The sequence below is a fragment of the Streptomyces sp. CG 926 genome (assembly GCF_003148825.1).
Taxonomy (GTDB): Bacteria; Actinomycetota; Actinomycetes; order Streptomycetales; family Streptomycetaceae; genus Streptomyces.
Window position 1 is genome coordinate 111,583 of sequence record NZ_QGGZ01000004.1, and the last position, 112,052, is coordinate 223,634.

Sequence of the window (112,052 nt, forward strand, 5' to 3'; positions counted from 1 at the left end):
GATCCGCTACGTCGACCTGACCCCGGCCGAACTGCGGGACAACCTCGTGCGCGAAGCTCACATGCCCGCCTGGCTCGCCGACCACGTGACCGAGATCCAGCAGCTCACCGTCACCCGACCCGAGACCCCGACCACCACCGTCGTCGATGTCCTGGGCCGCCCGCCCCGCAGCGTGGACGCCTTCCTCCAGGAGCACCGGGCCCACTTCCGCCGCTAGGGCGGGCCGCGGCGGGGGCGGAACGTCGCACGAGTAAGCCGAGCCCGGCCCCGCCGCGCGATCGGGTCAGCGCAGGCCGGCGAAGAGGTCGTTCTCCGGCAGGGCCGCGCCGGTGGCGTCCTGGACCCGTACGAAGGTCTCCATCCCCATCAGTTCGCCGAACCGCTCCTTGCCCATCCTGAGGAAGAAGATGTTCTCGCCCTGACTGGCGTGTGCGGCCAGCGCATCGAACTTCTGGCCGCTGAAGGCGGTGGTGTCCACCCACGTGGTGATCTCGTCGTCGGGGAGGCCGATGTCGGCCAGCGCCGCGGCCTCGGCCGGATCCGGCTCCGGCATGTCCTCACCGAACTCGCGCATGATCTTGCCGAACCGCTCCATCGCCGAGCGCGGCATGGTCGTCCAGTACACCTTCGGTGTCAGCTCGGTCAGTTCGAGAGCCGCCATCGTGATGCGGTGGGCCTGGATGTGGTCGGGGTGGCCGTAGAAGCCGTTCTCGTCATAGGTGACGACCACATCGGGCCGGTAGTGCCGCATGAGGTCCGCGAGTCGGGCGGCGCCTTCCTCCAGGGGGGTCTTCCAGAAGGATCCGGGAGCGTCGTTGCTCGGCCAGCCCATCATCCCGGAGTCCGCGTAGTCCAGCGTCTCCAGGTCGCTGATGTTCAGGACCTCACAGCTCGCGTCGAGTTCTCGACGGCGCATCCGGGCGACGGCCGCCGGATCGTGCCCGGGGCCACCTGGCTTGACACCCCCCGGCCCGTCACCGCAACCGCCGTCGGTACATGTCACGAGCACGGTGCGGATGCCCTCCGCCGCGTACCGCGCGAGAACTCCTCCGGTTCCGGTGGCCTCGTCGTCGGGGTGGGCGTGCACTGCCATGAGCGTCAAGGGCCGGTCGGTCATGAACAAATCCTCCTGCGGAAAGCGTGTCGGTCGGTCCTGGTGCGCGGAGGGCATCCGCGATCCCGGGAGGCCGGATCCCGCCGGTGCGGATGGCATCGTTCCCGCCGCTGCGGTGCCGGACCCCCGCTCGGTGCAACGATGCCGGCCCGACCTGCTGTTCCCGGCGCGGCCGCTGGGCTTTCCCGCGCATCGACCGCCCGGCCCGGGTGCCCGTACCCGCCTCGTCCTCACGGCGATCGGCCCTCGGGGAACGGGGAGCGGGGAGTGGGGAGGGCTGCGGATAGCGTGTGGGCATGGCGATGACGACAAAGCAGCGGGTCCTGTACCGCCAGGGCACCGGCTTCCGGCGGATGACGGCGAAGTGGGTCCTGTTCTTCGGCGCCGTGAGCCTGCTGGACGGCGGGCTGCTCCGGTCGTGGGGCTACGCGGTGATCTGGCCGGTGATCGGGCTCGTGCTGTGGGTGCCGTTCGGGATCGGCGTCGTCTGGTACTCGAAGAAGGATCAGCTGGTCACGCTCACCACGCACGAACTGCGTGTACGACGCAAGCGGCTGTCCATGGAGAACGTGAACCTGCTCCACGTGGCACGGCTGTGGCTGGAGGGGCGATCGACCGCGGACGACCAGCCGGTGCGGGAGTGGCGACGGTTCGACCGGGTGGTGTGGGTGCCGCTTCGGGACGGTCGGGCGTTCGGCGTGGAGTTCCGCGACCCCGCCGCGTTCGCCGAGGTGTTCGGCGCCTTCGCGGTGGCGGCGTGCGGCGGGCCGGACATCGTCCGCGCGCGGGCCGCGGCGGAGACCTACCCCGAGCCGCGCCCGATCCGGGCACGCTCCGCCGACAGCGGCGGATCCTGGCCGGACGTCCTGGACATCTTCACCACCTGAGAACCGAGGGTCGTGGGAGGATGACGTACATGAATGACATGCGAAGGGGCCGTGCCGCGTAGAAGACCGGCTTCGCGCCGACCTCCGGTACGCGGTCGGGGAATGCCCTGGATCCGATATCGCGATGTCCCAGGTCTGTCGGGGGCCGCGAACGCCGCCGTCCGCGTGCTCGAACGGGAGCGGTTCGCCCCGGGCGTCGTGTCGGTGGCCCTCAGCGTGTGGTCCGTGCGGGTGCACGGCACCGAGCGCCGGTGGAGGCCGTGGGAGGCCGAGTTCACCTGCCCGTGCTGCGGCGAGGGCTGGGCCCGCGACAAGCTGCAGGAGGCTCTGTACCTCCTGCCGCCGAACGCCGCCACCGAGCTCCGGGGGCGGGTCGAGGATCTGGACCGGGTGCTACTCCGGCGAACGCACCATGAGCCGTCGGCGGATCCGGATCTGGCGTGGTGGCATCGTCGATGCTGACCGCGGCCACGAGGTGCGTGCGGCGTCATGGGTTCGGGTCCCGACGCCGGGCCTCGGGCCTCGGCTCTCGGGCCTCGGCTCTCGGATCCGGTGCGAACCCGCCATGCCGAGCGATGTCGTCGCGCGGTGCCTCAGGGCTTCGGGCCGGCGGGCCCGGCACGATCCGGCCGGGACTGTGCCTGGCCGCGCAGCGGGTTCGGCAGGGGCAGATAGCGGGCGTCCGCGCCGTCCGCCCGCGTCCAGCGCAGCAGCAGGTTGGTCTTGCCCGGCAGCGTCGCGGCGTCGAGCAGCTCCGCGATCTCGGGGAGCCCGCGGGTGGTCCCGTAGCGCAGGAACTCCTCGCGTGCGGCCGGCCACAGGAACGGCGCGCTGTCCGGATGCCCTGCGGACAAGGCTCCCCCGATCTCCATCAGGTTGTTGACGACCAGGCAGTACACCAGGCGCTGCCAGCCGTCCGCCCGCGGCAGGTCCGCCGGCAGCTTGACCCCTTCCGCGTCCCGGAAGAGGGCCTGCACCGGCAGGCCGGTGGCGTCGACCGCGATCAGGGTGTTCTGGAGGTGGGCCTCCAGCACGATGCCGTGCCGGCCGAACAGTTCCAGCACCGGCGGTACGACCTGGCGCAGGTACGCCCGCCACCAGCGGACCGGGTCGGTGGTCGCGGCGAGCGGACTGCCGGGGTAGCCCTCGGCGAGCGCGGCGGCCAGCAGCGGGGTGGCCCCGGGCACGGTGTGCGCGCGCAGGCCGTCGCGGACCAGGACGGCGAGCTCCTCGAAGGCGAAGGCGGCGGTGCGGTAGCCGCGGTCGGGGAGCCAGGCCGCGGTCGAGCCGGTCCTGCGCAGGGTGGCGAAACCGGCCTCGACGGCCGCGTCGGTGCGGCGCAGCTTCAGCAGGTCGTGGCGCCACAGTCGGCGCACGTCGTTGGTGATCCGGACGTCGAGGCTGAACTTCACGAAGACGTCGGCCACCGCGTCCGGTACGTACAGGGTCCGGATCGAGGCGGTCGGCCAGGCGGGGCGCCGGCTCGCGCCCAGCCGCAGCAGGCGCCCGTCGGCGAAGGCCTCGCGCACGGCGGGCCGGTCGCCGAGCAGGTCGAGCTGCCAGGGGTGGGCCGGCAGCAGCCGGTACCCGGCGGGAGCGCGCGGGCCGTCGAGGGCGTCGGCGAGGGCGTCGATCGCGGTGGAGGCGGCCGGGCCGCCCTCCTCGGCGACCTGGTCCTCGCGCAGCCCCAGGAAGACCAGCGGGAACCGGGCGTAGGCCTCGGGCGCGTACGGCAACCAGCTTCCGGCCGGCGCTCCGCCGCGGGCCTTGGGGGCGGGGTGGTGCGGGTGGCCCATCACGAGGGACTGTTCGGAGAGCACGTACGGGTCGACGGGTGGGTCGGTGGCGGCCCGGGCGGCCAGCAGCGCGGCGATGGCGTCACGGCTGTCGGTGATCTCGACGATGAGCTCGTCGTTGGGGACACCGGTGAACCGGCCCAGTTCGTCGGAGACGAGTTTGGCCAGTTCGGCATGGCCGAGCGGATGCCAGCCGTCCGCCGCACGCAGTTCGGGGCTCCGGGGCCGGCGCCCGCCGTGCACCCGGAGCAGCCGCCCGCTGCCGCGCAGTCGGTGGACCATCGCGTCCGTCCCCGCGCCCGCCCCCACTCCCTCGGCGTGTCCGTCGGCGTCCTTCTCGACGGGTTCGGCCACCTCTCTGAGCAGGCAGTTCAGGAGCGGTGCGGCGGCGTACGCGTCGGCGACGGCGTTGAGGTCCACTGGTTCCATTCGGTCCATCCGGTGCGCCGGGGGTTCGCAGTGCGCAACCACCAGTCGTGATCTTCGGTATCCGCAATCATTACTTGATCATCCCGTAAAGCGATATTCCGATGCCGGAGCCTCAGCATGCATCCTTCCCCTTCCCCGGCCGAAGAGGCCGTGGCCGCCGAACTGGCCGACGTACGTCCGTCGCTCGAATCCTCGTACGCCGCCGCGCTCGACGGGGCCCGCGCGGCCGTGCTGACCCGGCTGTGGCGGGCCCTGGCCTTCGAACCGCTGCCCTGGGTCGCGGGCCGCGAGCGCGCCCCCGACGGGCTCGCGCTGCTCCTGGCCGGGGGCGCCCGGCTGGAGGGCCCGCTGCCGGATCCGTACGCGACCGAGCCCTACGTGAGTGAGCTGCTGCTCGACGGCAGGCCCTACCGGCAGGCCGCACGGCTGGTGACGGCCCTCGGGCTGCCGCACGGGGAGCAGTTCGCCGCCGAGCTCGACGCCTGTACCGCCTCCCTCGCGCTGTCCCGGGCCGGTCAGCCGCCCGCCGGGCAGGACCCGGCCCCGCAGACCACCTGCGAGTGGGAGCAACGGGTGGTCGACGGGCACCCGTACCACCCGAACTGCCGCTCCCGGCCCGGTTTCTCGGTGGCCGAGCAGCTGGCCTACGCGCCCGAGCACCGACCGGTGGTGGAGCTCGGGTTGGTCGCCGTACGGGCCGAGGAGTGCCTGGTCACCGGTGACTGGCCGCAAGAGCTGCGGGACGCGGGACGGGTCCTGGTCCCGGTGCACCCGTGGCAGGCGGCGCACGTCCTGAAGCATGAGCGGGTGCGACCGGGAGCCGCCGGTTTCGCGGCTCACCCGCTGATGGCCCTGCGTACCCTGGCTCCCGTCGGCGGCGGGGCGCACGTGAAGACCGCGCTGAGCGCCCGGCTGACCTCGTCCGTGCGGGACATCTCCGTCTACTCCATCGAGACGGCGGCGGCCGTCTCCGCCTTCGCGCAGGGCCTGACCGAACGGCTCGACGGCCGGCTGCACATCACCCGGACCCTCGGCGCCACGACCGCGCACAGCCCGGACCTGGCGGCCGTCCTGCGTGAGCCGCCGGAGGTGTACGCGGACGCCGCCGCCGGTGAGCGGGTCCTTCCGGTGGCGGCCCTGGCCTCCTTCGGCCCGGCGCGCTCGCCGCTGTGGCGGGCCGAGTTCGCCCGGCTCGCGCTCTCGGTGTGCCTACGGGTGCTGGAGCTCGGGGTGGCGCTGGAGGCGCACGGTCAGAACCTGCTCGTCGTGCTGTCGGCCGACGGCGCGCCGCTGCGGCTGGTCTACCGTGACCTCGCCGACATCCGGATCAGCCCGGCCCGGCTGGCCCGGCACGGCCTGCCGGTGCCGCCGCTGTCCGGCAGGCTGGTCACCGACGACGTGGCCGTGCTGCGGCGCAAGCTGTTCGGGTCGCTGCTGACGGGGGCGCTCGGGGCCACGGCCGGGTCGGCCGGAGCCTTCGCCGAGGCCCTCGCGGAGGTGGCCGCGGTGCCGGCCACCTCGGACACCGGGGCGTTGTCGAGCGGGCCGCTGCCGACCAAGGCGCTCACCTTGATGCGGCTGAGCCCCGGGGTTCCGGGCGACCAGTGGGCGGAACTGCCCAATCCGCTGGTCGGAGGGTGAGCGGGAGCACTCGATCGGGTTCCCCTCGGAGGGTCTCCGGAGGCTACTGTTCAGGGGCATGACAGAGACCTCGTACCTCAACTCCGTACGGGCGTCCTACGACGCCGTCGCCGTCGACTACGCACGGCTGTTCCATGCGGAACTGGACGGAAAGCCGCTGGATCGAGCCATGTTGGCGGCCTTCGCCGAGTACGTGCGCGAGGACTCGGGCGGCGGAGGCCGGGCGGTGGCCGACCTGGGCTGCGGTCCGGGCCGCGTGACGGCGCATCTGGACGGGCTCGGCGTACGGGCCTTCGGCGTCGACCTGTCGCCGGCGATGGTGGCGGTGGCCCGCAGGACGTATCCGGGGCTGCGGTTCGAGGTCGGGTCGATGGCTGCCCTGGACGTGGCCGACGGGGTCCTCGGCGGGGTGCTGGCCTGGTACTCCACCGTGCACACCCCGCCCTCGGAGCTGCCTGCGCTGTTCGCGGAGTTCGCCCGGGTGCTGGCGCCGGGCGGCCACCTCCTGATCGCCTTCATGGCGGGCGACGAGCTGTTCCGGCTCGACCACGCCTACGGGCATGCGGTCGACCTCGACGTGTACCGGACTCCGCCCGAGCTGGTCGCCGGCCTGCTGACGGGGGCCGGACTGACGGAGGAGGCCCGGCTGGTGCGGGCGGCGGGCCCCGACGAGAGGTCGCCCCAAGGCTTCCTGCTGGCGCGCAAGGGTTAGGCCGTCTTTTCCGGATCACGCCGGGCTCGCACCGCCCGGGCCGCACCGCCCGGGCCGCACCGCCCGGGCCCGCGCCACCCAGCCACCGGGGACCAGCCACAAGTCACCAGTCACCGGCAATCGCGGTAAGGGTGCCCGGCATTCGCGACACTCACGGCGCTGACGGTACGGCAATAGGACAAGCCGAACCGTTTCGGCTGTGCGCCGTTCAGGGGGCACCCCGGTGCGTGTGGGACCCGCCTGCGGAGCTATCGGCCCGGGCGGTGGCAGGAAGGAGGTATGAGCCTCAATCGCCGCCAGGTGCTCGGCAGCGCGGCCGCGGCCGTCCTCGCCACCGTCGGGGCGGCGGTCCGGACCCCGGACTACGGTGCGCTGGCGCGCGGCATCGACGGGCGCGTGGTGCTCCCCGGGGACCGGGACTACCCGGAGGCCCGCCGGCTGTTCCAGCCTCGGTACGACAGCGTCGCCCCGGCCGCGGTGGCCTACCCCGCGCACGCCGGGGACGTGGCCGTCTGCCTGGACTTCGCCCGCCGCTCCGGCGCACCCGTGGTCCCGCGCGGCGGCGGGCACAGCTACGCCGGCTGGTCCACCCGATCCGCCGGACTGGTCGTCGACACCGGAGCCATGGCCGCGGTGTCGGTCGACGGCGACGGCGACAGCGACGTACGGATCGGCGCCGGCGCCCGGCTCGGGGACGTGCACGCGGCCCTCGCCGGGCTCGGCAGGTCCGTGCCGACCGGGCTGTGCCCCTCCGTCGGCATCGCCGGACTCACCCTCGGCGGCGGCCTGGGCCTGGCCTCGCGGGCGTACGGGACCACCGCCGACCGGCTCACCGGGGCCCGGGTGGTCACCCCCGACGGGACCGTCCGCGAGGTCTCGGCCGAGCGCGATCCCGAGCTGTTCTGGGCGCTGCGCGGCGGGGGCGGCGGCAACTTCGGCGTGGTCACCGAGTTCCGTTTCCGCACGCACCCGGTCGGCCCGTGCGCCTTCGCCGAACTGCACTGGCCCGGCGGTGCCTCCGCGGCCGTGCTGCGCGGCTGGCAGCGCTGGCTGGCCGCGCTGCCGGACCCGTTCTGGAGCCAGGTGGAGTTCACCCTTCAGGCGGGTGCCGCAGCCGCGTCGACACCGGCGGTGCGGGTGGTGTGCCTCGACGGGCGCCCGGAACTGGAACGGCAGTTGACCCGGCTGTCCGACCTGGTCGGCGGGGCGCCGCGGGACAGCTCGATCACGGTACGCAGCCACGAGGACACCGTGCTGGCCATGTCCGGCTGCGCGGAGCCGATCCCCGCCCGGTGCCGGCTGCCCGGCGTCCTGCCCGGCCGGGACCCCCAGGGCCGGCTAGGCCGGGACTCGTACGCCGCCCGGTCCGACTTCTGGGCGGGCGACGGACTGCCGGACGCGGCGATCACCGCGGTCCTGGACGCCGTGCGACGGTACGGAGGCAGCGTTCCGCCGGGCGGCCTGGGCGTGGTCCAGTTCGACGGGGTCTGCGGGGGCGCCGTGAACCGTGTGCCGGCCTCCTCCACCGCCTTCGTGCACCGCGACAGCCTCTTCCTCGCCCAGTACCTGGCCTACTGGCCCGAGTCCGCAACCGCCGGCGAGGTGGACCGGCACCAGGGCTGGCTCGACGGACTCTGGCAGGACCTGCGCCCCTGGGCGGGCGGCCGCGCCTACCAGAACTACATCGACCCGAAGCTCACCGGCTGGCGCGAGGCCTACTACGGCCCGAACCTCGCGCGCCTGCAGGAGGTCCGGCGTGTCCACGACCCGGACCGGCTCTTCCGTTTCCCCCAGGCCGTTTAGGGAGTGTCCGGCATGCGACGTACGTTGACGATGGCCGCCGCGGTGGCCACCCTGCTGGTGCCGGCGGGGCCGCTGCCCGCGGCCGAGGCCGTGGGCGGCGCCGCCCCGGTGGCCGTCGGCCGCTGGTCGGCGCGTGAGGCGCAGTCCTTCTGGACCGCCGAACGGATGGCTTCCGCCGCCCCGTTGCCGCCCGTGCCGCCCGACCGGGCGGAGCCCGCGCCGTCCGAACGGCCCGAACCCCCGGAGCCGGCCGAACCGGCCGAACCCGTCGAGCCCGTCGATCAGGCCGAGGAGATCCCGGTCGCCACGCCGCCCCCCGCGGCGACCGGGCTGCCGCTGCCGTCCTCGCCCCCCGCCGCCACACCGGCGCCCACGCCGGCTCCCGCACCCACGCCTGCCACGACCGCCGCTCCCACGCCCACCCGCGCGCCGGCGCCGCCGCTCCCGGCTCCGCTGCCGGCACCGGCGCGCGTGGCAGTGCCCCCGCTGCCCGCCCTCACCCCCGGCGTCGGGAAGAACTTCGACGGCATCCCGGTCGCCGGACGGATGTTCCTCGTCAAGAACGGCGGGGCCTACTTCTGCACCGCGAGCGTGGTCTCCTCCCCCGGCCGCAACCTGGTGCTCAGCGCGGGGCACTGCCTGCTCGGCTCCGACACCCAGCAGGTGGCCTTCGTACCGCAGTACACGCAGGCGAAGCCGCAGCCGTACGGCATGTTCCCGGTCCTGCGGGACGCGGGCGGGCACTCGAAGATCTGGATCGACCCGCGCTACCGTTCCCAGGGCGTCGACCGCGCGGCCGCCCTCGACGTGGCCTTCGCCCAGGTCGGTCCGGACGCCCGCGGCTTCCCCGTGGAGGCCGTGGTCGGCGGGAACAGGCTGGTGACCGGCGCCGCTTACGCGCAGGCGCGGGTCATGTTGATCGGTCACCCGTCCTCCGCCGCCCGGCCACGCGTGTGCGTCAACCGGACGACGAAGTTCACCAGCGCCGACGCGCGGATCCCGGGGTCGTTCCTACGTATCAACTGCACCGGCTATCCCGGTGGGACCAGCGGCGGTCCGTTCGTGACCCGCTACGACGCGCGCACCGGGACCGGTGACGTGGTGGGGGTCATCGGCGGCTGGAAGACCGGCGGGGACAAGGCCGACACCTCGTACAGCTCCTACTTCGGCGCGGACATCAGGAAGTTGTACGAGAAGGCGGTTGCCGGGGCGAAGGCGGGGCGGTGAGCACCCGCACCCACCGGGTGCGGCGCGGGTTGCCGACCGTACGCGGGGTCGCCGGTGGCCCGTCACCGCTCAGCGCGTCGGCGGGCGCGAGGCCGAGCCGACGGCGCAGGTCGGCGAGGGCCGCGTGGACGGGCGCGAGGACCACCTCGGCGCCCGGGTCGACGGAGGCGAGGGCGTGGGCGGTGGTCTCGATCGCCTCGGCGGCGTCCTCGGCGGCGGTCCGGCTCCATCCACCGGGCGCGCCGGTCGCCGACGGGGCGATGGTGTCGTAGAGGTGGCAGGCGGCATCGGCCACGGCGTCGGCCCGTTCACCGACGCCCGGCGCCGCGATGGTCGGCAGTTCCATGCCGGGTCAACGAGCCGATGCCGCCCGGGGTACGTGCGAGGGATGCCGCGGCGTCCGGGCGAATGCCGCAGGGCTACCGCCCCGGATGCCGCGGGACTACGGCGCGGACGTGGCGGCGTTACGGCGCGGATGTGGCGGGGTCACGGCGCGGACGCGGTCCGTCGGATCCGCCGGGCGACGGCGTGCGAGGCCGCGGTGGCCGCGCCCGCGAGGGCCAGGCCCGTGACGATGTCGCGGGCCCGCGCGGGCCGTAGGACCCCGGCCCGGCGCAGCCGGCCGCGCGCCCACAGGGTGAAGGGGACCACGAGCAGCGGTGAGGTGACCACGCCGGGGGTGTAGCCACGGGTCACGGCGGCCTGCGCGACGTGGACGAGGCCGTGCAGGCCGAAGCCGTTCAGCGAGGCCTGGTAGAAGGCGGAGCGCCCGCCGGTGCGGTATCCGTCCACGGAGGCGGCCGCGACGACCAGTCCCATCACGGCGACGGCGGTGGCGAACTCGCGGCCGTCCACGGCTCCCAGGCTCCGCCAGACCCGGTCGGGTACGCCGGGGTGGCGCTCGCGCAGGACAGGGACCCGGGTCCGGGACCAGCGCGCCACGGTGGCCATTTCTTCGAGGTCGTGCACGGTCCAGGCGGCGAGCAGTCCTAAGGTGACGGCGCTCGGCGATATCGAGGGGCCGCGGTCATTGGCGTTCATACGACCACAGTCTGCAGCCACAGGGGCAGCAACAGGAGCGACACCAGCGAACTCTTGATCACGATCGACGCGGAGAGGTCGACGCCGACGTCGTAGCGCTGGGCGAAGATGAACAGGTTCTGCGGGGTCGGCATCGCCGCGATCAGGACGAGGTACGCCAGCCACTCGCCCCGCACGCCGACGAGCAGCCCGCACACCGCCCAGGTCAGCAGCGGGAACGCCAAGCATTTGAAGCCTATGAGGGCGAGTTCCTCGCGCGTGGTGCCCCTCAGGTCGAGGCCGAGGCCGCCCAGGTGGAGGCCGAGGGCGAACAGGGCCACCGGGGAGGCGCTGTCCCCGACGAACGCGGCGCCGTCCAGGACGACGGCCGGGATCCGTACCGAGAGCAGGTTGAGCAGGATCCCCGCGTTGCAGGCGAGGACCAGCGGGGTCGCGAGCGAGGCGCCGACGGCGCGGGAGAGGCGGCGGCCCGGGCCGCCGGCCTCCGGGCCCGCGCGGCCCAGTTCCATCAGGGCGATGACGACCAGGGACAGTACGCAGACCTGGAACAGCAGGATCGGGAAGATCGGCGCCGCCGTCCCGAACACGGTGATGAAGACGGGGACGGCGAAGTAGGCGGTGTTCACCTGGACTCCCGCCATCACCCGCAGTGCCACGTCGCGGGGCTCGCGCAGACCGTGGGCGACCGCCACCACGGCCACCGCCACCACGGCGAGGGCGGCCGCCCCGGCATAGCCGCCGATCGCCCGCCAGTTGAACAGGGCCCCTAGGTCGCTGGCATAGATGTTGCCGAAGAGGTAGCAGGGGACGGCGAAGAGGAAGGCGTAGTCGGAGAAGACCTTGGAGGCCTCGGCCGGCACGATCTTCCGGCGGGCGAGCAGCACCCCGCCGCCGAAGGCCAGCAGCACCGGCACCAGTTTCTCCAACGCCGCCGCGCCACCCATGCCCGTATCCCCCATGATCGACAGGCCAGCAGCCTAGCCCCACCCGCACACGGGCCCACCGGCGCATAGGCTGGACCGATCATGACCGACGAACTCCCCAACCGGCCGCGCGGCCGGACCCGCGCACGCGTCCGTACCTCGGCGGCGGTCGGCGCCGGGGTGCCCGGCCCGCTCACACGGCTCGCCCTGGTGCTGCGCACGCCCGCCGGGGCTGCGCAGCCCTTGTTCGCACAGGCTCCCAAGCGGTGGCAGCGGGCGATGCCGTTCCTGGTCGTCGGCGTCTTCGTCGTCACGCTGTTGCCGGTGACGATCACGGTGCTGGCCGACGACTACGGGGTGGGCGGCGGCTGGGCGGGCGCGCTGGGAGTCGCGCAGACCGTGCCGCTGCTGCTCGCGCTGACCCGGCCGCTCCACGCCTGGATCGTCGTCCTGGCCGCCGACGTCGCCGCCGCGGTGTTGCTGATGGGTGCCGACCAGGTGGCCGGGCATTCCTGGCCGTGGCCGCCGATGACCATCGTGGGATATCTGGTGCTGATGGCCTGCCTGGGGCTGCGTGAGCCCGTCCGGACCCTGGTCGGGGTGTGGTTGGTGACCGGTGTCGTCGGTACGGTACTGGGCTTCTCCCAGCCCGCGGGCGTGATGAACACCAACGCCCTGCTCTTCGTGCTCGGCGGGGTCATGCTGGTCCTGACGGGCGCGCTGCGGGGGCTCGGCGACGCCCAGCAGCGGGTCGCCGAACAGGAGAGCATCAGCGAGGCGGAGCGGTCCCGGCGCACCCTGCTGGAGGAACGGGCCAGGATCGCGCGCGAGTTGCACGACGTGGTGGCCCACCACATGTCGGTCATCACCGTGCAGGCCGATTCGGCGCCGTACCGGGTACCGGGCATGTCGGAGCCCGTACGGGAGGAGTTCGCGGCGATCGCGGCGAGCGCGCGGGAGTCGCTGGGCGAGATGCGGCGGCTGCTCACGGTGCTGCGCGGCGACGGCGCGAACGGCGCCGGCACGGCGGACGGCGCCGATGGCACGCGGGCCCCGCAGCCGGGGATCGACCGGCTCCAGCAGCTGGTGGAGGCGACCGTACGGGCCGGGCAGCCGGTGGAGTTGTCGCTGGCGGCCGGAGCGGCCGGGGCGGCGCCACCGGCGGTGGACCTGTCGGCGTACCGGATCGTCCAGGAGGCCTTGGCCAATGTGGTGCGGCACGCGCCCGGCGCCCCGACCCGGGTCTCGGTGACGGTGGACGAGGACGAGGTCCTCGTGCTGGTGGTCAACGGTCCGGCCCGGGACGCCGTGGTGGAGCTGGAGAGTTCGGGCACGGGGCACGGTCTGGTGGGGATGCGTGAGCGCGTACGGTTGACCGGCGGGACGCTCGACACCGGACCGCTGCCGGACGGCGGCTTCCGGGTCGCCGCCCGACTGCCCTTGAGCGATCCGACCGAGCCCACCCCTATGAACGAGGACGGCAGTTGACCATCCGCGTGATCATCGTCGACGACCAGGCCATGGTGCGGGCCGGGTTCGCCGCGCTGCTGTCGGCGCAGGCCGACATCGATGTGGTGGGCGAGGCCCCCGACGGGCGGCAGGGGGTGCAGGTGGCCCGCTCCACCCACCCCGACGTGGTGTTGATGGACGTGCGGATGCCGGAGATGGACGGGCTCACGGCCGCCCGGGAGATCCTCGATCCGCCGCCCGGGGTGGTGCACCGGCCGAAGGTGCTGATGCTGACGACCTTCGACATCGACGACTACGTGTACGAGGCGCTGCGCGCGGGCGCTTCCGGGTTCCTGCTCAAGGACGCCCCGCCGGCCGATCTGATCGCGGCGGTCCGGATCGTGGCCTCGGGCGAGGCGCTGCTGGCGCCCTCGGTGACGCGTCGGCTGATCGCGGACTTCGTCCAACAGCGCCCGGCGCCGCGCAAGGACCCGGCGTTGCGGCTGAAGGGGCTCACCCCGCGCGAGACCGAGGTGCTGGAGCTCATCGCGCGGGGACTGTCGAACCAGGAGATCGCCGGGCATCTGGTACTGGCGGAGCAGACGGTGAAGACGCACATCGGGCGGGTGCTGGCCAAGCTCGACCTGCGGGACCGGGCGCAGGCCGTGATCTTCGCGTACGAGGCGGGGCTGGTGCGACCGGGCGACTCCGGCTGATCCGGCCGCCCGCCGCGGCGTGCGCCCGCGGTCCCGTCCGGCCCGCGCCCGCCTCCCGCCCACCGCCTCCCACCCACCGCCTCCGGCCCGCTGACACCCCGCGCCCGTACTGCCCCTGCCGGTCAGGCCAGGGTGGCCAGGACGCCGACCGACGGGGCCGGCGTCAGTTCGTGGCGCTCTCCGGCGCCCTGGGCGCGGGAGCACCCCTGACCGGGACATCCGGCAGCGCGTCCGTGGCGACCGGTTCGGACCCCGCCCCCGGCGGGCCGTCGTGCTGCCCCTGCCCCACGGATCCGAGTCCGCCCGGCGGAGCCGGCCCGTGTCCTCCCGAGCAGACGCAGTCCGTGTGCGGCCTGCCCCTCTCCTCCACCCCCTACCGGGGTATGACATCCGACTTGGCTCCACGGTCCGACGTGGCGGCCGATACCCGCTCCTTACCTTCCTCCTCGTCACGAGGAGAGGAGAAGGGGCATGCGCCGCTTCGCAAGGACGCTGGTCACGGCCGCAGTGGCGGTGACCCTCGTCGGGGGGACCGCCGGGTGGGCGTCGGGCGACAGCCAGGCAGCGGTCACCGGCCCGCCGCCCGGCACCGCTGCCTGGCGGGCCGATACGGCGTACGGCCGGTCGCTGCCCGACCCGGTGACCGCGGCGCCGCGCGAGGTCGCCGCCTTCTTCGCCGGACTCGACGACACGGCGCGCCGGAGGCTGTTGCGATCCCACCCGCTGGTGGTGGGCAATCTGGACGGGGCGCCGCTCCCCCTGCGGTACGAGGCGAACCGGCTCGCGGTGGTCGCCACGGGTGAGGCACGGTACGCCTCCCTCGCCGCGCCGGACCGTCGGATCCTGGCCTTCGACCCGCGTGGCCGGGGCCAGGTGGCCGAGGTGTTCGGGGACCTGGAGCACGCGGAGCACGTCTCGGTGATCGTGCCGGGCTCCGACAACGACGCCGCCGGGTACGACGCCCGGCGCAAGCCCACCACCGGGCCGGCCGGAATGGCCCGGGCCCTGCGCGAAGCCACCGGGACCGGGACCGGCGGGTCCGTCGCCGTCATCGCGTGGATCGGCTACACCACCCCGGTCGGTGTCGGCCTCGACGCGGCCGACGGCCGCCTCGCCCGGGCCGGGGCGGTCCGGCTGGCCCGGTTCACCGCGGGACTCGACGCCGTGGGCGCGCCGGACCCGGTGCTGTTCTGCCACAGCTACGGCTCGGTGGTGTGCGGGCTCGCGGCCCGGCACACCGACGCCCGCGACATCGTGGCCTTCGGCTCCCCCGGGATGCGCGCCGACACCGCCGCCGCTCTGCGCACCGGAGCCCGCGTCTGGGCCGCCCGGGGCCCCTCCGACTGGATAGCCGACGTGCCGAACGTCGAGTTCGCCGGGATCGGCCACGGCGCCGACCCCACCTCCGCGGCCTTCGGCGCCCGCCGGGTACCGGCCGCCGACGTACAAGGACACACCGGCTACTTCGCGGCCGGCACCCGGTCCCTCGCGGCCTTCGCCGCCATCGCGAAGGGAGAGGTCCGATGAGCAGTCCGACGGGCGGTCCGACGGGCGGTCCGACGGGCGGTCCGACGAACGGTCGGACGAGCGCCTCCGCCACCCTGGCCCCGCTGCGTAAGGCAGCCGCGCGGATCGACGCCCGGACCCCCGCCCACCGTGACCGGGCGATCGACGGGCTGCGCGCCCTGGCGCTGCTGGCCGTACCCACCGGCCACTGGCTGCTCGGCGGGTTCACCCTCGACGCCGACGGCGGCCTGCACAACGCCAGCCCGCTGTCCGCCTTCGGCGGCCTGGCCCCGGCCAGTTGGGTGCTCCAGATGCTGGGCGTCTTCTTCCTCGTCGGCGGATACGCCTCGGCGCTCTCCTTCGGGCGGCGCACCGGGTCGACGGGCGCCTGGCTGAAGGGCCGGGCCGTCCGGCTGGGACGGCCCGTGCTCGGAGTGACCGCGGTGTGGGCGCTCGCGGCGCCCGTGCTGTACGCGGCCGGGGTGCCGGAGGCGTCGCTGCGGACCGGGGCGACGCTGGTGGTCCAACCGCTGTGGTTCGTCGGGGTGTACGTGGTGGTCACCGCGCTGACCCCGTACTGCGTGCGGGCGGCCCGGCGCCTCGGCGGCTGGGCGGCGGCCCCGCTGCTCGGCTGCGTCGCCGTGGTGGACGTCCTGCGCTACGGACCGCTCGCCGACTGGGTGCCCTCGTGGCTCGCCCTCGTGAACATCCTTCCGGGCTGGCTGTTCGCCTACCAGCTGGGCGTCTCCTGGGCGGAGCGGCGGATCGGGAGGCGCGGGGCCTGGCTGCTGCTGGCGGGCGGAACGCTGCTGTTCGCCGCGCTGCTGGCGGTCTTCCACTATCCGGCGTCGATGGTCGGCGTACCGGGTGCGGCACGCACCAACTCGCACCCGCCGTCGCTCCTGGTCCTGGCCCTGGCCTCGGCGCAATCGGGCGCGGCGATCCTGCTGCGCGACCGGCTGGCGAGGCTGCTGGCGCGACCGGCCCTGTGGGCCCCGGTGGTCGTGATCAACCTGTCCGCGATGACGATCCTGTGCTGGCACCAGACGGCCATGCTGGCCGCGGCCGTGCCCGGCTCGTTCGTGGGTGAGCTGGCCGGGCTGACGACGGCGCCGGACAGCCTGGGCTGGATCGCGGCACGGCTGGCCTGGATGCCGGTGTTCGCGGCGCTGTTCGTCGCCCTCGCCCGCTACGCGCGGAGGTTCGAGGGCCCGCCGCGCGAGGGGCGGCGGGCGAGCGCGCTGCGTCGGACCGTGGCCGGGCTGCTGGCGGCGGGGTTTGCGGTGTTTGCGCTGGGCCTGGCCTGAGCGCGGTCGGGCAGGTCGCGGATACGGCGAGAGCGCCGCTCCCTCGCGGGAGCGGCGCTCTCGTCAGGTACGGGTGCTCCGCGTCAGGCGATCGAGGCGGCCACGATGGCGGCCACCGCCAGGTTGCAGGCCGCCGACACCCAGACCGCCGGGTGCGGCTCCCGGTCGACGACGATGGCGCCGAGCTTGCCCGGGGTCACCAGGTCGAGCACGAGGAAGGCCACCGCCATCAGGATCAGGCCGAGCACACCGAAGGCCGCAGTGGACAGCAGGCCCTTGCCGAAGTCAGCGTACGTCGTCCAGATCGAGGTGAAGACGATGCCGCCGATGCCGAGGAGCGCGGAGCTGAGGAAAAGGGCCGCGTTGCGGTTGCGCTCCTCCCAGATCTGCTTGGGGAGCTTCCCGGGCGTCAGCACGTCCACGAGGACGATGCCGAGGATCAGCAGCACCAGGCCGAGAGCGCCGTAGGCGCTGGTGCGGCCAAGTCCGTTGATGATGTCGCTCATTGAGAAGCCTGTCTCCGCGTGGGTGGGAAAGTATGTGCCGTGGGGAGGCCGAATCTATCGCACGGCCTTGACGCGGACCATGGGGAGGTCAGCAAATGGTAAAGGTCAGGGCCGCGCGACCGGCCGAGGCGGAGGACCTGACCGCTCTGGTGATGCGCTCCAAGGCGCACTGGGGGTACGACGCCGCCTTCCTGGCCGCGTGCGCGCCGGAGCTGCGGATCCGGGCCGACGACGTGGCGGCCCGCCGTGTCGTCGTGGCCGAGAACGGGCGCGGAGAGGTCCTCGGGGTGGCCTCGCTGGAGGGGACCGCCCCACGGGCGGAGCTCGGGCTGCTCTTCGTCGAGCCGTCGGCCGTCGGGCAGGGGGTGGGCCGACTGCTGTACCGGGACGTACTGCGGCGTGCCGTGGAACTGGGGGTGCGCCGGCTGGTGATCGACTCCGATCCGCACGCGGCCGGGTTCTACCGGGCGATGGGAGCGGTGGCGGTGGTGGCCGCGCCCGCCCCGGAAGCGGGCGATACGGCCCTGGTCCGGTTCGCGGCGGCTCCGGTTCCGCTCGCCGACTGGGCGCGGGCCTGGACCGGTGGCGGGCGGGCCGTACACCTGGGCAACGTCGGTGAGTTCAACGCGCAGTTCGCCGACGCCACCTTGGACCGGGAGCAGCGGCCGGCGCACCACTACGCGTGCCTCGCCGCCTTCTACAGTCCCTACCCGGCCGCGCTGGTGCTGCCGCGGCCGGTGCCGCGCGGCTGGACCGAGCTGGTCTGCCGCCAGCTGGGCTGGACCGGGGTGGAGGTGTACGACGGCCTGCTGGACGCGGATCCCGGCCTCGCCGATGCCGTACGGGCCCGGCCGGCGCTCGCCGCGCAGCTCACCGGGGCCGGGCTGCCCCTCGTACCGTGGGGCCGCACCCGACAGTTCGGGCGGTTGGCGGGCCTGCCGTGGCGGCCCGAGGAGCTGCGCTACGAGGCGAAGTCGGCGGCGCACGGGCTCTTCGGGCGGATCCTGGCGGACGGCGGGCATCCCCGGATCGTGCTCCCCCGGCAGTGGCGGGTCGACGGGCGGGGGGCGGCGGCCCGGATGCTGGCGGCCAGGACCCGGGCGGGCGAGAGCACCGTGGTGAAATCGGAGCACGGTGTCGGGGGTTCGGGCACCACGGTGCTCACCCCCGCGCGGGTCCGCGCCGCGGGCGGGGCATGGGCCGTGCTGCGCCGGTTGCCGCGCGGACCGCTACTGGTGGAGGAGTACGTCGGCTTTGCGGCGTCCGGGGCCGGCGAGGGCCCTCGGGATCTGACCTACGACGGCTTCGTCGACGAGGCGGGCCACGCGCACGAGGTCGGCGGGGCAGTGATGGAGGTGGCGGACGGCTGCTACCGGGGTGCCACGGTGGGCCCGGGTGTGGTGCCCGCGTGGGCGGAGAAGTCCCTCACCGCCTTCGGTACGGCGGTGGGTCGGGAGCTGGCGGATTCCGGTTACCGGGGCTGGTTCGACGTGGACTTCGTCGCCGACGGGGCGGGGCGGCTCGCACCGACCGAGACGAACCTGCGGCTGACCGGGCCGTCCATCGCCTTCATGGTGGCGGCCCGGCTCGACGCGCTGCGGGGCGCGGGGCACCTCGTACGGATCGTGGACCGGGTGGAGCTGGGCGCGCGGTTGCCGGAGGCGCAGCTGGACGAGTTGTGCGCGGCCCTGGTCCGGGGCTGCGCGGAGCTGGGGGCGGTGTTCGTCCCGGCGATCCCGACCGGGGCCTTCGAACCGGCGCCCTGGCTGGGTGTGCTGGTGGCCGCGCGCAGCGGGGAGGTGCTGGACGCGGCCGAGGCGTTGGTGCGGGCCGCGGCCCGGGCGGTCGGGGCGATGTTCGGCCCGTCGTAGGGGGACGCGGCGGGTGGCGGACGCGGGGCTACGGTCAGCGGTCGGGCCGGTCGTCGACGGGGCCGTGGAAGTCGAAGGGGTCGGCCGGTTTGCTGACGACATAGGCCGCGACGACGGCGCCCGCGATCATCAGGGGGATGTTGAAGGCGTAGACGAGCGCGGCCTGGCGCGGCCAGTCCTGTTTGGCGGCCAGCCGGTAGAGGTTGTCCTGCGGCCACCAGGACAACAGCAGGTAGGACACGGCCAGATGGGCGGCCACGGTGAGGGAGTGGCCTCGGCGTTGGCGCAGCATCCGGGCGCGGCCGCCGAAGAGGAAGACCAGCCCGACGCCGAAGGCGACGCACTCGAACAGGTAGAGCAGGGTGAAGAGGAAGGCCCAGGGCTGCGGTACTGCGGTGAGGTCGGTCGATCCGGGCCACAGGACATTGGTCAGGACCAGGGCGACGAGCCCCAGCCCGAGGCCCCCGCAACCGGCCGCGCAACCGGACGAGGCCTCGCCCGGGCCGGTCGAGGTCCCGGACTTGCCGGACTTGCCTCGGGCGGCTCGCGCCGCTGCGGGCAGGACGGGAAGCGGCAGGGCGTCGCGGTCCTCGTGGCCCGTGGTGGTGCGGGGCAGGGCGCGCAGCCGGATCACGGTGCGTGGGCGCTCCTCCCGGAGCACCTTGCCCGCCAGGTGGTCGCGCAGTTCCTCGATGTCCGGCAGGGCGGCTCCGGCCGGCCAGGTCGGGCCGCCGGGCGGTGGGGCCACGTAGGCGACGAGCCGCCGCGGGCCGCGCGGGCCGTCGACCCCCTTGACGATGACCGCGCCGATGCCTGCGTGGCCGCGGATGGCGGATTCGAGGGGGTACGGGTCGAGCAGGCGGCCGTCGGGCAGGGCGATCCGGTCCTGGATCCGGCCGCCGTACTCCAGCAGGCCGTCGTCACGGAGCAGGCCGAGATCGCCGGTCGGTATCGCGTCACCGCCGTCCGGCGGGACGAGGCGGATCTCCCCGCCATGTACCTCGGCCCCGAAGCCGGGGAAGGCGGTACCGAGCAGGGAGATCTGTTCCGGGTCGTCCAACGGGTGCGGAAGTTGCGGTAGTTCGAACCAGGTGCCGATACCGGCGCACTCCGCGGAGCCGTAGACGTTGAGCACGCGCGCGCCGGGGCGCAGCCGCATCTGCAGGGTCGCCTGCTCGTCGAGGTAGAGCCGGTCGCCGGTGACGGCGACCAGCCGCAGGGACCGGCAGGCCGGGTCGGGCCCGCGCTGTGCGACCGGGGCGAGGGTACCGGATTCCGCGTGCCGGATCAGCAGTCGGGTGGCGCCGGCGGGGTCGGTGTGCAGCACGGTGACGCGATCGGTCTCGACGGCCGTGCGGACGTCCTCGGGCTTCCAGGCGGAGCGCGGGCAGAGTACGAGGGCGCCGCCCGAGCACAGGGCCCGGGTCCAGCCCGCGGCGAAGGCGGTGACATCCGTCCCGAGGGTGAACAGGTGCCGGTCGCGCGGGGTCGGCCGGGCCACCTCGGCCCAGCCCTCGTGGGCGGCGAGGAGCAGACCGTGGCTCACGGGGACCGCGCGCGGCTCGGCCGCGCCGGTGAACAGGACCGCGGCGGTCCGGCCGGGCGGCGGGGCAACCGCCCCGGGAAGCCGGTCCTCGGGCCGATCCGCCCCGCCTTCGGCGCGCGGCCCGCCGATCGCCGGGTCCTGTGCGTCGAGCCGGATCACCCGGGGGCCGCCGCCGTCGTCGAGGGCGGCCTGCTGGGCGGCGTCGGTGAGCAGGAGGCGGGGCTCGGCCGCGGCGAGCTGCCGGCGCCCTGAGCGCGGGCTCTCCACGTCGACCACGGTGTAGGACCCACCGGCCTTGAGGACGGCGAGGACGGCTACGACCAGTTCGGCCTGCCGGGCGGTGCCGACGGCGACGAGTGCGCCGACCGGAAGGCCGGAGTCGAGCAGACGGCGCGCCAGCCGGTCGGCGCGCGCGTCCAGTTCCCCGTAGGTGAGGCTGTCCGGGCCGACGACGATCGCAGGGGCCCCGGGGGTGTCGCGGGCCCACTGCTCGAAGCGGTGCAGGACGGTGTCGGTGGTTCGCTTGCCGAAGCGTACGGACTCGGATCCCTGCGTCATGGACCGATGATGCCACCGGGCACCGACAAGGACCGGAGGTCGGCAAAATCGCTCGTACGGACGGGAGTTGACGCCCCGTGCGGGCGATCCGGGACCGAATGCTTGACCTGAGGTTTGGTTGAGGTTCTACCGTTCGGGTCATGGACATGGAAGTCACCGCCTGGACGTCGCTGCACAGCGCGATCAACGCCCAGCAGGACCGTCGCCCGCTCTCCCGGGCCGGCCTGCGCCGCGTCGCCGCCTTCGCCCGCCCGCACCGCCGCGGGCTCACCCTCTTCCTGCTGCTGAGTGTGGTGACGGCGCTGCTCGCGGTGGCCACGCCGGTGCTCGCCAGCCGGGTCGTCACCGCCATCGTGGACGGCCGGGACAGCTCAGCGGTCACCCGGCTGGCCCTGCTCATCGCGCTGATCGCGGTCGCGGAGGCCGGACTCGGGCTGCTGACCCGCCGGCTCTCCGCCACGCTCGGCGAGGGGCTGATCCTGGATCTGCGGACGGCGGTCTTCGACCACGTGCAGCGGATGCCGGTCGCGTTCTTCACCCGGACCCGTACGGGGGCCCTGGTCAGCCGGCTCAACAACGATGTGATCGGCGCCCAGCGGGCTTTCAGCAACACCCTGTCGGGGGTGGTCGCCAATACCGTCACCCTGCTGCTGACCCTCACCGTGATGCTGAGCATCTCCTGGCAGATCACCCTGCTGGCGCTGGTGCTGCTGCCCGTGTTCGTGCTGCCCGCGCGTCGGACGGGGGCGCGGATGGCGGCCATGCAGCGGGAGGCCTCCGCGCTGAACGCCGCGATGGGCACCCAGATGACCGAGCGGTTCTCGGCCCCCGGCGCGACGCTGGTCAAGCTCTTCGGGCGACCCGCCGACGAGTCCGCGGAGTTCGCGGCCCGGGCGGCGCGGGTGCGGGACATCGGGATCCGTACGGCGATGGCTCAGTCGGCCTTCATCACGGCCCTCACCCTGGTCTCGGCGCTCGCCCTGGCGCTCGTCTACGGGCTGGGCGGGTTCTACGCCCTGCGCGGTTCCCTGGACGCCGGTTCGGTCGTCGCCCTCGCCCTGCTCCTGACCCGGCTGTACGCCCCGCTGACCGCGCTCGCCGGCGCCCGCGTCGAGGTGATGAGCGCGATGGTGAGCTTCGAGCGGGTCTTCGAGATCCTCGACCTGAAGCCGCTCATCGCCCAGAAGGAGGACGCCCGCCGGGTGCCGCAGGGGCCGGTGGCCGTGGAGTTCGACCGGGTCTCCTTCGGCTACCCGGCCGCCGACAAGGTCTCCCTCGCCTCGCTGGAGGAGGTCGCCACCCTGGACGCCCGGGGCGGTACTCAGGTCCTGCACGAGGTGTCCTTCCGGGCCGAGCCGGGCCAGATGGTCGCCCTCGTCGGCTCGTCCGGCGCCGGCAAGTCGACGATCGCGCAGCTGCTGCCACGGCTGTACGACGCCGACGCGGGCGCGATCCGCCTCGCCGGGATCGACGTACGGGACCTCACCGCCGACTCGATCCGCGAGACGCTCGGCATGGTCACCCAGGACGGGCACCTCTTCCACGAGTCGGTACGGGCCAACCTGCTGCTGGCCCGCCCGGAGGCCTCCGAGGAGGAGATCTGGGAGGCGCTGCGGCGCTCGCGCCTCGACGGGCTCGTCGCCTCGCTGCCCGACGGGCTGGACACCGTGGTCGGGGAGCGCGGCTACCGGCTCTCGGGCGGGGAACGTCAACGGCTGACCATCGCCCGGCTGCTGCTGGCCCGGCAGCGGGTGGTGATCCTCGACGAGGCCACCGCTCACCTGGACTCCACCTCGGAGGCCGCGGTGCAGGAGGCCCTCGGCGAGGCGCTGGCGGGCCGGACCGCGGTGGTGATCGCGCACCGGCTGTCGACCGTACAGGCGGCGGACCTGATCCTGGTGGTCGAGAACGGCCGGATCGTGGAACGGGGCACGCACACCGAATTGCTGGCGGCGGGCGGGCGGTACGAGGAGCTCTATCGCACGCAGTTCGCGGTGTCGGACGGCGAGGCACCGGTGTCGGGAGCATGATGCCGGGATGGACATCAAACTGGAACTCGTCGCCGTCCCCGTCACCGACATCGACCGGGCCAAGGCCTTCTACGAGAAGCTCGGCTTCAACGCCGACCATGACGTCACCGTCAGCGAGGACATCCGCTTCGTCCAGCTGACCCCGCCGGGGTCGGCCTGTTCGATCGCGATCGGCAAGGGGCTGACCCGGATGACCCCCGGTTCGCTGGACAACATGCAGGTGGTCGTCACCGACATCGAGGAGGCGTACGAGGACCTGCGCGGCCGAGGGGTGGAGGTGACGGAGATCCAGGACCTGCCGTGGGGCTCGTTCGTCTACTTCTCCGACCCCGACGGCAACGGCTGGGCGGTGCAGCAGACCACGCCCCGCAAGACGGCGGACACCGCCTGAGTTCCGGGCCGACGGCCCCGACGGCTCGCGACGGCACCCGGCGACCACCGGCGGCGACCGGCGGCCACCGGCGGGGGTGCGCCGGTCCGGCGCGCCCCCGCCGGGGCGCCGTTCCTCCTGGTCGGCGGCGCTCGTTGGACCTTCCGCCGAGGACATGGCGCGGCCGTGGTCGGGAAAGCGCATTGCCCGCGACGGTGTTCACGGCTTGGCTTGTGCGGGTCGCAACGGTGCGGTTCTCCCCGAGGAAGCGAATGACATCCCTGCTCGACGGCTGCACGCCGTGGCCCGCCGATCTCGTCGACCGCTACCGGGCGGCCGGGCACTGGCGCGGCGACACGCTGGACGACCTGCTGCGCGACCGGTCCCTGCGGTACGGACCGCGGACCGCGCTCGTGCACGGCGGGACCCGCCTCACGTACGCGAACCTGAACCGGCGCGTGGACCGGACGGCCGCCGGGTTCCGGCTACGCGGCCTGCGGCCCGGGCAGCGGGTGGTCGTCCAACTGCCGAACGTGCCCGAGTTCGTCATCACCGTGTTCGCCCTGATGCGCGTCGGCGCGATCCCCGTGTTCTGTCCGATGACGTACCGCGCGGCCGAGGTGTCACACCTCGTGCGGGTCGGCCAGGCCGTCGGCCACGTCGCTCCCCGGGCCCACCAGGGTTTCGACCTCACGGCGATGGCGGCGGACATCGCCGCCCACGGTCCGTTCCTGCGGCGGGTGTTCACCTTCGAGGCACCGGGCGAGTCCTCCCCGTACGGCGGCTTCACCGTCGACCCGGCCGGCTGCCACTACTACCCGCTGGGCTCCCTCGACTCCCCGCCCGAGCGGCGGCTCGCGCAGAGCGCCGAGCAGGTGGCCTTCTTCCTGACCTCCGGCAGTACCGGCGCGGAGCCCGCGCTCGTTCCGCGTACCCACGACGACTACGCCTACCAGGTCCGGGCCGCCGCCGAGGTGGTGTCGCTCACCGAGGACGACGTGTACCTGGCCGTGCTGCCCGCCGCGTCCGACTTCGCCTTCGGCTGCCCCGGCATCGTCGGCACCCTCTCGGCCGGCGGCGCCGTCGTCCTGGCCGAGGACCCGGCGGCCGCCGCGTGCCTGGCGGCCGTCGAACGGGAGCGGGTCACCGTCACCTCCCTGGAGCCCTCCGCCGTTCGGCGCTGGCTCGACCTGCTCCCCACGTCCCGGGCCGACCTGAGCAGTCTGCGTCTCGTACAGATCGGCGGCGGGCCCTTGGACCGGGAGACCGCCGAACGCGTGGGCCCCGAGTTGGGCTGTCGCCTGCAGCAGGTCTTCGGCACGGCCGAGGGGGTACTCACGCTCACCCGGCCCGCCGACGCGGACGGGACCGTACTCGGCACGCAGGGTCGCCCGCTCTCGCCCGACGACGAGATCCGCGTGGTCGACGCCGCCGGCGAGGACCTGCCCGACGGGGAACCCGGCGAGCTGCTGGCCCGCGGCCCCCACATCCCGCGGGGCTACTACCGGGCGCCCGACCGCGACGCGCGCTCCTTCACCCCCGACGGCTACTTCCGCACCGGTGCCCTCACGCGGCGCACCCCGGACGGCGATCTGGTGGTGATCGGCCACCTCACGGACGTCCCGTCCGCTTCCTGTTCCTGACGGCGGGGGCCCGGTGAAAGGATGTGCCGATGTCGACGAACCGTGAGCCGATGGACCACCGGCCGATGGATCTCGAGGCCTATGTCGAACGGACGCGCGGTGGGCCGTGCTTCGTGTGCGCCTTCCTCGCCGGCCACCCCGACTACGCGCACGAGAGCGTCTTCGAGGACGACCACCACGTGGCCTTCCTCGACCGCTGGCCCACGCTGCCCGGAAAGGTCCTGGTGGCACCCAAGGCGCACATCGAGCACGCCGTGCGCGATCTGGACCCCGCGGCCTACACCCGGCTGATGCTGGTCGTACGGGAGGTCGCCCTCGCCGTCGAGGACGTCTTCGACAGCGAGCGCACCTACCTGTACTCGCTGGGGAGCCGGCAGGGCAACGCCCACATGCACTGGCACATCGCGGCGCTGCCGCCCGGAGTTCCCTACGAGCGGCAGCAGTTCCACTCCCTGATGACCGAGAACGGGGTGCTCTCGCCGTCGCCCGCGGAGCGCGCCGCCACGGCGGCGCTCCTGCGCGCGGCCGTCACCGCGCGCGGAGTCCTCGTACCGCCGCGGTGAGCTCGGGCTCCGCGGTGGGCTCAGGCCCTGCGGTTGGCTCAGGCCTCTGCCGCGGCGTGGTGGTGGTCGAGCTCCCAGGCGTGGTGCTTGAACTCGTGGCGGAAGTCGGCGTGGTCCTCCCACTGGCGGGCGATCCCGCGCAGCACGTCCCAGTTGTGCTCCACCGACTGGTCGATGACGCGGCGCATGGCCGGTTCGGCGGACGCCCGCTTCTCGATGAGGCCCTTGATCGCGGAGGCCTCCAGGACGGAGTTCCGCAGCGCACGCAGGGCGCGGGAGGTGTCATCCATGGCGAAGCCGTGCTCGCTGCCCGTCGCTTCGTCGAACAGCGGGGTGAGCCGCGCCTCGATGAATGCGGTGATCCGCTCGAAGTGCTGCACGTCCATCGGGGGCTCCCTCTCCTGCCGGACCACGTCGTGCGTCCGGCGTCTCCACTCGCTTGTGCTGTTCGGGGGCCATTATCCAGCAGCCCACGTGATCTGTTTTGATGATCCACTGTGCACGATCGACTGGGGGGTGGTCCGGTGGACGGGAATTCAGGGCTGACGGAACGTTTCGAGGAGCACCGCTCTCATCTGAGAGCGGTGTCCTACCGCATGCTCGGCTCACTGGCCGAGGCCGAGGACGCCGTCCAGGAGGCCTGGCTGCGCCTCGACCGTTCCGATGTCAGTGAGGTCGAGAACCTCGGCGGCTGGCTGACGACGGTCGTGTCGCGCGTCTGCCTGAACATGCTGCGCTCGCGCGAGTCCCGGCGTGAGGACCCCATGGAGGCGTATCCGACCGACCCCGCCGTCGACCGTGCGGAGACGGTCGACCCCGAACAGGAGGCCCTGCTGGCCGATTCGGTGGGGCTTGCGCTGCTGGTGGTGCTCGACCAGCTGGCACCGGCCGAACGGCTCACGTTCGTGCTGCACGACCTGTTCGCCGTGCCCTTCGACGAGATCGCCCCGATGATCGAGAAGACCCCGGCGGCGACCCGGCAGCTCGCGAGCCGCGCCCGCCGCCGCGTCAAGGGGGCCCCGCTGGTACCCGAGGCCGATCTGACCCGTCAGCGCCGCGTCGTGGACGCCTTCCTCGCCGCCACCCGCGGCGGCAACTTCGACGCGCTCGTCACCCTGCTCCACCCCGATGTGGTGCTCCGCGCCGACAAGGCCGTCGTCCCCACCGCCGCCCCGATCTTCCTGCGCGGCGCCGTCACCGTCGCCACGAGCGCGATGGCCGCCATGCAGCGGGCACGGGCCACAGCGCCGGCCCTGGTCGACGGAGTGGTCGGCCTGGCGATGGCCCCGCTGGGACGGCTGTTCCTGGTACTCGGTTTCACGATCGAGGACGGTCTGATCACCGAGATCGACATCATGGCGGAACCGGAGCGGCTCGGCGCGCTCGAACTCGCCGCGCTCGACGTCTGAGGGCCGGACGGCCGCCGCCCGGAAGCGGCCGTAGCGATTCCGTGCCGCGGCCGCCTCTTCTGGGCCGCGGCACGGCGCTCACATACTGGCGCCGTGACCGACTACGTCAAGCACCTGCCCACAGCGGCGATACCGGAGGGCCCGGTCGCCGTCTGGGAAGTCGACCATGCCCGGCGCTGGCTCCGGGCCCGCGTCCCCGCGCTCTTCTCGCCCGTCGCCGGCAGCCGGCTCCTCGTGATCCCGGTCGTCGTCGCCCTCCTGCTGACGGTTCGGCAGAACGCCGAGGGGCGCGCCTTCGCGGCGGCCGTCCTGCTGGCCGCGCTGCCGCTCTGGTTCCGCTACCTGCCGGTGGCCACCCTGCTCGCCTCCCTCACCCTCGCGTACGACGCGGCCCGTACCCTTTCCGACACCTCCGGCCCCTCCGACACGACGGGCCGGGCCGGTCCCGGCCTGGTTCTCGGCCTTGCCGCGTGGGCGTCCACCGGCGTACTGCTCCGCCTGCGTGCCCGCCGCCGTCAACGCGAACTGGCCCTCGCCGCGGCCGGACCCGCCCGCTTCCCGCTGCCGGCCACCCTTCCTGTCGGCCACCGCCACCGCGGCCGGCCGGGGATCGTCCTCGGCTCCGTGTGCTCGCTCGCGGCCGCCCCGGCCCTCACCCACCCGTACGGGCCGTTCGAGGGACGGTTGCTCACCTCGCTGTTGCTGGTCGTCGGTTCCACCGCGCTCGGTCGGGGCCTGGTCTCGCACGGGACGGCGCGCCGCCTGCGCGCCCGGCCGCAGCCCGCGCTCCTGGTCGGTGTACGGGAGGCGGGGTCCGGCCACCACTGGCTGTACCCGGACGCCGATTCCCCCACCGGCCCGCCCCTGATCGCCCACTTCCCCCGGGCCCAGGACACCGTCACGGGGCAGCGGGTCCTGCTCGCAGGCTCCGAGCCGACCCTGCGCACGACCCACCACGACATCGACCCGGAACGGGAACCGTTCCAGGCCGTCCTGTACGGGGCCGTGTACGAGGGGGCCGAGGTCGTCCTGGAGAGCGCCGTGTACGAGCGGGGTGTCCGCCTCGTCCCGCAGGTGACGGCCGCGGTGCTGGTCCCCCGTCGGCGCCACGGGCTGAGCGGGTGGAAGCCGGCGGGCACCTCGTACCGGGAGGCCGTACGGGAGCGGGCGCGCCAGGAGGAGGAGCGCAGGCGCGAACAGGCGCGGAAACGGGAGGAGTCGCGCGGCTCCGATTCCTCCACCGGCGGCGGCTGCGGAGGGGGATGCGGCGGCGGGTGCGGCGGAGGGTGTGGGGGCTGCGGCGGCTGCGGCTGACCGCCCGCGCACCCGGGAGCGGACGTACAGAACACCAGGCACACCCTCAGGCACACCCTCGGGAACACACTCGGGAACTCAACTCCGGGGCACACTGCGGGACACGCTCCGGGACACCTTCAACGGCACTTTCAGGGCGCGAGTACGTCCAGTTCCTCCAGCGCGCCCACCGCGATCCGGCGGGTCAGTGCCTCGGCCCGGGCCGCGTCGCCCTCGCGGACCGCCTCGGCCACCTGGACGTGCAAGGTGACGGCGGCGGGGTCGGGATCGGGGAACATCACCGCGTGTTCGGTGCGTCCGGTCAGGACCTCGGCGACGACGTCCCCGAGGCGGGCGAACATCTCGTTCCCGGAGGCGTTCAGTACGACGCGGTGGAAGGCGATGTCGTGCCGCAGGTAGCCGTCCAGTTGATGGCCGCGCGAGGTGCGGACCATGCCGAGGGCCGCCTCGGTGAGCTCGGCGCACTGCTCCGGTGTGGCCAGCCGCGCGGCGAGCCCGGCCGCGACCGGCTCGATCGCGGAGCGCAGCACGGTGAGGGACCGCAGTTGCCGGGGCCGGTCGGTGCCGGCCAGGCGCCAGCGGATCACGCGCGGGTCGTAGACGTTCCACTCGTCGGTGGGCCGTACCGTGACGCCGACCCGGCGACGGGACTCGACCAGGTGCATCGACTCCAGGACGCGGACGACCTCGCGTACGACGGTGCGTGAGGCGTCGAAGCGTTCGGCGATCTCGTCCGTGCGCAGGACGCTGCCCGGGAGGTACTCCCCCGCCGTGATCTCGAGCCCGAGGGTGTCCAGCACATGGGTGTGGAGCCCCTGCCCCTGTCCAGGACTGCCTTCGGTGGTCATGGCGAAAGCGTACGGTGACGGCTCCAGCGACGAAAGATGTGGCGTTTCCGATCCGGAGCTTGAATACGTAGTACTTAATGCGCTTCAGTTGGTGCCACACAAACCGATGTCGACGAGGACAGCGAGGTGGACGTGAGCACCCAGCGCGTCATTGTGGTGATGGGCGTGGCCGGCACGGGCAAGACGACCGTGGGCCAACTGCTCGCCAAGGCACTCGGCGTTCCGTACGCGGAGGGCGACGCCTTCCACCCGGCGGCCAACGTCGCCAAGATGTCGGCCGGCACCCCGCTGGACGACGCGGACCGCAGGCCCTGGCTGGACGCCATCGGCGAGTGGATCCGCAACAGCGCCGACCGGCGCGGCGGGGTCATCGCCGCCTCCTCGCTCAAGCGCGCCTACCGTGACCGGTTGCGCGCCGCCGCCCCCGGGGCCGTCTTCGTCCACCTCGCCGGTGAGCGCCCGTTGATCGAGAAGCGCATGGCGGCACGCAAGGGCCACTTCATGCCCACCACCCTCCTCGACTCGCAGTTCGCCACGCTGGAGCCGCTCCAGGACGACGAACTCGGCGTCGTCGTCGACGTGTCCGGATCACCGGAAGACACAACCGAGCGCGCACTCGCCGCGCTGCGCCGCCTCCCGGCACAGGAGAACTGAGGCCGGACCGATCGCCTCGGCGGCCGACGCCCGGCTCGGGTCGGCCGTCCTGACGGGCACAGCCGTCATCGGCCCGCTCATCGCCTGCTCCACACCGCAGCCTTCCTGCCCCTGACGGCCGGGCGGCCGCCTCTTGAGGTCTTCGCGGACGTGAGGATGGCGAGGACCTTCGCCGGTTCCACAGCCGTCGTAGGGACGCCGCGCAGCCGTCCGCGTACATCGGTCCGCCGCCCGAGAAGGACGGAAGACGAATCGAGGGTCTGCGACCGGGTGTCACCGCAGACGGTCGCCTCGGCAGCGCCGGCGCGTACCGCGGTCCGTCCGCCGATCCGGGGCCGCCCCCACCGCCCGGTCGATCCCGCCGAGCTCCCGATCCCGCCGAACTCCCGATCCCGCCCAGCTCCCCGATTCCGCCGTGCGCCCCGAAGCGCCTCCGGGGAGGACCCGCCGTTCAGCCCATCAAGGGCACCGGCCGCGGCGCCGAAAACGATCAGGCGGAGTCGCCCCACCCCCGCAGTCCGGTACACCGCCTCCGCTCCCCTCGGCCGCCCCGACCACGGCGGTCCCGCACCCTGGCCCGCCAGGCCCGGAGGAGATCCCGCATGCGTGTCTTCCTGCCCCTGACCGCCGTCACCACCGCCGCGCTCCTGTTGGTCACGGCCGCCGGAGCGACGCCGGCCGCGGCCGACCGGAACCCCGGCGGCGCACCGCTGATCAAGGTGTCCGACGGGGACCCGTACGCGGACTGCACCATCGGCGCGATCTCCCCCGAGAGCATCGCGTACCCGGGCACCGAGGTCGAGCCGTACCTGTCCGTCGACCCGCGCGACCCGAAACGCGTGGTCACCGTGTACCAGCAGGACCGCTGGAACGACGGCGCCGCCCGCGGCCTGGTCGCCTCCTGGACCACCGACGGCCGCACCTTCCACCGGAGCACACTGCCGTTCAGCCTGTGCGCCCCCGGCGGCGCTGACTACGAACGGGCCTCCGACCCCTGGGTGAGCACCGGGCCGGACGGCACCGTCTACGCGAGCGGGGAAGGCGTCGACTTCACCAAGAGCACGCGCAGCGCCCTCCTGGCCGCCACGTCCCACGACGGCGGCCGCACCTGGCAGAACCTCACCACCACCCACGTCGACGAGCAGCCGTTCTTCAACGACAAGCCTTCGCTCACGGCCGACCCGATCCGCGGAGGCACCGCCTACCAGGTCTGGGACCGCCTCGACAACGACCCGCCCGGCCCCAGCTCCCTCGACGGTCCCGGATACATCTCCGTCACCCGCGACGGCGGCCGCACCTGGAGCGCGGCCCGGCGGTTCGTCGACACCAGCGCGGTGCCGAACACCCAGACCATCGGGCATGTGATCGTCGTCGACCGGCACACCGGCACCCTGTACGACTTCTACGACCGGATCACCCACTCCGACGATCTGAGCACCGTCACCGAAGCCCACTACCAGGTCGTCACCTCCACCGACGCCGGCGAGACCTGGAGCGCCCCGGTCAACGTGGCCCGGGACACCTCCGTGCCCGAGGTCGACCCGAACGACCCCACCAAACTGCTGCGCGCCGGGTCGACCCTGCCCAGCGCCGCCGTCGACCCGAAGACGGGCACGCTGTACATGGCCTACGAGGGCTCGGACTTCTCCGGCGGCCGTTTCGACTCCGTCCAGCTCGTGCGCTCCACCGACGGCGGCCGCACCTGGGGTGCCCCGGAGCTGATCAGCCCGCAGGACGTGCCGGCCTTCTCCCCGTCGATCGCGGTCGACGACCGGGGCACGGTCGCGCTCACCTACTACGACCTGCGCTTCCTCCAGCCCGGCGACACCACCACCCTGCCCACCGCCTACCAGCTGGCCACACTGCCGCACGGGAACCCGGAGCTGCGGACCGAACGCCGGATCTCACGGGTGTTCGACTGGCTGCAGGCGCCGTTCGCCGGGGGCTACTTCCTCGGCGACTACCAAGGCCTGGTCGCGGACGGCACGGGGGTACGGGCCGTGCTCACCGAGACCAACTCCGACGCACCACTGAACCGTACGGACGTGTACACCGGCAGTTTCCGCATCCGCTGACCTCGGGGACTGCGCGCGAGGCCGGGAGTACTGCGCCTGCAATCGCCCTGTCGTCAAGGTCTCACGTGCTCGGCGCTCCTTCGACGACACGGCTCAGGCCGCGGCTTCAGTGGAGGCGGCGTCGGATGCGGATCGGTCCACGGGCGTTGTCCGGGGCGACAGGTCGACCGCCCTGGGTGATCTCCACCTCCCCGGCCGTCACCAGCCGCCGGGCCGCGCGGCGCGCTGGTTCCATGAGTGCGCGCCAGCCGTCGTCGTCCCCCGTGTACACCGCCCGCGCGGCGTCGGACGGGCAGATCGTCGCGGTAGGACCCCGGCGCTCGAGCAGCTCCAGGATGGTCTTCTCCAGGCGTCGGTCCGTCTGCCGATCGTTGCCGGTCACGTCGCCAGTGTCGCACCGGCGGGGAGGGACAGCCCGGCCGCCGGGGCTGTCGGTGGCGGGACCTCCGTGACTCCTGGGGTGCGCAGTGTCCCGAGGGGTTCATCGCCGCCCGGGGCCGCGAGCGATCACCGTGATGTCGAGGCCCAGGCTCATCACGACGCAGGCGCCGAGCGCCGACCACTGCCAGGAAAGGCCGGACTCGAAGCGGTGGCGGACGAGCCGGTCGAGATCTCCCCGACCGGGCGCTGGACGTACAGCATCCAGAGCTTCTCCTCCCCCGGCCGCTCGCCTTGTCGCGGGCCATCTCGACGGTGTCCGCGAAGCTGTGGAGCACCGCGTCCACCGCGGAGGAGGCTCCGAAGGTGGATGGGTAGGCAGCACCGTGGACCGGCGGGGCCGACACGACCGCCTTGCGGGAGGTTCTCCCTGAGGGGCCTCGCGCAGCACGAATCCGTCCTGGTGGGCCGCAGCCGCGACGCGCGAAGAAACGCAGACGGATCGGCGCGCGGCGGTGCGCACGTCGTAAGGCGGAGTGGAGTCCGTCGGGCCGGCGGGCGGGCCAGGTACCGAACATGCGCGAAGCGTTCGCGGCGGAAAATGAGTCGCGCGGGCGGGGCGGAATGCGAGAGCTTGCCCGGGTGCAACAGGCAATGGGTCGTACGGTCGGCGTCCACGTCACTCACGGGGGCGAATACTTCGGGCTGTTGGGCCCGTACGCGGTGGACGGGGGCTGGTGGTCGTCCGCCCCGCCCGTCGTCGAGCGGGTGTCGCGGGAGCTGGGCGTGCCGGTGGTGGTACTCCGGCTCGCCCACGCGCCGAGCGACGGCAGCAGCGGGCACGGTGGGCATGTGGTGTACCACGTCGAGGCATGGGAGCGACCGGTCGGGACGACACCGTGTCAGGTGTCCGCGGACGTGGCCACGCTGCTCGGACCGGCCGAGCGCCGCGCCGGTTGGGCCACCGCCGGCGGGCTGCGAGAGGCACTCGGCTGGGCCGAGGAGCAGCTGGCGGGAGCAGGCCGACCGGCCTGCGGCAGGCCCGAACAGATCCGGACGTGGAACCTGTCAGGTCTCTTCCGCTACCGGACCGCCGGCGGCGGCGAAGCCTGGTTGAAGGCGATCAACCCTGCCTTCAACGCCCGCGAGGGCCAGGTGATCGCACTGCTCGGCTCCGTCGACCCCACGCTGGTACCGACCCTCCTCGGCTCCGACCCGGAGCGTGGCCGGCTGCTGCTCGACCACGTGGCCGGGGAGGACCTCTGGACCCCGTCGGCCGAGGATGTGGTCGCCGTGGTGCCCCGGCTGGTCGCCGCCCAGGCGGCGTTGGCCGCCGACGGGCGGGCCGCCGCGGCCGGGCTCCGGGACCGCACCCTGCCCACCCTGGTTGTCCACGTGAACGCGCTGCTCGACCGGCTCCAGGAGGAGCGGGCGATGTCGCCCGAGGCCGACGGGCCCGAAGAGCAGCTCGAAGAGCCGTTGACGGCTGGGGAGCTGGCGTCCGCCCGGGTGCTCGCCGGGCGCCTGCCCGCGCTGGTCGAGAAGCTGACGGCGTGCGGGCTGCCGGACACTCTCGTCCACGGCGACTTCCACCCCGGCAACTGGCGCTCCGACGGCACCCGGGCCGTGATCGTGGACTACGCGGACTCCGCGTTCGGCCACCCCGCCCTGGATGGGCTGCGCCCGCGTCAGTTCGTGACCGAGGATCGGTGGACGCAGATCGCCGATGTGTGGGCGCGGGCATGGCGGGAGCACGTGCCCGGCTCGGCGCCGGAACGCGCGCTGGAGCTGGTCGAGCCGCTGTTCCACCTCGCGTACGCGGTGCGGTATCAGGAGTTCCTGGACCACATCGAGACCAGCGAACGGCCGTACCACGAGACCGACCCGGTCAGTGAGATCCGCAGGGCGCTCACCTGTACGAGGTGACGTGACGGCCCCTCACCCCCTCCCCTCCCCCGGAGGGCGATGGGCTGTCGAGCAGAGCCGATCGGACCGGTTGCGCACCCCGTCAACCTCCGCCCCGTTCCTGCAGCTGCGCGAACTGGGCGGAGCTCATCGGCGGATTCTTGTCAGAGGGCGGCGGCGGGCGAGCCCCGGGGCCCCCTTCCGGGCCCTCTCCCTGCGCGAGGCCCAGAGGTTCTGTCCAGGGAGGTCATGGACGGGTGGGGTTGGTAGCGTTCGGCATTCTCCTGCACGGTAACGCTCTGCATCGCTACTGTCGCTACGAGTGTGACGGCCGGGCGGGCGGGCTTCGGCCTCCAGGAGGTCGCACCACGATTCTGGACAGCGGTACAACCGCGACCCGGCACCACTCGATCCCCCGGCCGAGCCGAAGGGGCTCCAGGTGGACCCGTAGGAGGGACGGATGACTCCAGCACCGAGGTTCTGGTCGCTGCAAGCGGAGGCGTGGCGTCAGGCCTGGAGGAACCTTCGCGACGCCTGGGACGGGAGGTCGCGCGCGGGGCTCTGGGTCACCCTCGGCGCGGTTGTCGTCGTGATAAGTGCCCTGATCGGTGCTGCCAACTGGTGGGTGGCGAGAGACGCCATCGTCATCACTTCCCTGGAAGAAGGCAAAGAGGTACCTCGCTGCCTTCCATCGTTGGGTGGGACAGGCCGACTGGCACAGGGGCACCATCTCTGGATCACCGTGCAGTTCCGCGACCGCAACGGGGACAGCCGTTCTCTCTTCTCCCGTCGGGCCGTGATGAGCAACGGCAAGTGGCATGCGGAGAAGGTCGACGTAGGCGGGGCGAGGCAAGCGCTGAGCTCCTACACGATCACCGCAGTCGATGTCGATCGGGCCACGGACAGCATGCTGCGCTCGACGATGGTCGACATGTCCTTCAGTGAGGCAGAGACACAGGCCGAGGGAAAGGACCTATGGCGCCTGTCCTTTGAGGGCTACCCCTCCGGCACACACCCCTTGGCCGAGGTCACGGTGACCCGCGCGGGAGGTAGTCAGAGCAGTTGCAACGAGCTCACCGACATGGCACGCCAGGAGTAGTGAGACACCCGTCGCCCTCGGCACGGCCTGCCTGCCTGCCTGCCGGTAGATCTCGGGCTCCTCGCCGAACCAGCTCTCGTGCTCGACGGCCTGGCGGCCTGGCGGCCGAGGAGCCGTTGGTCGCGTTGAAGGCCTCGCCGCCCGGGGCATGCCGATCGAGGAGGTGGCGACGGGCCTCGGCACGACCGAGCCGCGGCCCACGAACCCCGCCGCAGCCCCGACCGACGCGGGTCACCGGAAACGGACAGATCCGTCACCCTCGCCTGCATACTCCGCCTGGAGTCCGTGGTCTCGGTAGCCGGCGGGGGGCTCGGACGTCACCGCCGGGGCGCGCCACGCGGGAGACAGAACCATGATCCGACGAAGATCCTCTCGATGCATCCTTGGGGTCGGTCGCACACGAGGGAGCACGGGATGTGGTCAGCGGTGTCATCAGGCGCGGTACCGGCGCGAGAACGATTCGACTGGTACGCCGACGTGATCTCGCGCGAGGTGATGCCCGCCGCGCTGAGCAGTGAACGGCCGGCCGACTTCCGGGGCGAGGCGGCCGTGCTGGACATGGGTGAGCTGCGTGTGGCGCGATTCGACCTCTCGCCCCTGCGCTCGCGGCGCACGCCCGCGATGATCCGGCGCGGGGACCCGGAGCAGTATCAGCTGGCGCTGGTACGCAGGGGCACCACGTCGATGTCCCAACACCGGCACACGTGCACCGTGGGGGCCGGGGACCTCATGCTGTGGGACACCTCTCGCCCTTCCGACAATGAGATGCCCGCCGGAGGGGGGCCGGTCCGGGCCACGATCCTGATGTTTCCGCGGACGGTGTTACCCCTGCGTGCCCAGCGCCTGGACACCTTGCTCGCTCGCCGGATACCCGGCGACCGAGGGATCTCGGCGGTCCTGGCGTCCTTCATGACCGCGCTCGAGAAACACGGCGGCGACTGCGAGCCCGAAGAGTTGGGGCGTCTGGGCGCCTCCGCCGTCAGCCTGGCGGCGGCCTGCCTGGCCCAACATCTGGACTGCGGGGACCGTCTGCCCGCCGAGGTCCGTACTCAGGTCCTGCGGCAGCGGATCCATGCCTTCATCGAACACAACCTCGGCGACCCGGAGCTGACGCCCGCGGCTGTCGCCACTCGCCACAACATCTCGCTGCGCAGCCTCCACCAGCTTTTCCACGGCCAGGCGGAGGGTGTCCACGCCCGGATCCGCCGGCGCCGCCTGGAACAGTGCCGGGCAGAGCTGGTCCGCTCCGGTCCCGGCGCGGACCCGGTACAAACCATCGCTACCCGCTGGGGCTTCAGCGGACCGGCGGTCTTCAGCCGGTCCTTCCGCGCATCGTACGGAGTGAGCCCCACCGAGTTCCGGTCGCTGAGCGCCGACGCGCACGACGAGCACGTCAACAGGGCCGGCAAGGAATGACGGGCTCCCGCTGCTGAGATGGTGGCCGGCCCGGCGGCCGTCTCAGCCGGTCCATGGACCGGCTGAGACGGCCGCGGAAGGCGCGACCGGCGGACGGGTCAGTTCCAGACTTCCCCGTAGAAGAACCCGCCCGTGCCCTTCAGGTAGTAGTGCTGGCCGTACAGTCCGCCGGTGCAGGCCTGCTGCCAGCGGTAGCCGTTGGTCGCGATGGAGCCGACCATCACCCCGGTGTCGCCGTCCCAGAGCTCGGCGCGCCCCCAGGAAGCCAGGGCGTTGTGCTTCCCGCCGAAGCAGACCTGGTGGCCGCTGTTGGACGCGATGGCGGCACTGGTACACATCGTGCCGCCCGAGGACGAGCACGAGGACGACGCGGCGCTCGCCGGGCCGGCGGTGATGAGCCCGAAGGCTGCCACGGCGGTCGCCGTCATAACGATCTGGCCGAGCCTCTTCTTCATGGTGGATCCCCCTGTATGCGGTCGAAGTCGATCGAACACGGAGAGCCTATGAACCCGATGCCGGGCACACTGTGCAGCCGGCGCGGACTTCCTTGACGATCAGCGCAATGCCGCGCTGCGTGGGCCGTTGAGCTGAACGAAGACGCCGTCCCGGGCACGACGGCGTCGACGCCCTCGCGGACGCGCTTGATCTACAGGCGAAGCTCGGCCCCGTCGAAGATCGTCGTGCCGGCCGCCGGGACAGAGGACCGCCCGCCTGCCGCCTAATTCAGGCCGATCTCGTCGCAAGCGGCCTTGAAGTTCTCGGTGCAGATCTCCTGGACGGTGTAGACGTTGTCGAGGACCAGGGTGGTCCTGATGTTGTCGCGGGTCACGGACACGCCGAGGATGAGGATGGCGGGGACTCGCTTGGTGGTGGGGCTGCTGACCACCTGGTTGATGATTCCGTCGATCTTCTCGCCCTGGGCGAGGAGGATGGCGAGTTCGGCCGCCGACTCGGCCTCGCGGGAGTAGGGCTTGTAGACGCTCATGAACTGCTCGCCCGCCACTATTCGCTGCACGGCGGGGAGTTCGATGTCCTGACCGGTGACCGGCGGCAGCGGGGAGACTCCGGCGGTCTTGAGGGCGGAGATGATGCCGCCGGCCATGCCGTCGTTGGCGGAGTAGACGCCGACGATCTTGTCCTTGCCGAGTGCGGAGATCGCCGCCTTCATGTTGGCGCTCGCGTTCTCCCGCTTCCACTCGGCGGTGTCGTACTCCTTGCCGATGCTCACCTTGCCGTCGAGGACGGCGCGGGCGCCGGCCTTGTAGCCGGCGGCATTGGGGTCCGTCAGGGCGCCGTGCATCATGACGATCTTCCCGTTCTTGGCTCTGTCGCCCAGGGAATCCAGCAGGGTCTTGCCCTGGAGGCGGCCGATGTCCTCGTTGTCGAAGGAGACGTACGCATCGACCGGACCCTCGGCCAGGCGGTCGTAGGCGACGACCGGGATGCCCGCCGCCTTGGCCTTCGTCACCGCGCCGGCGATCGCCTTGGAGTCCACCGCGTCGACGACCAGGACATCGACCTTGTTCTTGATCATCTCGTCGGCCTGGGCGTTCTGCTTGGCCGCGTCCCCCATCGCGTTGGCGTAGACCAACTTGCCCTTGCCGAGGGTGAGCAGGGCGACCTTCTTCTCCATCAGCGGCTTGTCGAACTTCTCGTACCGCGCGGTCTCGTTCTCGGGGAGCAGCAGGCCGACCGTGACATCGTTGCCATCGCTCGCGTTGCCCTCCTCGGAGGTGCCACAGGCCGCGAGGGTGGCGCAGAGCGCCAGCGCGGTCAGAGCAGCGGGGGTGCGCAGATACGGGTTCATGCGGGGGGGACCTCCCTGACGTGGCCGAATTCATACGGCCGAGCTGGCGCGGAACACCCTGCCCTTTCCGCTGAGCGGGAGGGTATCGCCCGCGCCGGGCGGCCGGCACGGCGGTACCGAGCTGCGGCGCGCGGCCCGCACGCAGACCTGGCCAGAGGTGCCGATGTCAGCGCGCGCACGTAGGTTTCGGTCGACCGTCCGACCGGACGGTGAGGAGGGGCGAGACATGGAATGGGTCGCAGACGCTCGGCCGGCGGCCGGGCGAGTCCACCTGGTACCTGGAGACGGTTTTCACGCCCGGTGCCCACCTCGGGACGGTTGACGACGATCCGACCACGCCTGTCGTCGTGAGCGTGTACCGAGTGGTCGTCTTGTCGTCGATGCGCCGTGGAACGACGACATCGCCTGCCTTCCACCAGGCGAGGAGCCTCGTTGTTCAGCGGACCACAACGTCGGCTGCTTCTCCGACGCCGGCGCATGGACGACCCTGTCCTCACCATTTCGCACATGCGTGAACGCAGTCCGTTGGCGGACGGGTGCGAGCGGATCAGTGACGAGTCGCGGAAGGCCGATCTGGTGACGTTCGGAGCGGAGTCGGGCGGCGTCGTCTGGTTGGGGCGGACCGAGAGCGGCGATGTAGCCGCGATCGTCGTCACCAACGGCATGGCCGACGCCGAAGCATGGCACCGAGCGCCGGCCTGACAGTGGGGAACAGCCACACGTCCACGCGCTGCCACAGGCCTCCGGCGGACGGCGGCGAAGGCTGGGCCGGCCGGTTTCGCCCGGGCCCGGGGCTCGACCACGGTGGAGCGTTCTCTGGCTCCGATGGCGGGCGTCCTGCGTTCTTGACGTGTCCAAGGGCTTGGCCGTACCGACCCTGCTCGCGGTTCGTCGGCGACGTCGACGACGCCGGCTTCTGACACGTCAAGGAGTACGTCGCTCACCGGCCCGGCAGGGGGTCCTTCAGCTGGGCCGCGGCCAGGGCCAGGCCGCCCGCCGCCCTGGCGCAGCGGGCCGCCAGCCTGGCGACCTCGGCCCGCAGGGCCTCGTTCTCCGGGCCCCGCCACTCCGGGGCTCCGGCCGCCGTGTGCATCCGGAACGCGTGTGTGCGCAGCGCGGCGGCGTGGCCGCTCAGGCCGCCGTCCGGCGGTCTCGGCGTCGGCCGGGCGGCCCGCACCGTGACCCGGCGGCGGACCGGGCCGCGGGTGGGTGCGGCCACCGGCCCGGCCGGCCCTGCGGGAAGGCCCGGGCCGCGGTCGCAGAAGGCCCAGAAGGCGGCGCCGAGCCCGAGGACGGGTTCGGCGGTCTCGGCCCGGCCGGTGGCGACCTGCCAGCCGGCGTGGTCGTTGAAGGGGTTCGCGTCGGTCAGCGCATGCCAGGCGAGGATGTCCGCGAAGGACGGGGCCAGCAGTGCGAAGGCGTGCTCGGCGCCCCGCTCGCGCATGATGGCGCGGAACAGCCTGACGGCTTCGCCCTGGTGGCCCGCTCCGACGGCGTCCAGGACGGCCGCCGCGCCGGGATCGTCGAGCAGGTCGGGGCGTTCCGCGCTCGCGGCCCGGATCCGGGCCTTCAGTCCGCAGACCGCGATGCTGATCGCCAGGCTCTCCCGGCCCGCCAGGATTCCGGCGAGTCGGCCGGCCCGGGCCACCCCCCGGCCACGCGGGGCCCAGCCGAGACCCGCCGGGTCGGTGAGCGTGCGCAGCAGGGTGCGCCAGCCGAGCCGGGTCCGACCGCCCCGGGCGAGGGCGGCCGCGGGCAGGCGAGCGCCGAAGGCCAGGCCGGAGGCGTGGCGGGAGGCCTCGCCGACGGCGTCGGCGGCCTCGGCGAGGGCGCGGCACGGGGCGTCGAGCAGGTCGATGTCCGGGGCGGTGGACGCGGAGGTCGCGGCGTCGGGCATGTCATCCTCGTGGGGTTCGCAGAGGTTCGGGGACAGGACGGGACGGGACAGAACGGGACGGGCGGAGTGTGTCGGGGGCGCGCACGGGGTGGGGTGCGGACAGGTACGCGAGCGGGGTCCGGGGAGGGGTGCGGGGCGTCCTCAGCGGCGGGTGAGCGTGAGCCGGATGCCCTGCGGGTCGAGAGTCGCGGGCAGCGGCCCTACCGGGTCGAGCACCGGCCGGGTACCCGCGACGCGATGGCCGCGCAGCACCTCGGCGCAGAGCGCGGCGGTGGCCATCAGGCCGAGCTGGTCGCCCGGACAGCGGCCGCCTCCGTGGCTGAAGGGCGCCATCCGGATGTCCTGGTCCGCGCCCGGGTTCTTCCACCGGCCGGGCACGAACACGTGCGCGGCCGGCACCCGTTCGGGGTCGCGCTGGTGGAACGCCACGGGGACCAGCAGGGACGTCCCGGCCGGGTAGCGCACGCCCCGCCATTCGGTTTCGGCGCGGGTGACGCGGATCAGGTCGGGCACCACCGGGTACAGCCGCAGGGACTCCCGGACGCAGGCCCGTAGCCGGGGCAGTTCGCCCCGGTCCGCACCGGCGACGGCTTCGGCGGCCGCCTCGGCCGCGGCCAGGTCCTGCTCCGCGGGATGCGCCCCGAGCAGGAGCAGGGTGCGCAGCAGCGTGTCCGGAACGGCGTCCATGGCCAGCAGCCAGTGCTGGGCCTGGCCGACTGGGTCGAGTGCGCCGGTGGGGTCGGGGTGGCGGGCGGCTCGGCCGACGAGGGTGTCGCCGTCGGCTCGGGCGGCGTGCTCCTCGATGCGGGCGCGGGCCTTGTCGTGCACGGAGCGGGCGGCGCGGCCGGAGCGTACCCGGCCGCCACGCGGGCTGCTGCCCTCGGCGCGCAGTTGGGTGAGCCATCCGGTGAGTTCCTCGTCCGCGGCCGCCGCGTCGCCGAGCACGATCCGCCGGGCGGCGCGCTGCACGGCGTACCGGGCGCGGGCGAGGTCGAGAGTGGCGGTGGCGGTGGCGGTGGTGCGGGTGCCGGTCGGGGTGGCAGGTGCGGTCAGGTGCCGGGCCTCCTCCGCGAGGGCGGTGAGGAAGGGCCCGCAGGAGGGGTGCACGGGCCGGTCGGCGGCCAGTACCTCGGCTCCGACCTGACGCTGCTGGGCCCGGATGTCGCCGCGGGCGCAGCCGGAGTCGGAGTCGGAGTCGGCGGGCTCCTCGGGGCCGATGCCCCGGCACTTGTCCGGCGCGGCGGCCGCGAGGAGGCTGACGGGTTCGGCGTAGAAGCGGCGCAGGTCCTGGGGGTCGAGGAGGACGAGGAAGGTTCTCCCGGAGCGGGTGCGGACCAGGGCGGGCGCGTCGCCTCGGCGGGCGCGCAGGGCACGCAGCGCCGCGGCGGAGGTGCGTACGTCGTGCGGCCGCGGCCGGGCCAGGCCGCGGAGCAGGCCGCCGAGGCCGGCGAAGGGCGCCCGGGCGGCGGTTCCCGGGACCGGGGCCGGGGCGAGGGCCGCGTACCGCAGCGATTCCCTCATGGAGGTCCGCCGGCCGGGGGCGTCCGTCGCCGGCCACGGCATCGCGGGCCCGCGGTCCGCGCGCGGCGCCTCACCACGGGGTGACCGGCCGGCGCGCTCGGGGCGGCGGCGGGTGGCGAGGGCCCGTACCCGGGCTCGGAGCCCGTCGAGGGCGGCCCCTTGGACCGTACGCATCCGTGTACCTCCGCGGCGGGAGCGACAACACTCGGCGACATCGGCATCACCGTACGTCCCACCTGCGCACTCCGCGCTCCGAGGACCGTCTCAGGGGTCCAACCCGACCAGCAGCGCGGCGGTGTCCAGGCCGGCGGCGAGGTAGGCGGTGAAGGCCTCGTTGTTCAGGGCCCATGGGGAGCGACCGCGGCGCACCCGGGTGATGGCCTCGGCGGGCGTCAGCCCCCGGTCGACCAGGCACTGGGCGACGACGAGGCCGGACCTGTTGTAGCCCGAGTGGCAGCGGACGAGTGTGCTGAGGCCCGAGTCGAGGGCGAGTGTCGCGGTGCGGGCGAGGCGCTGGACGGTGTGCAGCTGTTCGGCGGTGAGTGCGGCGTCCGGGATTTCCCCCACGACGTGCTCGGCGCGCGGTCCCGGGCCGTGGCCGGTCCGGGTGAACAGGCTGATGACGAGGTCGAACTCGTCCCCCACGACGACGGCCCGCATGTCACCGGCCGGGTCGGTCCAGTAGTGGCCGCCCATCCACAGGCCGGGTGCGATCTCCTCCCAGGGGGAAGGCGGCCCGGGTACGTCCCGGTCGCGTTGGCGAGTCTTCTTCATACGGGCCGCGACCTCCTGGGGACTGCCTCCAGGTTCGCAGACAACCAACGCTCATTCAGCGGTGGTCGGGGCGAACGCGGCCTCGCGGAAGGCGGTACGCGACGTGCTGTGCCCGGCGGTCGGCAGCAGGACCGCCCAGCGGTGGTGGCGGGGGGAGATCCACAGGGTGGGACCACCGTCCTGCGGGGCGTGGTGGGTCCAGATCCCGTGCGGGGCCGGGTCCCAGAGCAGGCCGCGGGCGGGGGTGAGTTCGCCGGTGCGGATCCGGAGGGACTCGGTGGTCCAGGTGCGGCTGATGCCCGTCGACGCCGCCGGGTCCCCCGGGGCCAGGAGGTGGCGCAGGAAGCGACCGAGGTCGGCGAGGGGTGCGCGCAGGGTGCCGTCGGTGTAGCCGGTGCCGGTCATGCCCAGGGGGTGCCAGACCCGGGCGGCCGCGAGATCGGCGAGCGGGCTGCCGGAGAGGTGCTCGACGAGGCGGGTGAGGTGGGTGAGGTGGGCGGTTCCGCCGGGGTGCGTGAGGAGGTGGTGGGCGGTCGTGCCCGCGGGGGTGCCTTCGGCGGCGGCGTCCCCGTAGGCGGCGAGCGGCGTGTGCAGGCGCAGCGCGCCCTCGTCGACGAGGCTGCCGATGGCCGGCCAGAGGGCGAGGACCGCGCCGAGGCCGCCCACGTCGAAGGCGGCGTCGGCCGGGTGCCCACCGTCCGAGCCCGCCTGTGGGCCCTCGGGTCCGCCGACGGCCCACACGGCCCCGGGATCGGCGGACTCCACGAGGGTCCGGACGGCGGCGGCCTGGTCGTACAGGGGCATCATGGTCGCCCACGTTAACGAGCCGGGCACCGGCCGCGCGGCAGGCCGCCGCGGAGTCCGCGCTCCCGCCACCCGAATGCCCCGCGGCGGGAAGGGGGGCCGGGCGCCGCAGGCCTCGCAGCAGGAAGGGGGGCCGGGCGCCGCAGGCCTCGCAGCAGGAAGGGGCGGGGCGCCCGTAGGCGCCCCGCCCCCGTGTTCTACCGGCCGGACTAGCTCTTGTCCGGGCGGTCGGTCACCCGCAGGGTGTTCAGCAGGGGCTTGCCGAAGCCGCTGTGCGTGACGAAGCGGACGTTGAGGACCCCGTCCGTGACCGTGACCGTGTACGTACGGGTCAGGGCCTTGTAGGTGCCCGCCTCCAGGGAGATGTCCAGGGAGGGCAGGACCTGCGTGCCCTCGGCCAGGACGTCGAAGACGCGCTTGTTCGGCTTGGTGGAGGAGAGCTCCGCGAAGCCGAGCTCCACCGTGTAGGTACCGTTCGGCACGTTGTCGAAGCGGTACTCGTACATGCCCTCGCGGGCGTTGCGGAACAGCCGCTGGTCGTCCGTGCCGGCGATGGTGCGGCCGGTCGCCTCCACGGTGCTGTTGCCCTGGTAGCCGTAGGAGCCGGGGGTGTACTTGCGGTCCGGGGACCAGGCGTCACCGAGGGCGTCCGTGCTGGTGTAGCCGGATCCCGCGTCCAGGCCGACCTGGTAGCGCGGGACGACGACCTTGACCGGGACGGTGAGCACCGGGGTCCGGCCGCTCGCCGAGGTGATCTTCAGGTCGGCGGTGAAGACCGCGCCCGGGGTCAGTCCGGTGGTGTCCACCGACAGGGTGACGGGGACCTTTCCGCCGGTGGCGAGGTTGCCGGTGGCCGGGGTGGCGGTCAGCCAGGTCGCATCCTCGGACACCGTGAACGCCGTGCCGAGGCCCGGGTTGGTCAGGTCCAGGGTCCGTGTCCGCTGCTGGTTCGCGGGGAGCACGACCTCGACCGACGGCTTGGAGGCCGTCACCTTTCCGGTGCGCAGGGACTGGGTCACGGTCGTGACGTCGGCGGCCTTCACGTTCACCGACGCCGTGGCGGACTCGTACTGCGGCGCCGCCAGCGAGACGGGGAGCGCGCCGGACGGGCTCTGGACGACGTAGCCGCCGTCCGCCGCCGTGGTGGCGGAGACCGCCGCGTCGCCCGTGCCGACGGTCACGGTGGCGCCGGCGACGCCGTTGCCGTCGTTGGCGTCGAGCACCCGGCCCGCCACCACGCCGCTCTTGGTGGTGCGGAAGGCGACGGTCAGACCGTCCGTGAGGGCGGCGGCGTTGTAGGAGTACTTGAAGGCGTCCGTGCCGGCCGCGTTCTCCACGCCGACCGTGGCCGAGGAGCCGCCCTTGATGCCGGTGCCGCCGGTCCCCTTGTAGGAGTAGGAGACCGTACCGTCCTCGCCGATGGTGGCCGAGAAGGAGAACGTGTCGGTCTGCGCCGACCAGTGGGAGACCTTGCGCCACTCGATCACGTAGCTGCGGTGCGGGGCGGTGCCGGTGACGCCGGTGAAGACGCCGGAGCCGCTGCCCGGGGCGCCGACGACGAGGTCGTCCCAGAACGGGTACAGGGCCGCGTTGGGCGTGGCCGTGCTCGGCAGGTCCCCGTTGATGTCGCCGGTGTTGTTGCCGCCGAAGCTGACGGTGCCGTTGGTGCCGATCCAGGCCTGGCCGTACGTCTTGCCGTACAGGGGCAGCGGGAAGGGCAGGTCGACGCGCTCGGTGGTGTTGTCCCCGGTGAGCGCGAGCTGGCGGGTCCCCTCGGCGTACGGGCGGTCGCCGGCGGCGGCGCAGGCGTAGCCGTAGCCGTCGGTGCGCTCGGGCAGGTTCACCGCGACGGTGGCGTCACCGGCGACGGTGACCTTGGCCGTGCCGCCGGTGAGGCAGCGGGAGGGGTGGGTGGCGTTCACGTCGTACGTGCCGTGCGGCAGGGTGACCTCGAAGCGGCCCTGGGCGTCGGCGGTCGCGGTCACGGGGGTGTCCGCAATGGTGATCGAGGCGCCCGCGGCGGGGCCGGCGGCCGAGGAGACGGTGCCGGTGAGCTTGCCGGAGGCCGCCTGGGTGAGGGTGAAGTCACCGGTGGCGGTGGCGTTCTCGGTGACCGTGGCCGTGGCGGTCTGCTGCCCGTAGCCGAACTTGGCGGCGGTCAGGGTGTAGTCGCCGACCGAGAGGGAGGTGAAGCGGTAGCTGCCGTCGGCCGCGGTGGTGGTCGTACGGTCGATCGGGCCGTCGGCGGTGATCTTCACGCCCGCGACGGGCTGGTCACCGGCGCGTACGGTGCCGCCGAGCGAGCCGATGGCGCCGCGCGGGGCGGCGTTCACGGCGGCGAGCGCGTCGAGGCGGCCCTCACCGAACACGTTGTTGTCGGCGGCGTTGCCCCCGCACTGGCTGCTGTCGGTGTCCAGGGCGGTGCCGTCCAGGAGCGACTCGGTCTGCGCGACGTCGCCTTCCAGGGCGGGAGCGGCGGACCAGAGCAGGGCGACGGCGGCCGCGGTGTGCGGCGAGGCCATCGAGGTGCCGGAGAAGGCCTCGTATCCGCCGCCGGGGACGGAGGAGCGCACGTTCACGCCGGGTGCGGCGATGTTCGGCTTGACGATGCCGCCGGGGCCGGCTCCTCGCGAGGAGAACGACGCGATCGCGTTGTTGATGTCGAAGGCGCCGGAGCTGTAGGAGCTGGCGTAGTCGCCGGGCGAGCCGGCGGTGTTGCAGCTCGGGCCGGCGTTCCCGTTGGAGAAGGCCGGGAAGATGCCGGCGGCCCGCCAGGTGTCGACGATCTGCTGGTACCAGGTGTCGCCGCCGCCACCGCCCCAGGAGTTGTTGACGATGTGCGGGGCGAGGTCGGGGCGCGGGTTCTGACCGTTCAGGTCGGTCGGGGCGACGATCCACTGGCCCGAGGCGAGGAGGGAGGCCTCGGAGCAGGAGTTCGACTCGCAGCCCTTGGCCGCGATCCACTTGGCGCCGGGGGCCACACCGATCTTGTTGGCGCCGCCGTCGTCGCCGACCATCGTGCCCATGGTGTGGGTGCCGTGGTCGTTGTTGTCGCACGGGGCCGCGGTGGTGCACACGCCCGCCGGGTCGAACCAGTTGTAGGCGTGGTCGTAGGTGCCGTCCGCCTTCTTGCCGCGGTACTGGTTGTTCACGGCCGGGTGGGTGTAATCCACGCCGCTGTCGATGTTGGCGACGACGATGCCCTCGCCGCGCACCCCGACCTGGTCCCAGACCTGCGGGGCCTTGATCCGGTCGATGTTCCATTCGACGGCGTCGGCGACGGCCTTCTCCCGCTTGCCCTCGGTGGGCTTGGGGAGGGCGACCTTGTCGTCGGCGTCGATCCGGGCGACCTCGGGGCGCTGCGCGAGGGTCCCGGCGAGCTTCTCGCTGCCGACGACGCGCACGGCGTTCACGATCCAGTACGAGGTGTAGTCGGCTCCCGCGCCCTGCAGGGCCTTGATGACGTCGGCCTGGCTGCGCGTGGCGTGGTCCTTCTTGATCCGCAGAACCGTTTCGGCCTTGGCGGCGCGGGTCTGCTGTTGACCCGCGGCGGTGAGGTCGGCGGCGCTGTCGAGATAGACCCAGAAGACCGCCTTGGCGGACTCGTCGAGCTGAGCGCGGAGCTTGGGTTCGATCTTGCGCTCGGCCGCGGTCGGGGCGGCGGTGCCGGGGTCCTGGGCCGCCGCGGCGACGCCTGCGCCGATCGGCAGGAGCAGGACCGAGGTGAGGGCGGCGAGCGCCGCGCGTAAGGACCGCGCGGACCTTGATGACCTTGTGGGTCGTAAGGCTCGTGAGGACCGGTTGTCGCGTTGGGCCACGTGTTGTCTCCTCGTACGCCGTGTGCGGGTTGTGCGGGAAGGGTGCGCGTGACGTGCGCGGGTCATGGTGAACGAGACGTCATGTTCATTACAAGGGGGGCTTTTCGGCCGTACTCCCGCCCGCCCCGGTGGCCCGGACCGGCCGCGCGGGCCAGCCTGAAGGCATGACCGCGCCCGCCGAGCCGACCGTCCCCGGTATCCCGATCGCGTCCGCGCGCGGCCGGTGGATCCTGCTGACCACCGTGCTCGGGTCGACCATGGCCATGCTGGACTCGACCGTGGTGAACGTGGCGCTGCCCCGGATCGGGGAGGACCTCGACGCCGACCTGGCGGTGCTCCAGTGGACGGTGAACGCCTATCTGCTGACCCTGGCCGGGCTGATCCTGGTCGGCGGGGCACTCGGCGACCGCTTCGGGCGTCGCCGGATCTTCGTCCTCGGCGTGGTGTGGTTCGCGGTGGGCTCCCTGCTGTGCGGCATCGCGTCGAACGCCGGGGTCCTGGTGGCCGCCCGGGCCCTGCAGGGCATCGGCGGGGCCCTGCTGACCCCTGGCTCCCTCGCCCTGATCCAGGGGTCGATCCGCTCCGCCGATCGGGGCCGCGCGGTGGGCCTGTGGTCGGGGCTGGGCGGGGTGGGCGCGGCGGTGGGGCCCTTCCTCGGCGGTTGGCTGGTGGACGGGCCGGGCTGGCGGTGGGTGTTCCTGCTGAACGTGCCGGTGGCCGCGGTGTGCGTGCCGGTGGCGATGCGGCACGTTCCGGAGTCCCGGGACCCGCACGCGCACGGACGGTTCGACGTCGCCGGGGCGCTGCTCGGCGCCGGCGCCCTGGGCCTGGTCACCTACGCGCTGATCGAGGCCCCCACGGGGTCGCCGACCGTGATCTTCGCGGCCGTGGGCGGCATCCTGCTGGGCGTCTCCTTCGTGCTCGTGGAGCGGCGGCGGGCCGATCCGATGGTGCCGCCGGACATCTTCTCCTCCCGGCAGTTCACCGCCGTCAACCTGGTGACCCTGTGCGTCTACGCGGCCTTCGCCGGGTTCTTCTTCCTCATCGTGCTCCAGCTCCAGGTGGTGGCCGGATACTCGGCCCTGGCCTCCGGGGCCGCGCTGCTGCCCACGACCGTCCTGATGCTGCTGCTGTCGGCCCGCTCGGGCGAGTTCGGGGAGCGGATCGGGCCGCGCATCCCGCTGACGGTGGGACCGCTGCTGTGCGCGGCCGGAATGCTGCTGATGCTGCGCGTGGGGCCCGGGGCCTCGTACGTGACGGACGTGCTGCCCGCGATGGTGGTGCTGGGCATGGGGATGGTGACCCTGGTGGCTCCGCTGACGGCGACCGTGCTCTCCTCGGTGGACCCCGGCCGGGCGGGCCTGGCGAGCGGCATCAACAACGCCGCGGCGCGCGCCGCCGGCCTGATCGCGGTGGCGGCGCTGCCGCTGCTGGCCGGTATGGGGCCGGAGTCGTACCGCTCGGCGAGCCAGTTCGACGCCGCGTTCGGCCGGGCCATGCCCTGGTGCGCGGGGTCGTTGCTGGTGGGCGCCGTCGTGGCCTGGGCGACCGTACGCTCCCCCGCGCCCGGCATGGAATGTCACCCGCAGTGCCAGACGCACTGCGCGCTGGTCTCCCCGCCCCTCGAACCCCCCGAGCGGTCCGGCTGATCCCGTGTGCTGGAGCGCGACGGCCGACCTGGCGGCGGGCACGGTGATCTCCGCCGCGGGGATCGCGTGCCTGGCCCGGGTGCGACGGGCCCGCGACCTGCCCGTCGCCGCGCTGCCGCTGCTGCTGGGCGTGCACCAGTTGGTGGAGGCCGCTGTCTGGGACACCGGCGGCGGCTGCTCCCCCGCCGCCACGGCCTGGGCGGTGATCGCCCTGCCGCTGCTGGCGGTCTGGGTGCCCGCCGGGGTCCTGTGGGCCGCCGCGCCGGGGGTCCGACGCCGCCTGTGGGGGCCGCTGGCCACGGGCCTGACCACCGCCGGCGTGCTCGCGTACTGCCTCGCGGCCCGGCCGGTGACCGCCGAGATCCGGGGTCACACCATCGGCTACGGCGTGAATGTTCCGTGGATGCCGCTGGTGCTGACGGGCTACCTCTTCGCCACCCTGGGCGCCCTACTGCTCGGCGGTGACCGGCGGCTGCGGACCCTCGGCGTGGTCCTGGCCGTGGGGGCGCTCGCCTGCTCAGCGCTCTGGCGGCTGGAATTCGCCTCCACCTGGTGCGCCTTCGCGGCGGTCGCGTCCCTGCTGGTCCTGGGTTGGGTACGACGCCCGTGCGGCGCTCCCCTGTCACGTGATCGACCGAAAGTTACCTAGACGTATGTAGTGACTTCACACGCGGGCGGCAGTAGAACTCGTTCCCATTCCATCGCCGAGTGAGGAACATCACATGAGCGAAAAACCGCTGCCCAGAAAGACCTCCAACGGAATCTCGCGTCGCGGATTCCTCGGTAGAACAGGTTCTGTTATCGGGGCCGTCGCCCTGGCAGGTCACCTCACACCGGCCGGCACGGCCGCGGCCGCCCCGCCCGGCCCGATCCCCGACGGCGCACGCGTACCGGCCCTGGTCATCGGCACCGGCTACGGCGGATCGGTGGCGGCCCTGCGGCTGGCACAGGCGGGCGTGGACGTGCAGATGATCGAGATGGGCATGTCCTGGGACACCCCGGGCTCCGACGGCAAGATCTTCCCGAAGGTGACCACCCCGGACTACCGGTCCTTCTGGCTGCGCACCCGCACCAAGGCGCCGCTCAGCAACTTCCTCGGCTTCCCGATCGACAAGGACGTCCCCAAGTACACCGGGATCCTGGACGCCGAGGACTTCGCCGGCATCACGGTCTACCAGGGCCGCGGCGTCGGAGGCGGCTCGCTGGTCAACGGCGGAATGGCGGTCACGCCCAAGCGGGCGAACTTCGCCGCCGTCCTGCCCTCGGTGGACGCCGACGAGATGTACGACACCTACTACCCGCGGGCCAACGCCGGGCTCGGGGTCGGCATGATCGACCCGGCCTGGTTCGACACCGCCGACTGCTACCAGTTCTCCCGGGTCGGCCGCAAGCACGCCCAACGCTCCGGCTTCGCCTGGACCTTCGTACCCGACGTGTACGACTGGGACTACATGAAGAAGGAGGCCGCCGGCACCGCCACCAAGTCCGCCCTGGCCGGGGAGATCCTCTACGGCAACAACCACGGCAAGAAGTCGCTGGTGCAGACGTACCTCGCGCAGGCGAAGGCCACGGGCCGGGTCGCCATCTCGGCCCTGCACAAGGTCACCTCGGTCTCCCCCGCGGCGGGTGGCGGCTACACGGTCACCATCGACCAGATCAACACGACCGGCGACACCGTGGCCACCAAGTCCGTGACCGCGGACCGGGTCTTCTTCGCGGCCGGCAGCGTGGGCACCAGCAAGCTCCTGGTCAAGCTGAAGGCCACGGGGGCACTGCCGAACCTCAACGGCGAGGTCGGCAAGGGCTGGGGCGACAACGGGAACGTCATGTGCGGCCGCGCCAACCACCTGTGGGACCCGACCGGCAAGCTCCAGTCGACCATCCCCTGCTCCGGCATCGACAACTGGGACGCGGGCGGCGCCTTCGCCGAGGTGGCGCCCCTGCCCACCGGTATCGAGACGTACGCCTCGTTCTACCTCTCGATCACCAAGAACCCGAACCGCGCCGAGTTCACCTGGAACGCGGCCGCGGGCAAGGCCGAGCTGAGCTGGCAGACCGCCTGGAAGCAGCCGTCCATCGCCATGGCCAAGACCATCTTCGACAAGATCAACTCGAAGGAGGGGACGATCTACCGGACCGATCTGTTCGGTGTCAACAAGATCTGGAACGACACCCTCACCTACCACCCGCTCGGCGGCGCGGTCCTGAACAAGGCCACCGACAACTACGGGCGGCTGCACGGCTACACCGGTCTGTACGTGATCGACGGCGCGCTCATCCCCGGCAACGCGAGCGTGAATCCCTTCGTCACCATCACGGCACTCGCCGAACGCAACATAGAGAAGATCATCGCCACCGACCTCCCGTAGGGCCGCGTCCTCCCCCCAGCGGCCGGGGCCGTTCGGATTCACCGAACGGCCCCTTCTCCTTGTGCGCCGCGCCCGGAGCGCCAGGCTCACGCTCGGGATCGCGCCCGACTCAGTGCCCCGGCAGCGCGCAGACGCTGTCCAGGCCGAGCACGTGGTTGAGCCGGCCGAAGGCCAGCCAGGACCCGATGCTCATCGTCAGCTCCACGATCTCCAACTGGCTGTAGCGCGCGGTCATCCGGTCCCAGAACTCCTCGTCGAGCCCGTGATGGTCGAGGGTGTACCGCTCGGCGTACTCCGCCGCGAGCCGGGTGCGTTCGTCGAACGCGTCGGTCGTCCGCCACTCGGTGACCGCGTCGGAGAACTCCTCCTCGACCTTCTCCCCCTCCCGCTCCGTGCGCCAGTCCAGGCAGAAGACGCACCCGTTGATCTGCGCCACGCGCAACCGGGCCGCCTCGAACTCGCGCAGCCCCAGGGTGGTGTGGGCGTACACCGACAGGGAGAAGTTCGCGGCGGCCATGCCGATACCGGGGACCATGTCGCCCCACACGTACTCGATGGGGTGCTGGCCTTCAGGGATGTCGATCCTCATGACTGTTTCCTTCCGAGTCTGCCGATGGCGGGGCGCAGCGGGATGTCGAGGGCGTCGTAGAGGCCCGGTTCCGCCTCGACGAGCCAGTCGATGGCGCCGACCAGGCGGCCGACGGCGGTGGCGTTGCCGCCCGCCGAGCGGTTCTCGCCCTCGTCCGTGGCCTCGATGGTCACCTCGATGCGCGGGCGGCCCTCGATGACGACCCGGTGGGCACCGTCGCCGCCGTCGGGCGGCATGGGCCAGTCCGGTGCGCACGAGGCGTGGATGCGGGTGACGTGCTCGATGACGATGCGGGGCTCGCCCTCGACGATGCCCTGCACCTCGAAGCGGATCGCGCCCTGGGTGCCGGCCTCGAACTCGCCCATGTTCCTGGTGGTCACCGTGGTGTCGAGCGCGCGACGCTCCGACGTCTCGCGGATCTCGTCGAGTTCGACGCCGAGCGCCCGGGCCATCATCCGTATCTGTCCGCCCCACACCATGGTGGGGATCGAGGGCATGAGCATCATCGGCTCGTGGTCCATGGGCCGGCCCATGCCCACGAGGTCACGGACGGAGTCCGGCTGGTCGTAGGTGGAGTAGTCGAAGATCTCCTGGCAGCGGATGACGTCGATGGTGGTGCCGAGACCGCTGAGCAGGAGCGGGAGGACGTCGTTGCCCCACCCGGGGTCGACGCCGGAGGCGAAGAACGACCCGCCGCCCTCGGCGACGGCGGCGAGCACCGGGTCGCGGAACTCGGGCGGGGCGCTGCGGTGGTCGTAGAGCGGGTAGAGGGCGGGGCTGACGACGACCGCGCCGGACCGGACGGCCCGGGTGATGTCGGCGAGCGCCTCGTCGGGCCGGATGTCTCCGGACGCGGCGTACACCACGGCCTGGGGGCGGGCGGCGAGGACGGCCTCGATGTCGTCGGTGGCTTCGACCTCCAACAGGCGGTCGAGTTGACCGAGTTCACCCGCGTCGTGGCCGACCTTGGCGGGATTGTGGACGATGACTGCGCAGAGTTGGAGCGCGGGATGGGCCTCGACGGCACGGATCGCCAGACGGCCCACGTTGCCGGTACCCCAGACAACCGTGGAAATCATGCGCGGAGGGTAGCCACAGGGCCTTTACGTTGCCAGAGTCGCGCGGCCTGAACTCGTCTTCCGGGGCGGGTTACTGGTTCTGGCCACCCAGGACGAAGAGGAGGTAGACGAAGAAGGCGAAGAGGTGACCGACGAAGAGGTAGGCGATCAGCCGGATGATCAGGCCGCGCGGGAACTTGGACTCGAAGCGGGCCCGTATGGTCGCGGGCGGGGTCGCGGGAGTGGTCGCGGGCTTCTCGGCTCGGGACATGGGTACGGCTCCTCGGCTATCGGTGGGGCGTGGTCGCGTGCGTGGTGGTGTGCGTGGTGGTGTGCGTGGTGGCCTGCGTGGTGGTGCCGCCGAGGCACAGCCCGGCCAGGCTGCTCTGCAGCAGGGTGTGGACGAAGAGCAGGTCGGCCCCACCCGCCGAGGCCGCGCCGATCCGGTGCGGGGTGAGCGAGTCGAAGTGCGCGCTGTCCCCCGGCTCCAGCAGGTGCTCCGCCTCGCCCAGGTGCAGCCGTAGCCGCCCTTCCAGGACGTACAGCCACTCCTCGCCGGGATGTACGCGGACCAGCTCGCCCTGGCTGCGGCCGTGCGGCACGTGCACGCGCAGCGCCTGCATCCCCCGCCCGGAGCCGCCCGCCTGCCAGTACGTCCAGCCGTCGGCCTCGCGGGCGCCCGGACCGCCGGCCCGTACGATGGGATCCGCGACGGCGGGGGTCTCGCCGAGCAGCTCGGAGACGGTCGTACCGTAGGTGCGGGCGAGTCCCAGCAGGAGCGGCAGCGAGGGCTGACGCCGACCGGTCTCCAGCCGGGACAGATGCGCGGGCGAGAGCCGGGCCCGCGCGGCGGCGGCCTCCAGGGTGAGTCCGGCGCGGCGGCGCAGCTCGCGCAGCTGCGGCGCCACGGCGGGAAGCTCGTCCGTCGGTTCGCCGGTACCGGCCGCGCCTTCGGGGTCGGTGTCGGGTCCGGTGTCGGGTCCGGGTGTCATACCCCGATTGAGCCAGATTCTTGCCTGTCTGGCAAACCTCCTTGCCTCTGAGGCAAATCCGCTGCGGGGCGACCTTTACCCTCACCTGTTCGGGGGCCCGATCACGCGCGAACGCGTGACCGCGGTTGCGCGCACTCCCGGGCAGTACAGGCTGGGAGGCACCGCACCAGGTGACCTACGGCGAGGGACGATGATCGTATCGATGATGTCCATGCCGGAGGGCACCTTGACCCATGGCCAGGTGTCGGAGGCACGTGAGCGCCTCGCCACGTCCCGCTTCCTGTTCGTGGACGTGGAACTGCCCGAGGAGGGCGCGTCCGACGAACCCCCGCTGGCCCATCTGCTCGGCCTGGAGGCCGAGGACGTGGCGTGGCTGGGCCGGCGGGAGGAGGCCGCCCGCGCGGACATCTTCGGGGAGAGCGGCGCCTTCGTCGTGCCCGCGGTCGACGAGGACCGGGTGATTCACGTCCACGCCCTGGTGACCGATCGGTACCTCCTCACGGTGCACCGGGGGCCGGCCCCCCTGATCGGGGACGTCACCGCCCGGTTCCCCCGGGAGAGCCCGCCGGACTCCGTCGGCATGCTGTTCCTGCTGCTGGACGAGGCCATGGAGACCTACCGTCGGGCCGCCGTCCGGGCCCTGCTGGAGGTGGAGGACCTGGAGGACGCCATGTTCCGCCGCCGCGAGCCCGCGCAGCTCTACCGCCTGGCCCGGCTGCGGCGCACCGCCGCGCTCCTGCACCACACCCTCCTGCCCTACCACCGGGTGGCGGAGGAGACCGTCACGCGCCGGGTGATGAACCGCGGCTTCCAACAGGAGCGCCAGCAGCTGGTCCGCGAGTACCGGCGCACCGCGAATCTGGTGCTCGCGGACATCGAGTCCCTCCAGGAGACGGCCCGGCGGGCCTTCGGCAGCTACTCCTCCCTGGTGTCGGGTGACCAGAACGGCGTGATCAACCGCCTCGCGGTGGTATCGACGATCTTCCTGCCGCTGACCTTCGTCACGGGGTTCTTCGGCATGAACTTCGAGTACCTGACGAACGAGCTGGAGAGCGGAGCCATCTTCTGGGTGCTCGCCGTGGGCCTGCAGGTGGTCTTCCTGCTCGCGGCCCTCTACGTACTCCACCGCACCCGCCTGTGGCGCATGCTGCGCGAGGACGACAGCGACCCCGACGACGAGTAGGACTTCCGGCCCGCACCGGGGGCGTCCGGCGGATGCGCTTCCCCGACGCCCTGAGCGTGGCCCTCGCGGGCTCTGCTGCGGCCGGCCGCGTCATGCGGCGCATGTACGCCGACGGACCGGTGCTGCGCGAGCGGGACGGAGCGGCCACCCGCATCGAGCGGCACGCCGAGGACGCGTCCCGTGAGGGCCCCGACATCCTGGCCTCCGCCACGGTCGAGAGCCGGGGCTACGTGCTCACCGATGCGCGGGACGACCTCGCCGACGCGGTCGACCTCACGACGAGGCGGAAGGCCTCGCCGATGCCGCCGTGGAGATCCTCGCCCCCATGGGCGGCCCGCTCCGCGAGGGCTTCGCCCGAACCTGGCTCGCCGCCGCAGAGCCCGCCGCCCACCCGGCGCAGACCGCTAGGGGGTGTCCGCCAGGACCGTGTCCACCGTGTCCGCCTCGGTCGCCGTCTTGTCCGGGCGGTGGCGCAGGACCCGGGCGAAGCGCAGGGCCACCCCCGCCGGGTAGCGGGAGGAGCGCTGCAGGCCGTCGTAGGCGATCTCCACCACCAGTTCGGGCCGAACCCGCACCGTGAAACCGTCGTCCTCGACCGCCAGCTCGCGCAGCCGCCCCGTCTGCCAGCGCAGCATCTCGTCGGTGAGCCCCTTGAAGGTCTTGCCGAGCATCGCGTACGTCCCGTCGGCTGCGCGCGCCCCCAGGTGCAGGTTCGACAGCAGTCCGGTGCGCCGCCCGTGCCCCCATTCGGCGGCGAGGACCACCAGGTCCAGGGTGTGCACCGGCTTCACCTTGAGCCAATGCTTGCCGCGCCGACCGGCCGCGTAGGTCGAGTCCAGCCCCTTGACCACGACCCCCTCGTGGCCGCGGCGCAGGGTCTCGGCCCAGAACTCCTCTGCTTGGGCCGCTTGCTCCACCGGATTCTCGACGGCGAGCCGGCCGACCCGCGCGTGCTCGGGCACGAGCGCGGCGAGGGCCGCGTAGCGCTCGCGCACCGGCAGGTCGAGGAGGACCTCGTCACCCACCGCCAGGAGGTCGAAGAAGTAGGGGACGACCGGGAGGGTACGGCGGGCCGCCTCGACGTCGACCCGGGAGCCGACGCGGCTCGCGATCTCCTGGAAGGGGACCGGGCGGCCGTCCGGCGCGCGCCCGATGACCTCCCCGTCGAGGATGAACCGCTCTCCGGTCAGCGACCGGGCCAACTCCGTCACCTCCGGAAGCCGCTCGGTGATCTCGTCGAGGGAGCGCGTGTACACGTGTACGTCGTCCCCGTCGCGGTGGACCTGGACGCGGATCCCGTCCAGCTTCTCCTCCACCGCGCACGGCCCGAGCGCGGCCAGCGCCTCGGCGACCGACTTGGCCGTGCCCGCCAGCATCGGCTGGACGGGCTGCCCCACGCGCAGGGTGACCGTACGCAGCGCTCGCGCGCCCTCGGCCAGCACGGCCGCCGCCACCCGGGGCAGCGAGCCGTCCAGCATCACCGCCCGACGCAGGTCGGCGGCCGGTACGCCGGCGGCCGCGGCCACGCCCTCCAGGGCCACCGCGTCGAGCGCGCCCTGGCGTACCTCGCCCGACAGCAGGCTGCGCAGGAACGCCTGCTCGGCGGCGGTGGCCCGGCCCAGCAGGCCGGCGAGGATGTTGCCGCGCCGCTCCACCGACCCGGCGCCCCGGGTGGCGGCGAGTTCCGCCACCGCCGTGTCGACGTCGAGGACGGTCAGGGTGGGTTCTGCCGCCGGTGGGGTCTCCCGGCCCAGCGTGCGCCAGCCGATGCCGGTGCGGCCTTGGGGAAGGCGCCCGGACAGGTACGAGATGACGAGGCCTGCCTCCTCCGGGGGTGCGTCGGAGAAGAGCCCGGCGAGCAGAGCGCTCTTGCGGGACCGGGCGGAGGTCTCGGCGACCTCCTGGGACACACGCGCGACGTCGGCCAGCAGCATGCGGCCATCCTGCCGCCACCGGACGGTCGGCGCAGGTCGGTCGGCGCAGGTCGGTCGGGCGGGTGGCGCTGTCACGCGCCCGTGACAATCGGCGGACGTTCTCGTGAGGATCGGCCGCCAGTCTCGTATGTAGGGGCAAAAGCGACATAACGACCAATCGCTTCTCCCACCCCTCACCCCCACCCCCACCGCCACTCCCCGGAGAACTCTCATGATCCGCACCTCCCGCAAGCAGCGTTTCGCGATGGTCGCCGTGTCCGGCGCGTTCGTCGCCGGAGGCGTACTGCTGCCGGGGACGGCCTTCGCCGCTCCGCATGCCCCGGAGACGGCCTCGACGGCCGTCCACCAGGCCGGACACGAGAAGGGCGGTCATCGGGACAAGGGCAACAAGAGCAACAAGGGGCACCGTGGTGAGCAGAACGGCCACCACGACAAGAAGGACCAGCACGGCCGGAAGGGCAAGGTCCGGGACGTCGACAACATGCCGGGCTGCAAGTTCTACCAGGGCAAGGTCTACTGCGAGCACCAGCCGGACCCGGCGCCGAAGCCGAACCCGGCCCCGAAGCCGGACCCGGCCGCCGCGGAAAAGGAAAACCCCGACCGCGTGCCGAACGTCTAGCAACCCGCTCACACGCCCCGGGCGTACCGCACCTGCGGTACGCCCGGGGCTTCGCATAGTCCCTGAGAAGGTGGGCGGTTCCGCCTGTGGGTGCTCGGAGCCCGGCGAGCGGGCCCTTAGGGTGCCCGTATGAAGCTCCGAATGCCCCGGCGCCGCCGAGACCGTCTGCTCGCGGGCGCCGCCGTGCTCGCGGTCGTGGCGGGGGCCGGTACGTGGACGGCCGCGTCCGCGACCGGTGACGAACCCGCCGTGCACCGCCAGGACCAGGTCATGAACATGCCCGGCGCCGGGATCGACACCTCCTACTTCACCGCGGGCGGCGGCGAGGAAAAACGTCCCGCCGTGCTCCTCGGACACGGTTTCGGCGGCAGCAAGGACGACGTCCGTGAACAGGCCGAGCGCCTCGCCCGGGACGGGTACGCCGTCCTGACCTGGTCGGCGCGCGGCTTCGGCCGCTCCGAGGGCCGGATCGGCCTGAACGACCCCGCGTACGAGGTCAAGGACGTCTCCCGGCTCATCGACTGGCTCGCCGCCCGGCCCGAGGTGAAGCTCGACGCGGCCGGCGATCCGCGGGTCGGTGTCTCCGGGGCCTCCTACGGTGGCGCGATCTCGCTGCTCGCCGCCGGTCACGACCCACGGGTCGACGCGATCGCCCCGCAGATCACCTACTGGAACCTCGCCGACTCCCTCTTCCCGAACGGCGTCTTCAAAAAGCTCTGGTCCGGCATCTTCTTCACCAGCGGTTCGACCGACGGGATGCAGCAGGCCCCGCGCGGACAGGGGCCGGATTCCTCGGCCGCGCCCGGCTGCGGTCGCTTCCAACCCGAGCTCTGCGCGATGTACGAGCGCGTCGCGGTGGCGGGCAAGCCCGACGCCGAGGCCCGCGCCCTGCTGGAGCAGCGCAGTCCGTCGGCGGTCGGCGACCGGATCAAGGTGCCGACCCTGATCGTCCAGGGCCAGGACGACTCCCTCTTCCCGCTGGACCAGGCCGATGCCATGGCCAAGGCCATCGCCGCGAACGGCGCACCCGTGTCCGTGGACTGGGCGGCCGGCGGCCACGACGGCGGGATGCGCGAGGCCGACCGTGTCGAGGCCCGGGTGGCCTCCTGGTTCGACCGCCACCTCAAGGGGGACGAAGGCACCGACACCGGTCCGGCGTTCCGGGTCACCCGATCCGGGGGCATCGACTCCACCGACGGCGAGGTCACCCTGCGCGGTGCGACCGGCGACCGGTACCCCGGGCTGGAAACCGGTCCGCGGGAGTTCGCCCTGACGGGATCCGAGCAGACCTTCGCCAATCCGGCGGGTGGCGCACCCCCCGCCCTGTCCTCGCTGCCGGGCATCGGTGGGCAGCTGGCCGCCTTCGGGGCCGGGCTGTCGCTGGACTTCCCCGGCCAGAACGCCCGGTTCGAGTCGGCGCCGCTGACCGGCGACGTGACGATCACCGGCACCCCGACCCTCACCCTGAAGGTGAGGTCGACAGCCGCCGACGGTTCGGCCGTCCTGTTCGGCAAGGTGTACGACGTGGGGCCCGACGGCCGGCAGCAGGTGCTGCCGAGCCAGCTGGTCGCTCCGGTGCGGGTGGAGAACGCGCGGGAGGGCACGACCGTGCGCCTGCGGCTGCCCGCGATCGACCACGAGGTCGCGGCCGGGCACCGGCTGCGGCTGGTGGTCGCCGCGACCGACCTCGGCTACGCGACCCCGGCCGCGCCGGCCACCTACACCGTCGCCGCGCAGGGCCCGCTGGCCGTGCCCGTCGCCGCCCAGGTGCGGACCGCCGCGGCCGGGACGCCCGCCTGGACCTGGTGGCTGCCGCTCGGCGCGGTGGCCCTGGCCGCGGCGCTGCTCGGTGTCCGGCGGCCCGGCCGGGGCTCCGCGGGGCCGCGGTCCGCCGCCCCCCAGCCGGACGCGGCACTGGCCGACGTACCCCTGGAGATCACCGGGCTGACCAAGCGGTACGCGAAGGCGCAGGACCGGTACGCGGTGCGGGACCTGTCCTTCCGCGTCGAGAAGGGGCAGGTGCTGGGACTGCTCGGGCCCAACGGCGCCGGCAAGACCACCACCCTGCGGATGCTGATGGGGCTGATCTCCCCGGACGCCGGGGAGATCCGGGTGTTCGGGCACGCCGTACGGGCCGGGGCGCCGGTGCTGTCCCGGGTCGGGGCCTTCGTGGAGGGTGCCGGCTTCCTCCCGCACCTGACGGGCCGCGCCAATCTGGAGCTGTACTGGCAGGCCACCGGCCGCCCGGCCGAGGACTCGCACATGGCGGAGGCCCTGGAGATCGCCGGGCTCGGCGACGCGCTGGAACGCGCGGTACGCACGTACTCGCAGGGCATGCGCCAGCGCCTCGCGATCGCCCAGGCCATGCTCGGGATGCCGGACCTGCTGATCCTCGACGAGCCGACGAACGGTCTGGACCCGCCGCAGATCCGGGAGATGCGGGACGTGATGATCCGCTACGCCGCCGGCGGCCGGACGGTCATCGTCTCCAGCCACCTGCTGTCCGAGGTGGAACAGTCCTGTACGCACCTGGTGGTCATGGACCGCGGGCAGCGGGTCGCGGCGGGCGAGGTCGCCGAGATCACCGGCGGCGGGGACACCCTGCTGGTGACCCTGGCGGAGCCGGTGGACGAGGTGAGCGTCGAGAAGGTGGCGGCGCTGGAGGGAGTGGGTTCCGTGGTGGCCTCCGACGACGGACTGCTGGTGCGGCTCGAAGGCGCGACGGCCACGGGCCTGATCGCCGAACTCGTACGGCTGGAGGTGCCGGTGAGCGGGGTAGGACCGCACCGGCGACTGGAGGACGCGTTCCTCACCCTGATCGGAGGTGCGGCGTGAGTACGGCGACGACGGTGCGGGAGGTGGCTCCGGGGTACCGGGCGAGCCGTACGCTCCCGCTGCGCGTGGAGGCGCTGCGGCAGTGGCGCCGGCGGCGGACGCTGGTGATGGCCGGGGTGCTGGCCGCGCTGCCGTTCATCCTGATGATCGCGTTCGCGGTGGGCGGCGGCCCGGGCAGCCGGGGCGGCGCGAACAACCGCATCACGCTGATCGACACGGCCACGGCCTCGGGCGCGAACTTCGCCGCGACCTGCCTGTTCGTCTCGGCGGGCTTCCTGCTGGTGGTGCCGGTGGCCCTGTTCTGCGGGGACACCGTGGCCTCGGAGGCGAGCTGGTCCTCGCTGCGCTACCTGCTCGCCTCGCCGGTGCCGCGGGCGCGGCTGCTGTGGAGCAAGCTGGTGGTGGCGCTGGGCTTCAGCCTGGCGGCGATGGTGCTGCTGCCGGTGGTGGCGCTGGCGGCGGGGACGGCCGCGTACGGGTGGGGGCCGCTGAAGCTTCCGACGGGCGGGGCGCTGGCGGCCGGGGACACGGTGCCGCGGCTCGCGCTGGTGGTGGCCTTCATCTTCGTGTCGCAGCTGGTGACGGCGGGCCTGGCGTTCTGGCTGTCGACCCGGACCGACGCGCCGCTGGGCGCGGTGGGCGGGGCGGTCGGGCTGACGATCGTCGGGAACGTGCTGGACGCGGTGACGGCGCTCGGCTCGTGGCGGGAGTTCCTGCCGGCGCACTGGCAGTTCGCGTGGGCCGACGCCCTGCAGCCGCAGCTGGAGTGGGGCGGGATGGTCAAGGGGGCGGTGGTGTCGGCGTCGTACGCGCTGGTGCTGTTCGCGCTCGCCTTCCGCGGGTTCGCCCGCAAGGACATCGTGTCCTGAGCCCGCGCGGACGGCCCAGGACGCGCGGCTCACGGCCCCCACGGCGCACGCACTCAGGACACGACGTGTCCGGGGGCGTGGGGCGTGGGGGCCGTGGGCCGTCCGTGGCAATGCGGCCGCGCCCGCGTGTGGCTGCGGTCCGCCCGCCCCCGGCACGATGAACAATCGCGGTCATCACGACCGAGGGGTACCGCCCATGCACACAGCAGGACCTCCGGCCCGCAGGGCCGTGCTGACCGGCGGGCTCGCGGCCGCCGCCGCGGCGGTAGCGCTCGCGGGATGCTCCTCGCCGCGCGCGCCGAGGGCGACCACCGCGGCGCCCGAGCCGCGGCCGGACACACCGAAGGCCGCGTTCGCCCGTCTGATGGAGGGCAACGCGCGCTGGGTGAGCGGGGATCTGGACCACCCGGACCGGGATCCCGAGCGGCGGCAACTGGTCGCCGAGGCGCAGGACCCGTTCGGGGTGGTTCTCACCTGCATCGACTCCCGGGTGGCGCCCGAGCTCGTCTTCGACACCGGGCTCGGCGATCTGTACGTCCTGCGCACGGGCGGGCAGGCGATCGGCCCGGTGGTCACCGGATCCGTCGAGTACGGGCCGATGACGGGCGGCACCCCGCTGATCGTCGTGCTCGGGCACCAGCGCTGCGGTGCCGTCGAAGCCGCGTACAAGTCGCTGCAGGGCGGCACGCCCTTGCCCGGGAACCTGCAGGCGATCGTGAAGGCGTTGGGACCGGCGTACCTGCTGACGGTCGAGAACCCTGGTGCCGACCCGGTCGACACCATGATCCATCAGCAGATCCGGGTCACGGCCGACGATCTGCGCACCAACTCCGACCTGGCGCCCCTCGTGCGGAAGGGCGCCCTGGCCGTCGTCGGCGCGTACTACTCGCTGGACACCGGCAGGGTGGATGTCCTGACGGGCGCACCGGCCTGAGACGTCACTCGGGCTTACCCGCCCCCGGGATCGCGTCGATCGCGGCCAGCAGCTCGGCGTCCAGGGGGCGGTCGGCGACGGCCGCGTTGGCGCGTACCTGCTCGGGAGAGGTGGCTCCCGCGATGACGGAGGCGCAACCGGGCTGGGCGGAGAGCCAGCCGATGGCGAGTTCGAGGACGGTCCGGTCGTGCTTCTCGGCCAGCGCGGCCAGCGCTTCGACGACGTCGAGGCGTGCCTCGGTGAGGTACGCGTCGCGGCCTTCGAGCCGGGAACCGGCCGGTACGGGCGCACCCCGGCGGATCTTGCCGGTGAGCAGGCCGTTGGCGAGCGGGAAGTACGGGAGCACGCCGACGCCGTAGTGGCGGGCCGCCGGAACCAGCTCGCGCTCGACGGACCGCTCCAGCAGCGACCACTCGTTCTGTGCCGATACGAAGGGGACCGAGCCGGTCTCGCGCGCGATGTGGGCGGCTTCGGCGAGCTGCCAGCCGGAGAGGTTGGAGTGGCCGATGTACCGGACCTTGCCCTCGGTGACGAGTTCGGTGAGCGCGGCCAGGGTCTCGGCCATCGGGGTGGCCGGGTCGGGGCTGTGCAGCTGGAAGAGGTCGATGTGGTCGGTGTCGAGGCGGCGCAGGGATTCCTCGACGGCACGCCGGATGTAGGCGCGGCCACCGCGGGAGCCGGCGGCGGGCCCGTACTTCATGTCGACGCCGTCGTAACCGAACTTGGTCGCGAGGACGACCTGGTCGCGACGGCCCTTGAGGGCCTGCCCGAGGTGGACCTCGGAGCCGCCTGCGCCGCCGTAGATGTCGGCGGTGTCCAGGAGGGTGATGCCCGCGTCCAGAGCGGCGTCGACGACGGCCCGGGTGGCCTGGGCGTCCAGTCGGCCGCCGAAGTTGTTGCAGCCGAGGCCGACGGCGGAGACCTGCAGTCCCGAACTGCCCAGGGGGAGATGGCGCATGCGTTTCGTTCCTCCGACTCGACGGACAAATGATCAACCGACTGGTCAGTCTAGGTCGCCCGACCGGGCGTGGGACCGGAATCGGTACGGCCCGGTGTGAACGCCGTGTGACACCCATCGGCGACACCCATCGGCCCGCCCGCCGGCCCGCCCGCTCCCGCGCGGAATCCCCTACAGGAGGCGGACGGCGCCGGGCGACGGGGACGCCGTCGTGATGCGGGGCGGTGCGAAGTCCGCGCGGAGGAAGGCGTTCGTCACCGCCCGGGTCACCGCCAACTCGGCGTCCGCGTCGATCAGGGACAGGGCGGAGCCGCCGAAGCCGCCGCCGGTCATGCGGGAGCCGTACGCGCCCGCGGCGTTCGCCGTGGAGACCGCCAGGTCCAGTTCGGGGCAGGACACCTCGTAGTCGTCGCGCAGCGAGAGGTGGCCTTCCGTGAGGAGCGGGCCCGCCTCGCGCAGCCGGCCCGCGCGCAGCAGTTCCTCGGTGCGCAGGACCCGTTCGTTCTCGGTCACCACGTGCCGGACCCGCTTGCGCCCGACCGGGTCCGCGAGGCGCGGCAGAGTCTGTTCCAGTTCCTCGTACGGGAGGTCGCGCAGGGCGGGCAGGCCCAACTCCTCGGCCGCCCGGTGGCAGGAGGCCCGGCGCCGGGCGTAGGCCCCGTCGGCCAGTGCGTGCTTGACCCGGGTGTCGATGACGAGGAGGCGTAGGCCGGCCGCCGCGCAGTCGAAGGGGATGTGGCGCCGGTCGAGGCTGCGGGTGTCCAGGTGGAGGGCGTGTCCGCCGGTCGCGCAGGCCGAGGCCGTCTGGTCCATGATCCCGCAGGGGACGCCGACGTACGCGTTCTCGGCGCGCCGGGCGAGTGCGGCCAGTTCGGTGCGGGTGAGCGCGATCCCGTACAGGTCGGTGAGAGCCAGCGCGGTGGCCACCTCCAGGGCGGCGGAGGAGGACAGGCCTGCGCCGGTCGGGACGTCGGACCGTACGTGCAGATCGGCGCCGCCGACCGGAAGTCCGGCGTCCAGCAGGGCCCATGCGACTCCGGCGGGGTACGCGGCCCAGCTCGCGGGGCCCTGTGGCGGGTGCGCCGGTTCGAGACCGGCGAGGTCGAGGGTGACCGCGCCGGAGGGTACGTCGGCGGAGTGGACCCGCAGGGTCCGGTCGGTGCGGCGGGCGGCGGCCACCTCGGTGCGCTGCGGGAGGGCGAAGGGCAGCGCGAAGCCGTCGTTGTAGTCGGTGTGCTCGCCGATCAGGTTGACCCGGCCCGGGGCCGCCCAGACCCCCTCGGGCGGGTACCCGTACAGCTGCCGGAAGCCGTCCTGTACCGACCGGCCGGATTCGCCCGATGCGTTGGACCCGCTCACGCGCTCGCCACCTCCCGCAGCCGCGCGGCCGCGTCCTCGGGCCGGACGTCGTTCATGTAGGCCTCCATGCCGGACTCGGTCCCGGCCAGGTACTTGAGCTTGTCGGCGGTCCGGCGGATCGTGAAGAGCTCCAGGTGGAGCGCGAAGTCCGCCCGGCCCTCGCCCGTCGGTGCCTGGTGCCAGGCGGAGATGTACGGGGTCGGCTCGGGCCGGTCGAAGAGCCGGTCGAAGCGGCGCAGCAGCTCCAGGTAGACCCGGGGGAACTCGGCGCGGGCCGCCTCGCCGAGGGCGGGCAGGTCGGGGACCCGGTGGCGGGGGTAGAGGTGGACCTCGTACGGCCAGCGCGCCGCGTAGGGCACGAAGGCGCTCCAGTGCTCCGTTTCGAGGACGACACGGGTGCCTTCGGCGCGCTCGGCGGCCAGGACCTCCTCGAAGAGGTTGCCGCCGGTGCGCTCGCGGTGGGCGGCGACGGTGGCGAGCATCCGGGTGGTGCGCGGGGTGACGAAGGGGAAGGCGTAGATCTGGCCGTGCGGATGCGCGAGGGTGACGCCGATCTCGGTGCCTCGGTTCTCGAAGCAGTAGACCTGCTGGACACCCTCGCGGGCGGAGAGTTCGGCGGTGCGGTCGCTCCAGGCGGCGAGGACGAGCGCGGCGCGCTCCTCGTCGAGCTCGGCGAAGGAGGTCAGGTGGTCGGGGGTGAAGCAGATGACCTCGCAACGGCCGGTGTCGCCGGCGAGCGAGGGGAAGCGGTTCTCGAAGACGGCCACCTCGTAGTCGGGGGCCGGGATCTCGCTCGCGCGTCCTTCGGTGGAGGGACACAGCGGGCAGGCGTCGGCGGGCGGGTGGTAGGTGCGCCCCTGTCGGTGGGCGGCGATGACGACCGGGTCGCCGAGCAGCGGGTCGCGCCGTACCTCCGGACCCTTCGCGGTGTCCGGCGCTTCGAGGGGACGGGTGTCGGGGACGGCACGGGCGGTGGCGCCGTCCCCGGTGGCGTAGTAGAGGATCTCGCGGCCGTCGGCGAGGTGGTTGCTCGTGCGCTTCACGGGAGGAACTCTCTCACTGGGCGGTGACGACCGTTGTGCGGCCGGGGGCGGGCCGAAGGCGCACCGGCGGTGTGGTGCCGATGCGCTCCGGTTTCGAGAACAATGATCGCGTTCTCGTCCGCCGCGTCGTGCCCGAGGTGCTCCCTGGGCGGATCAGTCCTCGTAGTCGTACTTCACGCCGATGCCCAGCGTGCTCCGGGTCGGCAGGAGCCCGGCGCCGACGATGTCGAGGACCGGCGGGAGGAGCAGGTCCGCGAGGCGTGCCACGTCCTGCGGGGTCAGCGCCGACCACGGCTCCGAGGCGAGTTCGTCGGTGAGCCTCTCCACGGCGGTGCGCAGCGCCAGCCCGGCTTCGCTGACCGCGCCTTCCTCGGCGAGCAGGCCCCGGGAGGCGAGCCGCTCGCGCGCGGCGTCCCACTCGTCGGCGGACCAGCGGCGGCTCTCGAACCATTGCGCCGGTGCGGCTCCGACAGCCGACTGCAGGACCAGGGACTCGACCGGGTCGAGGTGGTGGGCCTGGAGGGCGACGAGGTGGCCGTCCCCGCGGTGCTCGCGCAGGATCGTCGCGGCGTGCCAGAGCGCGGCGTGCGGTGCGGTCGGCCAGGGCAGGGCGGCGTTGGCGGCGGCCAGCGGGCGCCCGCCGGTGCCGGCGGCCTCGGCGGCGCGCCGGGCGAGGTCGGCGGCCTCGGCCAGGTCCGGGGAGGCGGTGCGCTCGCCGAGCAGGGCGTGCAGGGAGCGGTCGACGGCGACGGCGCGGGCCTCGAGGACCCGGGCGGGCTCCGCGGTGTGCCAGGACCGGGCGAGGTAGTGGTCGACCATGCGGGGGCTGAAGCTGTAGAAGAGGGAGCCGACGAGCCCCGCTCCGGCCGGGCCCAGCGGCGCGGCCCGGTAGGCGAAGTACATCGGCCACCGGTCGTCGGTGGCGTAGCCGAGCGCGCCGGCCTCCTCGTAGGCCTCCGGGGCGAAGTAGACGACGGCGTGAACCGGTTCGAGCAGTTGCCACAACTGCCGTACGGTGCCCGGTCGGTGTGTGTCGGTGTAGGTCATCTCGCGTTCCCCCGTGGTCGATTGATCGCCGACCCTACAGGGGTCGTTGCGCGCGGCGACGAGGGCCGTCGGGGGGTGCTTCGTCGCGCCCGGACGGTTCCGGGCAGCCGGTGGAAGCGTGGGCCCGAGCATCACATAACGTGCCTCGCATGGATCAGCAGTACATGGCCGGGCCCGCCGCGGACGGCGAAGGCGCAGGCAGGCGGTGGTTCCTCGGGATCGCGACGGGCGCGGCCACGGCCGCGGGGCTCGGAGCCGTGGCCGGATGCTCGAACGACGACCGCGACGGCGGATCGGCGAAGGGGTCCGGGGCGGAGTCCGGGGCGGAGTCCGGGGCCGCTTCGGAGTCCGCCGCGTCCGGCGGGCAGCGGGCGCCGGCCGGCACGCACGGTCTCGACGTCAAGGCCGAGAACGCACTGCCGGGCCACGCCGACTGGCCGGTGGGCAAAGCCGGCCCGGCGCGGGCCGTCGAGGGGTTCGCGGACAAGGTCAGCGTGCTGCCCGGCGAGTCCTTCGGGCTGCACGTGTCGACGACCGCGCCCCGGTTCACCGTCTCCGCCTACCGGATGGGCTGGTACGGCGGCGCTCGCGCGCGTCTGGTGTGGCGCTCCGAGGCCCTGCCCGGGACCCGGCAGCCGGAGCCCACGGTCGACGCCGGGACCAGGACGGTCCGCACGCGGTGGGCCCGTAGCGCGACGGTCGAGACGAAGGACTGGCCGGAGGGCAGCTACCTGCTGCGGCTGGACGCGCAGGGTGGTGAGGGCCGGCGTTTCGTCCCGCTCACCGTGCGCTCCGCGACGACCGCCGGCCGCACCGTCGTGGTCAACGCGGTGGCCACCTGGCAGGCGTACAACCGGTGGGGCGGCTACGGCAGCTACGACGGTCCCGGCGGCGGATTCGCCTCCCGTTCCCTCGCCGTGAGCTTCGACCGGCCGTACGAGTACGACGACGGCGCGGGCCTGTTCCTGGTGTACGAGGCGCCGCTGATCGCGCTGGCGGAACGGCTCGGCATCCCCCTCGCCTACACGACCACCACCGACGTGGCGCGTGAGAAGCGGCTCCTGGAGGGAGCGGCGGCGGTGCTCTCGCTCGGGCACGACGAGTACTGGTCGCCGGAGCAGCGGGCCCATGTCACGGCCGCCCGCGACGCCGGTACCAACATCGCGATCCTGGGCGCGAACTGCTGCTTCCGCCGGATCCGCCTGGAGGCCTCCGACCTGGGGCCGGACCGTACGCTGGTCTGCTACAAGTCCTCCTACGAGCAGGACCCGGGATTCAAGCGGGGCCAACCCGCGACGGTCGACTTCCGCTCGGCGCCCGGCGCGGATCCGGAGAGCTCGCTGCTCGGCGTGATCTACGACGGCTATCCGGTGGACGCCCCGTACGTGGTGACCAACCCCGGGCACTGGCTCTTCGAGGGCACGGGCGCGCGGGCGGGTGACCGCTTCGAGCACCTGGTGGGGGTCGAGTACGACAAGGTGTCGACCGGTTTCCCCACGCCCCGGCCGATCGAGATACTGGCCCACTCCCCCGTGGTGTGCGAGGGACGGCCGAGCCACCAGGACACCGCCTACTACACGGTGCCGAGCGGGGCCGGGGTGTTCGCGACCGGCACGATGCGGTGGGTGGAGGCCCTGGACGCGACGGGCGACGGCAGCGGCGGACGCAACCACGGTCTGGACGCGCGCTCGGGGGCGCTGACCACCCGGGTGACGGAAAATCTCCTGCGGGTGTTCGCGGCGGGTCCGGCCGGCCGGACCCGCCCGGCACAGGACAACGTCAAGGCGGTGTACGGGAGTTCGTGAGGCGCGGCGCCGGGTGCGGACCGGCCCGGACGGGCGCGGAGAGGTGGACTTCGCCCGAAGGGGCCGGCTAGGATCGTGATCACGGCATCGCGTGTCGGTCACCGACCGGGTGAGGCATGGAGGTGCCGTGACGTGCCTTTCGGAGGCATCCACCCATGTCCGTCCAGCTGAACCACACGATCGTCCACTCCCGTGACAACCGGGAGTCCGCCACCTTCCTGGCACACATCCTCGGCCTGGAGGTCGGGACCGAGTGGGGACCCTTCGTCCCCGTCGAGACCGCGAACGGCGTCACCCTGGACTTCGCGACCGTCCCCGCCGAGTCCCTCACCGTGCAGCACTACGCCTTCCTCCTCTCCGAGGAGGAGTTCGACGTGGCGTTCGCGAAGATCCGGTCGGCGAAGGTCCCGTACTTCGCCGACCCCCACGGCCGGCATCCCGGCGAGATCAACCACAACGACGGGGGTCGCGGGGTGTACTTCACGGACCCGAACGGCCACGGGATGGAGATCATCACGCGCCCGTACGGCTACCAGGAGCCGGACGCCGCGTAGCCCCCGACCGAGCGGGCGCGCGGTGAGGTACGGGCCCTGCTCGGCCCTCACCGCCGCCGGCCTCGCAGACGTGGACCCGTCACCCCGTATCGGCGCTTCCACGACGGGGACCTGCGTATCGGCTGACGTGGCGACCTCCAGGACCTCCCCTGTGCGGACCACGCACCTTGGACACCTGACTGCCTGCCTGCCTGACCGACTGCTGTTCCTCGGATCCTGCCCGGCGCGTGCGTCATGACCTGCCGATCGGCGATCGAGAGCGGTGAGCGAGGGCGGCCGGGGCGGAGAGGTCCAGAGATCGCAACCAGCCCTTCTCCGGAGGCCGAGGGCGAAGGACAGCCCTGGAAAGCACAGCTCAGCGGCCGAAGGCCCACAGCCCGAACTGGCGTGGACATTACGGTCCGTCCGGTGTGCGTTCGTCCGGTCGAGACCCGGAGCGCATGGACCGGAGCCTGCGTGCACGGATCGCAGCAGCCGGCACACGAAGCGCTTCAGCCCGGCCGACAGCGCCGACGCGCAACACATTTCGGGAGTTCCGAGGTCGCCGTTGCCGGCCTCACCACGGGCCATATGCCAGAGGCAGGAGGGCACTCCCGCTACGTGCCCCGATGCCGGGCTCGCCCACTTTGATGACCGAATACCGCTCTATCGAACCGTGTGGCCGATTCTGAAGCCACGCTGTTGTCATGCGGTCGGCAGCGGGCAATGCTCGCTTCTCGTCCAGTCCGACCATCCGTCCAGGAGCCGAGATGTGACACCGGATGCCCTTCCGCATAACAGGGCCGAACGGCCCGGTGCGGAATTCAACTTCTCGACCGAGTTCCTCGAACTCACCTGCAACGCCACCCGGAGGAGCTCCGGGGACGCTTTTCGTACCGACCCCCCGCGCGGCCCCGACCTACTCTCATCGGCTCGCCGCGTTCCCCTCCACCGTGCCGCTCTCCCGCATGCCCGCATGCCCGCATGCACCGAATCCACAGCAGAAGGAGTTCTCGATCCACATGTACAAACGCTCGGGGTTTCTCGCCCTCACCACGGTGGGTGTCGTCCTGTGCACCGCCGGTCTCGCACCCTCGGTCAGCCAGGCGGCCGGCAGCGCCGACGGCGGCAGTGGGTCCTACGCCGAAACTCACGGCCTGACCGTGGATGACATCGGGCATATCAACGCACTGAACGAAAAGGCTCTGACTGCAGGTCGGCCGGACGATCCGACGGGAGGATTACCGCCGAGTGCCACCGAGTCCCACGGAGCCTCCACCTCGGCCGACGACAGGGTGACACCTCCCGCCGAGCCGCTCGGCAGCATGCCTGACGCGTACCGGGCCCGCGGTGACAGGGCCGCCACCGGTATCAGCAATTACATACGCAAGTGGCAGCAGACCTACAGTCACCGCGACGGCCGACCTCAGCAGATGACCCAAGCCCAACGAGAGCAGCTGTCCTACGGATGCGTCGGCGTCACTTGGGTCAATTCGGGCCCCTACCCGACGAACAAGCTGGCCTTCGCGTCCTTCGACGAGGACCGCTACAAGGACGCTCTGGAGAACACCGGCCCACGGCCGGGCGAAACGCGGGCCGAGTTCGAGGGACGCATCGCCAAGCAGAGCTTCGACGAGACCAAGGGGTTCGACCGGGCTCGTGATGTTGCGTCCGTCATGAACAAGGCTCTGGAGAACGCCCACGACGAGGGCACCTATCTCAGCAACCTCAAGGCAGAGCTCACGAAGAAGGACGACGCCCTTGCCGGGGAAGACAGTCGTTCGAACTTCTATTCAGCCCTGAGGAACACGCCTTCCTTCAAGGACAGGAACGGGGGCAACCTCGACCCGTCCACGATGAAGGCGGTCATCTACTCGAAGCACTTCTGGAGCGGACAGGACCCCAGGGCCTCCTTCGACAAGAGGAAGTACGGCGACCCGGAGGCCTTCCGACCCGACCGGAACACAGGGCTGGTCGACATGTCGAAGGACAGGAACACCTCACGCAGCCCCGCCAAGCCCGGCGAGAGCTACGTCAACTTCGACTACGGCTGGTTCGGTGACCAGAAGGAAACAGCCCCCGACAACACCATATGGACCCACGCCAACCACTACCACTCGCCCGGCGGCGCCATGGGACCCATGCAGGTGTACGAGAGCAAGTTCCGCAGCTGGTCCAGCGGTTACACGGACTTCGACCGCGGAACGTACGTCGTCACCTTCATACCCAAGAGCTGGAACACCGCCCCCGCCAAGGTGAAGCAGGGCTGGCCGTAGCATCCCCCCTCACCACGAACGCACCCTTCGCGGTGGCGCCCGGAGGCGTGAGCGATCCCGGGCGCCCTTCGAAGGCTCAGCGCGTGGTGCGGCCGCCGTCGGCGAAGATTCCGGCAGCGGCGAGTCCGCCCGGCCGGCCGAGCGTCCCGGCCGCCATGGCGGGTATCAGCCCCTCGCACGTCACCCAGGCATTCCGCGCGTCCACCGGCCGGTGGCCCACGCATGTGTCCCGGATCACTCAACCTCACCGCCCGTCCAGGTCGTCGAGAGAGTGACCATCAAGGAGGGCACATGCAAAGTGCTGTCGGTGAGACGGAGTTCGCCGAGTTCACACGGGCCCGCTGGGGGCCTCTCGTGCGCTTCGCGTACGGGCTGACGTTGGACGTCGGCCGCGCGGAGGACCTCACGCAGGAAGCATTGGTGCGCTTCTGGCGCATGCGCGGCAGGGTGGCGGTCGAGCGGCCCGAGGCCTACGTGCGTCGCACGCTCGTCAACCTGGCCGTGACGGCCGGGCGGCGTCGCTGGTGGAGCGAGCGGGTCCTCGGACGCGTACCCGGACACGACCGCCGCCCCCGGCACGGACCCGAACCTCATTCCCGGCGCCCCGTGCGGAACGCCGTCCTCGGCTCTGGGCCGTCCGGTTGCGCCCTCGTCGTCGCCGCCCCCTTCGAGTACGGCCCGCTGAACGGGACAGGGGACATGCCGTACATCGCGCGCCGAGCATCGTCGTGCGGTGGCCGCGGTGGCCGCGGTGGTTCCGATCGCCCTCACCCTCATCGGAGGCGCCGCTTCGGCGGATCTCGTAGCACCGACGGGTGTTCTCGGCGGTGTCCGGCGGGGTGAGGCGCGGCCGGGTGGGTGAGAGTCAGGGGCGGGTGTTGGTGAGGGTGTCGTCGAGCCAGTCGTAGATGCGGGCATTGGCGAGACGCATGGCGCCGGGGTGGCAGTGGGCGCCGGCGCCTTCCTCGGCGGTGAAGAGCATGAGGGTCTTGGGACAGGTGAGGTGGTCGTAGAGCTGCTCGGGCTGGCCCTGGAAGAACATGTCCTCCTCGGCGTCGCAGACAAGGGTGGGGCACTGGATCCGCTCGGCAATCCCGCCGGCGAGGGTGTAGTCGAGGTAGGAGGCGTTGAAGGCGCGGGGGGTGTCGACCCCCATGACGTACATGCCGTGGTTGAGCGCCCAGCGGGCGATCGGGTCCTTGGCCATGATCTGGTCGATGGCGGCGTCGAGTTCCGGGGCGGAGTCCGCCCGCAGGAGGCGTTCGGCTTCCTCGCGGTCACCGGGGATGTTACGGACGGAGGTCTGGCCGAGGTCGTAGAGGCCGTCGACGGCTATCACCGCGGCCAGCCGGTGTTCGAACGCGGCGGCCCTGGGGGCCAGGACTCCGCCCATGCTGAGGCCGAGCAGCGCGATGCGGCTGTTGTCGACCTCCGGGATCGTCTCCAAGAAGTCGATCACCGGAGTGATGACGTTCTCCCAGTCGGGGCGGAAGACGAGGCCCTGGTGGTGGCGCGGCCCGGGCATGCCGGGGCCGTCGAAGGCGAGCACGGTGTAGCCCCGCTCGACGGCGGCCATCGCCCCGAAGAAGTGCAGCTCCTCGGCGGTGCCGTCGAAGCCGTTGTGCATGATCAGCGTCGGCCGGGGGGTGCCCGAGTCGTCTCCCCGATAGAGGTAGCCGGGCAGCGTGGTGTTCTCGTAGGGGATCAGGACCGGCTCGATGCGCGGGGAGGCGTAGAGGGCCGCGGCGGCCTTGAAGCACTCCACCGAGCGGTCGTAGGCGTGGTCGTGGCGCGGGTCGCAGTCCTTGCCGTGCAGGAAGAACTCCGCCGACCGGTAGTAGTTCGAGGCTCGCAGGAACCCGTCGCGGGCGCTGACCCGGTGACCGGCCGCAAGCGCCTTCTCGGCCTCCGCCGACACCCGGCCGGCGGTCGCGAACCACTCGGTGTACCAGCTGTCGTAGTCGCCCTCGGTGATCCGTGCGGCGGTGGAGACGACCTCGCCGAAGTCGGCGCCGCCGTAGGCGATGTGGCTCATCGAGCGCAGGGTCTCGTACCAGAACTGGATGTTGTTCGGGAACAGCAGCTGCTTCATGGCGGTCTCCTCCGGCCGGAACAGCAAGCACAGATCTGTGCTTGCGAGATCGACTGTAGAGCCTTGCTCGATCAGAAGCAAATATCTGTGCTTAAGATGGAGAGGTGACTCAGAAACAACCGGCCGCCCGCATCCGAAGGACCCCCGAACAGGTCCGCGCAGCCGTCCACCAAGCGGTTCTCGATCTCCTCTCGGCGCCGGAGGGCGAGGAACTGACCATCCCCGCGATCGCGCAGCGCGCGGGCGTCAACCACACCAGCCTCTACCGGCGCTGGGGCAGCCTCGACGCGCTGCTGGCCGACACGGTCACCACCCGCCTCGAGCGCAACTCGCCCCTGAAGGACACCGGCACCCTGCGCGGCGACCTCATCGCCTGGGCCGAAGCCGGCGTCGCGAGCATGCACACACCTGAGGGGCACGCCCTCGTACGCGCCGTCGTCCTGTCCATGCCGAGAGGCGCCCAGGAGCGGAACGAGCGCGCCCCGCACTTCCGTCGCCGCATGCATTCCATCGAGCAGATCCGCGAGCGGGCCATGGCCCGGGGCGAGGACCCGCCGCCGCTGGAGCAGCTTCTCGACCAGCTGATCGCACCCTTCTACATCCGGGCGATCTTCGGCATCGGGGTGCCGGCCACCGGCTACCCACAACTCCTCGTGGACAGAATCCTCGGCAGCGCCGGCGGACCCACACATACTTCTCGGTGAGCTCCGCGGCGATTCGGGCCGGGGGCGCGCCTCATGCCCCTGCGGCGGTCATCCGCTCCATGACGGCGACCGGCAGCACCGGGTTCCGGGCCGCGGCCTGTGCCGTCTCCTCCTCGCCGAGCAACTCGACGAGAAGGGGTACGGGCACCCGTGGATGCCGCGCCGCCATCGCGCGTACCCCACTGTCCGGGTCGTCCAGCAGCCGTGCCACCGAATCCGGCGAGAGCCTGGGGTCGGTGGCGGCGCGCAGCCGTACCTCGACGTCCTCGTCCTCGCTGAAGCGCTCCACCAGGTCGGCCGTCGAGTCCGGGTCGTCCAGGGCCAGTTGCCGCAGCCGCGGATGCGGGTCGTCGGCGTACCGGAGCAGGTCGCGCCGCGGGAAGTTCGGGTGCCCGTAAGGCCGGTCGGGGGTGGAGTAGCTTCCGTTCCACCACTGCCACACCGCCAGCAGCAGCTCCGCCGGGGCGTCGTCGCACCGCTCGGCGAGGAAGAGCCGTACGACCCGGTCCTCGTCCCGGGCCAGCCGTGCCACGACGTCCGGCGGCAGTCGCCGGGCCGTCGCGACGCTGCTGCGCAGCAGGAGGTGCGCGGATGCCGCGAGTCGGCGCATGGCTTCCTCGTCCTCGTGCAGTGCCTCCACCCACGCGACCGTCCGTCGGCTCGTCCGAGGATCGATGCCCCCCGGTACGGTGGCCCGCCGCTCCTCCGTCAGCTCGGGGCGCGTGGACACGGCGAGTCGTACGTCGTGGTGGGGGTCGGCGGCGAGTACGTCGACCAGGTCGGGCCCCAGGTAGGGGTTGCCGGCCAGGATCCGACGCAGCCACGGGTCCGGGTCCGCACAGAGCCGCAGGGCGAGGTCCGGATCCAGCCGGTGGCTCCCGACGAGGTGGCGGTTCCCGGACGCGGCATCGAAGAACTCGGCCGTGAGCGGTACCTCCTCGTGCCGGGCGAGCGTGACGGCGGTCCGCACGGCGGGGGCGGGGTCGGCCGCCGCCCGGGCCCGGGCCGCGTCGCCGAGGTCACGCCATCCGGCCTCGAACGCCGCGGCCCGCACCTTCGGGAGCGGGTCCGCCGACAGGGCGAGGCGCAGCGGGAGCGGCAGGGTCGCCATCCGGGCCAGTTCCTCCCGGACCGGGCCGAAGGGGTCCGCGGCCAGCGTCTCGTACGCCTCCCGCGTCAGCCCGCGCCCGGACAGGGCCGCGACCTCCAGGAACAGTTGGCGGCGGGCACCACCGGTTTCGCCGAGCACCAGCCGCGACCACTGGGCGGCACAGAGCCCGAGGGACGCGGGTGCCTCGGCGAGCCGACCGCGCACCCGCCGGTCGGGGTGGTCGACCGCGGCGTCGACGACGGCCGGCGACAGCTCGCGCCGTGCCAGGAGGTACGGGGCCGCGTCCGGGTGATCGAGCAGCCGGATCCGGATGCGGTCCGGTGCGGCCGCGTTGAAGCTCAACCCCTGCGACCAGGACCGCCGAAGCCGCGGCGCGGCCTTCGGCCCCCAGTCCCGATCCAGCCATCGGTCGTCGAAGCCGTGTACGTCTGTACCCATTCCGAGGACGGTAGACGAACTCGTCCCGTCCCGTCCGGAGCGGGGAAACAGCGACGCCCGGCCGGGAGATGCACTCTCCGCCGGGCGTCTCGACAGGCGTGCTGTCGCTGTCGCAGGGGCGGCAGGATTCGAACCTGCGGCCTTCGGTTTTGGAGACCGGCGCTCTGACCAGCTGAGCTACACCCCTTCGGTGGGACCAACCATGACACGAACGCGCGCGGAGATCCAATCAATTCATGGCTCGACCGGGTGAGAGTTCCGCACCGGTCGACCCCGAGATCGCCGTCGTCGCCCCTCACCGACGGGACGGCCCCCTGCCTGTCCGGGGTGGCGGAACCTCGGGGCGCGGAGGATCGTGGGTGAGGGGACCCGTGGAGCGGGAGGTTCCGTCATGCCCCGAAGCCGACGAGCGGGGCGCCTGCGGGGCTCGCTCCTGGCGCTCGCGCTCCTCGCACCCGGCCTGCTGGGCGTGGCCCCGGGCGGTTCGGGCGAGACGATCTCGCTGGCCGGGAGCGAGCCCGGCCTCCGGCTCGACGTCACGTTGACGCAGGTGGTGGACCCGGCCGACCCCGCAGGCCAGGAGCCCCCCGGGAGTGACCGGCTCGTCGCGACGCGCTTCCGGCTGGAGAACACCGGCACCGCCGTGTACCAGGACTCCCCCGCACCGGCCGCGCACCTGCTGGACACCACCGGCCACCGGTTCACCGGCGACGACGCCCCCACCACCGCGGGCCCGGCCTTCCCCGAGACCGTCACGCTCGATCCCGGCGCCACGGCGGAGGGTTTCATCACCTTCCGGCTGCCGCGGGACACCGACCCGGCCGCGGTCCAGTTCGCCCTCGACGCCGGCCTCGCCGACGACGTCGGCCACTGGAGCCTGCCGCTGCCTTAGCCGAGGTCTTCGCCCGCTACGTGCTCACGAACCGGGGAAGGTGACGACGGACAGGGCGAGGGGCAGCTCATCGGTGCGGGACTGGGCCTCGGGCAGCCTGCCTTGCAGGAAGGTGCCGCTCAGGTAGTCGTCGGTGAGCACCCAGGCCGAGTAGGGGATCTGGCCCTGGTAGGTGAAGCGGTCGATGACATAGGGGACGGCGTCGGCCTCCAGCACCGACGGATCATTCATCAGCTGGAAGTGCAGGTGAGGGGCGTTGGAGTTGCCGGTGTTGCCCAGTTCCGCGATCTTCTGGCCCTTCTTGACCTTGTCCCCCGGCTTGACCAGCAGACTGCCCTTGATCAGATGCGCGTACATCGCCCAGACGCCGCCGCCGAGGTCCTGGATGACGTGGTTGCCGTCCACGTTCTTGACGGTGATCTTCGGGCCGAGGACAGGGTCGTTGGCGGGCAGGATGCCGGGGGTGCCTGCCTCGACCGAGTCGAGCGTCGAGCTCACGGTGCCGTCGGCAACCGCGTACACCGCCTCGCCGTAGTCGGCGTAACTCTCGTTCTTCGTCTTGTCACCGCTGTAGAGCGTGCCCTCGTCGGTGAGTTTCATCCAGTCGATGGCGAAGCGCTGGAAGTTGGCCAGCTTGCCGTTCACCGAGTTGAGCGAGGGGCGGTGTGGCCCGCCGGTGCCGCAGCAGCCGTTCACGGCGACCCAGTCGTCCCCCTTCAGCGGGGGTGCGATGACGCGCGGTGTGCCGGAGGAGATGTCGAACGGCGCGGCGAGGTAGCTGATCGGGCTCGGCTCGGTGGCCGGGGGCACGGCCTGCCCTGTGAGGAACAGCCGGTGCATGACCTCGGCGGGCGCCTGGTCCAGGGAGTCGAATGTCAGGTCCACCATCAGGGCTCGGGACTGGCCGGGGGGCATGACGGTGTCGGTGGCGTTCGACGAGGGCAGCATCCGCAGCAGATTGCAGGCCCCGTACTCGCAGTCGGGATCGACCAGCTGGCGGCTGGAGAGGGTGGCGACGACGGTGTCAGGTTGTCCGGCGTCGACCACCTGCACCTTGGTGAGCGTGGCCGGCAGCCGTGAGGCGTTGGTCAACTGCAGGTCGTAGGAGACGTGGTACTTCTGGTCCGTGCCCCGCCAGGGGAACGTCGGATCGCTGATCGGTGTAACGACCACAGGGGTGAAGGCGTCCGGCACGCTCACGGCGGGCCGTGCACCGGCCGGCGCGGCCCGCTGACCAGGGTACGAGGACGCTCCTGCCGCAGAGGTACCCCCCGCGAGGAGCAGCACCGCGACCAGCGCCGCGGAGAGCGCCATCGGGCGCTTTCGCCGCCCTCCGGGGTGCGACCGCGTCCGTCGTCCTCGGCGCGTTTCTCGCGACGCCACCCGCTCGGTGATCCCGTTCGAGTCTGCACGGGAGCGTTGTATGTGCATCACTCCACCTCGCATGGCCAGGCGTCCTGCTAGCTGGGGGCGGTTCCGCGCTGAACGTGCGGTTCGGTTCGAGCGGGCGTGAACATGCGGAGAGCCGCCCCGGAGAACGCTGACCGTGCGCAACGCCGACCTGCTTACGTGCCTGTCGAGCACGCGCACAGGACGAGATGGGCGTCCGGCTCCGCTGTCTTGCGGTTCGACGTAGGGAGCGGCGAGCCCCTGCGCATGGAGGACCGCCGCGCTTGTGAGGGCCTGATCGATTCCCTCAATCCTGACATGACTCCAATACGGGCGCCAACCGCATGATTACCATGCGGAAGGCTGCCGTACATGGCCCCGAAGGAGAACAGGCGCGCTTACGCCCTTCGGTGCCCGCCGTGGAGGCAGTTCCGCGATCCGGGCGGCCGTTCTTCGAGGCCCAGGCCGTGTTCGAGTTCCCGGTAGTCGTGCTCGATGCGCCGGCGGCTCGTGGCCAACCGGACCGGTTCGGTGATCGGGGTGTCGGCCGGGAGGCCGGAGAGCCGGTGGCCGGTCGGACGTTCGGCGTTCTCCGGCCATTCGACCAGCAGCCGACAGGCGGGCAGGACCCCGTCCCACCAACCCAGCGTGGACGAGGCCGCGGCTTTGATCGGATGCTCGACCGCCTTGCCGGCGGGGCCGGACGCGCACGGCGGCGAAGCGGGACTTCAACCGGCCCAGGGTTCCCTGCCGCCGACCGAGCACGGTGCAGCCCTGCGGCCCGAGACCGGCGGCCAGGGTCGCCACCGACGGTGCGGGGCGCCGATAGCGGGGCCGGGTCCCCGGCCGACCGGCCCTTGGGGGAAGCGCTTCGGGCGCTGCGTCGACTCCGCGGTCGGCGAGCCCGGCCCACTTCGCGTGCGTCCACGCCGGCCGGGACGAGTTTCGACCACCCCCTTGACCACTCTGGTCCAGACCAATAGTTTCCGGCATGCACAGCGCACGCGCACACGCCCCGCTCCCCGCATCCGCAAAGGAAGCCCATGCGCCGCAGCATGCTCGGCAGGCTGGCCGTCGCCGCCTGCTCCCTCTCCCTGCTGACCGCCTTCGCGCCCGCCGCCGCGGCGCAGGCCGACGGCGGCGGCCACGACCGTACGTACAAGAAGGTCGGCTACTTCACCCAATGGGGCGTCTACGGACGGGACTTCCAGGTTCAGGACCTGGAGGCGAACGGCTCCGCCGACAAGCTCACCCACATCAACTACGCCTTCGGCAACATCAGTCCGCAAGGCCGGTGCTTCACGGGGAACGTGCCCGGCGAGGCCGACGCCTGGGCCGACTACGTACGGCCGCTCGACGCGGCGAACTCCGTCGACGGAGTGGCCGACACCGGCGAGCAGCCGCTCGCCGGCAACTTCAACCAGCTGCGCGAGCTCAAGGCCCGGCACCCCGGCCTGAAGGTGTTGATCTCGCTGGGCGGCTGGAGCTGGTCCACGCACTTCTCGGACGCCGCGCTCACGCCGGCCTCCCGCAAGGCCTTCGTCGAGTCCTGCATCGACCTCTACATCAAGGGCAATCTTCCGCAGGACGGCGCCCGAGGCGGCGCGGGTGCGGCCGCCGGCGTGTTCGACGGGATCGACCTCGACTGGGAGTGGCCCGGTTCCGCGGGTGACACCGACACGAAGTACCGACCCGAGGACAAGCAGAACTTCACCGCGCTCGTCAAGGAGTTCCGTACGCAGCTCGACGCGTACGCGCGGAGCCAGAAGCGGAAGGCCGGCTACGAGCTCAGCGCCTTCGTCCCGACGGCCCCCGCCAAGATCGACGCGGGCTTCGACGTCCGCCGGATCATGCGCGACCTCGACTTCGTGACCCTCCAGGGCTACGACTTCCACGTCTCCGGCGAGCCGAGGACGGCCCAGCAGTCCGCGCTCCGGGCCCGGGGCGACTTCAGCGTCGACGGCACGGTGGACGCCTGGCTCCGGCGCGGCGCGCCCGCGAACAAGCTCGTGATGGGCATGCCCTTCTACGGCCAGGGCTGGACCGGCGTCAGCGGGGGCGGGGACGGCATGGGGCAGCCGGCCACCGGCCCGGCACCGGCCACCTGGGCCGCAGGGTACGAGGACTACAAGGCGCTGAAGAAGCTGGCCGACTCCGGCACGTACACGATCCATCGGGACCGGCGCCGTGGCCACGCCTGGCTCTTCGACGGCACCACCCTGTGGACGTACGACGACCCCCAGGTGTTGCGCGCCAAGACCGGGTACATCCGCGAGCACGGCCTCGGCGGTGCGATGTTCTGGTCACTCGACGCGGACACCGAGGACGGCGAGCTGATGACGGCCGTCGACCGGGGCCTGCGCGGCCACTGACCCGGACAGCGCCCGAGCCGCACCGCCCCTGACCGGCGCCGCCGGGCCGCGGAAACGCATCCGGCCCGGCGGCGCCCACCACTTACGCTCCCCGCATGGAGAACGAAACGGTACGGGCGGTCAACCGCCTCACGACACGCTGGGCCGCGCAGGCCCCCGCACCGGACTCGGGGACGGTCTTCGCCGCCTCCGGAATCTGGCCGCTGCTCGCCCTGCTCGCCGACGGCGCGGGCGGTCCGGCCCGCACCGAACTGGAGGAGGCACTGGGCATACCCGCCGAGGCCGCGGCCGAAGCGGCACGGGAACTGCTGGCCGCGTTGGCCGACGTACGGGGCCTGCAGGCGGCGACGGGTCTGTGGGCCAGGGCCGAAGTCCCCCTGGAGGAGGTCTGGTCGGCGAAGCTGCCGGCGGGCGCCCGGGGCGCGCTGAGCGGTGAGCCGCTCGCCGACGCGAAGGTGCTGGACGCGTGGGCGGCGGAGCGGACCGGCGGACTGATCGAGCACGTGCCGGTTTCCTGGTCCGAGGACACCCGTCTGGTCCTGGCCTCGGCGCTCGCGCTCCGCGTGCGATGGACCGAGCCCTTCCAGGAGGCGCCGGTCGCGATGACCGAAGGCCCGTGGGCGCGGCGGATCCTGCGGCGGCTGTCCCGCACCACCCGTTCGCCGGACGAGGTCCGGGTGGCGCACGGGCCGGCCGGAGCCGTGACCGTCCTGGAGGTGGCCGGCACCGAGGACGTGGACGTGCACCTGCTGCTCGGCGAGCCGCAGACGCCCTCCCGCTCGGTGCTGGAGACCGGGCTCGCCGCCGTCACCGGCGCCGCCCCGTCGCAGCCCGGCAGCGAACTCCCCGACGGAACCCCGGGCCCCGGGCTGACCACCCGCACCGTGGATTCGCCCTTCCCGGTGGACCTGCTGCAGGTCCGTACCGTGGCCTTCTCCCTCTTCTCCGAACACGACCTGCTCGACCACGCCCCGCTGTTCGGGCTGGACACCGCCCGCGACGAGGACTTCGCGCACTTCCCCGGCATCAGCTCCGAGCCGCTCGCCGTCGGTTCGGGCCGGCAGTCCGCGATGGCCCGGTTCCATGCGACGGGTTTCGAGGCCGCGGCCGTCACCGCCGTCGCGGCACGGCCGGGCGCAGGGGCGCCGCCCCGCGTACGGCACCGGGTCCGCCGGGCGGAGGTCCGCTTCGACCGGCCGTTCGGGTTCCTGGCCGTCCATCGGGACACGCGGCTGGTCCTCGCCGCGGGCTGGGTCACCGATCCGGAGACGGCGGTCGAGGCGGGCCGGTCGACCGGTGCGAGGCGGCCAACGCCGCCGTCTCGGTGAACTCGGGGACGCGCCCGGTGCCGCCGCGGCCCGAGACCGAGAGGGAGGCGGCGGCCATGCCGTACGCCACGGCGTCCGCTAGGCAGTCGCCGAGGACGAGCCGGGCGGTGGTCGTGCCGGTGAAGCAGTCGCCCGCGCCGGTCGCGTCCACCGGCTCGGGGTTGACGGGCACGGGGTGGTACTCCGCCCGCGTGCCGTCGTCCAGCAACAGCCGGTCGGCGCCCGCGGTGACCGCGACCGTACGGGCGCCGAGCGCGCGGCAGCGCTCTGCGGCGGTGCGCGGGTCGGCGGTGTCGAGCAGGGCCGACGCGTCGGCCGGGCAGGAGGTCTTGAGCAGCCCGGTCAGCGGCGCGATCCGGGCCAGCAGCTCGCGGGCCTCGGCCGGGCCGGTCAGCCGGGACCGGAAGTTGGGGTCGTAGGTCAGGTGCCCGCCCGCCCCGTGCACGAGGCGGGCCGCGGCCAGTACGGCGGCGCGGCTGCTCGGCGACAGGGCGCCGGTGACGCCGCTGGTGACGAGGGCTCCGCAGCGGGTCAGCAGCGTGCGCCAGGACGCGATGTGGTGGGGCGCGAGGGTGGAACCGGCGCTGCGGGTGCGCCAGTAGACGAACCGGCGGTCGCCGTCGGTGTCGGCGGACAGCAGGTAGGCGCCGTTGGGGCGCGGGGCGCGGCGGACATGGGAGACGTCCACCCCGAGTTCGGCGGCCCGGCGGAGCAGCGGGACGGCGAGTTCGTCGTCGCCGACCACGGCGAGCAGGGCGGTGCGGGCGCCGGCCGCCGCCGCGGCGGCCGCCGCGTTGAGGGCGTCCCCGGAGTAGGAGATACGGGCCCGCGTGCCGTCGGCGGCCTCGCGCAGGACGGTGTCCGCGTGGATCTCGACCAGGACCTCGCCGAGTACGAGGACGTCGTAGCGCGGGGCGCCGGAGCCGGGCACGTCAGCGCCCCGCGTCGGCGTCGCGGGGCAGGCGGCACGGTGTGGCCGCTCCGGCGAACACGGCGGCCAGTTCGTCCGGATCGGTCGGCAGTCCGGCGCCGACCCCGACGGCCGTGGCGCCGGCCGCGAGCCAGTCGGGGACCTCGGCGGGCCGGATGCCGCCGGTCGGGACGAGCACCGCACCGGGCAGGACGGCCCTGAGCGAGCGGACGAAGCCGGGACCGCCCACATGCGCCGGGAAGACCTTGGCGGCTCCGGCGGCCCGGACGGCGGCGGCGATCTCGCCGGGGGTGAACCCGCCCTCGATGAAGACGGCTTCGCGGCGTACGGCCACGGCGCGGACCTCGGGGGCCGGGTAGGGGGAGATCAGGAAGGCGGCACCCGCGTCCAAGGCGGTCTGCGCGTGCGCGGTGGTGGTGACCGTGCCGACGCCGATGAGCGCCGGGTGGCCGTGGACGTCGCTCAGCGAGGCGGTACGGGAGACGGCCCCGGCCCAGCCCGGGGTGGAGGTGGTGAGCTCGACCGCGCGGCAGCCGGCGGCGAGCAGGGCGGTGGTGCGGCGGACCGCCTCGTCGGCGTCGGCCTCGCGCAGTACGGGCAGTACGCGCTGGGCGGCCAGCACCGCGTACAGACGATCGGACAGGTGATCGGGCAATGGAGAACCCTCCCCTTGGCTCCACACGCTTGTTCCACGTAGTGGAACGGCGTACCGTACGACGGCACCATATGGTCGAGACCCTACCCACGCGAGGAGCGCTCGTGTCAATGGACGAGGCAGCAGCGGGCGGGCGCGCGGGGCGGACCTCCGCGGCCGGTTCCGCCGTGGAGAAGTCGCTGCGCGTCCTGGAGGCGGTGGCCGCGCCCGGCGGCCCGCACCGCCTCGCCGATGTGACGGCGGCGGCCGCGGTGCCCAAGTCGAGCGCCTTCCGCATCCTGGCCTCGCTGGTCGAGCAGGGCTTCGTACGCCAGGAGGCCGACAGCCGGTACGGGGTGGGGTCGCGACTGCGCGGGCTGTCCGCCCTGGTCGACGCCGGGGAACCACCCAGCATCGGGCGGATCCTCGGCGAACTCGGGCGGGCCACCGGCCAGACGGTCCATCTGGCCCTGCACAGCGGGCGGACCATCACCTACATCCGCAAGCTGGAGAGCGAGGGACAACCCTTCCGGACGGCCTCCCGCGTCGGCATGCGCATGCCCCTGCACACGACCGCGATCGGGAAGAGCATCCTGGCCCTGCTGCCCGCCGAGGAGGTACGGGAACTGATCGACGCGACCGGACTGCCGCGCCGGACGCCGCACACCCTCACGACCGCACGGGCCCTGCACGCCCAACTGGCGGTGGTGCGCGCCCGGGGCTTCGCCGTCGACGACGAGGAGAACGAGCCCACCATCCGCTGTGTCGGCGCGGCGATCCTCGGTCCGACGGGACGGCCGGTCGGCGGGATCAGCGTCACCACCGTCACCTTCCTGGTGTCCCGTGCGGAGATCGAGGCGTACGCCCCGGCGCTGCGTACGGCCGCGGAGGCGCTGGCTCCGCTGCTGTGACACCCCGGTGGAGGGGCCCGAAGAACTCTTCGGGAAAATTCTTCCGGATAACTGTTATCGACGCCCCCGTCGACGGTCTCCCATGTATCGGGCATCATCGACCGCCGGTACGGACAGGGAACATCACATGACTACTCAGCACACCGCAGCGCTCGTGGCAGCGGCCCGCGCGGGTGACCCCCGCGCGCAGGACGAGCTCGTCAGCGCCCATCTCCCGCTCGTCTACAACATCGTCGGGCGGGCTCTCAACGGGTCCTGCGACGTGGACGACGTGGTGCAGGACACGATGCTGCGGGCGCTCGACGGGCTGGGCGGCCTGCGGGTGGACGAGAGCTTCCGGTCCTGGCTGGTGGCCATCGCGATGAACCGCGTACGGGCGCACTGGCAGGCCCGGCAGAGCGGTTTCGGCGAGAGCACCCTCGAGGACGCGAGCGATGTCGCGGACCCGGGTGCCGACTTCGTCGACCTGACCGTCGCCCGCCTGCAGCTCGCCGGGCAGCGGCGTGAGACGGCCCGCGCCACCCGCTGGCTGGAGCCCGAGGACCGGGCGTTGCTGTCCCTGTGGTGGCTGGAGTGCGCCGGGGAGCTGACCCGGGCGGAGGTGGCGGGAGCGCTGGAACTGTCCCCGCAGCACACGGCGGTGCGGGTGCAGCGGATGAAGGCGCAGCTGGAGTCGGCCCGTGTGGTGGAGCGCGCGCTGGACACCCACCCGGCGTGCGAGGAGCTGCGCGGTGTGATGGGGGGCTGGGACGGGGAGCCCTCGGCGCTGTGGCGCAAGCGAATAGCCCGGCACGCCCGTGAATGCGTACGTTGCTCCGGTCTGTGGAGCGGGCTGGTGCCGGCGGAGGGATTGCTGGCCGGTCTGGCCCTGGTCCCCGTATCGGCGGCGCTGCTGGCGGGGATGAAGACGGCGGGGGCGGCCGGCTTCGCTCCCGCGAGCGTCGCCTTCGCCGAGGGTTTCGACGGGGGCTTCGGTGGCGGCTTCGACGACGCCGCCACTCAGCTCACCCCGGTGGCCGACATGGGCGGCGGTGGCCGCGGCGCGCTGCGCAAGCGGCGGCAGAGCCGGCGCCGGGTGGTCGGCGGCGCGGTGCTCGCCGCCTGTGTCGCGGGCGGCGGGCTCGTGTACCTCGGAGGGCTGCCCGGTTCCGGCGACACGAAGGACGGCGCTTCCGCGGCCGCGACCCCGCTGGCCGCGCTCTCGGCGACCGAATCCCCCGCGCTGCCCTCGGAGTCGGCCTCGCCCTCCGCCTCCCCCTCGCCCTCCCCGTCGGCATCCGCCTCGCCGAGCCCGTCGGCGAGCCCGAGCCCGACACAGTCCAAGAGCAAGTCCCCGACCCCGAAGGCCTCGGCGGTCAAGCCTGCGCCCGCGCCGCCGTCGGGGATCGCCGGCCAGGTCGTGGCTCTGGTCAACAGCGAGCGGGCGGCGGCCGGCTGCGGCCCCCTGAAGGAGGACTCGCAGCTGCGTGCGGCCGCCCAGGGGCACTCCGACGACATGGCGGCCCGGGACTACTTCGATCACACCAGCCCGGACGGCAAGGACCCGGGTGACCGGACGACCGCGGCCGGCTACCGCTGGTCGACGTACGGGGAGAACATCGCGCGGGGCCAGCAGACGGCCCAGTCGGTCATGGACTCCTGGATGAAGAGCCCGGGCCACAAGGCGAACATCCTCAACTGCTCCTTCAAGGACATCGGTGTGGGCATCCACCAGGGCTCGGGCGGCCCTTGGTGGACCCAGAACTTCGGCGCTCGGTAGCCGGCGGTCGCGCGGCCCGGAGAAGCTGGTTCCGTGCCGGGCGTCGCGACCCGGTGAACCTCGCCGGCCTAGGGGGCCTCGGGGCGCAGGCCCCGTAGCTTCTGCGGGTTGACGCTGACCCGCAGTGCGGTGATCCGGCCGTCGGCGGCCTCGAAGGTCATGGCGCCGACGGTCGCGCCGTGGTGGACGAGCAGCAGGCCGGGCTCGCCGTTGATCTCGGCGGGGCGCAGCGCCCCCTCGCGGGCCTCGGACTTGGCCAGGACGCCGAGCCACCAGCGGGCGACGTGGTCGGCTCCGTGCAGCGGGCGGCGGGCGGCGGTGACGACGCCGCCGCCGTCGGCCCAGGAGACGATGTCGGGCGCCAGGACCGAGAGCACCTCGCCGAGGTCCCCGCCGAGGCAGGCCTGCCGGAACTTCTCGACGATCTCGCGCTGCTCGGCCGCCTCGGCGGTGAAGCGGGGGCGGCGGGCCCGGACGCGTTCGCGGGCCCGGTGCGCGGACTGGCGGACGCTCGCCTCGGACTTCCCGACGACCTCCGCGATCTCGGTGTGGGAGTACCCGAACACCTCGCGGAGCATGAAGACCGCGCGCTCGGTCGGGGTCAGGGTCTCCAGTACGACCAGGACCGCCATGGAGACGGTGTCGGCCAGTTCGGCCTCCTCGGCGATGTCGGGCGAGGTGAGGAGGGGTTCGGGCAGCCAGGGCCCGACGTACGCCTCACGGACGACCTGGGCCGACCTGAGCCGGTTGAGGCTCAGATTGGTGACGGTGCGCACCAGGTAGGCCCTGGGGTTCTCGACGGCCGCGTGGTCGGTGCGGTGCCAGGCGAGCCAGGCGTCCTGCACGATGTCCTCGGCGTCGGCGACGCTGCCCAGCATCCGGTAGGCCGTGCCGAACAGCAGTCGCCGGTGTTCCTCGAAGTGCTCGCTCATGATCACCACGGTGTCATCCGCCGAGCCGGATGATCGAGGCGGGGCGGCTGTCGGCCTCGATGCCGACGGCCCCCGGTCGCCTCAGTGGTGGAAGCCGGACCGCGGCTCGGCGGCCGGTACGGGCGGGGGCGTGGCCGTCAGGTGTTCCACGGCCGCGCGCATGTCGGTGACGAGCAGGGCCATCTGGTCGCGGGTCACGCCGTGCCGGACGAGGACGCGTTGGATGACCGTGTCGTCGCGGTCGGCCGGCAGCGGGTACGAGGGGACCTGCCAGCCGCGCATGCGCAGCCGGTCGGAGAGGTCGTAGAGGCTGAACGGGGTGGCGTCCGGGTCGGTGAGTTTGTAGGAGACGGCGGGCAGGGCGCCCTGGCCGTCGTAGAGGAGGGTGAAGGGGCCCAGGTCGGCGATCTGCCGGGCGAGGTACTGGGCGGTCTCCGCGCAGGCCTCCTGGACGCGCCGGTAGCCGGCCCGCCCCAGGCGCAGGAACAGGTAGTACTGCGCGATGATCTCGCCGCCGGGGCGGGAGAAGTTGAGGGCGAAGGTCGGCATGTCGCCGCCGAGGTAGTCCACCTTGAAGACGAGGTCGGCGGGGAGCAGGTCGGCCGTGCGCCAGATGATCCAGCCGACTCCCAGCGGCGCGAGTCCGTACTTGTGGCCGGAGGTGTTGACCGAGGCGACGCGCTCCAGCCGGAAGTCCCACACCACGTCGGGGTGGAGGAAGGGCGCCACGAACCCGCCGCTGGCGCCGTCCACGTGGATGGGGATGTCCCAGCCGTGCTCGGCCTGGATCCGGTCGAGCTCGGCGGCGATCTCGGCGACGGGCTCGTAGTCGCAGGTGTAGGTGACGCCGAGGATGGCGACGACGCCGATGGTGTTCTCGTCGACGTACTCGGCGAGCTGATGGGCCTGGAGGCCGGTGGCGTCGGCCTCGATCGGGACCTGACGCAGCTCGACGTCGAAGTAGCGGGCGAACTTCTCCCAGCAGATCTGGACCGGGCCGCACACCAGGTTGGGGCGGTCGGTGGGCAGCCCCGCGGCGCGGCGGCGCTCGCGCCAGCGCCATTTGAGGGCGAGTCCGCCGAGCATGGCGGCCTCGCTGGAGCCGGTGGTCGAGCAGCCGGCCGCGGTGGCGCCCGCGGGGGCGTTCCACAGATCGGCCAGGATGTTGACGCAGCGGGACTCGATCTCGGCGGTCTGCGGGTATTCGTCCTTGTCGATCATGTTCTTGTCGAGGCAGACGTTCATCAGCCGGTGCACGCCCTCGTCCGACCAGGTGGTGCAGAAGGTGGCGAGGTTCTGGGCCGCGTTGCCGTCCAGGAGCAGCTCGTTGTGGAGCAGCTCGTAGACGACCTCGGTGGGTGAGTGGTCCTCAGGAATCTTGTACTTGGGGAGGATCTGGCCGCTCAGCGTGGACGCGAACACGTCCGTGTCGGCGTCCTGGGCGCGTACGTCCTTCGTCTCATGAAGAGCCATATCGGGACTATAGGCGCAGATCTATACATTATCCGTCAGGGCGACCCGACTCCCCTCCCTCATCGGCAAGCCCGACGCTCGCACCCGCGCCGGCCGGGCGCAGCCCGCACTCCATGCCATGGCCGAGCATCGCAGGTGGGCATGCGTACGCGTCCTCATGGACGCCCGGATCCCGCCGGCGGCGCTGACGTACAGTGCGGTCACGAGTGCCCACGTCAGCGGGCCTACGCGGCCAGGGGGGCGGACATGAACGATCACTCCGGATACTGGGATCCACTCCCGGCGGCCCGGACCGCCGCCGACATCCCGGTGCCCGAAGCGGTGCCCAACCTGGCTCTGACACTGCCGCACCCCGAGACCTACCTGACGGGCATCTGGGCGGAGCGGAACTGGCGCAACGTGCCGGGGCCGTTCTACGCCGCGGACACCGACACCTGCTGGACCGGACGCATGGCCGCACCCGACCACGTCGTCTACGACGACGCGACCGGCCAGGAGATCGTCTACCGCCAACCCCGGAACGCCGTCGAGGTCGATCGCCTGCTCTACGCCGCCTGGACCGACCCGCTCGGCGGCTACGGCTGGGACGGGGACCAGCACTGGACCCCCGACTCCGTCCGCGCGTGGTGGCGCGAGCGAGCCCGTCTGCGCGAGTGGGCCACCGATCTCAGGGTCGCCTGGTCGGATCACTCCGATCCGTATCGCCGGGAAGCGGCCACCGGGCTGAGCGACCTCCTCCTCCACCTCGACGGTGAACTCGAAGCCGACCTGCGGCTCTACCTCCATCGGCTCGAAGAACGCCGCCCCCCCCCCAGGCCCGTCGAGCGCCTGCCCGAGCCGCGACCGCGCGACCGAGGATCCTCCGGACGTCCGGGCCCGAATCCACTTCGGAGCCACTCGGAAGTCACCCCACACCGCTCCGCACCACCTCAGGGCCGGGCCTGACGCTCTGCTTCCGGCCGACTCTGCAGTGTGATGCCGCACATATCGACCCCCTCGATCAGAAGAAATTACTGCCCAGTAGCCTTTCTTCCGTAGATCTTCCCGTTCGAGCCCCCGAAGCCGCGCCGAACGGGAAGATCATCCAACTTGTTCTACCGGAAACTTGTCCGCGCATGTCCGGATACAGGCCAAGCCCCTCCCGAGCCCTGATACCTCTACGGCCATGAAGAAGATCACTCGCCGTCAGGCCTTGGGGGCAACAGCGGGCGCCCTCACCGCGCTTGGCCTGACCGCCGCCGCCGCGGGCGCCACGAACGCCGCCGCGACCCCCACCGAGCCCACCACCCCGGGCACGGTCGACGAGGTCTACAAGGGCCGTCGTATCCAGATCACCGCCGGCGGAGGTGGCCACCACGGCGGCCACCACTCGCCCGGCCAGCCCACCGTCCGAATAGACGGCAGGGAACTGCACATCATGCGCAACGCCGACGGCACCTGGATCAGCGTCATCAACCACTACGAGACCTTCGCCGACCCGAAGCTCCTCGCCCGCGCCGCGGTCCGCGATCTCCAGGGCGCCGCCCTCGTTCCCTTCGGAGGTGCGGCATGACCGTACGCAAGAACCAGGCCACGCTGACCCCCGAGGAGAAGCGCGCCTTCGTCTCGGCCCTGCAGGAGCTCAAGCGCACCGGCAGCTACGACCGCTTCGTCACCACCCACAACGGCTTCATCATGAGCGACACCGACTCGGGCGACCGCGTCGGCCACCGCTCCCCCTCCTTCCTGCCGTGGCACCGACGCTTCCTCCTGGAGTTCGAGGAAGCCCTGCAGAAAGTGGACGCGAGCGTCGCGCTCCCGTACTGGGACTGGACGGTGGACCGGACCTCCCGCGCCTCCCTCTGGGCCCCCGACTTCCTCGGCGGCACCGGACGGGCCCGCGACGGGCAGGTCATGGACGGCGGGTTCGCGTACGCGACGGGCAAGTGGAACATAAACGTCCGTGTGGACGGGCGCGCCTACCTGCGCCGCGATCTCGGCACGTCCGTCGCCCAGCTGCCGACGAAGGCCGAGGTGGACTCCGTACTCGCCATGCCGGTCTACGACATGGCGCCCTGGAACAGCTCCTCCAACGGCTTCCGCAACCACCTGGAGGGCTGGCGCGGCGCCAACCTGCACAACCGGGTGCACGTGTGGGTCGGCGGCCAGATGTCCACCGGTGTCTCCCCGAACGACCCGGTGTTCTGGATGCACCACGCCTTCATCGACAAGCTGTGGGCCGAGTGGCAGGCCAAGCACCCGCAGTCCACGTACTTGCCGGGGGCGGGCACGCAGAACGTCGTCGACCTGAACGACACCATGCGGCCCTGGAACAACGTGACCCCGGCGGACATGCTGGATCACCGGAAGTTCTACACCTTCGACACCGAACCGGTCGCCGCCGCCAGCCAGCGGTAGTGCAGTTCGGGGCGGCCGACCTGGCCGTACCGGGGGGTGCGGTCCGCGCGACCGGTGTCCACCAGGTGCTCCAGGTAGCGGCGCGCGGTGATCCGGGAGATCCCCGCCGCCTCGGCCGCCCCCGCCGCGGTCAGACCCTCGGGCGCCGACCGCAGCAGGGCGGCGACCCGGTCCAGGGTCGGGCCGCTCAACCCCTTGGGGAGCTCGGCCGGGCGCGGTGCGCGCAGGGCGGCCATCGCCCGGTCGACGTCGTCCTGCCCGACCGCCTCACCCGCGGTCTGGCGGAACTCGGCGTAGCGCAGGAGCCGTTCGCGCAGGGTGGGGAACGCGAACGGCTTCAGTACGTACTGGACCACGCCGAGGGAGACGCTCTCGCGGACCACCGCCAGGTCCCGCGCGGAGGTCACCACGATCACGTCGACCGGATGTCCGGCAGCCCGCAGCCCGCGCGCGAAACGCAGGCCGTGCCCGTCGGGCAGGCCGAGGTCCAGGAGCAGCAGGTCGACCCGGGACCGCTCCAGGAACCGGGTGGCCTCGGCGAGCGAGTGGACGGCGCCCACGGCGGTGAAACCGGGCACCCGGCCGATGTACAGCGCGTGCGCGTCGGCGGCCACCGGGTCGTCCTCGACGATCAGCACGCGCACCTCGCCGCCGCTCATCTCGAGCCCCCGGGACCCGCGGCGGGCTCGGACGCGGGCGCGGACGCAGACTCGGGCGCGGTCCCGGACGTCGACCCGGACGTCGACCCGGACATGGGATCGGACGTGGGCACGATCGGCAGGCGGACCGTGAACTCCGCCCCACCGCCCGGGCCCTGGGCCGCGACCACCGCGCCGCCGTAGCGCTCCGCCACCTGCCGGACCAGCGCAAGGCCGAGACCGCGGCCCTCCCCCTTGCCGGACCAGCCCCGGCGGAACACGTCCACCCCTTCGGGCAGCCCCGGTCCGTTGTCCGCGACCCTCAGCAGCAGCTCGTCCGCCTCGGGCCGCAGCGTCACCGCGATCCGGGCCCCCGGTACGGCGGTCAGCGCGTCGACCGCGTTGTCGATGAGATTGCCGAGCACGGTGACCAGGTCCCGGGCCGGAGGCAGCCCGCCCCCTTCGGCGAGACGGCGGCTGTCGGCGGTGACGACCAGCTCGACGCCCCGTTCGTGCGCCTGGGCGGCCTTGCCCAGCAGCAGCGCCACCAGCACCGGCTCCCCCACCGCGGTGACCACCTCGTCGGTGAGGGCCTGGGCGAGTTCCAGCTCGGCGGTGGCGAAGTCGACCGCCTCGTCCGCGCGGCCGAGTTCGATGAGCGAGACCACGGTGTGCAGCCGGTTGGCCGCCTCGTGGGCCTGGGAGCGCAGCGCCTGGGTGAAGCCCCGCTCATGGTCCAACTCGCCCGTCAATGACTGCAGTTCGGTGTGGTCGCGCAAGGTGATCACGGTGCCCCGGCGGCCGCCGCCCGCGACCGGCGAGCTGTTGACCACCAGCACCCGGTCCGCGGTCAGGTGCACCTCGTCCACCCGGGGCCGGTCCGCGAGCAGGGCCCCGGTGAGCGGGGCCGGCAGTCCGAGGTCGGCGACCTTGGTACCGGTGAGCGCGCCCGACAGGGCCAGCAGTTCACGTCCGGCGTCGTTGATCAACGTGATCCGGCGCTGCCCGTCGAGCATCAGCAGGCCCTCGCGGACCCCGTGCAGGGCCGCCTGGTGGTAGTCGTACATCCGGCTGAGCTCTGCCGCGTTCATGCCATGAGTGTGACGGCGCAGCCTCGCGTTGACGACGTACGTGCCCACGCCGCCGAGGGCCAGCGCGCCACCCGCGACCCAGGCGAGGGCGGAGAGCTGCGTGGCGAGCCGGTCGCTGATGGCGCGGACGGTGATCCCCGCGCTGACCAGGCCGATGATCCGGCCCTCGTCCTGGAGCGGGGTGACCACGCGGATGGAGGGGCCGAGGGTGCCGGTGTACGTCTCGCTGAAGGTCTCGCCGCGCAGCGCGGGGGCCGTGTTGCCCATGAAGGGCTCGCCGATCCGGCGGGGGTCCGGGTGGGTCCAGCGCCGCCCGTCCGGGGACATGATCGTCACGAAGGCCACCCCGGAGTCCGCGCGGACCTGCTCCGCGTAGGGCTGGAGCGCGACGGACGGGTCCGTCCCGCCCGCCGCGCCCTGTACTGCCTCGCGTACGGACGGGGAGTCGGCGACCGCGCGGGCCACGGCCCCGGCCTGGCGGCGGGCGGCCTCCTCGGCCTGGCCTCGGGCCGTGGCGTACGCGAAGACGGCGCAGCCCGCGACGACCACGGCGACCAGCAGCACCTGCATGGCGAAGAGCTGGCCGGCGAGGCTGCGCGGGGGGCGGGGGAAGCGGAACATGGCGCTCAGTGTGCCTCGGGTCGTGAACTCAATGAACGTAAGGGTGACCGGGGTCACAGCCCTGGGCGATGGTCTCCCCGAACGCAATCACCACCGGGAGGCATCGTGGCCGCCAGGCGCGACAGAACGCACTATCTCTACATCGCGGTGATCGGCGCGGTGCTGCTCGGCATCGCCGTCGGTTTCGCCGCCCCCGGCGTGGCCGTGGAGCTCAAACCGCTGGGCACCGGCTTCGTCAACCTCATCAAGATGATGATCTCGCCCGTGATCTTCTGCACGATCGTGCTGGGCATCGGATCCGTGCGCAAAGCCGCCAAGGTGGGCGCCGTGGGCGGACTCGCCCTGGGCTACTTCATGGTCATGTCCACGGTGGCGCTGGCCATCGGCCTGTTGGTCGGCAACCTGCTGGAACCGGGCAGCGGGCTGCACCTGACCGAGGCGGTGCGCAGTGCGGGCGAGGCGCAGGCGAAGGCGGGCGGGGCCGAGAGCACGCCGGAGTTCCTGCTCGGGATCATCCCGACCACCCTGGTGTCCGCGTTCACGGGCGGCGAGGTGCTGCAGACGCTGCTGGTGGCGCTGCTGTGCGGGTTCGCGCTGCAGGCCATGGGCGCGGCGGGCGAGCCGGTGCTGCGGGGCATCGGACACATCCAGAAGCTGGTCTTCCGGGTACTCGCGATGATCATGTGGGCGGCTCCGATCGGCGCCTTCGGAGCGATCGCGGCGGTCGTCGGGGCCACCGGCATCGACGCGCTGAAGTCGCTGGCCGTGATCATGATCGGCTTCTACACGACCTGCCTGCTCTTCGTTTTCGTGGTCCTCGGCACCCTGCTCCGGGTCTGCACCGGGGTCAGCGTCTTCGCCCTGCTGCGGTATCTGGGGCGGGAGTTCCTGCTGATCCTCTCGACCTCCTCCTCGGAGTCGGCGCTGCCGCGGCTGATCGCGAAGATGGAGCACCTGGGGGTCTCGCGGCCGGTCACCGGGATCACCGTGCCGACGGGCTACTCCTTCAACCTGGACGGGACGGCCATCTACCTGACGATGTCCTCGCTGTTCGTCGCCGAGGCGATGGGCAAGCCGCTGGCGCTGGGCGAGCAGATCTCGCTCCTGCTCTTCATGATCATCGCCTCGAAGGGTGCGGCCGGGGTGACCGGCGCGGGTCTGGCCACCCTCGCCGGCGGACTGCAGTCGCATCGGCCGGAACTGGTGGACGGTGTCGGTCTGATCGTGGGTATCGATCGATTCATGAGCGAGGCCCGGGCCCTGACGAACTTCGCGGGCAACGCGGTCGCGACGGTGCTCATCGGAACGTGGACGAAGGAGTTCGACCACGCGCGCGCCACCGAAGTCCTCGCCGGACGGCTGCCGTTCGACGAGAGCACGCTGGTGGACGACGGGCACGGCACGCAGCGGCAGGGCGAGCCCGCACGATCGGGCGAGTCCGCCGGATCCGGGTCCGACGGGTCCGACGGAACCCCCAGTTCCGTGCCGCAGCCCTCGGACAGCCCCAAGGACGGGGTGCCGGTCTAGCCGGCCGGCCCCCACGGGCCGACCGGGCAGGGCTCGCCCCCACGGTGCCCAGCCCGGTCGGCCGACGCATTCTCCCTACTTGCACCCATAGTCGGTATTCGGCCACCGATAACCGAACCTCGCGGCTGTAAAAGGTACTTCCGTAACCGGCTGTGTGCATGACATCTTGCGTCCACCACTTGTTTCGTTCGACCCGGCCTGACCACCGGGTCTTCGGAGGACGCATTGATACCCCACATATCCGGCCGACCTCGACGTACCCTCGTGCTGGCAGCCACGCTCGGCGCGGCACTCGCTTTCGGGGCTCCCGCCGCACTCGCCGGCACCGCCCCCGTCTCTCCCTCCGGATCCTCGGCCCCCGCCCCCGCGGCGGCCCCCAAGGCCGCGGCCCCGACCTCCCAGAGTGCGACCTGGGTTGCCGGTACCCGCGCCTACCTCGTGATCACCGCTCCCGGTGACACCACGGCGGTCCGCAACGCCGTCACCGCCAACAGCGGCACGGTGTTCCAGTACTACGACGCGATCGGCGTGATCGTCGCCCACTCCGCGTCGGGTACCTTCGCCACCACCATGCGCGGTGTGAGCGGCGTCCAGCAGGTCGGCGCCACCCGTACCTCGGACGTCCCGGCGGACGCCTACAACCCGGCGCTTCCCGCCAACCCGGCGCAGGCCACGACGCCTTCGGGCGAGCCGGTCCGCGCCGACATGACCCAGATCAAGGCCGACCAGGCCTGGGCCGTCACCACCGGTTCCGCCTCCGTCAAGGTCGGCATCCTGGACACCGGTGTGGACGACCAGCACCAGGACCTGGCCCCGAACTTCAACGCGGCCGACTCCGCGTCCTGCGCCTACGGCAAGCCGGACACCCGTACGGGCGCCTGGCGGGACGTCGGCACCCACGGTACGCACGTGGCCGGTACCGTCGCGGCCGCCAAGAACGGCAAGGGCGTCATCGGCGTGGCCCCGGGCGTGAAGATCTCCTCGGTGCGCATCGCCGAGCCGGGCTCCTCGCTCTTCTTCGCCGAGAACACCGTCTGCGGCTTCATGTGGGCCGGTGACCACGGCTTCAAGGTCACCAACAACAGCTACTACACGGACCCGTGGCAGTTCAACTGCCCGGACAACGCCGACCAGGCCGCGATCATCGAGGGCGTCAAGCGCGCCCAGGAGTACGCGGAGGGCAAGGGCTCGCTGCAGGTCGCGGCGGCCGGCAACTCCAACATCGACCTGGCCAACAAGACGACCGACACCGAGAGCCCGAACGACTCGACGCCGGTCACCCGCACCATCACCAACGCCTGCCTGGACATCCCGACCGAGCTCCCGGGCGTGGTCACGGTCTCGGCGATGGGCACCACCGCGAAGGCCTCGTACTCCAACTACGGTCTGAACGTGGTCGACGTGACGGCCCCCGGTGGCGACAGCGTCGGCATCTACAGCACCCAGCCGGGCGGCAAGTACGGCACCATGAGCGGCACTTCGATGGCGTCCCCGCACGTCACCGGTGTGGCGGCCCTGCTGGCCAGCACCAACCCGGGCATCACCCCGGCGCAGCTGCGCGACAAGCTGGCCACCCAGGCCAACGACGTCGCCTGCCCGTCGGACAGCCGCTGCAAGGGCACCACGGCGAAGAACGGCTTCTTCGGCGAGGGCCAGGTCGACGCGCTGAAGGCCGTCGGCAGTACCCCGCCGCCCGGCAAGTTCTTCGAGAACACCGGTGACTTCGCCATCGGCGACAACACCACGGTGGAGAGCCCGATCACCGTCAGCGGTGTCACGGGCAACGCCCCGGCCACCCTCAAGGTCGGCGTGAACATCGTGCACACCTACATCGGTGACCTCAAGGTCGACCTGGTCGCGCCGGACGGCACCGTCTACACCGTGCACAACCGCGCGGGTGGCAGCACCGACAACATCAACCAGGTCTTCACCGTGAACGCCTCCTCCGAGGTCGCGAACGGCACCTGGAAGCTGCGCGTCAACGACAACGCCGGCGGCGACACCGGCAAGGTCGACGCCTGGAACCTGACCTTCTAGCAGGTCGGACGTTCCGTCAGCGCCGGAGCACGTCGGCGAGCCAGTCGAAGACGACGTCGCAGTGTTGCTGCGGGGCCATCGGGGAGCAGTGCAACTGCGCCCCGGTGGCCTGCGTCATCTTCACGTACTCGCGGCGGGTGCGCAGCAGGTCGTACATCTGCTGCGGCTGGCCCGGGTAGAACAGCTCGAAGTCGTAGTCCAGGACGAGCGTGGGGGCCTTGATCCTCCCCACCACCTCGGTGATGTCGAGGCCCATGGCCACCTGGGCCGGGGTCCACACGTCCGTGAGCACGATGCCCTCGCGGGCCTGGCGCAGGGCCTGCCTGTCGAAGATCTCGAACCGCTTCTTGACCGCGAAGGCCAGCTCCGGAGTCAGCTCCGGGACCACCTCCTCGTTCCAGACCCGGTTGGTCTCCTCCTTGTCGGGAGTGATGACTGCCCGCAGCTCCGCGTCGAATCCCAGCCAGGGGCTGACGCAGCCGGGCTGGCAGGCGACGGCCGCGAGCCGGTGCTCGAAGGCGGCGGCGCGGGCGACCAGGTTGCCGCCCATGCTGAGGCCGGTGATCGCGATCCGGCCGCTGTCGACGTCCTTGCGGGCCTCCAGCCAGTCCACGATCGGGGCGACCACCTTCTCCCAGCGGGTGGTGAAGGGGATCTCCTCCACGAACAGCAGCTGCCCCTGCCCGGGTCCGTCGTAGACGAGGGCGTTCCAACCCCGGCCGAGGGCGGCGGCCACGCCGTAGGTCCACATGTCGAGGTTCTGGCCGTCGCTGCCGTTGGTGAGGATCACGGTGGGGCGCGGTTCGACGGGACCGTCCGGGCGGAAGAACCAGACCGGGAGGTGGGTCCTGCCGTACGGGACCTTGGCGCGGACGGCGGCCGGTGAGCAGAGCTTGGCGAAGGTGTCCCAGGCTCCCCGCCCGGCCAGGTAGACCGCCTCCTCGTCACCGGGGTGGTCGGTGCCGAGCACGTAGAACAGCGCCTGCGCGTAGTACTGGGCGGCCCGCAGGGACCGGAAGCGGCGGGTCTGCGAGGGGGCCTCGTGACCGTGACGGCCGGCCGCCGGGGGCGCCGAGAGCCGGTCCCCCCAGGAGCGGAAGGTGTCGCTGAACGTCTGCTCCGACAGACCTGCCGCGTTGATGGCGTTGACCGCCGTCAGGACCTCGCCCACCTCGGAGGCCCGCATCCCCGCGGCGCCCAGGGCGAGCAGGCCCGCGAAGTTGAAGCCGGGATCGTCGAAGAGCTTCATCGCCCCGGGGGTGGGATCGACGGCCTTGGCGGACGGCTTGGGCGCGGCGGCCGCGGTACGGGCCCCTCCCCCGACGGCGAGCGCCCCGGCCCCGGCGGCGAGCCCGGTCAGGGCCGCGCGGCGGGTGAGTGCGGAGGGCTGGTGCGGTGTACGAGCGGTCATGCAGCGGACCGTACGCCGGGCCCGTGACGGGTCGGGGCGCGGCGCGCCCTCCCTTGCTCCGAACGGCCGCGCGCGCCGACCGGGGCCGTCAGCCCGTCCGCCGACCCGTCCGCCGCTCCGTCCGCAGCACGCAGTCCCCGCAGAGCCCGCCGCCGGGCACCTGGTAGTAGAGGCAGCAGCTGCGCCGTACGAAGGCCACCCCGAGCCCCTCCTCGTGGATGAAGGTGCCGGTGCCCGCCAGTGCTCCGCCGTCGGCCAGCAGGGCGCCCGCGAGCTCCACGGCCGCGCCGCCCGGCACCCGGTCGATCAGCACCCGCAGCGCTCCGACGAGCCCGGACGCCGTGTTCCCCCGCAACACCTTCGGGGAGACCCCGAAGCGCTCGCGCAGGCCCTCGTCGAGCGCCGCCAGATTCCCGAGGACGGTCTCCCCGAGGGCTTCGGCGGGCAGGCCGGGGGCCGGCTCGGGCAGCCACAGCTGGAGCGATCCCGCGTCCGGCAGCCGCCACCACACCCGATCGGCGGCCAGGTCCGGAATCCGGCCGGCCAGTGCCGCGCAGCCGAGCCCCAGCGACCAGAGCCGGGAGGCGATCCCGAGCTGGGCGGTCGAGGCGGCCACCCGGCCCGGCCCGGTGCCGATCCGCCGGCCCACCTCGGCCACGTACGGCCCGAGCTGCTCCCCGTACAGGGCGGTGAGCGGCCGGAAGCCGGGGCCGGGCGGCTCCTTCCCGTAGGGCACGGCGAAGAAGGGTCCTACGGCGGCCAGTCGCCGCAGTACGTCGTCCATGGACGGAATGATCTCAGCGGCGCGTGACCGGGGTCGGGTCGGGTCCGGTATCAGGCCGGGTCCGGGGTCGCCCCGTCCAGGACCTCCAGGTAGTGCGGGTTGCGCATGATGCCGAGCACGTTGCCGAAGGGATCGGTGACGGCCGCCGTGACGAAGCCCCCGTCCCCGTGCGCGGTCACCGGCTGGTACTCCTCGGCCCCCATGTCCAGCAGCCGCTGCCGCACGGCGGGCAGGTCGTCCACCACCCAGTAGGCAACCGCCCCGCCGGGCTTCTCGGCCGCGCCGGGCGGGGCGTAGCGGCGGTCGACGATGCCCAGCTCGTGCTGGTGGTCGCCGATGCGGAACTCGGCGTACCCGGGCCGCTCGAAGTACGGCTCGATCCCGAGGAGCTCGGCGTACCAGGCCTTCGCGGCATCCAGGTCGTCGGCCCAGAAGTTGATCGTCGCGAACCCTCGCAGCATGAACGCCCTCCTCGACGGACGGAAACCTCGTCCCGACTCTACGGCGGACCCCGCCGGGACCGCCCGTAGCAGACCCAGGTGGCGCAGTCGTACCTCCCCCGTGATCCCACGGCTCACGGACACATCGCCGACGACCATGTGTTCGATGTCCGGGCGGCTCGGCGCGGCGCCGGGAGCGACCGCGGGATCCGCGCACAAGGCCTCGCCCGGGGCAACCGGACCTTTTTCACATCACCGCAGGTCAGGAGTGATCGCCTGGTGACCGGTGGCGACCGGCACGGCCGTCCGGGGGGCCCATGTCGTGCGGTTGAAGGGATGTCCGTGGATCGTGATTACGGGCGCTCCGCGGCGGGGAGCGAAGTCCCCGGAAAACAGTGTCGCGCCATTGCCAAATTGGGGGTTCAAGAGAGGACTTCGAGGAGCTACATTGAGCCACTCGCGTTCACCTGACAGCCGGTTGCCTTTCACTCGTGTTTTGCACGGGGGGCGACGTCATGGACGCAGACTGTGCAACCACCCCACCGCCCAGAAGGACCGAAGGCTCCGTGCCCGTACCCGTACACCTCGCGGGCCGCACCGTGCGGCTCGAGCCCCTCGCCCCCCACCACACCGAGGCTCTGGCCGTGGCCGGGGCCGAGGATCGTACGACTTACGCCTTCACTCCCGTGCCCCACGGTGTGCAGGCGTCACACGAGTACATCGAACGTGCCCTCGCCGATCAGGCCGCGGGTCGATCGCTCCCGTTCGCGGTGGTCAGAGCCACCGACGGGCGGGTCGTCGGTTCGACCCGGTTCCTGGAACTCGACTACTGGCAGGGGCCACTTGTCTGGCCCGCCGTGCCCGGAGTCCCGTTCGGCGATCCGGCGACGGCGATCCCCGATGCCGCCGAGATCGGCAATACCTGGCTGTCCCCGGGCGCCCAGGGAACCGGCATCAACACCGAGGCGAAGCTGCTCATGCTCCGCCATGCCTTCGAGACCTGGGGGGTACGGCGTATCTCGCTGCGCGCTGACGCGCGCAACGGCCGTTCGAGAGCCGCGATGGAACGGCTGGGCTTCACCTGCGAGGGGGTCCGCCGGGCCCATTCGCGGGGGCTCGACGGCGCCGTCCGCAGTACCGCCTTCTACTCGATCCTCGACGAGGAGTGGCCGGCCGTGCGGTCGATCATCGAGCTGAGGGTGTCGGCGGGCGCGCAGCGCAAGCGGCGCCGCAAGACGCTCATCCCCGCGTAACCCGTCCGGCCGGACGGAACACCGGACGGAAGAACGGAAGAGCGGAAAAACGGTCCTGCCCCGGCCCTCGCCGCGGCCTCCTCACCCGAGGAAGGCCGGGGCGAGGGCCGAGTCCATGAGCCGGGCGGGCGCGCCGCTCCCGTCGGCCGGTACGGAGTACAGGTCGGCGCCGAAGTCCCCCGGCAGGGCGTAGACGACGGTCCGGTCGTCGCTCCACACCACCTGGTCGTCCACGCTGCGCTGCTCGGCGAGCGGGGTCTCGGCGCCGGAGGCCAGGTCCAGGGCGTACAGCCGCCACGGCGCCTCGGCGGGCAGGCCCGGTACGCGCTTCTTGAACACCACCCGGGTCCCGTCCGGGGACAGCGACGGGCACTCGACGTTCTCGCGCAGGGTGGTCACGGTGCGCTCGCCCAGGTCACCGCGGACCAGGTGGGTCCGACCGCCGGTGGCGAGCGTCGCGTAGAAGGTCCGCTCGTCGGCGGCGAAGGTGACCCCCCAGAAGTTGACGTCGGCGCTGCGGTACGGCTTGCCGTCCTTGAGGATCGTGAAGTCTTCCAGGGAGGCTTCGAGCCTGCCCGTGCGCAGGTCGAGCACAGAGGTCCGGGTCGAGAAATTCGTACCTGCGTACGAGTCGCCGCCGACGAAGACCGTCCACGCGGCGAGGTGCCCGCCCGGCGAGACCCTGGCCCGGGTGGGGAGGCCGCCCAGCGGGTGGGCGGACAGCTCCTTCAGGTGGGCGTCGAGCACGACGGCCCGGTAGCCCTCCTGGACCCCGCTCCGGTCCGCCTGGAGGCAGATCCCGGTGCTCCCGGCCGCGTGGAAGCGCAGGCAGCTCACCCCGGAAGCGGTACGGGTCCCCTCCGGCGAGCCGGCCGCGACCGTGGCGAGCTCGTCCCGGTGCGGCCCCCAGGCCAAGTTGCGGAACACGATGCGCCGGCCGCCGTCGCCCGCGGCCAGCGACACGGCGCCCGGGGTGACCGACGGGCCGCCCGCCCGGACGTGGTCCTTCTCGGCGGCTCGGGAGGAGGCCCGCACGACGGCGAGCACCCCCACGGCCGCGAGCAGGGTCACGGCGGTGACCAGGATCAGGATCCGGCGCTGGAGCGTCATGGGATGACTCCGGGGCGGTGTGGGGTTCCGGGGGCGGCGCGGGCGCACCATACCCACCGGCTCCTGCGAGAACCAGGCACACGAAGGGGCCGGTTCGTGAACTCCACCGGGCCTACGGATCCCAGGCAATGGCCTCCCCCAGGGCACCCCAAGAGTAGGGAAAGTACGGAACCCTGACATGCTTTCGTTCATCCTTCGAACGGAAGGACCAGCAGTCAGACCACCCCGCCCCTCTGGGGCAGCAGCAGCCGGAGAGCCACCGCACATGTCGTACGCACCCGACGGGCAGCAGTACCAGCCGTACCGGCCGGAAGGACAAATACCGCAGCCGCCCCACGGCGACCCGTACGCCCAGCCGTACGGACAGCAGCCGCACCGGCAGCCCCAGGGGCAGCACGACCAGTACGGTCAGCACTCGCCGTACGCACCGCAGGACCCGTACGACCAGACGGCGCGGTACGGACCGCAGGACCTCTTCCCCGAGGAGCCGCCGCGCCGCCGCAGGGGTCGCCGCTGGCTCATAGCCGGCGCCGCCGTCCTCGCGCTCGCCGGCACGGCCGCGCTCGTGCTGAACCACTACGAGATACCGCCCTTCACCGACAAGGGCTCGGCGGTGTCCTTCGGGCAGGCGCCCGCGGGTGGCGGCAAGAAGAACGACGCTCCCCCGCCGAACTCCAAGATGCTCATGCCGACCGGGCCGGCGGCCGAGTTCAAGAACACGATGACCCTCGGCGACGGCACGCACGTGGCCGTCACCACGCTGGACGGCAAGAAGTCCGGCTTCAAGGGCAAGGTCTGGGTCTGGGCCCCCAAGGAGTACAACGACCCGAAGTTCGCCAAGAGCGGCTTCCCGGTCCTGATCGCCCTGCCGGGCGGCGCCGGCTACCCCAGCAATTACTGGATGGGCACCGACCTCGGTCTCCAGACCAGCATCAGCAAGTGGTACGCCGAGGGCAAGAGCAAGCCCTTCATCCTGGCCATGCCCGTGCTCAACCCGGGGCCGGACGACAAGGGCGTCTACTGGGACGGCTCCGACATCCCGGGCCAGCCCAAGATGGGCACCTGGCTGACCGAGGACGTTCCGGACCTGATGAAGGCGAACTTCCGCACCGTCAAGTCCCGTGACGGCTGGGCCTTCATGGGCTCCTCCACCGGTGGTTTCGCGGGCCTGAAGGCCGTGCTGAAGCACCCGGACAAGTTCAAGGCGGTGATCGCCTCCGGCCCGGACATCGTCCCGGACTCCTCCCTGTGGAAGGGCCACGACAAGGAGAAGGCCGAGAACAACCCGGAGTTGCTGGCGAAGCACCTCATCGACACCAAGGGGCCCGAGGTCTACCTCGCCTTCCAGGTCGGCGACAGCGAGAGCAACAAGAAGACCCTGCCCGACGTGCAGAAATTCATCGCCACCTACGGCAACAAGGGCCCCATCCATGCCGAGTTGAAGGTCATCAAGGGCGGCCAGCACAACGCCAAGACCTATGTGCCGAACATGGGTGAGGGACCGGTCCAGTACATCAGCAAGGTCATGGAAGGGCCCGTCGAGTAACCACCGACGCCCCCGCACCATCGAGCTCCGGCCCGCCGAACACCTTCGGCGGGCCGGCTCCGTTCCAGGCCGCCCAACCCGGATCGCCGGTCAACGCGAACCGCACCCAGGCCGCGTGCATCTCGTCCGCGAGCTCCTGCGGGGTGTCCGTCCCGGCCAGCCAGGCGGACTCCGGCACCGCGAGCGTGTCGAACACGAAGCCCAGCTCCAGGGCATGACAGGAGCCGAGGCCCGGCAGGCCGGAGGGCCAGCCGAACTCGTACACGAAGCTCGGGGCCGTCCGCCCGGCCCCGGCGAGCCTGCGCAGCGGGTCGCGCAGCAGCCGGTCGGTGAGCAGTTGTCCGGCGAGTTCGGCGGGCCCTGCCGCGGGCAGCGCGGCGCGCAGCGCCCGTACGGCGGCCCGGTCCTTGCCGGAGCGGGCACGGGCCAGCGCGACGGCGAGCGGGCCGAGCCGGTCCAGCAGCCGCATCCCGCCGGTGGGGGCGAGCCACAGCCGGTACTCGTCACGGGTCCAGCCGAGGAGCAGCGGCACCTCGTCGGAGGCCGCCGCGGCGCACAGGGTGTCGAGGGGGTCGGCCGGGATCGTGTCCGGGTCGGTGACCAGGCCGAAGGCGGGTCCGCCGACGAGCGGGCCGGATCGGCGCAGGACGGCCGCCTGGGCGGCGAGCAGGTCGGGCAGGGCGGTGGCCGTGAAGGCCGTGGCGGTGGCGTCGACCTTGAGGAGTGAGGCCATCCGCCGGACCATGGCGCGGACCCTGGGGCGCGGCAGGACCTCGGGGGCCCCGCTCTGCAGGACGGCCCGGGTGAAGAGCCCGGCCGCGCGCGGGGCCGCGAGGAGGGCGCCGATGCTGATGGCTCCGGCGGACTCGCCGAAGACGGTGACCCGGTCGGGGTCGCCTCCGAAGGCCGTGATGTTGTCGCGTACCCAGGAGAGGGCGGCGATCTGGTCCAGCAGGCCGCGGTTGGCGGGGGCGTCGGGGAAGAGTCCGTAGCCGAGGACCCCGAGGCGGAAGTTGCAGGAGACGAGCACGACCCCGTCGCGGGCGAAGGCAGAGCCGTCGTAGACGGGGACGGCGGAGGAGCCGCGGGTGTGGGCCCCGCCGTGGATCCAGACCATGACGGGCAGCCGGGCCCCGGGGGTCGGGTCCGGGGTCCACACGTTCACGTTCAGGCAGTCGTCGCCGGGGATCACCGGGTCGGGCAGCAGGGCCGCGAAGGTGTCCGGGTAGGGCACCTTCGGCGCGGTGGGCCCGTAGGCCGTGCAGTCCCGTACGCCGTCCCAGGTGGCCGGGGGCGCGGGCGCCGCGAAGCGCAGGGCGCCGACGGGCGGGGCGGCGTACGGGATGCCCAGGAAGATCGAGGTCCCCCCGGATCCGAGCCGGCCCTCGACGACGCCGGCCGCCGTCCTGACCCGCGGCCGGCCGTGGCCGCCTGTGGCGCCGTCTGCGCTCATCTCGTCCTCCTGCGATGCGGCTGCCCGTCGCACCGTCGCACGGTCGCACAGCCGTCCAACGGGTGACAAGGCGTGACCGGGTCCGGGCCCGACCCGGTTGGACGGGCATGCGATTCCTGCGTATCCACCATGCCGTGCCCGGCGCCCTGCTGCTCGCGGGCGCCACGCTCCTGTCCGGCCCGGCACTGGCCGCCGGCTCGGACTTCCAGTACGTCGGCCAGGACGACCGGGTCCACGGCCTCACCTCCCCCCGGGGGTGTGTCGAGGCGGAGGGCGGTGGCGCCCGGGCCGTCACCAACGGGACCGGGAGCTCGGCGACCCTCTTCGAGGGCCCCCGGTGTTCGGGCCGGATCCTGCGGGTCCTGCGGCCCGGCGAGGTGGGCCAGGTACGGCCGTACTTCGCCTCCGTCCGGTTTTCCGTCACCGGGTAGGCCACGGGCCGTGACCCCTTGGCCTCCCCCGCGTTGTATGCCATGTCAAATGCCACAGCGTCTGTGGCGCCCCACATATCTCACGAGGAGATCTTGATGTCGCGTATCGCGAAGGCATTCGCCATCACCGCTGTCACCGGTAGCGCCGTGGTCGCCGGTGCGGGTCTGGCTGTCGCCGATGCCGGAGCGCACGGTGCGGCGGTCGGCTCCCCCGGTGTTCTGTCGGGCAACCTGCTCCAGGTCCCGGTGCACGTCCCGGTCAACGTCTGCGGCAACACCGTGAACGTGATCGCCCTGCTGAACCCGGCGTTCGGCAACACCTGCGTCAACGCCTCCGGCGGCGGCGCCGACCACCACACCGAGGGTGGCGACTACGGCCACTGATCGCCTGATCAACTGATCGGCTGATCGACGGAAGGGCCCCCGCCACCCGGCGGGGGCCCTTCCCCGTGCCCGCTGTCCCCACGCCTGCCGCGTGCGCACGGGTGGGCGCGGGCCGCGTCATTCGTAGCGGTACAGACCCTGGTGGCCGAACATCTCGCGCGGGGTGACGTTCCAGGGCGGCATCGGCTCGTCGAGGGCGATCACCCGGCCGCGCTGGAGGTCGCCGACGGCCGGCGGGGCGGAGGGCAGGTAGCCGGAGCCGGGGTGCTTCTGCTGCCAGCGGTCCCAGATCAGGTCGACGAAGGCGTGGTGCAGCCAGAACGCCGGATCGTTGGGCGCCGTGCCGCCCGTCATGTGGCCGCCGATCCACTGGTGGACCTTGTTGTGGTTGCGCCAGCGCTCGCTCTTGGGGGCCGACCAGCCCTCCAGCTTGTTGCGGAAGCCCCCCGCGGTAGCCGTGGAGTCCCAGGGCGAGACGTCGTAGGTCGGGTCGTCGATCGCCCACTGGAGCTCGGCCGCGGTGGGCAGGGCGATCGGGTTCTGCGGCCGGCCGAGGTTGCGGGTGAGGAACGCGGACTCGGTGATGCCCACGGTCACCGTCCAGTTGCCCGAGTCGTAGGCGAACGGCCCGGTCATCACCTTGCGGTCGCTCGCCCGGCCGGTGCCGCCGAGGAAGTCGTCGGCCCAGAGGGAGGAGACCGGGCTGGTGTCGGTGGTCCAGTCCCAGTACGGGACGCTCACTCCCGGGTCGATCTCCTGCAACTGCCGTTCGAACTCCAGCAGATAGCGCCGGTGCCACGGGAAGAAGGACGGCGACATGTGCCCGACCCGCAGCTTGCGGTCACGGTCGGGCACGAAGTACTTGTCGTGCGTGCGCACCAGGGCGTCGTAGGCACCCTTGCGCTTGAGCTCCAGGACCGCCGCGGTGAACCGCTTCTTCTGGGTGCTGGTGAGGTTCTTCTGGTTCTGCCGGGTGTGCAATGCGGGGCTCCTCCCGTTCCCGGTGGGTCAGTGGGTCAGTGGGTCAGTGAGTCAGTGGGTCGGTCAGCCGTGGTGCGGGGCCGCGAAGGCCAGTTGGGCGGTGCCCAGTTCGTCGACGGCGGCCCGGGCCACTTCCAGTGGCGTGGCATAGGACTGGAAGTGGTTGATGCCGCTGAGGTAGCTGCCGTCGGCCCGGCGCATCACGTGCAGCGGACGGCCGTCGATCCGGACCCCGGCGACGTCGACGGCGATGTGCCGGCCGCGGTAGGTCTCCTCCTCGGCGAGCGGCGCCGGGGTGAGGGTCTGCCGGGGGCGCCGGGCGCGCAGTACGGGGGCCAGCGCCGCTGCCGTACCGGCGAGCACGGCCGCGGTGAAGGCCGAACGGAGAACCGCGCGTCGGGTCAGTGGTGCGGCGGACGATGCTGCGGACATACGGTCTCCCTCGCTCGATGGCCGGCGGCTACGGGTCTAACGCCGCGCGGCGGGCGAGGTCACCCGTGGACGCCCCGGAGCTGCTTGTAGAAGAGGGTCGTGGGGCGGAGCCGGCCCTCCGGGTCGGTGGCGTAGTCGGGGATGGTGCCGGCCTCCGTCCAGCCCGCGGAGCGGTAGACCCGCTCGGCCCCGCTGCCGGTCTCGGTGTCCAGGAACAGCAGCACCACCCCGACGCGGGCGGCGGCCGACTCGGCCTCGGCGAGCAGGGCGCGGGCGGTGCCGCGGCCGCGGGCGGCCGGGTGGACCATGAGTTTGCGCAGCTCGGCGCGGTGGCGGCCGTTCGCCTTGGTCTCCCGGTACCAGCTGACGGTGCCGTCGATCCGGCCGTCGTCGCCGGTGCGGGAGACCCACAGCGCGAGGGAGCCGTCCTCGACGGCGGGCAGCAGGGAGTCCCACCAGGCGGCGGCGCCGGGCCGGTCGAGCCCGGCGAGGAAGCCGAGGGAGGAGCCTTCGTCGACCACGGCGAGGAGCAGGGCGGCGAGTTCGTCGCGGTTGGCGCGGAGTCCGGCGGCGGAGAGCGGGGTGATGGTGGCCGTCATGGGGCGAGGATAGAGAGCACCGCGCGGCCCGCCGCGGGCGGGGCGGGCGCGGGCCGCGCAGGTGGTGGGGCATGGTGTCGGCGGCGCCCGCCGAGCAAGCGCGTGGCCGAAGTGGCCCACGACCGGACGGAGGCGGCGCCTCTTGGACGGCGAATGCCCGGAGCCGGCCTCGTCGGCGCGGGACCTCGCCGGCAGCCTGTCGGTGCCCGGCCTGTCGGTGCCCGCCCGGTGGATCGCCCGGAGCGGCTCGGCGCACTGCGGCCGCAGGGGCGCGCGCTACGTACCTCTGGGCCGGTCGGGCGGTCGGGCGGAAGGCGGTCAGGTGGTCAGGCGGTGGGCTCGATGTCGAGTTCGGTGAGCAGGTCTCGGATGCGGCGCTCGATCTCGTCGCGGATCGGTCGGACGGCGGCGACGCCCTGTCCGGCCGGGTCCTCCAGCTGCCAGTCGAGGTACCGCTTGCCGGGGAAGTAGGGGCAGGCGTCGCCGCAACCCATGGTGATCACGACGTCGGAGGACTGCACCGCCTCGGTGGTGAGGACCTTGGGGGTCTCGGCGGAGACGTCGATGCCGACCTCGCGCATGGCCTCCACCACCGCGGGGTTGACGGTGTGGGCGGGGGCGGATCCGGCCGATCGGACCAGGACCCGGTCGCCGCCGAGGTGGGTGAGGAAGGCGGCGGCCATCTGGGACCGGCCGGCGTTGTGCACGCAGACGAACAGCACGGACGGGGTGGCGGAGGTGCTCATCGAGCGAGGGTGCTTTCTTCGGGGGAACGGGCGGCGGGAGCGGCGGGACGCTGCTCGACGCGGGGGGCGACGGCCTCGTCCCCGCGTGCAGTGGCGGGGCGGCCGAAACAGAGCGCGACCAGCCCGAGACCGGCGGCGGCGCCGACCAGTTGGGCGGCGAGGAAGGGCAGTACGGAGGTGGGCGCGATCCCGGCGAAGGTGTCGGTGAACGCCCGGCCGATGGTGACGGCCGGGTTGGCGAAGCTGGTGGAGGAGGTGAACCAGTAGGCCGCCCCGATGTAGGCGGCGACCAGCGGCGGCGCGAGGTGGGCGCGGCCGGCACGGGCCAGGCCGAAGACGAGCCAGACCAGCCCGGCGGTGGCCACGACCTCCGCCAGCCACAGATGTCCGGCGAACCGGTCGTGGGTGGACAGCTCCACCAGCGGCTTGCCTAACATGGCGTCGGCCAGTACCGCGCCGGCGATCGCACCGACGATCTGGGCGGGCAGGTACGCGGCGACCTCGCGCAGGCCGGGTCCGTCGCCGGTGCGGCGGCCGGTGAACCAGGCGGCAAGGGTGACCGCCGGGTTGAAGTGGGCTCCCGAGACCGGGCCGAGCAGGGCGATCAGCACACCGAGACCGAAGACGGTGGCGAGGGAGTTGGCCAGGAGCTGCGTCCCGACGTCCTGGGTCAGTTCGGTGGCCTGGATGCCGGAGCCCACCACGACCGCGACCAGCGCGGCCGTGCCCAGTCCTTCGACCGTCGCCCGCCGGCGCAGCGAGGCCGGCGCGCTCACGCCGGAGCCTTCGCGGGGGCGGCGGGGATCTCGAGCAGGGCGGACAGCTCCGCCAGGGCCGCGGGCAGCACCCAGTAGTACACCCAGGTGCCGCGTCGCTCGGAGCCCACCAGCCCGGCTTCCCGCAACACCTTCAGGTGGTGGGAGATCGTCGGCTGTGACACGTCGAACGGCCCGATCAGGTCGCACACGCACGCCTCGCCACCCTCGTGCGAGGCGATCAGGGACAGCAGCCGCAGCCGGATCGGGTCCGACAGCGCCTTGAACATCCGCGACAGCTCGGCCGCGGCCTCCTCGCTCAGCGGCTCGCGGACCATCGGCGCGCAGCACGCCGCGTCGTCCTGCCCGAGCACCGGCAGACCAGCTTGTTTCGACATTCCTCAATATTGACAGCCATCGATCCCGGAGGCAAGCTCAACTGTATCGACAGACGTCGAAACAAGTCGCTGTCCCAGGAGACCGCCATGTCCCGTGTCCAGCTCGCACTCAACGTCGCCGACCTCGAAGCGTCGGTGGCCTTCTACTCCAAGCTCTTCGGCGTCGAGCCCGCCAAGCGCCGACCCGGCTACGCCAACTTCGCCGTCACCACCCCGCTGCTCAAGCTCGTCCTCATCGAGGGCGAGCCGGGGCAGGCCACCCGCCTGGACCACCTCGGGGTCGAGGTCGCTTCCACCGAAGAGGTCACCGCCGCCACCACCCGCCTCAAGGACGCCGGCCTGGCCACCTTCGAGGAGAACGACACCTCCTGCTGCTACGCGCTCCAGGACAAGGTGTGGGTCACCGGCCCCGGCGAGGAACCCTGGGAGGTGTACGTGGTCAAGGCCGACGCCGACCGGTTGGGCAAGAGCCCCCGCGCGGGCGGCGACGCCTGCTGCACCGGACAGGAGGACAACGCCGAACCCGCGCCGGCGACGAGCAGCTGCGCCTGCGGCAGCTGACCACGACGGCTTCCTAGGCCTGGACGTCGGCCAGGCCGAACACCACCCCACCGCCGTCACCGGCCCCGAGCCGGTCCAAGCGGAGCTGTTGCACCTTCTCATCGGCGTCCCGCCCGAGCGGGTGGCACACGGCGCGCTAATTTGTCAGGACCGCGAAGCAGAGGAGAGCCCCGTGGGCAAGGTGGTCATGTACAGCTCGGTGTCGGTGGACGGCTTCGTCGCGGACGAGAACGACCAGCCCGGACCGCTGTTCGACTGGTTGACCGGCGGTGACGTCCCGTTGGACGAGAGTGGCGCGCTGAAGGTGTCGCAGACGTCCTACGACTACACCCGGCCGTACTGGGACCGGATCGGGGTGACGGTCGTCGGCCGCCATGTCTTCGACCTGACGGACGGCTGGGACGGGAAGCCTCCGGGCGGGATCGACCACGTCGTCGTCGTGACGCACCGCCCGCGGCCCGAAGGCTGGGACCCCGAGGCGCCGTTCCACTTCGTCGACGGCGTCGAGGCAGCCGTGGCCAAGGCGCAGGAGCTTGCGGGTGACCGCATCGTCGAGGTCGCCGCCGGCGACGTCGGCGGCCAGGTGCTTGCCGCGGGTCTGGTCGACGAAGTGCGCATGGACGTCGTCCCCGTGGTGTTCGGGTGCGGCAAGCGCTACTTCGGGTCGGTCCACGAACAGCACCTGTTGGGGGACCCTGAGGAGGTGCTTCAGGGCAGCCGGGTGCTTCACCTGCGCTATGGGGTGCGCCGTCGACCGATCTGAGCGGGTGGGCGAACAAGCCCACTGCGAACGACGACACAAGATCGGGCCTCCGGCCGACCGCGCGTCGGACCTCCCGCGAACCGCCCTTCCTGGACGGCACCACCCGCGCCTGACGTCCGCCCGGCCCGGTTGCCGCGAACCGTAGGGATCTGGCCTCCGTGAACCGGGGACGGGCCGTCGACACCGGCGAAAGATCGACTATCGCGGCGGAGGAGCGCACCGCGAGACTGGGGGAAGACAACGAAGGAGGGCTGCGGCGCATGACACCGGAACCGGAAAACGTCACCGTCATCCGCCACGTCACCGAACGCCTGGCAGAGGCGCACCCCCATGTGGACGCGGACAGCATGCGCGACGCCGTACGCACCGCGTACGAAGAGCTCAGGTACGCACGCGTACGCACCTACCTGCCCATCCTCATGGAACGCAGGGCGAAAGACCTCCTCCCCTCCGAGGACGAGTGTCGACCGCAGCCGGATGCGGACGACCCGAAGTAGCCCCGGCCGGACGGAGCCCGGCAAGGCCGAGCCCCGACCGGCCGCCGGTATCCGTGTGGCGGGCGAGGCTCGACGGAACGCGGGCACGCTGCGTACGGCCCGGTCGGCGAAGGGGCGTGCGGGGCGGTTCAGGACCTGCTGGTTTCAGTCGACGACCGCGGTGGCTTCGACCTCGACGAGGTGCTCCGGCACGTCCAGAGCGGCGACTCCCAGCATGCTGGCCGGGGGCGTCGCCGTGACGCCCAGCTTCGTGGCCGCCCGGGTTATCCCGTCCATGAGCAGCGGCATCTTGTCAGGGGTCCAGTCGACGACGTACACGGTCAGCTTCGCCACGTCGTCGAACGAGGCACCGACCCCCGCCAGGGCGGTGCCGACGTTGAGATAGCACCGCTCGACCTGCGCGGCGAGGTCACCCTCGCCGACCGTGGCACCGTCCGCGTCCCAGGCGACCTGGCCCGCGACGAAGACCAGCTTCGAGCCGGTCGCGACCGACACCTGACGGTAGGCATCGATCTCCGGCAGTCCGCCGGGGTTCACCAGGGTGATGGGCATGCCGCTACCTCCCTGCCATGAGTCGTGCGCTCCGCAGCGCACGTGCTCTCTTGTGGTTACTCAGGAACCGTAAGAGAGTGGTCGCTGACATGGAAGAACGCACTTTTCAGTGACTGGGGCACCTGATGGGAACCAAGCAGCTCAGCGGCTCGATCGACGAAGCGGACGTGCGGCGCGCCGACTCCCTGGCCCGGGAGATCTTCTCGGACGTCGCCAACAAATGGGCCCTCCTGATCATCGAGGCCTTGGGAGAGCGCACCCTGCGCTTCG

Annotated in this window: 103 protein-coding genes and 1 tRNA gene (2 of these 104 only partly in view); 55 read left to right on the top strand and 49 right to left on the bottom strand. The window is 72.5% G+C overall.

Features of this window, described 5'->3' with window-relative positions; translation table 11 throughout:
- Positions 1–217, top strand: the 3' end of a protein-coding gene (locus tag BCL76_RS12605; protein WP_109779574.1) for an SDR family oxidoreductase. The gene continues 650 nt to the left of window position 1, outside the view; the window shows 217 of its 867 coding nt (coding positions 651–867); its start codon lies off the left edge, out of view; it ends in the stop codon at positions 215–217.
- A 66-nt stretch (positions 218–283) separates the two neighbouring features.
- Here BCL76_RS12605 and BCL76_RS12610 read toward each other — a convergent pair whose 3' ends face one another.
- Positions 284–1,117 carry a PIG-L family deacetylase gene (locus tag BCL76_RS12610; RefSeq protein WP_109779575.1) on the bottom strand — a complete coding sequence of 278 codons (834 nt, stop codon included), beginning with the start codon at positions 1,115–1,117 and terminating at the stop codon, positions 284–286.
- 293 nt (positions 1,118–1,410) lie between these two features.
- Between BCL76_RS12610 and BCL76_RS12615 the strand changes: the two genes are divergently transcribed.
- On the top strand, positions 1,411–2,001 hold the full coding sequence (locus BCL76_RS12615; protein ID WP_109779576.1) for a hypothetical protein: 591 nt from the start codon (positions 1,411–1,413) through the stop codon (positions 1,999–2,001).
- A gap of 102 nt (positions 2,002–2,103) precedes the next feature.
- Positions 2,104–2,463 (top strand): hypothetical protein, encoded by a 360-nt coding sequence (locus BCL76_RS12620; protein ID WP_146228364.1) that lies wholly within the window; start codon positions 2,104–2,106, stop codon positions 2,461–2,463.
- Between the two features lie 131 nt (positions 2,464–2,594).
- Here BCL76_RS12620 and BCL76_RS12625 read toward each other — a convergent pair whose 3' ends face one another.
- On the bottom strand, positions 2,595–4,235 hold the full coding sequence (locus BCL76_RS12625) for an IucA/IucC family protein (RefSeq protein ID WP_375137908.1): 1,641 nt from the start codon (positions 4,233–4,235) through the stop codon (positions 2,595–2,597).
- Positions 4,236–4,343: 108 nt separating this feature from the next.
- Between BCL76_RS12625 and BCL76_RS12630 the strand changes: the two genes are divergently transcribed.
- From BCL76_RS12630 to BCL76_RS12645, 4 genes are all read left to right on the top strand, one after another.
- Entirely contained in the window at positions 4,344–5,867 is a 1,524-nt protein-coding gene (locus tag BCL76_RS12630; RefSeq protein WP_109779579.1) for an IucA/IucC family protein, read from the top strand.
- A gap of 58 nt (positions 5,868–5,925) precedes the next feature.
- Positions 5,926–6,579: a class I SAM-dependent DNA methyltransferase gene (locus BCL76_RS12635; protein ID WP_109779580.1), complete on the top strand. Its 654-nt coding sequence runs from the start codon at positions 5,926–5,928 to the stop codon at positions 6,577–6,579.
- A 279-nt stretch (positions 6,580–6,858) separates the two neighbouring features.
- Positions 6,859–8,382 (top strand): FAD-binding oxidoreductase, encoded by a 1,524-nt coding sequence (locus BCL76_RS12640; protein WP_109779581.1) that lies wholly within the window; start codon positions 6,859–6,861, stop codon positions 8,380–8,382.
- Between the two features lie 12 nt (positions 8,383–8,394).
- On the top strand, positions 8,395–9,609 hold the full coding sequence (locus BCL76_RS12645) for a S1 family peptidase (RefSeq protein WP_146228365.1): 1,215 nt from the start codon (positions 8,395–8,397) through the stop codon (positions 9,607–9,609).
- On the opposite strand, the gene BCL76_RS12650 is transcribed toward BCL76_RS12645, so the two are convergent.
- The 3 genes from BCL76_RS12650 to BCL76_RS12660 form a co-directional block, all read right to left on the bottom strand.
- Positions 9,560–9,955: a hypothetical protein gene (locus BCL76_RS12650; protein WP_181382530.1), complete on the bottom strand. Its 396-nt coding sequence runs from the start codon at positions 9,953–9,955 to the stop codon at positions 9,560–9,562. The two genes, BCL76_RS12645 and BCL76_RS12650, sit on opposite strands and share 50 nt — an antisense overlap.
- A 140-nt stretch (positions 9,956–10,095) precedes the next feature.
- Entirely contained in the window at positions 10,096–10,650 is a 555-nt protein-coding gene (locus BCL76_RS12655) for an HXXEE domain-containing protein (protein ID WP_109779583.1), read from the bottom strand.
- Positions 10,647–11,609, bottom strand: coding sequence for an AEC family transporter (locus BCL76_RS12660; protein ID WP_258309584.1), 963 nt, complete (start codon positions 11,607–11,609; stop codon positions 10,647–10,649). The genes BCL76_RS12655 and BCL76_RS12660 overlap by 4 nt, the downstream gene beginning before the upstream one ends.
- 66 nt (positions 11,610–11,675) lie before the next feature.
- Here BCL76_RS12660 and BCL76_RS12665 point away from each other — a divergent pair, with 66 nt between their 5' ends.
- The 4 genes from BCL76_RS12665 (at position 11,676) to BCL76_RS12680 (ending at position 16,551) form a co-directional block, all read left to right on the top strand.
- On the top strand, positions 11,676–13,061 hold the full coding sequence (locus BCL76_RS12665) for a sensor histidine kinase (RefSeq protein ID WP_109779585.1): 1,386 nt from the start codon (positions 11,676–11,678) through the stop codon (positions 13,059–13,061).
- Entirely contained in the window at positions 13,058–13,738 is a 681-nt protein-coding gene (locus BCL76_RS12670) for a response regulator (protein WP_109779586.1), read from the top strand. Before BCL76_RS12665 ends, BCL76_RS12670 begins: the two co-directional genes overlap by 4 nt.
- Positions 13,739–14,209: 471 nt before the next feature.
- On the top strand, positions 14,210–15,265 hold the full coding sequence (locus BCL76_RS12675) for an alpha/beta hydrolase (RefSeq protein WP_109779587.1): 1,056 nt from the start codon (positions 14,210–14,212) through the stop codon (positions 15,263–15,265).
- On the top strand, positions 15,262–16,551 hold the full coding sequence (locus tag BCL76_RS12680; RefSeq protein ID WP_258309585.1) for an acyltransferase family protein: 1,290 nt from the start codon (positions 15,262–15,264) through the stop codon (positions 16,549–16,551). Before BCL76_RS12675 ends, BCL76_RS12680 begins: the two co-directional genes overlap by 4 nt.
- 83 nt (positions 16,552–16,634) lie before the next feature.
- Here BCL76_RS12680 and BCL76_RS12685 read toward each other — a convergent pair whose 3' ends face one another.
- Complete coding sequence (locus tag BCL76_RS12685) at positions 16,635–17,057, bottom strand: DUF350 domain-containing protein (RefSeq protein ID WP_030766760.1); 423 nt, start codon at positions 17,055–17,057, stop codon at positions 16,635–16,637.
- 95 nt (positions 17,058–17,152) lie between these two features.
- Between BCL76_RS12685 and BCL76_RS39715 the strand changes: the two genes are divergently transcribed.
- Positions 17,153–18,928, top strand: a complete 1,776-nt coding sequence (locus BCL76_RS39715) for a GNAT family N-acetyltransferase (protein ID WP_258309586.1) — start codon at positions 17,153–17,155, stop codon at positions 18,926–18,928.
- A gap of 34 nt (positions 18,929–18,962) precedes the next feature.
- Here BCL76_RS39715 and BCL76_RS12695 read toward each other — a convergent pair whose 3' ends face one another.
- A complete protein-coding gene (locus BCL76_RS12695; protein WP_109779588.1) occupies positions 18,963–21,032 on the bottom strand; it encodes an AMP-binding protein in 2,070 nt (689 codons plus the stop codon).
- A 140-nt stretch (positions 21,033–21,172) separates the two neighbouring features.
- Between BCL76_RS12695 and BCL76_RS12700 the strand changes: the two genes are divergently transcribed.
- The 4 genes from BCL76_RS12700 to BCL76_RS12715 all read left to right on the top strand — a co-directional run bounded on the left by BCL76_RS12700 (position 21,173) and on the right by BCL76_RS12715 (position 25,638).
- On the top strand, positions 21,173–23,062 hold the full coding sequence (locus BCL76_RS12700; protein WP_109779589.1) for an ABC transporter ATP-binding protein: 1,890 nt from the start codon (positions 21,173–21,175) through the stop codon (positions 23,060–23,062).
- 7 nt (positions 23,063–23,069) lie between these two features.
- On the top strand, positions 23,070–23,453 hold the full coding sequence (locus BCL76_RS12705) for a VOC family protein (protein ID WP_030766748.1): 384 nt from the start codon (positions 23,070–23,072) through the stop codon (positions 23,451–23,453).
- Positions 23,454–23,704: 251 nt separating this feature from the next.
- Positions 23,705–25,075 carry an AMP-binding protein gene (locus BCL76_RS12710; protein ID WP_109779590.1) on the top strand — a complete coding sequence of 457 codons (1,371 nt, stop codon included), beginning with the start codon at positions 23,705–23,707 and terminating at the stop codon, positions 25,073–25,075.
- 29 nt (positions 25,076–25,104) lie between these two features.
- Positions 25,105–25,638, top strand: coding sequence for an HIT family protein (locus BCL76_RS12715; RefSeq protein WP_258309589.1), 534 nt, complete (start codon positions 25,105–25,107; stop codon positions 25,636–25,638).
- 38 nt (positions 25,639–25,676) lie between these two features.
- Here BCL76_RS12715 and BCL76_RS12720 read toward each other — a convergent pair whose 3' ends face one another.
- Positions 25,677–26,024 (bottom strand): hypothetical protein, encoded by a 348-nt coding sequence (locus BCL76_RS12720; RefSeq protein ID WP_109779591.1) that lies wholly within the window; start codon positions 26,022–26,024, stop codon positions 25,677–25,679.
- Between the two features lie 138 nt (positions 26,025–26,162).
- Here BCL76_RS12720 and BCL76_RS12725 point away from each other — a divergent pair, with 138 nt between their 5' ends.
- Entirely contained in the window at positions 26,163–27,047 is an 885-nt protein-coding gene (locus tag BCL76_RS12725; RefSeq protein ID WP_109779592.1) for a sigma-70 family RNA polymerase sigma factor, read from the top strand.
- Between the two features lie 93 nt (positions 27,048–27,140).
- Positions 27,141–28,361 carry a hypothetical protein gene (locus BCL76_RS12730; protein ID WP_109779593.1) on the top strand — a complete coding sequence of 407 codons (1,221 nt, stop codon included), beginning with the start codon at positions 27,141–27,143 and terminating at the stop codon, positions 28,359–28,361.
- A gap of 131 nt (positions 28,362–28,492) precedes the next feature.
- Here BCL76_RS12730 and BCL76_RS12735 read toward each other — a convergent pair whose 3' ends face one another.
- A complete protein-coding gene (locus tag BCL76_RS12735) occupies positions 28,493–29,209 on the bottom strand; it encodes a FadR/GntR family transcriptional regulator (RefSeq protein WP_109779594.1) in 717 nt (238 codons plus the stop codon).
- Positions 29,210–29,341: 132 nt separating this feature from the next.
- Between BCL76_RS12735 and BCL76_RS12740 the strand changes: the two genes are divergently transcribed.
- Both BCL76_RS12740 and BCL76_RS12745 read left to right on the top strand, forming a co-directional pair.
- The gene (locus BCL76_RS12740; RefSeq protein ID WP_109779911.1) at positions 29,342–29,863 is read left to right on the top strand and encodes a gluconokinase; all 522 of its coding nucleotides are present in this window, start codon (positions 29,342–29,344) and stop codon (positions 29,861–29,863) included.
- A 602-nt stretch (positions 29,864–30,465) separates the two neighbouring features.
- Complete coding sequence (locus tag BCL76_RS12745) at positions 30,466–31,938, top strand: sialidase family protein (protein WP_109779595.1); 1,473 nt, start codon at positions 30,466–30,468, stop codon at positions 31,936–31,938.
- 106 nt (positions 31,939–32,044) lie between these two features.
- On the opposite strand, the gene BCL76_RS12750 is transcribed toward BCL76_RS12745, so the two are convergent.
- Positions 32,045–32,320, bottom strand: a complete 276-nt coding sequence (locus BCL76_RS12750; RefSeq protein WP_109779596.1) for a DUF3253 domain-containing protein — start codon at positions 32,318–32,320, stop codon at positions 32,045–32,047.
- Between the two features lie 638 nt (positions 32,321–32,958).
- Between BCL76_RS12750 and BCL76_RS12755 the strand changes: the two genes are divergently transcribed.
- From BCL76_RS12755 to BCL76_RS12765, 3 genes are all read left to right on the top strand, one after another.
- Complete coding sequence (locus BCL76_RS12755; RefSeq protein WP_258309590.1) at positions 32,959–34,242, top strand: aminoglycoside phosphotransferase family protein; 1,284 nt, start codon at positions 32,959–32,961, stop codon at positions 34,240–34,242.
- A 439-nt stretch (positions 34,243–34,681) separates the two neighbouring features.
- Entirely contained in the window at positions 34,682–35,320 is a 639-nt protein-coding gene (locus BCL76_RS39720; protein ID WP_258309591.1) for a hypothetical protein, read from the top strand.
- 426 nt (positions 35,321–35,746) lie between these two features.
- Positions 35,747–36,736 (top strand): helix-turn-helix domain-containing protein, encoded by a 990-nt coding sequence (locus BCL76_RS12765; protein ID WP_258309592.1) that lies wholly within the window; start codon positions 35,747–35,749, stop codon positions 36,734–36,736.
- A gap of 98 nt (positions 36,737–36,834) precedes the next feature.
- Here BCL76_RS12765 and BCL76_RS12770 read toward each other — a convergent pair whose 3' ends face one another.
- Together BCL76_RS12770 and BCL76_RS12775 are read right to left on the bottom strand one after the other, a co-directional pair.
- On the bottom strand, positions 36,835–37,191 hold the full coding sequence (locus BCL76_RS12770; protein WP_146228366.1) for a hypothetical protein: 357 nt from the start codon (positions 37,189–37,191) through the stop codon (positions 36,835–36,837).
- 263 nt (positions 37,192–37,454) lie between these two features.
- Positions 37,455–38,543, bottom strand: a complete 1,089-nt coding sequence (locus tag BCL76_RS12775; RefSeq protein WP_109779600.1) for a sugar ABC transporter substrate-binding protein — start codon at positions 38,541–38,543, stop codon at positions 37,455–37,457.
- Positions 38,544–39,050: 507 nt separating this feature from the next.
- Between BCL76_RS12775 and BCL76_RS12780 the strand changes: the two genes are divergently transcribed.
- A complete protein-coding gene (locus BCL76_RS12780) occupies positions 39,051–39,245 on the top strand; it encodes a hypothetical protein (protein WP_146228367.1) in 195 nt (64 codons plus the stop codon).
- Between the two features lie 238 nt (positions 39,246–39,483).
- Here BCL76_RS12780 and BCL76_RS12785 read toward each other — a convergent pair whose 3' ends face one another.
- The 5 genes from BCL76_RS12785 to BCL76_RS12805 all read right to left on the bottom strand — a co-directional run bounded on the left by BCL76_RS12785 (position 39,484) and on the right by BCL76_RS12805 (position 47,357).
- Entirely contained in the window at positions 39,484–40,440 is a 957-nt protein-coding gene (locus BCL76_RS12785; protein ID WP_109779602.1) for a hypothetical protein, read from the bottom strand.
- 141 nt (positions 40,441–40,581) lie between these two features.
- Complete coding sequence (locus BCL76_RS12790; RefSeq protein ID WP_109779603.1) at positions 40,582–42,135, bottom strand: cytochrome P450; 1,554 nt, start codon at positions 42,133–42,135, stop codon at positions 40,582–40,584.
- Positions 42,136–42,225: 90 nt separating this feature from the next.
- Entirely contained in the window at positions 42,226–42,735 is a 510-nt protein-coding gene (locus BCL76_RS12795) for a protein-tyrosine phosphatase family protein (protein WP_109779604.1), read from the bottom strand.
- 51 nt (positions 42,736–42,786) lie between these two features.
- A complete protein-coding gene (locus BCL76_RS12800) occupies positions 42,787–43,542 on the bottom strand; it encodes a hypothetical protein (RefSeq protein WP_109779605.1) in 756 nt (251 codons plus the stop codon).
- 206 nt (positions 43,543–43,748) lie between these two features.
- Positions 43,749–47,357: a S8 family serine peptidase gene (locus BCL76_RS12805; RefSeq protein WP_258309593.1), complete on the bottom strand. Its 3,609-nt coding sequence runs from the start codon at positions 47,355–47,357 to the stop codon at positions 43,749–43,751.
- A 164-nt stretch (positions 47,358–47,521) separates the two neighbouring features.
- On the opposite strand from BCL76_RS12805, the gene BCL76_RS12810 reads away from it, so the two are divergent.
- The 3 genes from BCL76_RS12810 (at position 47,522) to BCL76_RS12820 (ending at position 51,375) form a co-directional block, all read left to right on the top strand.
- On the top strand, positions 47,522–49,006 hold the full coding sequence (locus BCL76_RS12810) for an MFS transporter (RefSeq protein ID WP_109779607.1): 1,485 nt from the start codon (positions 47,522–47,524) through the stop codon (positions 49,004–49,006).
- Between the two features lie 4 nt (positions 49,007–49,010).
- Positions 49,011–49,655: a DUF6629 family protein gene (locus tag BCL76_RS12815; protein ID WP_109779608.1), complete on the top strand. Its 645-nt coding sequence runs from the start codon at positions 49,011–49,013 to the stop codon at positions 49,653–49,655.
- 73 nt (positions 49,656–49,728) lie between these two features.
- Positions 49,729–51,375: a GMC oxidoreductase gene (locus BCL76_RS12820; RefSeq protein ID WP_109779609.1), complete on the top strand. Its 1,647-nt coding sequence runs from the start codon at positions 49,729–49,731 to the stop codon at positions 51,373–51,375.
- 109 nt (positions 51,376–51,484) lie between these two features.
- Here BCL76_RS12820 and BCL76_RS12825 read toward each other — a convergent pair whose 3' ends face one another.
- From BCL76_RS12825 to BCL76_RS12840, 4 genes are all read right to left on the bottom strand, one after another.
- Entirely contained in the window at positions 51,485–51,964 is a 480-nt protein-coding gene (locus tag BCL76_RS12825) for a carboxymuconolactone decarboxylase family protein (protein ID WP_109779610.1), read from the bottom strand.
- A complete protein-coding gene (locus BCL76_RS12830; RefSeq protein WP_109779611.1) occupies positions 51,961–53,043 on the bottom strand; it encodes an NAD(P)H-dependent amine dehydrogenase family protein in 1,083 nt (360 codons plus the stop codon). Before BCL76_RS12830 ends, BCL76_RS12825 begins: the two co-directional genes overlap by 4 nt.
- 70 nt (positions 53,044–53,113) lie before the next feature.
- Positions 53,114–53,293 carry a DUF6126 family protein gene (locus tag BCL76_RS12835; RefSeq protein ID WP_109779612.1) on the bottom strand — a complete coding sequence of 60 codons (180 nt, stop codon included), beginning with the start codon at positions 53,291–53,293 and terminating at the stop codon, positions 53,114–53,116.
- A 16-nt stretch (positions 53,294–53,309) separates the two neighbouring features.
- The gene (locus BCL76_RS12840) at positions 53,310–54,014 is read right to left on the bottom strand and encodes a helix-turn-helix domain-containing protein (RefSeq protein WP_258309594.1); all 705 of its coding nucleotides are present in this window, start codon (positions 54,012–54,014) and stop codon (positions 53,310–53,312) included.
- 202 nt (positions 54,015–54,216) lie between these two features.
- Here BCL76_RS12840 and BCL76_RS12845 point away from each other — a divergent pair, with 202 nt between their 5' ends.
- Positions 54,217–55,197, top strand: a complete 981-nt coding sequence (locus tag BCL76_RS12845; protein ID WP_258309596.1) for a magnesium transporter CorA family protein — start codon at positions 54,217–54,219, stop codon at positions 55,195–55,197.
- Positions 55,198–55,601: 404 nt separating this feature from the next.
- Here the strand turns inward: BCL76_RS12845 and BCL76_RS12855 are convergent, their stop codons facing one another.
- Positions 55,602–57,131: an ATP-dependent DNA ligase gene (locus tag BCL76_RS12855; RefSeq protein ID WP_109779614.1), complete on the bottom strand. Its 1,530-nt coding sequence runs from the start codon at positions 57,129–57,131 to the stop codon at positions 55,602–55,604.
- Positions 57,132–57,342: 211 nt separating this feature from the next.
- Between BCL76_RS12855 and BCL76_RS12860 the strand changes: the two genes are divergently transcribed.
- From BCL76_RS12860 to BCL76_RS12875, 4 genes are all read left to right on the top strand, one after another.
- A complete protein-coding gene (locus BCL76_RS12860; protein WP_109779615.1) occupies positions 57,343–57,750 on the top strand; it encodes a hypothetical protein in 408 nt (135 codons plus the stop codon).
- A 129-nt stretch (positions 57,751–57,879) separates the two neighbouring features.
- Entirely contained in the window at positions 57,880–60,585 is a 2,706-nt protein-coding gene (locus BCL76_RS12865; RefSeq protein ID WP_109779616.1) for an alpha/beta fold hydrolase, read from the top strand.
- Positions 60,582–61,454: an ABC transporter permease gene (locus BCL76_RS12870; protein ID WP_109779617.1), complete on the top strand. Its 873-nt coding sequence runs from the start codon at positions 60,582–60,584 to the stop codon at positions 61,452–61,454. Before BCL76_RS12865 ends, BCL76_RS12870 begins: the two co-directional genes overlap by 4 nt.
- A gap of 196 nt (positions 61,455–61,650) precedes the next feature.
- Positions 61,651–62,388: a carbonic anhydrase gene (locus BCL76_RS12875; RefSeq protein WP_181382531.1), complete on the top strand. Its 738-nt coding sequence runs from the start codon at positions 61,651–61,653 to the stop codon at positions 62,386–62,388.
- A 4-nt stretch (positions 62,389–62,392) separates the two neighbouring features.
- Here BCL76_RS12875 and BCL76_RS12880 read toward each other — a convergent pair whose 3' ends face one another.
- The 4 genes from BCL76_RS12880 to BCL76_RS12895 form a co-directional block, all read right to left on the bottom strand.
- Positions 62,393–63,346 (bottom strand): aldo/keto reductase, encoded by a 954-nt coding sequence (locus tag BCL76_RS12880; protein WP_109779618.1) that lies wholly within the window; start codon positions 63,344–63,346, stop codon positions 62,393–62,395.
- A gap of 171 nt (positions 63,347–63,517) precedes the next feature.
- Positions 63,518–64,705: a galactokinase gene (gene galK / locus BCL76_RS12885; RefSeq protein WP_109779619.1), complete on the bottom strand. Its 1,188-nt coding sequence runs from the start codon at positions 64,703–64,705 to the stop codon at positions 63,518–63,520.
- Positions 64,702–65,748: a galactose-1-phosphate uridylyltransferase gene (gene galT, locus BCL76_RS12890; protein ID WP_109779620.1), complete on the bottom strand. Its 1,047-nt coding sequence runs from the start codon at positions 65,746–65,748 to the stop codon at positions 64,702–64,704. Before galT ends, galK begins: the two co-directional genes overlap by 4 nt.
- A 153-nt stretch (positions 65,749–65,901) precedes the next feature.
- Positions 65,902–66,795: an SCO6745 family protein gene (locus BCL76_RS12895; RefSeq protein ID WP_109779621.1), complete on the bottom strand. Its 894-nt coding sequence runs from the start codon at positions 66,793–66,795 to the stop codon at positions 65,902–65,904.
- A gap of 149 nt (positions 66,796–66,944) precedes the next feature.
- Here BCL76_RS12895 and BCL76_RS12900 point away from each other — a divergent pair, with 149 nt between their 5' ends.
- From BCL76_RS12900 to BCL76_RS12910, 3 genes are all read left to right on the top strand, one after another.
- Positions 66,945–68,600, top strand: a complete 1,656-nt coding sequence (locus BCL76_RS12900) for a N,N-dimethylformamidase beta subunit family domain-containing protein (protein ID WP_258309597.1) — start codon at positions 66,945–66,947, stop codon at positions 68,598–68,600.
- A 155-nt stretch (positions 68,601–68,755) separates the two neighbouring features.
- A complete protein-coding gene (locus BCL76_RS12905; RefSeq protein ID WP_109779622.1) occupies positions 68,756–69,154 on the top strand; it encodes a VOC family protein in 399 nt (132 codons plus the stop codon).
- 932 nt (positions 69,155–70,086) lie between these two features.
- Positions 70,087–71,409 carry a protein-glutamine gamma-glutamyltransferase gene (locus tag BCL76_RS12910; RefSeq protein ID WP_258309598.1) on the top strand — a complete coding sequence of 441 codons (1,323 nt, stop codon included), beginning with the start codon at positions 70,087–70,089 and terminating at the stop codon, positions 71,407–71,409.
- 76 nt (positions 71,410–71,485) lie between these two features.
- On the opposite strand, the gene BCL76_RS38920 is transcribed toward BCL76_RS12910, so the two are convergent.
- Positions 71,486–71,647, bottom strand: coding sequence for a hypothetical protein (locus tag BCL76_RS38920; RefSeq protein ID WP_181382532.1), 162 nt, complete (start codon positions 71,645–71,647; stop codon positions 71,486–71,488).
- Between the two features lie 53 nt (positions 71,648–71,700).
- Between BCL76_RS38920 and BCL76_RS12915 the strand changes: the two genes are divergently transcribed.
- The gene (locus BCL76_RS12915; protein WP_109779624.1) at positions 71,701–72,252 is read left to right on the top strand and encodes a sigma factor; all 552 of its coding nucleotides are present in this window, start codon (positions 71,701–71,703) and stop codon (positions 72,250–72,252) included.
- Positions 72,253–72,274: 22 nt separating this feature from the next.
- Here the strand turns inward: BCL76_RS12915 and BCL76_RS12920 are convergent, their stop codons facing one another.
- On the bottom strand, positions 72,275–73,501 hold the full coding sequence (locus BCL76_RS12920; RefSeq protein ID WP_109779625.1) for an alpha/beta hydrolase family protein: 1,227 nt from the start codon (positions 73,499–73,501) through the stop codon (positions 72,275–72,277).
- 104 nt (positions 73,502–73,605) lie between these two features.
- On the opposite strand from BCL76_RS12920, the gene BCL76_RS12925 reads away from it, so the two are divergent.
- The gene (locus BCL76_RS12925) at positions 73,606–74,205 is read left to right on the top strand and encodes a TetR/AcrR family transcriptional regulator (RefSeq protein ID WP_109779626.1); all 600 of its coding nucleotides are present in this window, start codon (positions 73,606–73,608) and stop codon (positions 74,203–74,205) included.
- 31 nt (positions 74,206–74,236) lie between these two features.
- Here the strand turns inward: BCL76_RS12925 and BCL76_RS12930 are convergent, their stop codons facing one another.
- Together BCL76_RS12930 and BCL76_RS12935 are read right to left on the bottom strand one after the other, a co-directional pair.
- Positions 74,237–75,754 (bottom strand): PE-PGRS family protein, encoded by a 1,518-nt coding sequence (locus BCL76_RS12930; protein ID WP_109779627.1) that lies wholly within the window; start codon positions 75,752–75,754, stop codon positions 74,237–74,239.
- A gap of 113 nt (positions 75,755–75,867) precedes the next feature.
- Positions 75,868–75,941: transfer RNA gene (locus tag BCL76_RS12935), tRNA-Trp, on the bottom strand.
- A 204-nt stretch (positions 75,942–76,145) separates the two neighbouring features.
- Between BCL76_RS12935 and BCL76_RS12940 the strand changes: the two genes are divergently transcribed.
- Positions 76,146–76,646, top strand: coding sequence for a hypothetical protein (locus tag BCL76_RS12940; protein ID WP_109779628.1), 501 nt, complete (start codon positions 76,146–76,148; stop codon positions 76,644–76,646).
- Positions 76,647–76,670: 24 nt separating this feature from the next.
- Here BCL76_RS12940 and BCL76_RS40310 read toward each other — a convergent pair whose 3' ends face one another.
- Positions 76,671–77,846: a M23 family metallopeptidase gene (locus tag BCL76_RS40310; protein ID WP_309136832.1), complete on the bottom strand. Its 1,176-nt coding sequence runs from the start codon at positions 77,844–77,846 to the stop codon at positions 76,671–76,673.
- A gap of 1,232 nt (positions 77,847–79,078) precedes the next feature.
- On the opposite strand from BCL76_RS40310, the gene BCL76_RS12955 reads away from it, so the two are divergent.
- Together BCL76_RS12955 and BCL76_RS12960 are read left to right on the top strand one after the other, a co-directional pair.
- Positions 79,079–80,407: a glycoside hydrolase family 18 protein gene (locus BCL76_RS12955; RefSeq protein ID WP_109779630.1), complete on the top strand. Its 1,329-nt coding sequence runs from the start codon at positions 79,079–79,081 to the stop codon at positions 80,405–80,407.
- A gap of 95 nt (positions 80,408–80,502) precedes the next feature.
- Positions 80,503–81,735, top strand: a complete 1,233-nt coding sequence (locus BCL76_RS12960; protein ID WP_109779631.1) for a serpin family protein — start codon at positions 80,503–80,505, stop codon at positions 81,733–81,735.
- Here BCL76_RS12960 and BCL76_RS12965 read toward each other — a convergent pair.
- The gene (locus tag BCL76_RS12965; protein ID WP_109779632.1) at positions 81,662–82,666 is read right to left on the bottom strand and encodes a PfkB family carbohydrate kinase; all 1,005 of its coding nucleotides are present in this window, start codon (positions 82,664–82,666) and stop codon (positions 81,662–81,664) included. The two genes, BCL76_RS12960 and BCL76_RS12965, sit on opposite strands and share 74 nt — an antisense overlap.
- 1 nt (position 82,667) lies before the next feature.
- Complete coding sequence (locus BCL76_RS12970; RefSeq protein WP_258309599.1) at positions 82,668–83,321, bottom strand: bifunctional 4-hydroxy-2-oxoglutarate aldolase/2-dehydro-3-deoxy-phosphogluconate aldolase; 654 nt, start codon at positions 83,319–83,321, stop codon at positions 82,668–82,670.
- Between the two features lie 110 nt (positions 83,322–83,431).
- On the opposite strand from BCL76_RS12970, the gene BCL76_RS12975 reads away from it, so the two are divergent.
- Positions 83,432–84,211, top strand: coding sequence for an IclR family transcriptional regulator (locus BCL76_RS12975; protein ID WP_181382533.1), 780 nt, complete (start codon positions 83,432–83,434; stop codon positions 84,209–84,211).
- 127 nt (positions 84,212–84,338) lie between these two features.
- The gene (locus BCL76_RS12980) at positions 84,339–85,970 is read left to right on the top strand and encodes a sigma-70 family RNA polymerase sigma factor (RefSeq protein WP_109779634.1); all 1,632 of its coding nucleotides are present in this window, start codon (positions 84,339–84,341) and stop codon (positions 85,968–85,970) included.
- Positions 85,971–86,038: 68 nt separating this feature from the next.
- On the opposite strand, the gene BCL76_RS12985 is transcribed toward BCL76_RS12980, so the two are convergent.
- Positions 86,039–86,902: an RNA polymerase sigma-70 factor gene (locus BCL76_RS12985; protein ID WP_109779918.1), complete on the bottom strand. Its 864-nt coding sequence runs from the start codon at positions 86,900–86,902 to the stop codon at positions 86,039–86,041.
- 81 nt (positions 86,903–86,983) lie between these two features.
- Entirely contained in the window at positions 86,984–88,375 is a 1,392-nt protein-coding gene (locus BCL76_RS12990) for a glutamate decarboxylase (protein WP_109779635.1), read from the bottom strand.
- Between the two features lie 246 nt (positions 88,376–88,621).
- Between BCL76_RS12990 and BCL76_RS12995 the strand changes: the two genes are divergently transcribed.
- The 3 genes from BCL76_RS12995 to melC2 all read left to right on the top strand — a co-directional run bounded on the left by BCL76_RS12995 (position 88,622) and on the right by melC2 (position 90,772).
- Positions 88,622–89,320, top strand: coding sequence for a ferredoxin (locus tag BCL76_RS12995; protein ID WP_181382534.1), 699 nt, complete (start codon positions 88,622–88,624; stop codon positions 89,318–89,320).
- A 220-nt stretch (positions 89,321–89,540) separates the two neighbouring features.
- Complete coding sequence (gene melC1, locus BCL76_RS13000) at positions 89,541–89,927, top strand: apotyrosinase chaperone MelC1 (RefSeq protein ID WP_030761119.1); 387 nt, start codon at positions 89,541–89,543, stop codon at positions 89,925–89,927.
- The gene (gene melC2, locus BCL76_RS13005; RefSeq protein WP_109779636.1) at positions 89,924–90,772 is read left to right on the top strand and encodes a tyrosinase MelC2; all 849 of its coding nucleotides are present in this window, start codon (positions 89,924–89,926) and stop codon (positions 90,770–90,772) included. Before melC1 ends, melC2 begins: the two co-directional genes overlap by 4 nt.
- Here the strand turns inward: melC2 and BCL76_RS13010 are convergent.
- A complete protein-coding gene (locus BCL76_RS13010; RefSeq protein WP_109779637.1) occupies positions 90,727–91,431 on the bottom strand; it encodes a response regulator in 705 nt (234 codons plus the stop codon). The genes melC2 and BCL76_RS13010 overlap by 46 nt on opposite strands.
- On the bottom strand, positions 91,428–93,122 hold the full coding sequence (locus tag BCL76_RS13015; protein ID WP_375137909.1) for a sensor histidine kinase: 1,695 nt from the start codon (positions 93,120–93,122) through the stop codon (positions 91,428–91,430). The genes BCL76_RS13010 and BCL76_RS13015 overlap by 4 nt, the downstream gene beginning before the upstream one ends.
- A 105-nt stretch (positions 93,123–93,227) precedes the next feature.
- Here BCL76_RS13015 and BCL76_RS13020 point away from each other — a divergent pair, with 105 nt between their 5' ends.
- Positions 93,228–94,649, top strand: coding sequence for a cation:dicarboxylate symporter family transporter (locus tag BCL76_RS13020; protein WP_109779638.1), 1,422 nt, complete (start codon positions 93,228–93,230; stop codon positions 94,647–94,649).
- Positions 94,650–94,913: 264 nt separating this feature from the next.
- Positions 94,914–96,686, top strand: coding sequence for a S8 family peptidase (locus BCL76_RS13025; protein WP_109779639.1), 1,773 nt, complete (start codon positions 94,914–94,916; stop codon positions 96,684–96,686).
- Positions 96,687–96,702: 16 nt separating this feature from the next.
- Here BCL76_RS13025 and BCL76_RS13030 read toward each other — a convergent pair whose 3' ends face one another.
- From BCL76_RS13030 to BCL76_RS13040, 3 genes are all read right to left on the bottom strand, one after another.
- Complete coding sequence (locus tag BCL76_RS13030) at positions 96,703–98,097, bottom strand: alpha/beta hydrolase family protein (RefSeq protein WP_109779640.1); 1,395 nt, start codon at positions 98,095–98,097, stop codon at positions 96,703–96,705.
- Between the two features lie 88 nt (positions 98,098–98,185).
- Positions 98,186–98,881: a (2Fe-2S)-binding protein gene (locus tag BCL76_RS13035; RefSeq protein WP_258309600.1), complete on the bottom strand. Its 696-nt coding sequence runs from the start codon at positions 98,879–98,881 to the stop codon at positions 98,186–98,188.
- Positions 98,882–98,931: 50 nt separating this feature from the next.
- The gene (locus BCL76_RS13040) at positions 98,932–99,342 is read right to left on the bottom strand and encodes a VOC family protein (RefSeq protein ID WP_109779641.1); all 411 of its coding nucleotides are present in this window, start codon (positions 99,340–99,342) and stop codon (positions 98,932–98,934) included.
- 545 nt (positions 99,343–99,887) lie between these two features.
- Between BCL76_RS13040 and BCL76_RS13045 the strand changes: the two genes are divergently transcribed.
- A complete protein-coding gene (locus tag BCL76_RS13045; protein ID WP_030761146.1) occupies positions 99,888–100,574 on the top strand; it encodes a GNAT family N-acetyltransferase in 687 nt (228 codons plus the stop codon).
- A gap of 81 nt (positions 100,575–100,655) precedes the next feature.
- On the opposite strand, the gene BCL76_RS13050 is transcribed toward BCL76_RS13045, so the two are convergent.
- Entirely contained in the window at positions 100,656–101,684 is a 1,029-nt protein-coding gene (locus tag BCL76_RS13050; protein WP_109779642.1) for a TolB family protein, read from the bottom strand.
- Between the two features lie 265 nt (positions 101,685–101,949).
- Here BCL76_RS13050 and BCL76_RS13055 point away from each other — a divergent pair, with 265 nt between their 5' ends.
- Positions 101,950–103,230, top strand: coding sequence for an alpha/beta hydrolase (locus tag BCL76_RS13055; protein ID WP_109779643.1), 1,281 nt, complete (start codon positions 101,950–101,952; stop codon positions 103,228–103,230).
- On the opposite strand, the gene BCL76_RS13060 is transcribed toward BCL76_RS13055, so the two are convergent.
- Positions 103,208–104,683, bottom strand: coding sequence for a carboxylesterase/lipase family protein (locus tag BCL76_RS13060; protein ID WP_109779644.1), 1,476 nt, complete (start codon positions 104,681–104,683; stop codon positions 103,208–103,210). The genes BCL76_RS13055 and BCL76_RS13060 overlap by 23 nt on opposite strands.
- Before the next feature lie 107 nt (positions 104,684–104,790).
- On the opposite strand from BCL76_RS13060, the gene BCL76_RS13065 reads away from it, so the two are divergent.
- Positions 104,791–105,114 (top strand): hypothetical protein, encoded by a 324-nt coding sequence (locus BCL76_RS13065; protein ID WP_109779645.1) that lies wholly within the window; start codon positions 104,791–104,793, stop codon positions 105,112–105,114.
- A gap of 96 nt (positions 105,115–105,210) precedes the next feature.
- Positions 105,211–105,498 (top strand): chaplin, encoded by a 288-nt coding sequence (locus tag BCL76_RS13070; RefSeq protein ID WP_030761160.1) that lies wholly within the window; start codon positions 105,211–105,213, stop codon positions 105,496–105,498.
- A 117-nt stretch (positions 105,499–105,615) separates the two neighbouring features.
- Here BCL76_RS13070 and BCL76_RS13075 read toward each other — a convergent pair whose 3' ends face one another.
- The 6 genes from BCL76_RS13075 to BCL76_RS13100 all read right to left on the bottom strand — a co-directional run bounded on the left by BCL76_RS13075 (position 105,616) and on the right by BCL76_RS13100 (position 109,409).
- Positions 105,616–106,479 carry a tyrosinase family protein gene (locus BCL76_RS13075; protein WP_109779646.1) on the bottom strand — a complete coding sequence of 288 codons (864 nt, stop codon included), beginning with the start codon at positions 106,477–106,479 and terminating at the stop codon, positions 105,616–105,618.
- Between the two features lie 63 nt (positions 106,480–106,542).
- Positions 106,543–106,911: a tyrosinase family oxidase copper chaperone gene (locus tag BCL76_RS13080; RefSeq protein ID WP_109779647.1), complete on the bottom strand. Its 369-nt coding sequence runs from the start codon at positions 106,909–106,911 to the stop codon at positions 106,543–106,545.
- A 59-nt stretch (positions 106,912–106,970) separates the two neighbouring features.
- Positions 106,971–107,510: a GNAT family N-acetyltransferase gene (locus BCL76_RS13085; protein ID WP_109779648.1), complete on the bottom strand. Its 540-nt coding sequence runs from the start codon at positions 107,508–107,510 to the stop codon at positions 106,971–106,973.
- Positions 107,511–107,836: 326 nt separating this feature from the next.
- Positions 107,837–108,256 carry an arsenate reductase ArsC gene (locus tag BCL76_RS13090; RefSeq protein WP_109779649.1) on the bottom strand — a complete coding sequence of 140 codons (420 nt, stop codon included), beginning with the start codon at positions 108,254–108,256 and terminating at the stop codon, positions 107,837–107,839.
- On the bottom strand, positions 108,253–109,032 hold the full coding sequence (locus tag BCL76_RS13095; RefSeq protein WP_181382535.1) for an aquaporin: 780 nt from the start codon (positions 109,030–109,032) through the stop codon (positions 108,253–108,255). The genes BCL76_RS13090 and BCL76_RS13095 overlap by 4 nt, the downstream gene beginning before the upstream one ends.
- Positions 109,029–109,409: an ArsR/SmtB family transcription factor gene (locus BCL76_RS13100; protein ID WP_109779650.1), complete on the bottom strand. Its 381-nt coding sequence runs from the start codon at positions 109,407–109,409 to the stop codon at positions 109,029–109,031. Before BCL76_RS13100 ends, BCL76_RS13095 begins: the two co-directional genes overlap by 4 nt.
- Before the next feature lie 87 nt (positions 109,410–109,496).
- Between BCL76_RS13100 and BCL76_RS13105 the strand changes: the two genes are divergently transcribed.
- From BCL76_RS13105 to BCL76_RS13115, 3 genes are all read left to right on the top strand, one after another.
- A complete protein-coding gene (locus BCL76_RS13105) occupies positions 109,497–109,970 on the top strand; it encodes an ArsI/CadI family heavy metal resistance metalloenzyme (protein ID WP_109779651.1) in 474 nt (157 codons plus the stop codon).
- A 172-nt stretch (positions 109,971–110,142) separates the two neighbouring features.
- Complete coding sequence (locus tag BCL76_RS13110; protein WP_109779652.1) at positions 110,143–110,733, top strand: dihydrofolate reductase family protein; 591 nt, start codon at positions 110,143–110,145, stop codon at positions 110,731–110,733.
- A 260-nt stretch (positions 110,734–110,993) separates the two neighbouring features.
- Positions 110,994–111,230 (top strand): three-helix bundle dimerization domain-containing protein, encoded by a 237-nt coding sequence (locus BCL76_RS13115; protein ID WP_109779653.1) that lies wholly within the window; start codon positions 110,994–110,996, stop codon positions 111,228–111,230.
- Positions 111,231–111,374: 144 nt separating this feature from the next.
- On the opposite strand, the gene BCL76_RS13120 is transcribed toward BCL76_RS13115, so the two are convergent.
- Positions 111,375–111,782 (bottom strand): RidA family protein, encoded by a 408-nt coding sequence (locus BCL76_RS13120; RefSeq protein WP_109779654.1) that lies wholly within the window; start codon positions 111,780–111,782, stop codon positions 111,375–111,377.
- 125 nt (positions 111,783–111,907) lie between these two features.
- Here BCL76_RS13120 and BCL76_RS13125 point away from each other — a divergent pair, with 125 nt between their 5' ends.
- Positions 111,908–112,052, top strand: partial view of a winged helix-turn-helix transcriptional regulator gene (locus tag BCL76_RS13125; RefSeq protein WP_109779655.1) — the start only. The gene runs 236 nt beyond the window's last position; 145 of the gene's 381 nt are visible here — the first part of the coding sequence; its start codon is at positions 111,908–111,910; its stop codon lies beyond the right edge, outside the window.

Bases quoted from the DNA above. Each gene is read 5' to 3' on its own strand.
- BCL76_RS12770 (WP_146228366.1), bottom strand. From the start codon at position 37,191: ATGAAGAAGAGGCTCGGCCAGATCGTTATGACGGCGACCGCCGTGGCA.
- BCL76_RS13070 (WP_030761160.1), top strand. From the start codon at position 105,211: ATGTCGCGTATCGCGAAGGCATTCGCCATCACCGCTGTCACCGGTAGC.
- BCL76_RS12735 (WP_109779594.1), bottom strand. From the start codon at position 29,209: ATGACCACCGAAGGCAGTCCTGGACAGGGGCAGGGGCTCCACACCCAT.
- BCL76_RS12845 (WP_258309596.1), top strand. From the start codon at position 54,217: ATGATGTCCATGCCGGAGGGCACCTTGACCCATGGCCAGGTGTCGGAG.
- BCL76_RS12645 (WP_146228365.1), top strand. From the start codon at position 8,395: ATGCGACGTACGTTGACGATGGCCGCCGCGGTGGCCACCCTGCTGGTG.
- BCL76_RS12615 (WP_109779576.1), top strand. From the start codon at position 1,411: ATGGCGATGACGACAAAGCAGCGGGTCCTGTACCGCCAGGGCACCGGC.
- BCL76_RS12830 (WP_109779611.1), bottom strand. From the start codon at position 53,043: ATGATTTCCACGGTTGTCTGGGGTACCGGCAACGTGGGCCGTCTGGCG.
- BCL76_RS12650 (WP_181382530.1), bottom strand. From the start codon at position 9,955: ATGGAACTGCCGACCATCGCGGCGCCGGGCGTCGGTGAACGGGCCGAC.
- BCL76_RS13085 (WP_109779648.1), bottom strand. From the start codon at position 107,510: ATGACGGCCACCATCACCCCGCTCTCCGCCGCCGGACTCCGCGCCAAC.
- BCL76_RS12820 (WP_109779609.1), top strand. From the start codon at position 49,729: ATGAGCGAAAAACCGCTGCCCAGAAAGACCTCCAACGGAATCTCGCGT.
- BCL76_RS12920 (WP_109779625.1), bottom strand. From the start codon at position 73,501: ATGAAGCAGCTGCTGTTCCCGAACAACATCCAGTTCTGGTACGAGACC.
- BCL76_RS13090 (WP_109779649.1), bottom strand. From the start codon at position 108,256: ATGAGCACCTCCGCCACCCCGTCCGTGCTGTTCGTCTGCGTGCACAAC.
- BCL76_RS12620 (WP_146228364.1), top strand. From the start codon at position 2,104: ATGCCCTGGATCCGATATCGCGATGTCCCAGGTCTGTCGGGGGCCGCG.
- BCL76_RS13015 (WP_375137909.1), bottom strand. From the start codon at position 93,122: ATGTTCCGCTTCCCCCGCCCCCCGCGCAGCCTCGCCGGCCAGCTCTTC.
- BCL76_RS12995 (WP_181382534.1), top strand. From the start codon at position 88,622: ATGAACGATCACTCCGGATACTGGGATCCACTCCCGGCGGCCCGGACC.
- BCL76_RS12695 (WP_109779588.1), bottom strand. From the start codon at position 21,032: ATGACGCAGGGATCCGAGTCCGTACGCTTCGGCAAGCGAACCACCGAC.
- BCL76_RS13105 (WP_109779651.1), top strand. From the start codon at position 109,497: ATGTCCCGTGTCCAGCTCGCACTCAACGTCGCCGACCTCGAAGCGTCG.
- BCL76_RS12980 (WP_109779634.1), top strand. From the start codon at position 84,339: ATGACTACTCAGCACACCGCAGCGCTCGTGGCAGCGGCCCGCGCGGGT.
- BCL76_RS12640 (WP_109779581.1), top strand. From the start codon at position 6,859: ATGAGCCTCAATCGCCGCCAGGTGCTCGGCAGCGCGGCCGCGGCCGTC.
- BCL76_RS12855 (WP_109779614.1), bottom strand. From the start codon at position 57,131: ATGCTGCTGGCCGACGTCGCGCGTGTGTCCCAGGAGGTCGCCGAGACC.
- BCL76_RS12840 (WP_258309594.1), bottom strand. From the start codon at position 54,014: ATGACACCCGGACCCGACACCGGACCCGACACCGACCCCGAAGGCGCG.
- BCL76_RS13065 (WP_109779645.1), top strand. From the start codon at position 104,791: ATGCGATTCCTGCGTATCCACCATGCCGTGCCCGGCGCCCTGCTGCTC.
- BCL76_RS12675 (WP_109779587.1), top strand. From the start codon at position 14,210: ATGCGCCGCTTCGCAAGGACGCTGGTCACGGCCGCAGTGGCGGTGACC.
- BCL76_RS12880 (WP_109779618.1), bottom strand. From the start codon at position 63,346: ATGCGCCATCTCCCCCTGGGCAGTTCGGGACTGCAGGTCTCCGCCGTC.
- BCL76_RS13030 (WP_109779640.1), bottom strand. From the start codon at position 98,097: ATGACCGCTCGTACACCGCACCAGCCCTCCGCACTCACCCGCCGCGCG.
- BCL76_RS12865 (WP_109779616.1), top strand. From the start codon at position 57,880: ATGAAGCTCCGAATGCCCCGGCGCCGCCGAGACCGTCTGCTCGCGGGC.
- BCL76_RS12930 (WP_109779627.1), bottom strand. From the start codon at position 75,754: ATGGGTACAGACGTACACGGCTTCGACGACCGATGGCTGGATCGGGAC.
- BCL76_RS12835 (WP_109779612.1), bottom strand. From the start codon at position 53,293: ATGTCCCGAGCCGAGAAGCCCGCGACCACTCCCGCGACCCCGCCCGCG.
- BCL76_RS12895 (WP_109779621.1), bottom strand. From the start codon at position 66,795: ATGACCTACACCGACACACACCGACCGGGCACCGTACGGCAGTTGTGG.
- BCL76_RS12860 (WP_109779615.1), top strand. From the start codon at position 57,343: ATGATCCGCACCTCCCGCAAGCAGCGTTTCGCGATGGTCGCCGTGTCC.
- BCL76_RS12985 (WP_109779918.1), bottom strand. From the start codon at position 86,902: ATGAGCGAGCACTTCGAGGAACACCGGCGACTGCTGTTCGGCACGGCC.
- BCL76_RS12610 (WP_109779575.1), bottom strand. From the start codon at position 1,117: ATGACCGACCGGCCCTTGACGCTCATGGCAGTGCACGCCCACCCCGAC.
- BCL76_RS12700 (WP_109779589.1), top strand. From the start codon at position 21,173: ATGGACATGGAAGTCACCGCCTGGACGTCGCTGCACAGCGCGATCAAC.
- BCL76_RS13115 (WP_109779653.1), top strand. From the start codon at position 110,994: ATGACACCGGAACCGGAAAACGTCACCGTCATCCGCCACGTCACCGAA.
- BCL76_RS12680 (WP_258309585.1), top strand. From the start codon at position 15,262: ATGAGCAGTCCGACGGGCGGTCCGACGGGCGGTCCGACGGGCGGTCCG.
- BCL76_RS12955 (WP_109779630.1), top strand. From the start codon at position 79,079: ATGCGCCGCAGCATGCTCGGCAGGCTGGCCGTCGCCGCCTGCTCCCTC.
- BCL76_RS12720 (WP_109779591.1), bottom strand. From the start codon at position 26,024: ATGGACGTGCAGCACTTCGAGCGGATCACCGCATTCATCGAGGCGCGG.
- melC1 (WP_030761119.1), top strand. From the start codon at position 89,541: ATGAAGAAGATCACTCGCCGTCAGGCCTTGGGGGCAACAGCGGGCGCC.
- BCL76_RS12940 (WP_109779628.1), top strand. From the start codon at position 76,146: ATGCCCCGAAGCCGACGAGCGGGGCGCCTGCGGGGCTCGCTCCTGGCG.
- BCL76_RS12715 (WP_258309589.1), top strand. From the start codon at position 25,105: ATGTCGACGAACCGTGAGCCGATGGACCACCGGCCGATGGATCTCGAG.
- BCL76_RS13100 (WP_109779650.1), bottom strand. From the start codon at position 109,409: ATGTCGAAACAAGCTGGTCTGCCGGTGCTCGGGCAGGACGACGCGGCG.
- BCL76_RS13040 (WP_109779641.1), bottom strand. From the start codon at position 99,342: ATGCTGCGAGGGTTCGCGACGATCAACTTCTGGGCCGACGACCTGGAT.
- BCL76_RS12800 (WP_109779605.1), bottom strand. From the start codon at position 43,542: ATGATGCCCCTGTACGACCAGGCCGCCGCCGTCCGGACCCTCGTGGAG.
- BCL76_RS12960 (WP_109779631.1), top strand. From the start codon at position 80,503: ATGGAGAACGAAACGGTACGGGCGGTCAACCGCCTCACGACACGCTGG.
- BCL76_RS12775 (WP_109779600.1), bottom strand. From the start codon at position 38,543: ATGAACCCGTATCTGCGCACCCCCGCTGCTCTGACCGCGCTGGCGCTC.
- BCL76_RS12745 (WP_109779595.1), top strand. From the start codon at position 30,466: ATGCGTGTCTTCCTGCCCCTGACCGCCGTCACCACCGCCGCGCTCCTG.
- BCL76_RS12665 (WP_109779585.1), top strand. From the start codon at position 11,676: ATGACCGACGAACTCCCCAACCGGCCGCGCGGCCGGACCCGCGCACGC.
- BCL76_RS12635 (WP_109779580.1), top strand. From the start codon at position 5,926: ATGACAGAGACCTCGTACCTCAACTCCGTACGGGCGTCCTACGACGCC.
- BCL76_RS12710 (WP_109779590.1), top strand. From the start codon at position 23,705: ATGACATCCCTGCTCGACGGCTGCACGCCGTGGCCCGCCGATCTCGTC.
- melC2 (WP_109779636.1), top strand. From the start codon at position 89,924: ATGACCGTACGCAAGAACCAGGCCACGCTGACCCCCGAGGAGAAGCGC.
- BCL76_RS12625 (WP_375137908.1), bottom strand. From the start codon at position 4,235: ATGGACCGAATGGAACCAGTGGACCTCAACGCCGTCGCCGACGCGTAC.
- BCL76_RS12780 (WP_146228367.1), top strand. From the start codon at position 39,051: ATGCGTGAACGCAGTCCGTTGGCGGACGGGTGCGAGCGGATCAGTGAC.
- BCL76_RS13050 (WP_109779642.1), bottom strand. From the start codon at position 101,684: ATGACGCTCCAGCGCCGGATCCTGATCCTGGTCACCGCCGTGACCCTG.
- BCL76_RS12685 (WP_030766760.1), bottom strand. From the start codon at position 17,057: ATGAGCGACATCATCAACGGACTTGGCCGCACCAGCGCCTACGGCGCT.
- BCL76_RS12825 (WP_109779610.1), bottom strand. From the start codon at position 51,964: ATGAGGATCGACATCCCTGAAGGCCAGCACCCCATCGAGTACGTGTGG.
- BCL76_RS12810 (WP_109779607.1), top strand. From the start codon at position 47,522: ATGACCGCGCCCGCCGAGCCGACCGTCCCCGGTATCCCGATCGCGTCC.
- BCL76_RS12790 (WP_109779603.1), bottom strand. From the start codon at position 42,135: ATGCGTACGGTCCAAGGGGCCGCCCTCGACGGGCTCCGAGCCCGGGTA.
- BCL76_RS12630 (WP_109779579.1), top strand. From the start codon at position 4,344: ATGCATCCTTCCCCTTCCCCGGCCGAAGAGGCCGTGGCCGCCGAACTG.
- BCL76_RS13120 (WP_109779654.1), bottom strand. From the start codon at position 111,782: ATGCCCATCACCCTGGTGAACCCCGGCGGACTGCCGGAGATCGATGCC.
- BCL76_RS12655 (WP_109779583.1), bottom strand. From the start codon at position 10,650: ATGAACGCCAATGACCGCGGCCCCTCGATATCGCCGAGCGCCGTCACC.
- BCL76_RS13010 (WP_109779637.1), bottom strand. From the start codon at position 91,431: ATGAGCGGCGGCGAGGTGCGCGTGCTGATCGTCGAGGACGACCCGGTG.
- BCL76_RS13080 (WP_109779647.1), bottom strand. From the start codon at position 106,911: ATGTCCGCAGCATCGTCCGCCGCACCACTGACCCGACGCGCGGTTCTC.
- BCL76_RS12705 (WP_030766748.1), top strand. From the start codon at position 23,070: ATGGACATCAAACTGGAACTCGTCGCCGTCCCCGTCACCGACATCGAC.
- BCL76_RS12795 (WP_109779604.1), bottom strand. From the start codon at position 42,735: ATGAAGAAGACTCGCCAACGCGACCGGGACGTACCCGGGCCGCCTTCC.
- BCL76_RS12900 (WP_258309597.1), top strand. From the start codon at position 66,945: ATGGATCAGCAGTACATGGCCGGGCCCGCCGCGGACGGCGAAGGCGCA.
- BCL76_RS13035 (WP_258309600.1), bottom strand. From the start codon at position 98,881: ATGGACGACGTACTGCGGCGACTGGCCGCCGTAGGACCCTTCTTCGCC.
- BCL76_RS12990 (WP_109779635.1), bottom strand. From the start codon at position 88,375: ATGGCTCTTCATGAGACGAAGGACGTACGCGCCCAGGACGCCGACACG.
- BCL76_RS12975 (WP_181382533.1), top strand. From the start codon at position 83,432: ATGGACGAGGCAGCAGCGGGCGGGCGCGCGGGGCGGACCTCCGCGGCC.
- BCL76_RS12785 (WP_109779602.1), bottom strand. From the start codon at position 40,440: ATGCCCGACGCCGCGACCTCCGCGTCCACCGCCCCGGACATCGACCTG.
- BCL76_RS12875 (WP_181382531.1), top strand. From the start codon at position 61,651: ATGCACACAGCAGGACCTCCGGCCCGCAGGGCCGTGCTGACCGGCGGG.
- BCL76_RS39720 (WP_258309591.1), top strand. From the start codon at position 34,682: ATGACTCCAGCACCGAGGTTCTGGTCGCTGCAAGCGGAGGCGTGGCGT.
- BCL76_RS12915 (WP_109779624.1), top strand. From the start codon at position 71,701: ATGCAAAGTGCTGTCGGTGAGACGGAGTTCGCCGAGTTCACACGGGCC.
- BCL76_RS13060 (WP_109779644.1), bottom strand. From the start codon at position 104,683: ATGAGCGCAGACGGCGCCACAGGCGGCCACGGCCGGCCGCGGGTCAGG.
- BCL76_RS39715 (WP_258309586.1), top strand. From the start codon at position 17,153: ATGGTAAAGGTCAGGGCCGCGCGACCGGCCGAGGCGGAGGACCTGACC.
- BCL76_RS12905 (WP_109779622.1), top strand. From the start codon at position 68,756: ATGTCCGTCCAGCTGAACCACACGATCGTCCACTCCCGTGACAACCGG.
- BCL76_RS13055 (WP_109779643.1), top strand. From the start codon at position 101,950: ATGTCGTACGCACCCGACGGGCAGCAGTACCAGCCGTACCGGCCGGAA.
- BCL76_RS12660 (WP_258309584.1), bottom strand. From the start codon at position 11,609: ATGGGGGATACGGGCATGGGTGGCGCGGCGGCGTTGGAGAAACTGGTG.